Genomic DNA, 115,343 nt, shown 5'->3' on the forward strand with positions numbered 1-115,343 from the left:
TCATGGTGTTTTACGCGTTCTTCTCCACGTTTTCATCAATGGTTGAATAATCATCGTATTTTTGGTCCCCCTATTAAACGATGGGAAGAGAAAAAAGCTATCTCTCCATTTGTTAAAATTTTTGCAGTGATGAGTATGACGGGGGGATTTTTATCCTTTTTTGTGATGATACATCCTCCTTTATGGATTTCTTTACTCGTTACAGTTATATTATTGTTGATTGCTATTTACATTGTAACGCGTCCATCTTCATAGGGATAGAAAAGGCGTTATGGGATACTCTTTTAAACTTTAACTTATTTATAAGAACTATTGAGAGAAGGAATTTTCTTTCAAGTTTTAAATATAACCTCTCCATATCCAAGATGCATATGAAACAAAATGTTCGTGCGCTTTCATTTAACATGCAAAATCATAGTAGCCATGCCATAAACAAAATTATTTATGACAAAGATATAAGGCATATAAACCTCCTTGGCATGTTAAATATTTTAATGCGTAGTGAATATTTTGAAATCCTATCTGTCGAGTCTTACGTCAGTAAATCGCATGTGTGGAAAGTCAAGAGGAATCGGTTCGACAAGCAGTCAAACTTTTTACAAACCAGCAAGGGCTAAAAACCCTCATCCTTAGAGAGATCAACTTTATAGAAAATATGATGAGTCAATATATCCGTTTTAAAAAGCTGGAAACTATATCTTTATAGGTCTAGAAACTCGGTTTTTATTACCGAAAAAATTAAGATAACGTTGTACTTCTTTTGAATCACCGATCGTTTTTTCAGGATTATCTGAAAGTTTCACGGCTGGTCGACCATTGGCATAGGTCACCTTACAAACAAGGGAAAGAGCGTCAAGAGTTTCGATTTCCTGAGGTGCACAGCCTGTAAAGTCATTGGTAAGATCCGTGCCCCATCCAAAACTCATGCGTACTCTACCATGGAAATGATGATAGGTTTTTTCAATTGTATTGACATCAAGAGCATCAGAAAAAATTAAAAGTTTTTTGCATGGATCTTTTCCTTTTTCTTTCCACCATTGAATAATACGTTCGCCACCTTCAATAGGGGGAGCACTATCGGGTCTAAAACCCGTCCAATCAGCGACCCAATCTGGTGCATTGCGTAAAAATGCTTCTGTACCAAAGGTATCAGGTAAAACAATGAGAAGATTTCCACCATAATAACGGTTCCAATCTTGCAAGACTTGATACGGAGCTCTGCGTAATTCATCATCGTTGTTGCTGAGAGCCGCAATAACCATGGGCAATTCGTGTGCATTGGTTCCAAGAGCTTCTAAATCCGTATCCATGGCAAGAAGAACATTAGAAGTTCCAGTAAAAGAATTACCAATCCCTTCTTTTAATGCTTCCACACACCAGCGCTGCCATAAAAAAGAATGGCGGCGCCTTGTCCCAAAGTCAGATATTTTAATATCAGGCAATTTTTTGAGACGTTCAACTTTACTCCACATTTTTGCTTTAGCACGCGCATAAAGTACATCAAGAGCAAAACGATCTAGTTTTCTGAGAGCAGCACGTGAACGTAATTCACTTATAATAGCAAGGGCTGGAATTTCCCACATAGAACTATGAGCCCACGAACCATAAAAATGAAGAATATACTGGCCATCTTTACGGGTTAGTTCATATTCTGGGAGTTGAAAATTCTCAAGCCACTGAAGAAAATCCGGTTCAAAAATTTGTTTGCGTCCATAAAATGTATTACCAGCAAGCCAAATCATTTCTTTTTTTGTAAAGCGCAAACTAAGAGCATGATCAAGTTGAGAACGTAATTCACTCTCATCAATATCATCGGCAAGACGTATTGTTTTAGAGCGATTTATGAGGGAAAAAGTAACATTAACATTAGGATATAACCCCCAAATCATCTGCACCATTAGAAGTTTATAAAAATCCGTATCGAGAAGTGAACGAATAATGGGATCAAGTTTCCAAGTGTGATTGTAAACACGTCTAGCAATATCCGGATGATTCATAACCTTTTTCTTTCAGTTTCATAAAATCTAAAATATTATGCACCAACACGGCTAATATAGGCGGTGCAATATAACAACTCCACAGTTTTTGGAAAGAATAAAAAAGTTTGCTCTCTTTTTTCGTCTTTCATCTTTAAGATTTGACAATACGTATAATTTCATGCTGACCTGTTTTTTGTAACTTTATCCCTGTATGAACTTCGGTATATTCTTTGCTATTAACATAGAGCATATTTTTAGGTCCCCATTTTACTTTAATGCTATAAACGGCATCATAAAACTTCATTGTTGCTTCATATTTTGGCCAAATAGAGGGTAAATGTGGCTGCAAAAATAATAGGTCTCCCTGACGCTGTATTCCAAGAATAGCTTGTGTTGCGGCGCGATAAAACCAACCGGCTGAACCTGTATACCAAGTCCAACCGCCTTGACCACATCGTGGTTCAACAGCATAAATATCTGCGGCCATCACATAAGGTTCAACACGATAAATTTCAGGATCTTGTCCATGGGTAATTGGGTTTATCATAGAAAATAAAGCATAAGCTTTATCGTTTTGTTCCATTTCAGCCAACGCAAAAATACTCCAAATGGCACCATGCGTGTATTGACCACCATTTTCTCGAATGCCTGGAGGATAACCTTTTATATAACCAGGCTCGAGCGTACTTTTATCAAAAGGCGGCCAAAAAAGGCGAATGAGTCCGCTTTTTTTATCATAGAGCTGTTCCAGCATTGATGTCATTGCTTGTTTTTGACGTTCAGGCGATGACATTTGAGAAATGACAGCCCAAGATTGAGCAATGGTATCAATTTGGCATTCATCATTGATTTTAGAGCCAAGAGGTGTTCCATCATCAAAATAACCACGTCGATACCAAGCACCATCCCAACCGTTTTCCTCTAGGGATTTTGTTAAATGTTCAAGGTGTGTACTCCATATTTGCATATGGCTGTTATCACCACGTTTTTTGGCTAAAGGGATAAATGCTTGTAATGTGTACCCAAGAAACCATCCTAACCAAATGCTTTCACCTTTTCCTTCCACACCTACCAAATTCATGCCATCATTCCAATCCCCACCTAAAATAAGAGGGAGACCATGTGGTCCGCAGCGTTTAATGGCAAGGTCTAAAGCTAAAGCACAATGTTCATAAACTGTTGCAACCTTTGAGGATTGGATAGGTTGAAAATAAGCATCCTGTTGCCCACTTTTGAGAACATCACCTTCAATAAAAGGAATGAGCGTATCAAGAAAGGCATTATCGCCAGTGGTATTGACATAAAGAGCTGTTGCATATGCAAGCCAAACGATATCATCAGAAATGTATGTGCGAACACCAGCATTTGTGTCAGGCAACCACCAATGTTGCACATCCCCTTCAAGAAACTGGTGCGCTGCAGCATTTAACAATTGCTCATGTGCTAACTGTGGTTTCAACAATAACAAAGACAAGCTATCTTGTAACTGGTCACGAAAGCCAAATGCACCACTCGCTTGATAAAAGCCCGCACGTGCCATGATGCGGCATGCATAGATTTGATAGGGAAGCCAATGATTGACCATAAGATTAAAAGAAGAGTCAGGTGTTTTGACTTGAAAAGGAGAAACAAAATCACTCCATTGTTGTTTTTGTTTTGTGAGCAGAATTTCAAAATCACTTGCACGTGCTTGATTGAGTAATTTTTCAGCTTCTTGCCTATTTGCAGCACTGCCAAGATAGAAGATGATTTCTTTTGTTTGCCCTGGTTGAAGATCAATATCATAGGCAAATGCTGAACAAGGATCACATCCTGCTTCAATGGTATTTGAAAGAGCACCGGCTTTACGGATTGCATTTGGACGTGTTACGGTTCCCGTTGCACCAATAAATTCAGCGCGATTGGTCGTCGTGCTGGTTGGCATTTCGGATGCTGATAAAAATGTAACTTGTTGAGATTTCTCGATGTGATAGGGATTTTGAATAAAATATGCACCCCATCTGGCCTCATAAGAGGAAACAATAAAGGGGGCATATTTTGTACGGACATTTCCTAAAACCCATTCAACATAATTATAAAGGCGTAAACTGCGTGGTTTTTTCCCTTCATTCGTAAGAATAAGACGTGAAAAGCGAATAGGCTTTTCGGGATCAAGTGTATGGGTCAGCTCCAATGCGATTTCTGAATGTGTCGATTTAAAAGTTGAGAATCCAAACCCATGACAAGCCTCATAGACAATATTTTCATCACATTCAACAGTAGAAACAGGTGAAAAACGTTTTAAAGACTGGCGATCAACCAGATAAAGAGCTTCTCCTGGTCGATTAGACGTTGGATCATTCGCCCAAGGAGTTAGTTGATAATCGCGGCTATTGTTAGCCCAAGTAAAAATTGCACCTTCAGCAGAGACATGAAAACCAAATCTGTGATTAGCAATAACATTAATCCACGGATGCGGTGTGGTGGTACGTCCACGAAGACGTATTACATAATGATTATGCTGATTAAAACCACCATAACTATTCCAATATCTGAGATCTTCTCCATTTGGGAGAAAAGAGGAGGGTTTTTGTTGGCTAATAAGACCAATAGAAGAAAAAAGATTCTGTTCAGTTTGTGTTGTAAATTGCTTTCCTTCGTTATATCTCGGCAAGTCTAATTGATTATAAGATTCTTGATAATTTTTACGAATTGTGAGATTAAAATCATTCTTATCAAGTCGTTTAAGTTGTTCAGATAAAGAACCATTTTGGGCATCAAGAACGATACGCGCTGATGCAAGAAGCGTTTTAAAACTCTGTTCACTCATTTGATCGCGTCGAAGCATGAAAATATGTTGGCGTTCATCTGCTTTTTGCGTGTGGTGATAATAAGATTCACAGACCCACTCAAGAGCGCGTTGTGTACTTTGTATATAGGAAAATGTTTGTTCATTAAGAATGACTAAATCAACAATGAGTCCACGCATATACCAATATTCGTGTGCTTTAAGGAGTTCGCGCAGTACAGCTATATTTCCCTCGTTATTTAACCTAAGAAGACAGAGTGGATTGTCTCCTGAGATAGACATGGGCCAAAGATCAGACTGTTTTCCTAGCGTTTTTGCTAATATTTCAGAAGGAAGACGCCACGTTCGTTCTGGATAGATAAGCGGTGTTGCATATTTTTGATAGATAATAGCTTCTTTAAGCTGGGTTCCACTCTGATACAGTGCGACTTGTGAGCGCGTCCATGCCATTGAAAGTTCTTTTTGAAACATATCAGGTTGTCGATAATGTTTAATATGATTATTTAACGCTTCTTTTGTATGTGCAGCAAAAGTCCAAAAAATAAGTTCTGCTTTGCCATAGGCTGGAATTTTTATACGGCATCGCAATGACATAACAGGGTCAAGAACACAACCTTGACTGTTATTGAAACGAGCATTTTGGTCAAATGCAGCAGGACGATGAATAGATCGCCCCCGCCCAATAAACAGAGAGCGATCTGTTTCAGCTTCTGTCTCTTGGAGAATATCTGTTGTACTAGAAACAAAATGGGTAACATAGATTTCAGGATCACTAGGCGAGCGTTTGCGCCTTTTGACAAAAATTGTTTTACCTTCTTCAGTAATTTCTGTCTCTATAAACATACGGGAAAAAACAGGATGAACTTGGTCTGTATCCATTGTGGCAAGTGCTAATTCACCATAAGAAGTCACTTCAATGAGTCGGTCTTTATTTGTCGTATTCATCAGTTGAATACGTCTACCTTCGCCACATCCTTCAGATGTAATAAGACATTCAAGTGTTGATTTAATACCATCAACCATTTTTGTATATTCAGCCTTTTCATCTGTAAAAATGCTGACAGCGTCTTCTTCAATAACACGTGTTGGCTCACCAGTAACAGACCACCACCGTCCACTATGCGTATCACGTAAGAAGAATAAAGTACCTTGTTGATCTTCTGTTGCATCAGGAATAAAGCGCGTAATCGCATAATCGTGCCAACGGCTGTAACCAGAACCATTCGCTGTTAACATGGTAGAATAAAAGCCATTAGACAAAAGTAAAGTTGCTCGTGGTTTGAGTAACGGGTTTGTAATAATGCGCAAAGGGGCTGCGTCAAATTCTTGAGACTTATTGCGCATACGATTAACAGCTTTGGTATGAATAATAGGAATGAGATGAGGCGCTCTTTCCTGTAAGAGCAATTGTGTTGCTTCAATAACGGGATCACGGTGAAAACGATCACGCATTCGCCCTTGAAAAATAACATTGTTAAGAGCAAGGATAGACATGCCATGATGGTGCGCATAATAATTGCGTACAATGGCGTATTTTTCCCCTGTTTTCACACGTGTTGGAGTAAAATCAACAGAGTCATAATAACCATATGTTCCTAAAGCTCCAAGATCACGGAGTCGTTTTAAATTAGCGACAGCGCAAGCAGGAGCATATTGTGCCGCTAGAAGGCTGGCATAGGGAGCAATGACAGCATTGCGTGAAAGACCACGTTGGAGTCCGAGGTTTGGAACACCAAAATGAGCGTATTGGTAATTCATTAAATGATCGCGAGCATTAAATGCGGCTTCTGAAATACCCCATGGCAATTCCCGTTTATGGGCATATTGTATTTGACAACGAATAATCAATCGATTTGTTTGATCTAGGAGAGACCCTAAAGGTTCATGCATTACGAGAGATGGCATAAGATATTCGAACATTGATCCAGACCATGATAGGAGCGCACCTTTTCCACCTATGGGGATGAGAAGTCGACCAAGACGAAACCAATGTTTAAGTTTTATATCTCCTTTTGCGATGGCAAAAAAGCTTGCAAGACGTGCTTCTGAAGCAAGTAGGTCATAACAATTTTCATCGAGTTTGTTTTCTTGCACACGATATCCAATGGATAAAAGGTGCCGTTTAGGCTGTTCTAAAAAGTCAAATTTCATACCAAAGGCTATTTGCCGTGCCGCTATAGCCAACCTGTTTAGTTTTTTACATAATTTTTCAGTATCACAATGAGCAGTCGCATCATGATGATGAGCGTTACAGGTGTCGATAAGGCATTTAGCCCAAGAAAGCGCACGAGCAGATTCTATCGTTTGAATTTTGTGGTCAAGTTCACCGACTAAGTGCACAATATCATGGGCTGCAAGTGAAAGATCCATGATGTGAGAAGGAATCGTATTTTCTTGTTCTATAAAAGTGAAGATAGAATCATGAAAACGAGTGATGTTTTCTTCGATTTTTTGGCGTAAAGAGCGTAAACTGGGTTGATGATCTGGAATTTCTCTGACCGTTTCTTCAAGAATAGCAAGAACATCCGATAAGCCTTCTCGATCACTTTGAAAAAAAACATGAGGTTTTTCAGCCCATTCACTTAAGGCAGAAGAGAGTGTTACCAAATGACCGGCAAGATTTCCTGAATCAACGGTTGATACATAAGTAGGCAAAAGAGGCCTGAGTGTATCCGTTTCATACCAATTATAGAGATGACCGCGGAACTTTTCCATTTTTGCAAGAGAGCGTAATGTACATTCAATACGGGTAATGGTCTCTTCAAAACCAATCCAACCAAAATCACGTGCAGCAATTATAGAAAGGAGATAAACCCCAATATTCGTAGGCGATGTACGTTGAGCAACAAGAGGTTCAGGATCTTCTTGAAAATTATCGGGAGGCAAATAGTTGTTTTGTTCGTTGACAAAGGTTGCATAATAAAGCCATGTCCGCCGTGCAATAGAACGGAGTTTTTTTTCATCTTTTGAAGAAAGATAAAGGCTATCTTGAAAAGTTGAAGGTTGACTCACAATCCAAGCAATGAAGGGTGAAAAAAACCATGCTATCCCAAAAGGTAAAGCAACCAAGCTTGCAAAACTATCAGAAAAAAGAGGGAGTGCTATAGTAAGAATACCAATAAGTGATGCTGGTGCCATTGTAAAAACATAGAAACGCAAACTATTGGGCATTGATTTTGTTGCAGCAGAAGTTTTCCATTCAAGAAGATGCTGTTTTGAAATCGTCATACGATAGAGTGTACGAATAATCGCATCGGTCATAAAATACGCCGAATGAGCAAGAAACGTCGTTTTAAGAAATATATCAGCGCTTGTAAGAGCAATTTTGTTCCAAATTAATTGAAAATGTCCACGCAAAGCATGATCTATATTGGATGAGACAAGCGTTTTTAATACACATAGAATGGGTGAAATGAAAGCGCTAAACAACAAGAATAATTGCCAGACGATTGCACTCTTTAATGGCAAAAGAGTCCATCCTACAAATGCTGCGATTAACCACATAAGTGGCGTAAGAGAACGACGTAAATTATCCTGCATTTTCCAACGCGTCACGGAACTTATTTGACGGTGGGAAAAAAGATAAGGCAAGAGCTGCCAATCACCGCGGATCCAACGATGATAACGCATAACATCAATATTATAAGTGGTTGGATAGTCTTCAATGACTTCTATGCTACTTACTAGAGCAGTACGAGCATATCCCCCTTCTAAGAGATCATGACTAAGAATAGTATTTTCTTTAATTTTGCCATCAAGTGCTTGTTCAAATGCATCAATATTATAAAGACCTTTACCAATAAAGGTACCTTCTCCTAAAAGATCTTGATAAGTATCAGAAACAGCAAAAACATAAGGATCAATACCACGGTTGGTAGAAAAAACCCGTTGGAGAATTGATGTTTTTTTTCCTGTTGTAAGCGAAGGAATAATGCGCGGTTGCAAAATGCTATAGCCTTTTACAATCTTTCCACTTTGCGGATCAAAAACGGGATGATTGAGTGGATAGTTAAGCTTTCCAACAAGTTTTGTGACGCTCTCTGGAGTAAGACGTGTATCACAATCCAGCGTCATAACAAAACGGCAATCCATAGGAAGATGTGGATTGGGAGGATAAAAGCTTGTATTTTTATCGCCTCTTAAAAGCCGATTGAGTTCATGAAGTTTTCCCCGCTTTCGTTCCCATCCCATCCAACATTTTTCGCTTGTATTATAAAGGCGTCGGCGATGTAAAAGGAAAAAAAGAGGAAGTTCATCACGATGATAACGATTATTGAGTTTATCAATATTCTTTTGCGCATAGTGTAATAAATCAAGATCATCTTGTGTTTCTTTTAATGGAGCATCCACCCAATCTGTAATGAGTGCAAAATGAATGGCTCCTTTAGGATTAGAAAGATAGTGCACTTCAAGATTGTGCACTTGCTCATCAATATCATCGCGTGATGTCATTAAAGTAGGCACAACAACCATTGTTCGTGCATGTTCGGGAATACCTTCTTTATATTCATAACCAATGAGCTGTCTTGATGGGACAAACCACGAAACAACAGTATTAAATAAAGCAAAAGCAGCATCGATAGCAGGAAAAAGCGCCAATCCAGTAAAGCAAAAAGACATCCATTGTGTCATGCCAGATAGCTGTAAAAGGGCGTAAATTACCAGCAAAAGAGTGAGCGTCAGAAAAGAGACAGGCACAGCAATAACTCTCAATTTTGAGCAACAAGAAGTGCGTGTCCATTTTATGAAAAAAGGCGGGCTATATCCACAAGCCTTTTCAAATATGCCACGACCATCATCAACAAGGTACCACCCCACATAAGAATGATGAGGCATATCTTTAGAAGTGGAATTTGCCATTTCTACAACTTTATGTGCAACTTCCAGTTCACTAAGAGGCGAAAAGCGAGAAACTTTTTCAATGACTTGTCGATAAATATTGCGTGAGTGAGCATCAATTTCAGAAAAATCACTATTTTTACGCAAAATAGAATCGACACAACTCACTGTTTCAAACCATGCTGTCCAATCAACATCATCTATAGCTTTAAGAGCACGGATAATATTACCCATGGTCACACCATCTGCTGCTTGTCGGGTATGTTCATCGGCTGTTGCAATCTCTAAGCTACTGCCTTGGCTTTTCAATTGCTTTTCAAGCCAAGTTAATGCTACGGTTGAATCGACAGATGCACTGCGCAGGCGATAGAATAAATGTGCTGAAAAAGTTGAATCAACAGTAAATGGTTTATACTGCGTAAAAAGAGAGTGTAGATTTGTTTTATTTTCTACAAGAGAAATTTTATCAGCTACTTGACTAGCAAGATGGCGCATATGTCGCGCTTTTTCGATACGTACTGAAAGACGACGGACATTTTCAATGAGCAGCATTTGCATAACAGAAGGAAGAGCCCACAATTCACCAATTGTGAGCGCACAAACTTCTTGAAATCCGTTGGTCATAGCAGTGAGTGTCTCTTGTGAAAAGCTGCTATCGGTATGCGCAATATAAAGCCAAGTTAAAGCAAAAATTCGTGGTATTCCGGCTTTATGTGTAGAAAGAGGCAGTTGCTTTATGAAGGACTTGGGTAGATTACGACGCAGCTTTTGTATGGTTTTATCAATGGTGTAATGATTATCAATGAGCCATTGAGCAGACGGTGCGATGGTTTCATCATTTCGGGCAGCAAAATCACTGGTATGAAAAGCATGAAGAATAACTTTAGCATTTTCATTCAATCTCTTGCGAAAATCTCCTACTCCTTCATATTCAGGGAGTAAAATTTCTTTACCAGAAGCTATATCATGCCCTAAGTTATAAAGATCTTCCTGTACCTTATAAATTGCACGAAGAGGAAAATCCGTATTAATAAAATGATCTTTTTTCTCTTTTTGAGAAAAAAAGCACTTTATGAAAGGTATTATGCACGTCATAGTGTTCCATTGTTATTCAATTACATTGTTTTTTATTTAAATTTTAAGCATTTTATCTGAATAGTGAACCGTTGTTAGACAAAAAACAAACTTTTTGTTTTTATTTGCAAGCATTTATAATTTTTGTTTCAATAATTTAAAAATAAGCAGACAATTTTTTTAGAAAATAAAAAGGTCACTCCTAATGAGTGACCTTAATAATAACACCAACTTTAATGATTGATGATTAATCTTGTTCTTGTTTTTTCAAAGCTGCACCCAGAATATCACCAAGAGAAGCACCTGAATCTGTAGAACCATATTGTGCAACAGCTTCTTTTTCCTCTGCAATTTCTAAAGCTTTAATCGATACTGAAATTTTACGTGTTTTTTTATCAAATGCTGTGATGCGAGCATCAACCTTTTGCCCAATTGCGAAACGCTCAGGACGTTGCTCATCACGATCACGCGCAAGATCAGCACGCCGAATGGTTGTCTCAAGGTTGTGGTCAATCAATTTCACACCAATGTCATTGTCGTTAACAGCAATCACTTCGCATGTTACAACTGCACCTTTTCGCAATTCGCCGGAAGCAGCGGCTTCTCCAACTTTATCGCTGGAAAGCTGCTTAATTCCAAGAGAAATGCGCTCTTTTTCAATGTCAACATCAAGGACCACAGCTTTAACGATATCGCCTTTATTATAAGTATCAATAACTTGTTCACCAGGACGGTTCCAATCAAGATCAGACAAATGAACCATACCGTCAACATCGCCTTCAAGCCCAATAAACAGACCAAATTCTGTTTTATTTTTAACCTCTCCTTCAATTTGCGAATTGACAGGAAATTTATTGGCAAAAGCTTCCCATGGATTTTCAAATGTTTGTTTTAAGCCAAGAGAAATACGCCGTTTAGAAGGATCAATCTCAAGAACAACCACTTCTACTTCTTGTGATGTAGACAGAATTTTTCCAGGATGAACATTTTTCTTTGTCCAGCTCATTTCAGAAACATGGATCAGCCCTTCGATTCCTGGTTCAATTTCAACAAAACCACCGTAATCAGTAATGTTGGTAACAGCACCCGTAATTTTTTTACCAATCGGATACCGGACACTGATGCTTTCCCAAGGATCACTTTCAAGCTGCTTCATTCCAAGAGAAATACGGTGCGTATCTTGATTAATGCGAATAATCTGAACTTTAATCGTTTGGCCAATTGTGAGCACTTCAGATGGGTGATTAACACGCCGCCATGCCATATCTGTAACGTGCAAGAGACCATCAATCCCACCAAGATCAACAAAGGCACCATAATCTGTAATATTTTTCACCACACCTTCAACGATTTGGTTTTCTTCAAGATTTTGTACGATTTCTGAACGTTGCTCAGCGCGACTTTCTTCTAAAACAGTGCGGCGTGAGACCACAATATTGCCACGACGACGATCCATCTTCAAAATTTCAAAGGACTGTGAATTATGCATGAGGGGTGAAACATCACGAATGGGACGAATATCAACTTGGCTGCGAGGCAAGAAAGCAACGGCACCATCAAGATCGACTGTAAAACCACCTTTTACTTGGCTAAAGATTACCCCATCAACGCGCGCACCAGCATTGAATTTTTCCTCCAAACGGACCCAACTTTCTTCGCGCCGTGCTTTTTCACGCGATAAAACAGCTTCACCCATCGCATTTTCAATGCGTTCAATGTAAACCTCAACTTCATCGCCAACTTGCAAAGAACCATCTTTTGCTTTAGCTCCAAATTCTTTGAGAGGAATACGTCCTTCGACTTTAAGACCAGCATCAATAATGGCCATGTCTTTTTCGATTGCAATAACACGACCTTTAACAACAGATCCTTCATTAAGATCATTAGTTTGAAAAGATTCTGTTAAAAGGGCTTCAAAATCCGCTGTTGTGGGATTGTATTGTGACATAAGAACTCCTAATATATACCTTGTATTATAAGGTATGAGCGCTAGGTTAGTGTTAACATAAGTAACTCCCTAGCCTTTTCCTTGAATAAGGAAAGAAGTTAGCGCTAGGCTAGAAGTTACCTTAACGAATTTATCCAATTATATGCATTTTTATGATTGGATCAACAAAACTGCATGCAATTTCAAATGTTGCTTCTATACTCAATTCTGACGTATCAAGCAAGTGGGCGTTTTTTGCTGGTTTTAGTGGACTTTGTTTGCGCGTTATATCGCGACTGTCGCGCTGTTCAAGTTGAGTTAGGATTTCATGATAATTTGCTTGAACACCTTTTTTTAAAATCTCTTGGTAGCGGCGTTTGGCGCGTGTTTGAACATTGGCTAGAATATAAAACTTGATATCGGCATCAGGACAAACAACAGTTCCGATATCACGCCCATCAAGCACACAGCCAGGCAAAACTTTAGCAAAGTCGCGTTGTTTTTCGACAAGAACTTTGCGTACAGCAGGGTTAATTGCTATTTTTGAAGCCGCTTCACCAAGTTCATGAGAAGAAAGAAGAGAAGGATTTAAAGTATTAAAATCAAGTTCTTTAGCGTAAATAAGAGCATTATTTTCATCATCAAGAGCTAAATTTTGTTGTAAAAGCGCATGAGCAACTCCACGATAAGTAAGACCAGTATCGAGATGGCGAAGGCGATAATGCGCAGCAATTTTGCGTGCTAAGGTTCCTTTGCCTGAAGCTGCAGGTCCATCAATGGCGATAACAAAAGGCTTCAAACGATTTTTCCCCCAAGTTGTTTTATAAAAGGAATAAATTCTGGAAAGCTCGTAGCGATCATTCGTTTATCATCAATGGTAACAGGTTTTTCTGACACAAGCCCAAAAATGAGAAAACACATAGCAATTCGATGATCAAGATGTGTGCAGACATGTCCACCGCCCAAACCTTTGGTAGAACCGTTCCCATAAACAACAAGAAAATCTTGACCTTCTTCACAGTCTACGCAATTAATTTTTAGTCCTTGAGCAACAGCAGACAATCGATCTGATTCTTTTACACGCAATTCTTCAATTCCTAGCATAACTGTTTTACCTTCTGCAAAGGCTGCTGCTACTGCCAAAGCAGGATATTCATCAATCATCGATGGAGCACGTTCTTTGGGCACCGTAACACCTTTAAGAACCGATGATTTTATCCGTAGATCGGCAACATCTTCTCCACCTGTTTGGCGTTGGTTCAAAAATTCAATTTGAGCACCCATTTCCCACAATGTTTCGATAAGTCCTATTCGAGAGTTATTTATCAAAACATTTTCAATGGTGATATCAGAGTCTTCTACAAGAAGGGCTGCGATAATTGGAAAAGCAGAAGAAGAAGGATCCCCCGGAATATGAATCGTTTGCCCAGTAAGATGGGGTTGACCATTAAGATGAATCAAACGCGCACCTTCGTTATCTTTTTCTATTTCAAGTTGCGCACCGAATGCTTTTAACATTTTTTCCGTATGATCTCGTGTGAGAACCGGTTCAATAACAGTTGTAATGCCGGCGGTATTGAGTCCAGCAAGCAGAACTGCTGATTTAATTTGGGAGGAAGCTATTGGAACACGGTAGCGAATCGGATTAGCCATTTTCGGTCCATAAAGTGTTAAAGGAAGGTGATCGTCGTGCGTTGTCTCAATTTCAACCCCCATGAGACGCAGAGGATCAAGAATACGTCCCATTGGACGTTTAGAGAGAGATGCATCACCAATAAAGGTTGTTTTCATATGATAGGGGCCAACCATTCCCATAACCAAACGAGCACCTGTTCCAGCGTTTCCAAAGTCTAAAGGTTTTTGTGCAGATAAGAGGCAACCATTCCCTGTTCCTCGTATGATCCAAACGTCATCTTTTTTAATAATACAGGCGCCCATAGCTTGCATAGCAGCAGCTGTATTGAGTACATCAGCGCTTTCAAGTAATCCGTGGATATATGTCTCACCACTTGCTAATCCTCCCAATATAAGAGAACGATGGGAGATTGATTTATCTCCTGGTATTTGAATTTTTCCAGAGAGATTACTCGACTTATAGGCCGTTATAGGGATTGCTTTTTGCATGGAAATTCTATTTAATTCTATCTAACTTTTATGAAATTATGCATCCTTTAGCACATGCTTTAAAGGACGTCATGAGAAAATCTATGCGGAGCAATGTATTTATCTTTGACAAAGGCATTATTTTTCGATTAAGCACCATAAAATTCATCTTTTAATGGAATAATAGTTAATCAAAGAGGCACGGCTTATGGCAAAACAAGAACTCGGAACTAAACGTGTTGATCCAGAAACAGGAAAAAAATTTTACGATCTAAATCGCGATCCTATTGTGTCACCTTATACAGGAATTTCTTATCCACGTTCTTATTTTGAGGTTGCGGCAGCTGAAGCAAACAACGAAGAAGAAGTTGATACTGAAGAGCTTGATACAGCACTTGAAAAATCTGCTTTTATGCTTCTTGAAGAAGTTGATGATGATTCTAAAGATGACGATCTTCCTGATTTGGAAGATGGTGATGTAGACCTCGGTGATGACGATGATACATTTTTATCTCATGATGATGACGATGAGGATGATGACGTTACTGATATTCTCGGAGGCGGTGTTTCTAATGATGATGATGCTTAAGAAAAATAACAGAAAGTATCTTTTCCATTAAATACAAATTCTTCTTGATCTTCAATTTTTCTCGCTTTAAAAAGTTGGAATTGTATATTGTTCTTTTGGGAAAATTTGTTTTTATAGGGGCTATAGCTCAGCTGGGAGAGCGCTTGCATGGCATGCAAGAGGTCAGCGGTTCGATCCCGCTTAGCTCCACCAAAAGGATCAGTGATCAGCTCTTTTATCAAGAGAATCAGTTATAACGAGAATGTGAAATCAATTTAAAAGGTTTATATGCTCTGTAACCATTGTTCCAGTAGCACGTTCCTTGCTTTAATGCTACCATTATGCGTTTTTAATCATTTGTTGGATTGTAAAGTTTTACTTTACATAACAATGAAAAGAGATCATTTTTTATGCTTTACACAGAAATAAAAAAGGAGCTGTTTAACTGACACTTTATATTTTAAAAGGCAAAATTTAAATCCTTCTTCACCACAAAATCATAATCTGTTGATTATCGATATCCTTTTAAAGGTAAGAAGTACCTAAACAGAGATTTGGGAATAGAAGATTAAGATATATTTTCCAATTATTGCGAATCAGGACTCTTGTTGAATATTTTTAGTCTTATCAAATGTCTTACCAATTTTAAAAAATACTCCATTGAATAGCGTTCATCTGCTCAATACTGAAGTATGTTAATGATTAAATAACATATTGATTTATCATGATAAATTATTAATATATTAAATAATAACTCCGAACAGAGTAAACTTCTCTCATCATAAGCCTTCACATACATATTGAATTAATAAACTTTGTTTCCTTACACGTCTCAAACGAGGTTGAAGGTGTAGGAGAAAAGCGGTGCCATCATTATATTTTCAATCTCTCATGTTGCAAAAATTTTTATAAGAGGCATTTTTAGTCCTTTCTTGATGTTTTTATCCACATGCCAATTGCACTTTATGTACAAGCCAATGGTTTTTCTTGATTAAACATCAAGAGATTTAAAATGACAGAATTCTAAGCTATTTAAAACTCTTAATTCAATATGAATAAAGGAATATTATTGTTATAAAATAATGATTTGTAGTAAAAAACCGTTTAAGAAAAGCATAAAAATGCTTTTCATAAATATCCTCAAATGCAAGCGCTATCACAACACTGAAGGCTTGTTTGTTACTTCACAGATGCTATAGACAATTCCTGTCTTGAATATTTTTATGTGTAAAGTTGTATATACCTTATCATCCTATAAATGACAGTGTTTTACAACATGGAAAGATAACTTTTTTCAATTAAGCTGGACAGGCAAAATGAATGGATATACTTCATTTCATACAATACTTCATAATATTAATCTTTTGGAAGGCTGTACCCCCTTTTATACAAAGCAAAGTTTTTATGAAACGATGCTCTTTCGTTTAATGCATTTTTCGTTTTTTATATTGAATTTTTTACCTCTTTATAATGCTGAAATCGCATTTTTTGATTGCTATTTTAAACGCTTAATAAAAATAAAAAAGAGATTATCTTTAAAAAATTTCTGTCAACAATCTGTGGTATTTAGCCCAGCGCTAAATGGAAGATTGTTTCCATTGTAAATTCTTTGAACAAAGAGGATAACAATATCGAGAGTGTGCACAAATGTATTGTGTATTGTAAAAATTTTCTGTCGCTTGAGTTTACTCTATTCAATAACAATTTATTTTATTCGAAAATCGGAAAAACAAGACAGCCTTATCGCACCATAAAAAATTTTGCGCTCAAATGATTTTACCACATCAATTCCCTAATTGATATTTTCAAAAATCTTCCCTAACGCCACCCACATCTCTTTAATTGCCGTTCATAGAGCTTCGATATTCTCGCCATGCGCTGTGCTGCCTGTGACAGTGCAACAGTGACACGCCCCCCACTACGCGCATAAGCACTATGCCCCATATGATAATTTAAATAAAGGCTATATGCATCATCAAATCTCACACCATTGCGTTGAACACTTTGGCGATGGTACCAAGCAATAAAATCAGCAGAATCTGCAAAATTCGTACGCCATGCAAAAGATTTGCCTGTAGAGCGAAGATACATTGCCCATGTACTGTCAAGCGCTTGAGAATAACCATAGGCTGTTGATCGACGCTTCCATGGAATAAAACCAAGTAGTTTTTTGCGTGGAGGACGTGCATTGTGACGAAAGCTCGATTCCATCTTAATGGTTGCAAGAATAATAGGCATAGGAATCCCATAACGCATTTCTGCTCTTTGAGACGCCCTTCCCCAATTATCAAAAAAACCATTTTTTTGTGCTAAAATAGCACAAGCATTATTTGTGTGGGTGGGAGTGGTTGTTGCACAGCCCTCTAGCAGAAACACCAATGCCCCTAAAAACAAAAGGTGTCGCATATTCTCTATTCCTCTCGTTTAAGAAATAAAACAAGATAGAGATACTAAAAAATGATTACCAATCAATAAAGAGCGTGATCTAACTTGTGATATTTAAGAAGATTGTTTTGCGTTATTCCTCATCAACCAAACGCAATGTTTGTGACTGAGCGGATGTTGTCATTTTTGTTGGCTCAGAGTAATTTTCTTTTAATTCGAAAGTTTCAATGCGATTTGCCCGTTTCATAATTTTGGAAGACGATATCAAAATACCCTCTATATCTTCACCTGCTTTGTAAAAGTGCTTCTGTAATGCACGAACACGCATATCCATTCGTCCAAAATCTTCCATCAATTTTGCTACTTCTGATTGAATTAAATGCGCTTGTTCACGCATCCGCGCATCTTTCATAATGGTTTGTACCACTTGGACAGAGAGCATCAACAAAGACGGTGAAACAATAATTATATGGGCTCTATTGGCTTTTTGTACCAATGGCTCAAAATCTTCATAAATTGTTGCAAAAATCGATTCCGATGGCACAAAAAGAAAAGCCGTGTCATGGGTTTCTCCAGGAATCAAATATTTTTGTGCAATATCACGGATATGAACTTCCAGATCGGTACGAAATTGGCGTTCTGCCTCTTGACGCTCTTGCGTTGATGCGGCTTTACGCATAGCATTCCAAGCCTCTAGAGGGAATTTAGCATCAACAACAAGAGAAGGTGCTTTATTGGGCATATGAATCAGACAATCTGGGCGCTTTCCGTTGGAAAGAACAGCCTGAAAAGCATAGGCATTTGCTGGTAAGGCATCAGCAATAATTGCTTCCATCCGCCCTTGACCGAAAGTACCACGCGTCTGCTTATTGCTTAAAATGGACTGCAACTGAACAACTTGTCCCGTAAGCGATTGAATATTATTTTGTGCCGCATCAATCACTGCTAAACGCTCTTGCAAACGATTCAAATTTTCATAAGTGGATTTAGTTTGTACCTGAAGTGTTTGACCTAAGCTTGTTGTCATTCCATTGAGTTGCTCACTGAGTGATTTATTCAGTTCAGCTTGCCGTTGACCAAAAATTTCCGCCATCGTTTGCATTCGCCCTTGCATTTCAGCTTGTGTCTTCAGCAAAGTAGCCATCTGCATTTGTGCCTCACGCGCACGTTCAGCAATTTCTTTTTCTAAAAATGCTTTTTTTCTATGAAAATGTATCAGCATAAAAAATGCCAAACAGACAAGTGTAAATAAAAGTAAAACGATTAATTTAGAAAAAAACTCACCAGCGAATATAGAAAAAAACGAATCAAACATAAAAGGTAATATAACGCTCTTATGATAAAAAAATGCAAGAATCTGTTATTCAATATTGACCAATAAAAAACCATTGATTAATCTCTACTTATGCCAATGAGATCTTTAGTTACTTTACCTGATCCGATTTTACGGGAAGTGTCCAAACCCGTTGAGCGGGTTGATTCAGCTCTCCAAAAACTTGCGGATGATATGTTGGAAACCATGTATAATGCTAAGGGCGTTGGTCTTGCTGCTATTCAAATTGGTATACCAATACGTATGTTGGTTATAGATGTCTCTGGAAATTCTGAAGATGAGCAGAAAAAACCACTTGTTATTATCAACCCTGAAATTTTATGGCTTTCAGATGAGCGTAATATTTATAAAGAGGGTTGTCTTTCTATTCCTGACTATTTTGCAGAAGTGGAACGTCCTAAACGCCTTTGTGTTCGCTATCAAGATCGTGAAGGAAAGCAGATAGAAATTGAAGCAGATGATCTCTTGGCGACTTGCTTGCAGCATGAAATTGATCATTTAGATGGGCGCCTTTTTATTGATTACATTTCAAAGATCAAACGCGATATGGTGATACGAAAATTTAAAAAACGCGCAAAAGAAAAAAACATGCAGGAAGCAGTTTTGTAATGGCATTACGGTTAAGTTTTATGGGAACACCAGATTTTTCTGTTCCCATTTTGCATGCTTTATTGGATGCTGGTCATGATGTTGTTGCTGTTTATAGTCAACCTCCTCGTCCAGCAGGACGTCGGGGGCTGAAATTAATCCCCTCAGCTGTTCACACCGCAGCAGAAGAAAAATCTATTCCTATCTTTACGCCTCAAACACTTAAAACAGCCGAACAACAAGAGAAATTTGCAGCACTTTCTGTTGATGCTGCTATTGTGGTGGCTTATGGACTCCTTTTACCTAAAGCTATTCTCGAAGCACCGCGTTTTGGTTGTTTTAATGCCCACGCTTCACTCTTACCACGTTGGCGTGGTGCTGCGCCTATTCAACGAGCAATTATGGCTGGTGATAAAGAAACAGGTATCATGATCATGAAAATGGATGAAGGACTTGATACGGGGCCTATCGCTCTTTCTCGCTCCATCCCCATTACTGATAACACCACCACTGCTGAGCTTTCAAACAGACTTTCACATATTGGCGCAGAACTTATGGTAGAGACTTTATCAACTCTTGAAAAAGGACAACTTAAACTGACCCCACAATCAGAGGAAGGCATTACCTATGCGGCCAAAATTAGAAAAGAAGAGACCCGCATTGATTGGACAAAACCTGCAGAGTTTATTCATAGGCATATTCGCGCGCTCTCTCCCTCTCCTAGTTGCTGGTGCAATATGAATATCGGTGGACGAGAAGAACGTGTAAAAATTCTTGAAAGTCGCTTAACAACAGGTCCTTCTCTTGAAATTGGACGGATAGAACCAGATTCTTTGATTATCCATTGTGGGCAAGGACGGATAGAAATAACCTCTCTACAAAGATCTGGCGGTAAAATTCTTGAGTGCGCAACATTTTTGCGAGGCGCTCATATTTCTGCTGTTTTTTAAGATGCCACGTTTTAAACTCACTCTTGAATATGATGGTTCAAATTATGCTGGTTGGCAGCGTCAAGCAGAACTTCACACGATACAAGGAGCTCTTGAACAAGCGATTTTTTGCTTCAGTGGACAACAATTAACCATAACAACAGCAGGACGAACGGATGCAGGAGTACATGCTACGGGACAAGTTGCCCATGTTGATTTCATAAAAAACTGGCCCCCCCATACTGTGCGTGACGCGCTCAATGCTCTTTTACGTAAACAGGGAGAAGCGATTTCAATCTTAAACGTACAAAATGTCCCTGATGACTTTGATGCACGATTTTCCGCTGTAAAGCGCCATTATCTTTTTAAAATTCTCAATCGCCGCTCTCCACCAGCTCTAAATGCCAAACGCGTATGGTGGATACCAAAGCTTCTTAATGCTGAAGCCATGCATGAAGCTGCGCAAAAACTTGTAGGAAAACATGATTTTACCACTTTCCGTTCAGCACATTGCCAAGCCCAAAGCCCTATTCGCACCCTTGAACGTCTCGATATTCAAAGAGAAGGTGAAGAAATTTTTCTTTATGCGCAAGCTCGTTCTTTTCTTCATCATCAAATCCGTTCATTTGCAGGAAGCCTCATGGAAGTGGGTATTGGACGTTGGACAGCTCAAGATCTTGAAGCAGCTCTTCACGCTAAAGATCGTAAACGTTGTGGTGTTGTTGCCCCCCCTTCAGGACTTTATTTAACCAAAGTGGAATATTAATTATCCTTCAAGAGTTAACGCCTCAAAACTGTTAAGGCAGCTTATAAAAAGAACGAATTTCTTCAAACGCTTCTGCTGCTGTATTGACAAATTTCATAAAATTAACATCACTGGGAGAGATCGTACCTTGTGCAGACAAATACTCAAAGTTGATAGCATTGCTCCAAAATTCTTTGCCAAACAATAAAATTGGTACCTGTTTCATACGCTCCGTCTGTATTAAAGTTAACGTTTCAAACAGTTCATCCAGAGTCCCAAATCCTCCAGGAAAAATGGCTAATGCTTTCGCCCGTAATAAAAAATGCATTTTTCGTATCCCCAAATAGTGAAAATTAAAACACAAATGCGGCGAAACATACGAATTAGGCTCTTGCTCATGTGGTAAAATAATATTCAAGCCAATTGTTGGAGCACCAACATCACAAGCACCACGATTTCCCGCCTCCATGATCCCTGGTCCGCCCCCTGTAATAACTACAAATTCACGATATTGTGTCGTAGCAGAATAGAGTGAGCACAAACGTGCAAACTCTCTTGCTTCATCGTAATAATATGACATAGCACGCAAATTTTTCTTTTGTGTTTCATTCTTTGCAGCCCACGCTGCTTGCCCAGGTTCAGGAATACGCGCACCACCAAACAAAACAACTGTTGATTGAATATTATATTCTTTAAGGGTTATTTCCGGCTTTAAAAATTCAAGACTAATACGTTGTGAGCGCAACTCTGGACGCATCATAAACTCTTGATCGATATAGGCTAAACGATAAGTAGACGAACGCACCTGTACTGAATTAGAGACTTTATGGATTTGTTGTAGCGTATCCTTCGCATGGAGAAGTGGTGTCCAGTTTTCTTGCTCCCTTTTTCTTTTTTCTTTACAGCCTTTTTTCATGCACCTGTCCTACTTCCTCATCGTTTTATTGACTGAAAACATTTCTTCGCGTAAGTCATAGAGAATAAATCTTGAAGCTTTCAACTTGTTTAACGGAACTATGTTCATGATCAATCTCACACAACTTGAAATCATTATCGAAAAAGCATTTGATGATCGTGATTCTATTGATACTACCACAAAAGGTGAAATTCGTGAGAGTGTCGAACACGCATTGAATCTTCTCGATAAAGGTGCAATTCGCGTCGCAGAACGACAAAAAAACGGACAATGGCATGTTCATCAATGGTTGAAAAAAGCTGTTTTGCTCTCTTTTCGGCTTAACCCTATGCAAATTATTGCCGGTGGTGTAAATGGAACACATTGGTGGGATAAAGTTCCTTCAAAATTCTCTGGTTGGCAAGAAGCAGATTTTAAAAGTGCTAATTTCCGTTCCGTTCCTGGAGCCATTGTGCGCCATTCTGCTTACATTGCACCAAACGTTATATTGATGCCATCCTTTGTCAATCTTGGTGCTTTTATTGATGAGGGCACAATGGTTGATACATGGACCACCGTTGGTTCTTGTGCACAAATTGGTAAACATGTCCATCTTTCTGGCGGTGTTGGTATTGGAGGTGTTTTAGAACCACTGCAAGCAAATCCAACCATCATTGAAGATCATTGCTTTATCGGTGCGCGCTCTGAAATTGTTGAAGGCTGTATTATCCGTGAAGGTGCTGTTTTGGGAATGGGAGTCTTTATTGGAAAATCAACAAAGATTATTGATCGTACAACAGGTGAAATTTTTATTGGTGAAGTACCAGCCTATTCAGTGGTTGTACCAGGTTCTCTCCCCGGAAAACCTTTACCAAATGGTGAAGCAGGCCCAAACCTTTATTGTGCTGTTATTGTAAAACGCGTTGATCAAAAAACACGAGAAAAAACATCCATTAATGATCTTTTACGTTCTTAGACACAAGATTAATGCATAATAATATTTACTCGTTTTTTAACTTGAATAATAACCTCGAATACAAGGATTCTCTCATTTTAAATCCTTTCATAGTGAATCAATCACTATCATTTCCTTGCTCGTTACAAACACAGTTGGTGTGTAGGCAAAAAATACTTTAAGAAATAGAGTAAATACCTTTAATGAATTCTCTCAAGTGATAAGGACTGTCATAATATTTTGAGCTGAAAAAGAGTATAATGGGTGCGCTTTGCGCCTTTCTGACGCGTAAAGGCGGTAATGCCAAATGGATTTTATATCATTCACAGTGTATTTTACATTATATTTTGTTACAGTCCCCGTTGTGAAATGGAGTTTGATGTATTGAGAAATGTTTCTTTGAAACAAGTGCACAAATATGCAACACAAACGTATTTTGTTTAAAGCATTCTGTTTTACGTGAGCAACATGACACAATGAAAAACACTATACCCAAAAGTGTGAATATTGCGCAATTTCCATTAAAAAGCACTCTTGAACAACGGAACCAACCGACAAAAGCAAAACACAATTAATGAAGGAAAATACTCCTTTTTTCATTATTTGTTCATTTTGAGCGCTTGAATAAATGCCGATTGTGGAATTTCTACTTTTCCAAATTGGCGCATCCGCTTTTTGCCTTCTTTTTGCTTTTCCAAAAGTTTGCGCTTACGCGTAACATCACCCCCGTAACATTTCGCTGTTACATCTTTACGCAAAGCACGAATCGTTTCGCGCGCTATAACTTTACCACCAATAGCCGCTTGAACTGGAATCTGAAACATATGCTGAGGAATAAGATCTTTCAGTTTTTCGCACATTGAACGCCCGCGCTTTTCTGCAATCGTGCGGTGAACAAGCATCGATAATGCATCAATAGGCTCTCCATTCACCAAAATAGACATTTTAACTAAATCACCTTCTGCATAATCTGTCATTTGATAATCAAAAGAAGCATAACCCTTGGAGATTGATTTTAGCCGATCATAAAAATCAAAAACAACTTCATTCAGTGGTAAATCATACGTTACCATAGCACGGGTTCCAACATAGGATAACCCAACCTGTACCCCGCGCCGCTCTTGGCATAGCTCTAAAATTGACCCAAGATAATTATCAGGAGTCATGATTGTCGCTCGAATCCATGGTTCTTCTATGGAAGAAATTTTAACCACATCAGGCATATCCGCTGGATTATGTAACTCTTTAACAGAACCATCATTCATATTCATGCGATAAACAACTGAAGGTGCTGTCGCAATTAAATCCAAATTAAACTCACGCTCTAATCGCTCTTGAATAATTTCAAGATGCAGAAGTCCTAAAAAGCCACAGCGAAAACCAAACCCCAAAGCCGCAGATGTTTCCATTTCAAAAGAAAAACTCGCATCATTTAAGCGTAATTTGCCCATGGCTGCACGCAAATCATCAAAATCAGCAGCATCAATTGGAAAAAGCCCACAAAAAACAACCGGTTGCGCAGGCTTAAAACCAGGTAAAGCATTTTCACAAGGACGGCGCTCTTCAGTAATCGTATCCCCAACCCGTGTATCTGCTACCTCTTTGATAGAAGCAGTGATAAAACCAATCTCGCCTGGTCCTAACTCATCAACCTGTACCATTTTAGGTGTAAAAACCCCAACGCGCTCAACTGGATATTTTGCACCTGTACCCATCATACGAATGGTTTGGCCTTTTTTTAAAATACCATCTATCACCCGTACCAAAACAATGACACCAAGATATGCATCATACCAGCTATCAACCAGCATTGCTTTCAAGGGATTTGCAACATCGCCTGTACGTGGAGGTGGTAATTGTGCAACAATTGCCTCCAAAACATCAGGAACACCCAAACCTGTTTTTGCTGATATTTCTACTGCTTGAGATGTATCAATGCCTATCACATCTTCAATTTGTTCTTTAACTCGCTCAGGTTCTGCTGCTGGAAGATCAACCTTATTGAGAACAACAACCAACTCATGGGAATTATCAATGGCTTGATAAACATTTGCTAACGTCTGCGCCTCTACACCCTGGCTTGCATCCACCACCAAAAGAGAGCCTTCACAAGCTGCCAGTGAACGCGAAACCTCATAAGCAAAATCCACATGACCAGGTGTATCCATAAGATTTAAAATATAGGTCTCACCATTCTTGGCTTTATAGCGTAAACGTACCGTTTGTGCTTTAATAGTAATTCCACGTTCACGCTCAATATCCATGGAATCGAGTACTTGTTCTTTCATCTCACGTGTATCAAGCCCACCTGTTATTTGAATCAAACGATCAGCTAAAGTGGATTTGCCGTGATCAATATGCGCCACGATGGAAAAATTACGAATATAATTACGATCTACTGTCATATAAGGCGATTTAGCAAAGAATAATACAAAACGCAAAGACCAATTATGCTCTAGCTCCTTACAAAAGAATATAAACCAAAAAAGCTTCTCAAAACACAACTTCTCATAGCCTAAACAATAAGGCTTTTGTTTGCGAAATTAAATACAAAAGGTCCTAAAATGATCTTTTCACATCTTGTTTGATGACTCATATGCTGTAATAAGCCAGTACCATCACATACTTTGCTAATCTCCAATATTGCGACGATCCTTTACACTTGAAAAAGTTTATCAGAGATATACTTTTCTTGCACAGTCTTTACCCACATGCCCCCCACTCATTCACTTGTGACGTGTAAGCAAGTGATTTGGATTGATTTAACATGAAAATGATTTGACGTGAGAAAGTTTTACAGTATTCAAGGTTCTAATTCAATGTAAATAATGCTATATTATCATTATAAATCAATGTATTATCATATTTATATGATAGGCGTATATATCACTTAGGATTGCAATAAAATTCGTAAGAAATGCTTTTTTATTTGTACGCAATAATCTGCTTTTTTAGCAATCTTATATAAAATAACATGAATATCGAGAGAGTTTCTTCTCAATTTTTAAAACTTTAGAAATATGCTCTATTGAGTGATGTTTTATATACTTTTTATACAACTCCTTCCTTCCTCCATTCAATATAAAACACACCAATCCTCTTCGATTCATTGGATAACGCATTGATTTATAATGATCGTTTATTGTTTTGCAATTTAAATTAAAGCTCTGAATATCGCGAGCTTCTCTCATTTTAAATCTTCTCATAATGAATCAATAAATTTTTTGCTCCCCCATTATAAAACAGAGCTAGTGTATGGATAAAAACGTTTAAGAAATGAGTAAAAATACCTCTCTCTTTCAAAATGCCAAAAGCTATCGTAATATTGAGAACAGATAAAGAAAATGCTCGTGCCTTTTATTTTAAGTAAAATGATGATGCTCTGTGGTTTTTCTATACTTCATGCAAACCGTCAATGAATATAATGTATATTGAGAAAATTATCTTTAAAAAAACGCTTTAATGTACAACGTTATGGGGATACTTTGGGCGTTCTATTTTGCGTGAGAAGCGTAACTCTATTAAAGGACAAAAGAAATAACGTGCGACAGTGCGTAATTTTCATTATTCAAAAACATTACCGTAGATGTTTTTGAAAGTTGTTAAAGCCGAATTTAAAGATGAGCGTTAATTTTTACCTTTATATCACCTCATGCTTTGGCTCAATGAAGGTTGTCTGCTCGGTTCAGAAATCAGACAAACAGATAGAAGCATACTATTTCTCCAATTTGGTATGCAAAAGCTGGAATAACTTATAGAACTTCTTAATCATCTGAATATTAAAAAAGCTCCAAAAATGAAAACTCTATAAGCAAAAAGCTCATGCAATAAAATCATAATAAAAAAATGTATAGCTAATCAATTTTTTTAATTGCTTTATTTTTTTTACGCCATTGTGAAGGTTGTAATTCAGCCACAATGATTCCAATCAGAATAAGCAAACCGCCCAATAAAGCTAAGGGAGATAAATGTTCTCCAGCCAAACGCCCAACAATACCAGCCCATACCGGTTCACCTGCGTAAATGAGTGTCGCACGCGTAGGGGAAATAGACTTTTGTGCCCAATTCATAGCTAATTGAATGATGGCACTCATTAATGCCAATCCTATACCAATATTAAACCAAACCCACGAAAATTCAGGAATGCTTTCTCCCATCAAAGGCATACAAGCAAATGAAAAAAAACCACTAAAAAATAACTGAATAATGGTCACACGCCGACTATCAACCTTATTGGCAAAAATTCCGATGAGTATAACTTCTGCTGCAATCGCTAAAGCGCCTAACAAAGTTAAAATTTCGCCTTTTGAAAAATCAAAATTTCCCGGCTTTTGTCCTGAAATAAATACAAGCCCAATAAAAGCGAAAATAATGCCAATCCAACAAGCTAAACGGGGAGGTTTTTTAAAAGCAATCCATTGCAAAATTGGAACCATAGGTACATAAAGCGCTGTGATAAAAGCCGACTGACTACTAATAATCGTTTGAAGTCCAGCTGCTTGAAAAGCATAACCCAAAAACATGGCTAAACCAATCGCCATCCCAGCGAAAACTTCATAAACAGTTATCCCTTTTATAGAGCGCCAAAAAACTACCCCACATATAAGAGATGCAACAATAAAACGAAATCCAACAAAAAACAGAGGACCGCTATAGCGTACCGCAATGTGAATGACTAAAAATGTAATGCCCCACAATATTGTCGCAGTAAATATTGCCAATTCTGGCTTACTTAATAAAGGATATTTAAACTGTTTTAGACTCACCATGAAAAACTTTCTCTTCCAATTTTCCTCACAATTTATGAAACAATAAGCGTTCCAACTCCCTGTTCGGTAAACAGCTCTAGTAAAACAGAATGAGGAGTTTTACCATTTAAAATGACAACACCTTCCACGCCATTTTGAAGGGCTTTTATACAAGTCTCTACTTTTGGAATCATCCCTCCTGAAATTGTCCCATTTTTAATAAATTTCTCAGCTTCAGAAACTGTCAATTCTTTTAAAAGTTTACCCTGTTTATCCAAAACACCAGGAACATCAGTGAGAAATAAAAGGCGTTTAGCCTCTAATGCACCAGCAATAGCTCCAGCAAAAATATCAGCATTAATATTATAAGTTTTACCATCGCGTCCTGGAGCTACAGGAGCAAGAACCGGTATCATTTCAGAACATGCTAAAAGATCTAGCAATGTGCGGTCAACTTCAACAGGCTCACCAACAAACCCCAAATCTAAAACACGTTCAATATGCGAATCAGGATCAATAACAGTTTTATAAGCCTTTTCGGCAAAAACCATATTGCCATCCTTGCCGCATAATCCTATTGCCCATTCACCCTCAGCATTGATGAGAGCAACAATTTCTTTATTTATGGAACCCGCTAAAACCATTTCAACCACTTCAACGATCCGCTCATCGGTTACCCGTAATCCGTTTTCAAATCGTGATTCAATCCCCATTTTCATTAAAATTTTAGCAATTTGAGGCCCACCACCATGAACAACAACAGGATTAATCCCCGATTGCTTTAATAGAGCAATATCACGCGCAAATGCTCGTCCCAAAGCAGGATCACCCATAGCATGGCCGCCATATTTTACCACGACCGTTTCATTTTCATATTTTTGCATATAAGGTAAAGCAGACGATAAAAATGCTGCTTGTTTTTCCAAAACATCTACATCATCGTTTTTAGCATCATCCATCAATAGAGCCCTCCTCATCACTTTTTACCATCTCTTAATGAAATTTAGGAAAAGTGAAAACAATAAAACCAAGCTTTACTCTATCCATCCCCCTGAAAATCGTCAATTTTCTTTTAATTTACGAAGATGAAACACAAAAAACGTCCTTTAAAAATTGACAGCAAAAAATTAAACAAAATAGGCGTAAAAAAACGTCATTATTTTATGATCTTATATATAAAATTGAAAAGCAAATTTTTTAAGCTACGCTGTATATTTAACTCATTAGTTTATCCCTATGGATACTTAACAATGAATAAGAATATATACAACCATTGATTTTGTAAGATAAAAATAAAGTTTCTTATAATAATAAAATTAACATATTACCAAGCTAAGAAATCGATCAACCACTTTATAGTTTATCTCAATAAACTATAACTTTGGTTTTAAAAATTTGACTTTTTTCAATCATTAAACATGAAAAAATATCAACTGAACGCTCCTTATGAAGAATCATAATAATTTATCTTTTTATATCGTAAAATCGAAAAAAGGCTTTGCAAAATTATCATATATTGTGATTTTATTGCGATAGCTCTTCAGAAGCATCTTTGTAAAAGCATTTAATTGTTTAGATTACTCTCTTCGTAAGATTTGATAAAATTTCTCATTTTCATGATCTGTCAATAATTTTTTCTTTCTGCATAGCGATACATACTTGAATTATTCAATGTTTTTTAGAATTTTTTAATTCTATTAATGTATTGTTTTAATTGTATTATTTTATGAAATATCACTCATCAATTTCAATAATATATCGTGCTATTTTCTAAGCATATTGTGCTATTTTTATTGTATTTATTTTTTCTTTTCTAAAGTACCTCCCCCTTTCTCACCACCAAATTTTTATCATGCCAATAAATTCAACTAGGTGAATCCCATGAAATCTGTTTCTCCAAAAGAGAGATGCATCAAGCATCTCAAGACATATTTTGTTATGTCTTCTTTAGTATTCAACATGCATTATCCTATTTCATAATTTCTTTGGAACAAAATAAATCTGATTATAGCGTTTTTTTATTATCTGAAAGAAGTATTTTTGACATCAGAAATACAAAACTAAATCCGCATTTAAAAAGACATGATTACTGCTAAAAGCTGAGATGAGGCATGTAAAAGCTATTCCGAATAAAATAACCCTTATTTTAAAGGAAGCAGTGATTAAAACTATGAAAAATGCCAAAAATAAAATCGGTTATAAGAAGTTGATACTTTATTTGAAATAAGATGGTTTGCCTAACAGCTTATTTAGCGTTTCTTGGCAAGCTTCTACCTATTTTACAGTTTTGTTATAGGGCCTTTAAAAAGAAATTTTGAGTAAAAAAATAAATACAAAAAATACTGAATGCATAAAGGCGTTTATCATGACACTAGCAATATTTATTATCAATCACTCAATTGCGTTCTTATATGGATAAGCCCTTTTTAAAATGTCATAGACATTCAAAAATAAGACTTATCCATAAAACACATGAAATATAAAAACTATCAGCAACAGGAGTTTATCCTAAATTAGCTGTCTCTCTCTTTTCTTTTTAAAGATTATGAGACAATAGAAAGCTTAATGAAAATAACTTTCCCACAGTTCTCTCTAATTATTTTGAGAATATTCACATATTTTAACCAGAAAGATTTTCAAAAAATTCTTTCATACGTGAAAAAAAACCATGTGATTGCGGTGAATTCTCATGATTTGAGAGCTTTTCAAATTTTTGCAACAATTCACGTTGTTCTTGCGTTAATTTCTGCGGTGTCTCAATCGTGATATGGATGTAAAGATCACCCCTTGCTTGCTGACGGCGCAACATGGGCATACCTTTGCCTTTAAGGCGGAATTGACATCCATTTTGTGTCCCTTCTGGAATCTTAACGCGTGCTTTAACACCATCAAGGTCAGAAACTTCAAACTCTCCTCCTAAAGCAGCTGTTACCATTGAAATAGGAACGCGACAGTGAAGATCTGCTCCTTCTCGCTGAAAAAACTCATGCGGTTTAATGGAAAGGAAAATATAAAGATCACCATTGGGACCACCACGAAGACCAGCATCACCCTCACCAGAAAGGCGAATACGCGTTCCATCTTCAATACCAGCTGGAACATTTACGCTCAATGAACGTTTCTTCTCTATACGCCGTGTTCCCTGACACTTGGGGCATGGATCCGTAATAGTTTCACCACGTCCATGACATGAAGGACATGTTCGCTCAATAGAAAAGAAACCTTGTGCTGCACGCACACGACCAGAGCCATGACATGTTCCACAAACTTGCGGCTTAGAGCCTTTTCTCGCCCCTGATCCTTCACAAACATCACACGTGACGGAACTGGGAATATTAATTTCTGCAGTTTTTCCTGAAAATGCCTCTTCTAAAGTCACTTCCATATTATAACTCAAATCTGCACCACGTTCGCGACTATCACCACGCTTACGGTGTGTCCCTCCCATAATCTCACCAAAAAAGTCTTCGAAAATATCCGCAAATCCACCACCAGCAGCAAAACCGCTAAAGGGATTTGCTCCCCCTTGACCACCACTATTTTCAAAGGCCGCATGGCCAAACCGGTCATAAGCAGCACGCTTCTGGGGGTCTTTAAGAACTTCATAGGCTTCGCCAATTTCTTTGAATTTTCGCTCTGCCTCTTTATCCCCCGCGTTTCGATCAGGATGATATTGCATTGCCAACTTACGAAAAGCAGATTTCAACTTTTTATCATCGCATTCACGAGTCACGCCAAGAATTTCATAATAGTCAACCTTCATCATGTATTCCTGATAGTTTTTCTGTCATCCATCTTTATGGATAATATTGCTTTTAATTTATATTTTTAGCAACAAAGTTGCAACTTATCTCAAATAATAAAGCCCAGCCTTATATTTCAAAGGCCGGGTTTATAAATTAATCAACACATATGCTGACACTATTTCTTCTTATCATTAACTTCTTCAAAATCAGCATCGACAACATCATCATTCTTTGTCTCTGTTTCAGTATCAGCGCTCGCTGCTTGTGAGGCTTCGTACATAGCCTGTCCAAGCTTCATACTGACTTCTGCTAATTTTTGCATCTTTGTTGTTACTTCTTCCGTATCACTTCCTTCAAGCGCAGATTTCAAATCAGATATTGCTGTTTCAATCTGTCCCTTTTCTTCAGCTGATACTTTATCGCCATATTCATTGAGCGATTTTTCAGTTGAATGAATAAGAGCCTCCGCTTGATTTCTAGCTTCAACACCTTCACGGCGTTTTTTATCCTCAGCCGCATGCTCTTCTGCATCCTTTACCATTTTTTCAATATCAGCATCACTTAAACCACCTGATGCCTGAATACGAATTTGATGCTCTTTCCCTGTTCCCTTATCTTTGGCCGAAACATTAACAATACCATTCGCATCGATATCAAAAGTAACTTCAATTTGAGGTATACCACGTGGTGCTGGAGGAATACCAACAAGATCAAATTGAGCCAATAACTTATTATCACTTGCCATTTCCCGTTCACCTTGGAAAACGCGAATCGTTACAGCATTCTGGTTATCATCAGCGGTTGAAAAAACTTGCGATTTTTTTGTTGGGATAGTGGTATTGCGCTCAATAAGGCGTGTGAAAACCCCACCCAAGGTTTCAATGCCCAAAGATAAAGGCGTTACATCTAACAACAAAACGTCTTTGACATCGCCTTGCAATACACCGCCTTGGATGGCAGCACCCATTGCGACCACTTCATCAGGATTAACGCCTTTGTGGGGATCCTTGCCAAAAAAGCTCTGCACAACTTGCTGAATCTTGGGCATACGTGTCATACCACCTACTAAAACAACTTCGTCAATTTCACCAGCCTTTAATCCAGCATCTTTCAACGCAGCTTTACAAGGCTCGATGGTACGCTGCACTAAATCATCAACGAGAGATTCAAATTTTGCCCGAGTCAATTTCATTGTTAAGTGCTTGGGACCTGATTGATCTGCCGTGATAAATGGTAAATTGATTTCTGTTTGCTGTGACGAAGAAAGCTCAATCTTTGCTTTTTCTGCCGCTTCTTTTAAGCGCTGTAAAGCTAATTTATCATTTTTCAGATCAATTCCTTGCTCTTTTTTGAATTCATCTGCAAAATAACCAACTAGGCGCATATCAAAGTCTTCACCCCCTAAAAACGTATCCCCATTGGTTGATTTAACTTCAAAAACGCCATCTCCAATTTCAAGGACTGAAATATCAAATGTACCACCACCAAGGTCGTAAACAGCTATTGTCTTTCCGTCTTTTTTGTCCAAACCATAAGCTAAAGCAGCAGCAGTTGGCTCATTAATAATCCTTAAAACTTCAAGTCCAGCAATTTTACCCGCGTCTTTCGTAGCTTGACGTTGTGCATCATTAAAATAAGCAGGAACCGTAATAACCGCTTGTTCAACTTTTTCACCAAGATAAGATTCTGCTGTTTCCTTCATCTTTTGCAAAATCATAGCTGAAATTTGTGATGGAGAATATTTCTTACCCGCTTCTTCAACCCATGCATCACCATTGTCACCTTTAACAATTTTATAAGGAACAAGTGCTTTATCTTTTTCAACCATAGGGTCATCAAAACGGCGCCCTATCAAACGTTTAACTGCAAAAACTGTCCCTTCAGGATTTGTCACCGCCTGCCGTTTAGCAGGCTGCCCAACAAGCCGCTCCCCCCCATCAGTAAAGGCAACAACCGAAGGTGTTGTTCGCGCTCCTTCTGAGTTTTCAATAACTTTTGCGTTTTTGCCATCCATAACAGCCACACAAGAGTTCGTTGTCCCCAAATCAATACCAATTACTTTTGCCATATTATAATCTCCATTCAGCAAGCTACCTCAACCTTCATAAAGCATCTTTTTAAGATAGCTCCTCATAACACCTAAAGCCCGTATATTGCTTCAAGCAACATAAATAAATAATAAACTGCAAGTCGCAACAAGCCTTGCTGCCTCGTATATAAGAACAGGCTTTTATTGCTACAAGAGAATAATGAGAGAAACATCTCCAAAATAAAAAATTTATTTTAAAATAGGCACTCTAATGACCCATAAATACCATATTTATGAGAGACTTGAGATCATAATATATTTTTCTTGCAATTCTCAACAAATATATTTTTCTATAAAAATTAAAAAAATAAAAAGAGTGATTGCACTCTCGCTCTTGATCTTCTCATCATTGATAAAATCATACTTCCATAAAAGCTTTTTAAAAGGCGAATAATTTATATCACGAATATTATAAATTTTCCTTGGACTAACATAGTCATCATATCTAATGCTCACATCCGTAAAGGCATTATCTATCGATCTCCTTTCAAAAATTCTCTTTCTAACGGTCTCATTGTTTGCGGCTATTTGAAAGCTGTGCTTTAAACTCACCTAAAGCGTTTTTTCTTAACTGTATAATTTTGAACTTTAAAAATATATAAAAACGCCTCTGTATAAACGCTTTAAAACGCCAAAAGCTGTCATAATATTAAAATTGGTAAAGTGGTTGATGATTGTTTTGTATTATATCTTCATTAAGTAAAATAGTGATGCATCATAGATTTTATACCATTTACAAATACTATTTATGAGATGAACACGGAAGCATTGAGAGGTGTGTTGTCATTGTAAACCTTACTGTCTTCTTTTAAAATCCAAGAATTCTATGATTTTTATTCTCATATTCAAATCAATTTCATTTTAGCATTTCTTTCTTTTATTTTAAACAAAAGCTCTGCTAAAATAAAAAATATTCAAAGTGTGAATCTTATGAAGGAGGGTAAATCAATGATGATATCTATTATTAAGAAAATAACAAATCTCATCTTTAAGAATATAATACATACACAATATCCATACAATAAGGTTATCATAAATATCGTGTGTGCTCTTCTCTTTGCTGGTATAACCCTGCCTGCAAGTGCTCAGCAATATAAACTTGGCGACATAGAAATTCTCAATCCTTGGACACGCGAAACACCTAGAGGTATAAGAGTTGGTAGCGGTTATCTCTACATTATTAATCACAGTAATACCCCAGACCGTTTGGTTGCTATTTCCACAAACGGAGTAAAAACAACAGAGATACACTCTATGGCTGTCGTTAATGATATTATGAAAATGGAAAAAATGCACAATGGCATTGAAATTCCTGGAAATGGAGAAATCACGCTTAAGCCTGGCGGTGATCATATTATGTTTATGGGGATTTCAAAACCATTCAAGTTAGGTGATAAAATTAGCGCAAAATTGACATTTGAGAAAGCAGGAACCATTGATGTTGATTTCTCTGTAAACGCTATGAAAGCACCATCACCTTCTAAATCCTCTCTTGTTCACTAAGCTCCTTTTATTATAAATACACACTTTATAAGAAGCGTGAATTTTTTTTACGCTTCTTTATTTTTTGTTTAATGCCATCAGTAAAAAATTATCCCCTTTGATGAATTAACTATGGTCAATTTCAGGAATACGTAAAACTTGTCCAGGATAAATTTTATCGGGAGATTTTAGCATTGGCTTATTGGCTTCAAAAATAAATGTGTTTTTATTACCTTGCCCTTTTCCATAAACCTCTTCAGCAATCTTCCAAAGATTATCACCCGATTTAACCTCATAAAAGCGAGAAGTTTTTCTAGGCGTTGTATCTATGACCTTTAATTGATCAACATCTACAGAAGAGATACCTTGTGTATTGCCAACAACCAGCAGTGCTTTTTCAAGTGTTTCCCTGTCTGGAACTTCACCGCTTAAAATAGCTTTACCGTCTTCAACTTGAATATTTACTTTTTCTGTACCGAGTTGAAAATGATCAAATGCTCTTTTAAAATCCTTTTCTTTTGGTTCATGGTCCCCAATACCTAACTTTTCCCCTACAGTTTTAATAAAATTAAAAAATCCCATTACGACCTCCTTTCGTGTAGCAGAAACAAATTTTTGTGCATATATTGCCACATTCTTTTCTTTGCTCTTAAAACACATAGGCAGATTTTCTAAACTTCAACAATCAAAACTATACCTGTTCAATTATGGAACAAGGACAATAATAAACTTTGTAATAAACCTTGATAAAAAAAGCCTTTATGAAAATTTTCTCTCAAATGAAGGGATCTTAATCGACGTAGAAACATTATAAATTATGAAAGCAAAACAAGATTTTACAGTAATGACAAAAGGTTTTTTACTTTGCTACAATTTGTATCATATTTGTTTTGCAAAAAAAATATGAACTCCCATATAAATAAGTGTGGGTAATTTGCTACCACAGCAATAGAAAGGTCTAAGAAACCATGAAAGATACACCAACAATCACGCAAACGATTGTACTTGTTGATGATGATCGCAATATTTTGACATCTTTGTCTTTTGCGCTTGAGACAGAAGGATATCGGGTTGAAAGCTATACAGATGGAGCATCTGCACTCAAGGGTCTCACACTTCACCCTCCACACTTAGCTATTTTTGATATTAAAATGCCCAGAATGGATGGGATGGAACTCTTGCGTCGTTTGCGTCAAAAATCTGATCTTCCAGTTATTTTTCTTACCTCTAAAGATGATGAAATTGATGAATTATTTGGTCTCAAAATGGGAGCTGATGATTTTATTACGAAACCTTTCTCCCAACGTCTTCTTATTGAACGCGTGAAAGCTATTTTACGCCGTTCTAATGCACGTAACCAACCGCTTGCTACAGGAACTTCTTCCACCTCTTCTCTCAAACGTGGAGATCTTGTGATGGATCAAGAACGCCACACCTGTACATGGAAAGATAAACCTGTTATTTTAACCGTTACGGAATTTTTGATTCTGCAAACCTTAGCACAAAGACCAGGAGTTGTAAAAAGTCGTGATGCTTTAATGGATGCTGCTTATAGTGATCAAGTCTACGTAGATGATCGCACCATTGATAGTCACATTAAACGTCTGCGTAAAAAGTTTAAACAAGTGGATGATGATTTTGCAATGATTGAAACACTTTATGGTGTAGGTTATCGTTTCCACGAGGTATAAAACTATTTTGTCGCAAAAATTTGAACGGCAATCAAATCGATGACAGACAATTCTCAACTGGAAACTTTACAAAAAACAACCGTTAATGGTACATCCTCAACGCCATTTCTTATGTTTGCTCGTTTGCATCTTCGAACACAACGTCTCTTTAGACAATTGCTTTTTTCCAGCCTTACACGTCGCATTGTTATATTAAACATTGCTGCTCTTGCCGTTTTAGTTACAGGAATTTTATACCTTAACCAATTTCGCGATGGTTTAATTGAAGCAAAAATTAAAAGTTTATGTACCCAAGGAAAAATTATTGCTGGGGCTATTGCTGCTTCTGCAACAGTAGATACAAATTCTATCCTCATTGACCCCCAAAAACTCTTAGAGTTACAGACTGGTGAAAGCGTTACACCCGCCCCTCAATCAACCGATTCTTGGGATTTTCCTATTAACCCTGAGCAAGTTGCCCCTCTTTTACGGCGTCTTATTACACCTAAAACAACAAGAGCACGTATCTATGATCGTGATGCTACTCTCCTTCTTGATTCGCGCGTTCTTTATTCTAGTGGAGAAGTTTTTAGTTATGATTTACCCCCACTTAAAACAGAACAAAACATGTGGGATCGCCTTACTTCATGGTATTCAAGCGCATTTTATGGCAAAGGTATTGCTCTTGACAGAGAACAAACAAAAACCAGTGGTATTGCTTATCCAGAAGTGTACCGCGCATTAAACGGATCTCTTGCTACGGCTAAAAGACGCAACAGACAAGGGCAATTAATTGTTTCTGTTGCCGTTCCTGTTCAACGCTATCGCGCAGTGGTTGGAGCTCTTCTTCTTTCAACCACGGGTTCCGATATTGATAACATTGTAAAGGGAGAAAGACTGGTTATCTTTAAAGTTTTTGCCGTTGTAGGTAGCGTACTTTTGGTTCTTTCTCTCTTTTTGGCCCATACGATTGCCCATCCATTAAGTAAATTATCTGCCTCGGCTAATCGAGTGCGTAATGGCAATAATCAGCGTGTAGAAATTCCTGATTTTTCAATGCGTGAAGATGAAATTGGTCACCTTTCAACTTCTATTCGTGATATGACCAACGCCCTTTATATGCGTATTGAAGCCATTGAACGCTTTGCTGCGGATGTAAGCCACGAATTAAAAAATCCTCTCACCTCTCTACGCAGTGCTGTTGAAACGCTCCCTCTGGCTAAAAATGAAGAAGCACAAGAGAAATTGCTGGAAATCATTCAACATGATGTGCGCCGCCTTGATCGGTTGATTACAGATATTTCTGATGCATCGCGGCTCGATGCAGAGCTTGCACGAGAAACCGCAGAGATTGTTGATATGACACCGCTTTTGGAAAGTCTTGTTCATGCTGTTCAGGAAGTGTATCGTAATACGCAAACCATTGATATAAGCCTTAATATTGTCCCACGTCCTCATGGAAAAGCCTATCTTGTATTGGGACATGAACTCCGTTTAGGGCAAGTGATTTCAAATCTTCTTGAAAATGCGCGCTCTTTTATTCCTTGGAATCGTGGCAAAATTTGCATTACTATGAAAAGTCATGCTTCAACCCTTATTTTAACCATTGAAGATAATGGCCCAGGTATTCGTTCAGAAAATATTGAACGCATTTTTGAACGTTTTTACACAGATCGACCAAATGAAGATGCTTTTGGGCAAAACTCTGGACTTGGCCTTTCTATTAGTCGGCAAATCATCGAAGCTCATAATGGGACAATTACAGCCGAAAATATTATTGATCCTACACTTGGGAAGTGTAAAACTGGTGCACGTTTTACTATTATGCTTCCGCTTGCTAAATAAATCTTTTATCCAAAGTAAAAGACATGAAAACAAAATGTGAAATACTCCACGCAAATTGCCTTCAACTAGGCGGCAAGGGGCTGTTAATTATAGGTCCATCGGGTTCAGGAAAATCAACCCTCACCCTTTCTTTGCTTGACCGCGCTGAGTGGTCAAAACGTGAAGCGAAGCTTATCAGTGATGATTATACAATGTTGCGTGCGGAAAATGGAAAGCTTCACGGATACACTCCTGATAATTTAGAGGGCGGCATCGAGATTCGTGGCGTTGGTCTTTATATGATAGAATTTGAAAAGCACACAACTATCGATTGTGTTATTTTTCTCGGTCCGGAATATGAACGTTTTTCCACAAATAAAACTTTTCAATTTGAAAATTTGCACATTCCTCTTTTAAAACTTCCCTCTCTTCGTGAAGCCGATTGTACAGCCATTTGTCAAGCTATTGAAGCATTTTTGTTTAGAAAAATATGGCAAAAATCTGTCTAATTTTTTTCTAAAGATAAAAAAATCACAATTTTTGCCTTTTTTTTGCAAATTTTTCTTGGCAGCAAGATAAAGCCTTGTACAATGTCTTTCCCACCAACTATGGTTGGGTCTTATTAGTTAACAGGAGTTTGCGTAAATGATTGGACTCGTGCTTGTAACGCACGGTGAGCTGGCTGTCGAATTTTTACATGCCGTGGAACATGTTGTTGGAGTACAAGAAAAGTTCGCAACAATATGCGTTTATCCCGATGACGATATAGATCAGCGCCGAGGTGATATTATAGCCGCAGTAACCGATACAGATACGGATCATGGCGTCATCATATTAACAGATGTGTTCGGTGGAACACCATCAAATATAGCTATTCCTGCTATTGAAAAAGGACGCGTTGAAATGATTGCCGGTGTTAATTTGCCCATGCTTATTAAACTGATTTCTATTCGCAAATGTCCTGATATTTCATTATCAGACGCGTTAAGAATAGCACAAGAAGCAGGGCGTAAATATATTAATGTACCAAGTATGACTTTATAGCGGATAATAAAATACCAATGTTTTCCAAAGATACCCTCCCATGTATAAGTCGTCATTTCAATATCTGTAATAAACGTGGGTTGCATGCACGTGCTTCTGCAAAATTTGTACAAACTGTTGACAATTTTAATGTTACTGTTGAAGTTGAAAAGGATGGAAAAATTGTTGGCGGATCATCAATTATGGGACTTATGATGCTAGCGGCTTCATCCGGTTGCAACCTCACCATTCGTGTTTCAGGACCAGAAGCAACAGATGCTCTTAATGCTCTTGAAAAGCTCATCAATAACAACTTTGGAGAGGACAACTAGTGCTTTTTCATCATAAACAAGGATGATGATTCTTAGAAAATAGGAACTTTCTATCATTATTTTGAATTTTAATTTCTCTTCCCGCTTTTATACCAATATTCATATCCATTATAGATTGACATAATTATCATAGATGTAAAAGCTTATAGTAATTTTGTTATGCAAGAATTTTTTTCTTTTCCTAACATTATTTGGCCCATTTGAATAGTTTTGCGTATTATGGCTATTCCCCAACTTAATCATATCATTAAACATTTACAAAAAAGAGAACTCTTCACCTTTGTATGAGAATATGCTTTATTTTAGGCTAAAGATAAATGTCAAAATAATTTCGCACATCAAAAATCTATCAATTTTTCTTATTTTCTGCTCACTTTGTAGCCTTTATAATACACAAGTAATCTTCCATTGCACATCATTGTGATATAGATCATGAAAACGCAATTCTTATCAATGTCATAACCATTTTCTTAAAACGTATAAGCTTTGTACGCTCATAATTATAGTAAGCATTTTTTAGACATTCTTTTTCTATACTATTGCCTTGTTTTCTGTGGTACGTGCCCCGCCCTTATTATCTATATTGCGCTTGGGATAGCATCTTTCATTATAAGGAGATAATATCATGGGTCGTCTATTTAGTGCTCTTCAGATTCCTCAACAAACAACAAAAGCCCTCGTATCATTGCAAAATGGCTTACCAAAAGCACAATGGATCAACCCGCAAAATTTTCATGTAACCTTATCTTTTTTTGGCGAAGTTGAAAGCTCCCTAGAAGATGAAATTATGCATACCTTTAACACTATAGAACTTCCTTCTTTTAAGCTACAGATAAAGGGCTTTGAAGTTTTTAGTTCAGAAAATGCTCCCCATTCTCTTGTGGTTCGCATTGAACCTTGTGAAAAGCTTACTCTTTTACATGAAAAGATGCAATATATCCGGAATAAATTAGAGTTAAAGCCTGATGAAAGACTCTTTATTCCGCATATCACTCTTGCACGAATATTTGATATTAATCTTAAAGATCTTTCTTCTTATCTATCTTCTCGAGATGATTTTTCGCTCCCTCCTTTTGAAGTTGATCATTTTGTTTTATTGTTATCGGCCTCTCCCTTAAATAAGACTCCCTATATTGTAAAAGGAAGTTGGGCGCTTCAAAGATAAAAGGGTGTTTATAACACCCTTTAAAAACCCTTTAAGAAAAGACTTCATATATGTGTAATTGCAGGGAATGCTGCATTTTATGTTGGAGATTTATTATTGAAGTATTTTAAGCCGAATCAGCTTCAACAGAAGCTTCTTTTGCTCCTCCTTTAGCTACACCCACTATAGCTGGACGTAACACCCTTTCCCCGATAATATAACCTGCCTGAACCACTTGTTGAACAGTATTATCTGGAACATCAGCATTGGGAATTTCAAACATCGCTTGATGAAAGTGAGGATCAAATTTTTGCCCCTCTGGATGAATTTTTTGCACCCCATGACGTTCCAATGCTGCCATCATGGCACGTTCAGTCATTTCAACGCCTTCTGCCAATGATTTCAAACCAGCATCACTCTCCCGTGCACCTTCTGGAATCGCTTCCAAAGCACGATTGAGATTGTCAGAAACCGATAACATATCCCGTGCAAAATTAGCAATGGAATAAGCTCTTGCATCCGCCACATCTCGCGCAGTACGACGTCGAAGATTTTCCATATCTGCAGCAAGACGTAAAAGCTGATCTTTCAGTTCTTTATTTTCATCCTGCAAAGATGCTAAAGGATCACTGATCTCATTGTTTTCTGTTTCAACGGCTTCGTGTTCCTCTGTTTTATGCGTTTTTAAAAATTCATCGGCTGCCTGTTTAAGTGTATTACGATCAGCTGGATTTTTTAAATTACAATTTTCAAATGAAGCGTCAGTAAATTTGTTTTTTTCATCAGACATAAAAATTTTATTCCTTCATAAGATTCGTTATTCTCGATATCGAAATTCTACAGACAAAAATCAAGGGGTAGCGATGTATATAATACAATGAGCTTTTATAGTACAAATACTTACTTGCATCGTTTTAACGCAATAACTGTGACACAAGTTGAGCTGTATAATCAACCATGGGCACAATCCTTGCATAATTAAGCCGTGTAGGACCAATAACACCTAAAGCACCAATGACTCTTTGTTGTGAATCTCGATAAGGTGCTACAACTAAAGAAGAACCAGAAAGAGAAAATAACTTATTTTCTGAACCAATAAAAATTCTAACCCCAGAACCTTCATCCGTTAAATCGAGAAGCTGTGCCATACTCTCACGCGTTTCAAGATCATCAAACAAATGGCGTAATCGTTCTAAATCTTCTTCTGCTTTCACATCTTCAAGTAAATTGCTACGCCCACGAACAATGAGGTGTATTTTATGATCAGCACCTTCTCCTCCCCAGAGAGCTAATCCCGTTTCAACAAGATGATGCGATAAATCATCAAGCGCAGCCCGTGTTTCTGCGCACAAGCGGGTAATTTCCTCTTTAGCTTCATTCAATGTACGCCCTTGGATATGGGCATTGAGAAAATTCATTGCTTCCGTCAATTGTGCATGGGTAACCCCTTCTGGCAAATGAACAATACGATTTTCAACTTCACCTTGTTGAGTCACCAAAACGGCAAGAGCGTGCTCCCTATCAAGGCGCACAAATTCAATATGTTTCAATGTTCCTTCTTGTTTTGTTGCTAAAACAAGCCCTGCCCCACGTGAAAGATCTGAAAGAACTCGACTTGCTTGAACAAGAAAATGTTCAACCGATTGTGCATGACCAGACTCTTTGACTTGCATTTCAATATTTTCTCGCTCTTCGTTTGGCAAATCACCCGCTTCCATAAATGCATCAACAAAAAAGCGTAAACCTGATTGTGTCGGCATTCGACCCGCAGAAACATGTGGTGCATAAATCAAACCGAGATGTTCAAGATCACTCATCACATTGCGAATCGTCGCAGGCGATAATGTCTGTTGTAAAAGCCGCGAAAGATTACGTGACCCTACAGGTTCACCATCATTAAGATAAGCTTCAACAATATGGCGAAAAATATCACGCGAACGTTCATCAAGATATTTTAGTTCATTATCAATAGTTTTGTGCTTCATCACAATTGTTTCACTACTTTTAAAATCCTCATCTCTTATATAAGTTTTGCCAAGGTTTGGTCAAATAGTCTAAAGTAGTATAAAAACATATTATCCTATTGAGCTGTAAAATGCTACCTTTCAAAGTGATGCTTGATAAATTACGCAGGGATATTTTTTGTTAGAGTGTGTGAGAAATATAAGATAAGAGTTGATCTGTAAAGTGGTCTGCTGTAGGGATTTGTCAAGAGAATCTCGATTGATTAAAAACCGCTGTAAATAGAAAATTCACCCTTTAGAGCAAGCAGAAAATTGGAAATTTATCATAAAATGCTATTATAAATAAAGAGGTGTCTTTCATATCTTTGCAAGGTTATCTTCATACAAGATAAAAATTTTATTGGAATAAAATATCATAAAACGTGTAAAATAATCATATCATGTAAAATCAAGCAGAATGTGTATATGAGCATTTAAGTCGGTTTTTAGCACAAAAATAATTCCCCTTTCATTTTTGGAGAAATCTATATGAGAAGCATAGCAGATACAAAACTTGTCATTGCTACACATAACACCGGAAAATTGCATGAAATCACTACTTTAATTACACCTTTCGGTTTAATAATACAATCGGCAAAAGAACTGGGCTTGCCAGAACCAAAAGAAACGGGAAAAACATTTGAAGAAAATGCTTATATTAAAGCTTTTTCAGCAGCAAAAAAAACAGGACTTCCTGCCCTCTCTGATGATTCAGGCTTAGAAGTAGATGCATTGGAGGGTGCGCCAGGCGTTTATACCGCTGATTGGGCAATTCAAGCCGATGGTACACGTAATTTTCCAAAAGCTATGAAAAAAATAGAAAATGAACTCCAAAAAGTCGGAGCACGAGAAAAAAGCCAACGAAAATGCCGTTTTATATCCGTCATTTGCATTGCATGGCCTGATGCTCATGCAGATTACTTCCGCGGATGCGTTGAAGGAACGTTCATTTGGCCTCCACGGGGAGATAAAGGCTTTGGTTTTGATCCTATTTTTTTACCCGATGGATGTGAAAATACCTTTGGAGAAATGTCAACAGAGCAAAAACACAACTGGAAACGTAATGATATTCCCCCTCTTTCACATCGCGCACGTGCTTTCAAACTTTTGGCAGAAAACCTTTTAGCATTCTCATGAATGAACCTTTTGGCATTTACATTCATTGGCCCTTTTGTGCAGCTAAATGTCCTTATTGTGACTTTAATTCGCATGTTCGCATCCATGGTGTTGATCAACCACGTTTTGTCACCGCCTTTAAGCGCGAAATAGAAACGCAATACCACAAAATAGGCCCACGCCATATTACAAGTATTTTTATTGGTGGAGGAACCCCTTCCCTTATGGAGCCGCAAACTGTCGATGCCCTATTGCAAGCACTTGCAAAAAAATGGGTAGTCGATGATAAAGTTGAAATTACATTAGAAGCTAATCCATCCAGTGTGGAAGCAGAGCGCTTTCGTGGATACCGTGCGGCAGGCGTTAATCGCTTATCTCTAGGGATACAAGCGCTCAATGATAAAGCATTGCGCAAACTTGGCCGACTCCATAATGTGGAACAAGCTCTTTGTGCCATTGCTTTAGCACGGCAAATTTTTCCACGTTTATCCTTTGATCTCATTTATGCCCGCCCCGAACAAACCCTTGAACAATGGAAATCTGAACTTGTACAAGCAATTGATTTAGCAGCGGACCATCTTTCTCTTTATCAATTGACGATCGAAGAAGGAACCGCCTTTAAACGGCTTCATGATGCAGGAAGACTTATCCTCCCCCCATCAGAGCTAGCCGCAGATCTATATCATCTTACCCAGGAAATAACAGCACTGCGTGGACTTCCTGCCTATGAAATTTCAAATCATGCCATGCCCGGTGCTGAATCAGCACATAATCTTCTTTATTGGCGTTATCACCAATATGCAGGCTTTGGTCCAGGAGCACATGGACGTTTCATTGAGAACGCACCAAATCATTCCTCTGCCTGTTCAAAAACATCATTATCACACCTTAAAAACCGTGAACGTTATGTCACAATAAATGAAAAGCATCCCGAACAGTGGCTTAATTTGGTAGAAACAACAGGACATGGCTGTATTGAAACAGAACAATTAACCCCTGAGCAACAGGCAAATGAAATGCTCCTTATGGGGTTACGCCTATGCGAAGGCTTAGAACTTATACGCTATGAAACCTTAAGTCCCAAACGCATCCCTATGGAAAAACTGATCGAGTTACAACACCAAGAATTGATAGAAATGGTCGATAACCAACGCTTAAAAGCAACAGCCAAAGGACGTATTGTTCTTGATCACATCATTAGCCAACTCGCAAACTAAATTTTCCATAACAACATATTGATTTTATGCCATAATTATCATTTTTTATAGCAAAAGCGAGACTGAAATATCGTAAGATTCCCTTATTTTAAATCTGTTTATAGGCAATTAATTACAATCATTTGCTTACACCTTAAAAATAGAGAAGCATGTGGATAAAAACTATAAAAAAGGAGTAAAAAGGCCTCTTATGAACACCCTTAAGTGCTAAAAGCTATTGCAATATTTTGAGCTAGAAAGTGTATGGTGCTCTAACTTTATTTTTCATAAACATAAAGATGGGGAGGCATTATAGATTTTATATTACAACATTCATAAGCACCGTAGTAGCACAAATGTGACAAACCTTGAGAAAATTTCTCTAAAACAAGTACGTGAATGCATAATACGATAATGTATTGTTCTTTATGAAATCGTGGCACCATTTAAAGAACCAGAGAAATAAGCATGAAACCATGCATCAATTTCTGATTATTTAAAAAGATATTACTCTAGATAATTTTGAAAACCGTAAAGCTGAATAAAAAAGAAAGTAAAAAAGCACGCTGATTTTCACCTTTATACCTTTATATTTTCCCTCAATCAGGTTGTGGTTGTATGTCTGTTTCAGAGATTACAAAAATAGATATACACAATGCTTTTATCCTATTCTGTTATATAAAAGCTGTTATCGCAAAAAATACTGAACCAATATTTATTTGAGATACGCGGCTGTATGATCGGTATTGGTTTATAGGCCACAGTAAAATCATGAGTTTTATTAAACAAATAATGCACTCAAATGGCAAATATACCCGATATGAATCGAAATTGCTTTGTTAGCGAGCGAAACGTCATTAATCCCATATGATCTTACTTGTATGCATAATGCTTATGAGTGTCTGTACGCGTCCTTTAAGGTTATTTTATTAAAAAATTGAGAATAATACTAGGACAATCCTTGGCTCAAGAAGTCAACGTGCTGCTACAAAAAATTCTGTGTATCTTTATCATAACCAAGATTAAAGCTGATTAAATAAGCTCACCTTCTATCTCGTAATGATTTTGCAACGGAAGTTCTTGGGGACAAAAAAAGCAGGGCAAAATATATGAAATAAAACAAACTTAAAGCGCTTTTCCTATAGGCTTTATTCTAAGAGAGTCTAATTGAAATAAGAGGTACCTTTTATGAGAGTGCAGAAAACATATTAAAACATGAGCTGTGAATGAGTGCATTTATGTTGTACGAACTTTTTACAATAGCAGCATGTTTTTGTGTGTCTTTATGGCTTCAACCTGTCATCACATAATGATGATATAATATTCATTGTTTTCCATATATGATTGCGTGTGACTTCCTTTCTACACTTTAAAGAACGAATATTTTCAATCCAATATGGTCTAAACAATTCTACTGCTTCAAGCAGGTCTCTTTTGGCTTTTCAATTATGTAATTCACTTAACTAAAAACTCTACAAGCAAGAATCCCAACTTAAGAATATTCATCACTTACTCTAAAACTACTTAATATATTAAGTTTTACGAGTCTCGTATCACCACACCTTAAATGGCAATATCTTATGGCACAACAAGATAAAGGTATTTTTGAACCAGCAACCTTTTCTTTATGCAAAAAATTCAATAATAAAACGCTCATAAATAGTAGTAAGAGTTTCCACTGCATCAAGGGCAACACACTCATCTACCATATGCATCGTTTGCCCTGGTAAGCCAAATTCGACCACTGGGCAATAATCCTTAATAAATCGCGCATCTGAAGTACCACCAGAAGTGGAACATTCTGGTACACTCCCTGTTACACTTTTAATAGCATTAGATAAAATTTGAATGAGTTTATCATTTTTAGTCAAAAAAACATCTCCTAAACTTGGAATCCATTCAAGCTGATAAGAGGGATATTGATCGCTCTTGTTTTTTGATTGCACCAAAGCAAGACGCTTTTCAATTTCCTTCATCAGTGTTTCTTTTGTCCAAAGATCATTGTAACGTATATTAAAACGAACTGTTGTCTGCGCTGGAATAATATTGACTGCCAAATTACCAGTATCGATGGTTGTGAGCTCTAAATTACTGGGTTGAAAATTCTCTGTCCCTTTATCTAAAGCAGTTTGTGTCAATGCTTGAATAAGCTTACTTGCCAAAGGTAAGGGATTGGCAGCCCGCTCTGGAAAAGCAACATGACCTTGGCGACCCTTCACGGTAATGACACCAGAAATCGATCCGCGGCGACCAATTTTGATAATATCACCAACAGTCTTTACGCTTGTTGGTTCTCCCACAAGAGCCGCAGTCCATTTTTCGCCTTTTTTTTCTGCCCATTTGAGAAGTTTTACCGTACCATTAACAGCAGGCCCCTCTTCATCACCAGTAATTAAAAGGCTTACCCTTCCTTTAATGGGTCGTTTCTCAAGAACTCGCGCTAGAGCCGCAATAAAACAAGCGATTCCACCCTTCATATCAACAGCACCCCGCCCATATAATTTTCCCTGATCTATGACAGCTTCAAAAGGTGGATAAGTCCAATCTTCCAATGCGCCTGGCGGTACAACATCCGTATGACCCGCAAACATAAGATGGGGTCCTTCATTTCCCATTTTTGCATAAAGATTTTCAACATTATCTGTATTTTTATCCGTAAAAATAGGGCGCTCGACGTGAAATCCCATTTTTTTCAAAAATTGTTCCAAAGTTGATAAAGCCCCTGCTTCATGAGGTGTAACAGAAGGACAACGAATAAGTGCCTGTAATAGCTGAAGTGGATCTGTAAGAACAGACATAAAAAAACCTTCCCATTTTTTATAAGTCATCGGAACTTAGGGTTATTACGCTGAATTACAAAAAAGATAAAGCAAAACATTGAAGACACTCAGCAAACCAAGCAGGGGAAAACAATCGTGCTGAGAGCTTCAATGGCTTCCTCATTATGCATTGAGCAAGCACACACTCAACAAAACACTCAACAAAAAGTTCCGTTAAATATTGCCTTCATTTGAAAGTTTTTTACGCCTCTAAATTATATGAATCAAAATTAATGGCATGCAGTCTAGGAGCATTTTCTTTCAACCAAGCACGATATGTTTTACTATCAGGACATAGCTCTTCACAAAGAGCCCAAAATCTTGGTCCGTGATTCATTTCAACAAGATGAGCAACTTCATGGGCAACAACATACTCAACAACTTCTTTTGGTGCCATAATAAGGCGCCAAGAAAAAGAAAGACGCTTATCGATTGAACAAGAGCCCCAACGACTTCTCGTATCTTTATAACAAATGGATTTGACTTTACGCTCTACCTGATGAGCATAATGTGCCACCAAAGGCGTTATAATAAGTGCTGCTTGTTTTTTCAAAACGTCAGCAATGCGTCTTGGGAGGTATTCTAATTGACCATAAACAATAATTTCAGGCCCTTGCTCCGCATCTGCTGTAACAATTTCTGTTACCCCACGTCCCTCTCTATGCTTGATGGTATGAGAAACACCCAATAAGGGAATTGTCGCCCCCACTTTGAGATAAGCATTTTTATGAGAGATTTGTACATGAGCAAGACGTGCCTCAATCCAAGACCGATGTTTTTCAATAAAATTTTCAACCGCATAGAGATTTATTGCTGGTGGTGTTGTTACACAAATCTCCTGACTTCTGGCATCAATACGTAAGGTAAGACGGCGCGCATACTTATTTTCCCGCACCCGTACAGGTACAGAGCGATCAGAAAAAATAAAATGCTGTTTAGAAATGCTCATATATTTTTATCTTCATCAATAAATGTACCCCTTATTTTGCATTAATCTGATTAATCAAAGATCTCAATACTGTTTCAAGGCAATCTAAATCTTGTGGACGAGAAAAGCGATGATCTGCATCACGAACAAGTGTCAATGTTACATCATGGAGAGGTAAATGATCAAGTAAAGTCAATGTATGCTGATAGGGAATATCTTCATCTTCCATCCCTTGTAGAATATGGACTGGACACCCAACATCAATGCATCCTTTCATAACACAATTTTCGCGCCCATCTTCAATTAATGTTTTTGTAAAGGGCATTGGCTCTGTATCATCAACTGCAGGTCGTTCAATATAGCCTTTTTCCTCCAAAATCTTCCATTCTTCTGGTCCTAATTTTGGTTCCACCAATGTTTGTGTAAAATCAGGCGCTGGAGCAATCAATATCATGCCAGCAAGCTTCTTATTTTTCTGTGCTAGCATCATAGCAAGCCTTAGCGCAATCCACCCCCCCATAGAGGAACCAATCAAAATTTGTGGACCCTCACAATAGGTTTCAAAAGTCGCTAAACTTTCCTTAACCCAACGCGAAATTGTTCCTTGAAAAAAATCACCTTCAGATTCTCCATGTCCAGAATAATCAAAACGTAAACAAGACAAATCATTCTTCTGAGCAAACTGATCAACCAACGTTGCCTTACTTCCTAACATATCGGATTGATAGCCAGTAAGCCAAACCAAACCTGGAGATTGGCGCCCCTTGCGATAGCGTACTGCAAGTGCGGTGTTCTCAAACGAAAAAAACTGACAAGGAATATTTTGATCCATGATTCTTTATCCTCCATAAAACAATTTCTGTAAATTAAGAGAAAAACTTTTATAATCTAAATCATTCCAAAAAGTAATAAATCAAATAATGAAAATAACACGAATTATAGTTGTTTTTAGGTGCATAATTGTATATTAAATTAACTGTAGTTGAATCAAAATTTAAGGAGCATAAACCATTCGTAAACCGTTTAAAATGACACCTACCCAAAAAGACGGACCACGTTCAAATCAGGATATTCGGGTACCTCATGTTCAGCTTATCAATGATGAGGGACAACATCAGGGGGTTGTTGCGATACAAGAAGCTCTTGCTATGGCTGCAGATGCGGGACTTGATTTGGTTGAAATTGTACCAAATGCGGAGCCACCTGTATGTAAAATCATCGATTTGGGAAAATTAAAATATCAAACCCAAAAAAAAGCTGCTGAAACACGTAAGAAGCAAAAAGTCATCGAAATCAAAGAGATTAAGATGCGCCCAAATGTTGATGTCCATGATTATGGAGTCAAACTCAAGGCTGTTCATCGCTTTATTGATCATGGTGATAAAGTAAAGATTACTTTGCGTTTTCGTGGTCGTGAGATGGCTCACCAAGATCTTGGATTAAAGCTTCTTCAACGTGTGAAAGAAGATACAAGTGAAATTGCCAAAATCGAATTGGAGCCAAAGCTTGAAGGCCGGCAAATGATGATGGTGATAGCACCTAAATAGTTTTGCATTGGAATAATATTCGCATGCAATTCATCAAATGAGCGTATAGCTATAATTTAGAAGCACCACATGGAATTTGTTGTGGTGCTTTTAGGGGTTTTATAAGCGTGTATAAATCCTTTTAATAGTGCTTTCTCGATTTATAAGGAGAATTCGTTATTTTATATATTAAATGAGAGAACCCAAACATCTTAAGATCTTCTCGTTTCAAGCTCTTTCTATATGAATCCAACAAAATAATTCTGTTTGCACATCACAAACAGAGATAATGCATACATAAAATTATTAAAAAAAGCAGAAATGCCTTTTGTGAATCATTTCAAGTGCCAAAGGCTATTACAATATGGAAATTAGTAAATAATAATGATGGGACTCGCCCGTACTTTTTATTTAACTAAAGATAGTGATAAACAACACCTTTTCGTTCTACCTTTCACAGAGATTTTGCACTGTATTTCTTTACGCTCGCCGTCGTGAAATTGATGGATGAACCTTGAAAGAAAAGGCTATTTTTGTACAAAAGATTAATGGATTTTTTTAATTAAGAGTGCATCAATCTTGCATAAAACAACAAGAAAATATAGAAGCACTTTATGGACAAAAAACAAATTTCCTCTTTTGATAAACATCTTATTATCCGTCTTTTGCGAGAAAATTTTCATAAACATGCGCGTTGGTACAGTGCGGCTATTTTCTCAATGATCATCATTTCTGGTACAACTGCAACGAGTGCATGGATGATGCGTGATGTTGTTAATCAGATTATTGATGCGCAAAATTTTCCTATGATCGTTTTAATTTCTAGCATCATTGCTTTTATCTTTATTCTCAAAGGAGTTGCAACTTTTTCCCAAACTTATTTTCTAAACAAAGCCGGAAATAGTATCATTGCTGAACAACAACGCAAAATTTTTGCCCGACTTATGGAACAAGGAGTCTCTTTTTATCATAATAACACTTCATCTGATCTTCTTGTTCGCGTAACCCACAATGCTACAGCTGTACGTAATATCATTGATACTATTATCACAACTTTTGTACGTGATTTGCTTTCCGTTAGTGGTTTGTTGCTTGTCATGTTTATTCAAAACTTTATATTAGTTTCCATTACTTTAATCATAGGACCACTAGCTTTTTTAGGCGTTCGAATGGCTTTAAAACGCGTTCGCCGCCTTATGGAAAAAGAGCTCCTTTCACTTGGTGAAATTATAAAAATCGTACAGGAAACTGCTGTTGGCATTCGAGTCATTAAGGCTTTTTCACTAGAAGAAGTCATGAAGAAAAGAATGGATAAAGCTATTTGTGATGTTGAAAAACAAACAAATAATATTGCAACACTCGAAGCTATTACAAATCCGATTATGGAAACACTCACAGGTGTTGCCATTGCTGGTATTATCTGTTTTTCCGGTTACCTTGCAACCCAACGCGCAGGTGTTCAAGGTGAATTTATGTCTTTTATTGTTGCTTTACTTTTAGCTTATGAGCCCGCAAAAAGACTAGCAAATGTACGTGTAAAAATTGAATCTGGATTGGTCAATATCCGCACGATGTTTGAAATACTCGACCATCCTCTTACAGTTATAGAACATAAAGAAGCTAAAGATCTGAATAAAACGCAAGGAGCTATTCGCTTCGAACACGTTTCTTTTGCATACACTGAGAACAAAATGGTATTGAAAGACATCAACCTAGAAATAGAAGCTGGAAAAATGACAGCATTGGTGGGACCATCAGGTTCGGGAAAGTCTACCTTTATTAACCTTATTATGCGACTCTATGATCCCACAAAAGGACGCATATTAATTAATGATCAAGACATCCGCTACACAACATTTCGCTCTCTGAGAAACCTGATGGCCTATGTAGGACAGGATACTTTTCTCTTTCAAGGAACTGTTAAATATAATATCGGGCTTGGAAAAGAAGGGGCTAGTGATGACGAAATTATCGAAGCAGCAAAAGCAGCAAATGCTCATGACTTTATTATGCGTTTGCCAAATGGTTATGATACACAGATAGGTGATAATGGCTGTAATCTTTCAGGGGGGCAAAAACAACGACTCGCTATCGCTAGAGCAATGATTCACGATAGTGAAATTCTGATTCTTGATGAAGCAACAAGTGCGCTCGATTCACACACCGAAGCACAAATTAATGAAGCCATTCACCACCTTACTAAAGGACGCACAACGATCATTATTGCTCATCGCCTTTCAACGATTGCTCGTGCTCATAAAATTGTGGTCATACAAAATGGACAACTGATTGAACAAGGTACTCAAAAAGAATTGCTCGCAAAAGAACATGGGTTTTATAAAAAACTTCATAATATCCAGTTCAAAAAACATACCCCCTAATTTCTAGATCCTTAAATAAGATTTGAAATAAAAAATGGATAGAAGGTAACACCCCATTTGTGGAACAGAAATGTTACCAAGGAAAAGTGTTACTTCAATCAAGGATTGGCAAAAAATTTACGGCTTATTAAGATATAAACTTTTTGAATTTAGATGAAAACTTCACCCGCTTATTTTATGAATGCCATTGATTTTAATAATGAAACTTGAGAACAAAAACCTTTATCCTTTACTTACACAAATGATAAAATATTCGTAAATATTGTGAATCCTAAAAGAAGGATAGCATCAAGTTTAAAAAAAATTGCTGTGGATTATGATAATGAATCTGGATCGATATCACTTTTTTCTGTATTGATAATTTTTTCTCCACACATCTTAAAGGACAAAGTTTCTTATCCCATCTGATCTGTAAACAGCCCAAATTCTTATCGAATTTGTTCTACCTGATAACGACTTATGTGATTTACTTATACAAGGCTCAACGAACAAACCCTATTCTAAATATTCACCTCGCGCTTTCAATAGCAATGTATTGATTTATAAAAATAATTCATTTTTGCATGTTGAATGAGAGTCTAGAATAACGTAAGATCCTCTTATTCCCAACCTGTTTATATTGAATCAATCAAAACCACTTGCTTGCACATAACAAGCAGGATGAATGTATGGATAAAAACTGTACAAGAAAGGACTAAAAATGCCTCTAATGTATCATCTTAATGCAGAGGCTATAGCAACTACCAACGAGTTGGAAAATATAACGATGTGCCACCATAAGCGTAAAGATGGAGGGAGCAAATGGAGTTACCGTTATACCATTCACGAGCGACAGCGTGAAATGAGCTTGGAAGCAATGAGAAATATTTCTTTAAAATAAGCGCGTGAATTTGCAACACAATGGTGTTCTGCTTTGAGGGCTTTCGTCATAAGAAAAGTGATCTCATTCAAGAATACAATAAACAAAAATGTGAAATAATAGGTCATTTTCATTATTATAAAAATATTGCTTCAACTGCTTTTGAAAATAAAATCTATACCCTATGAATTCTACATTATACTCTTCAGACAACAGCATGAAATGGAATTGAGAATGAGGTATTTCTCTAAAATAAATATATAGCAGCAAAATAACATACTATCTTTCGTGAAGATTTTGTCCCTTTAGAGAATCGCATAAACAAAAAATCGAATATTTCAGATAGTTCTCTTCACGCCTCAACAAAAAGCTTCTTCTTTTACAGGATTTCTAGTCTATGCCTCCTTCCTCAGATTTAGAAATGAGAGACAAAAAACGAAGAAATTGTTTTTTTAAAATTCAATCTTTAATAATCTCTTTCATAAAAGAGACCTATACTAGAATTTTGTTCATTTCCTATGGCACCTTTAGCTTTGAGATGACGCGAAATATCTAAATTAATTGTCCCTTTCGTCGTTCCATCAGCCCCTGCTTCAAAGCCCAAATAAATATTATTGTGTATGTAGCGTCCAATACGTAAGCCTGTATTCCCCTTCTCATTAACGATAACATCAAGATCATCAAGTCCAATTTTAGTTCGTAAAGTATTCAACAAAGATGTACTAGAACTACCTGCAAGATCAGCCGCTGCTGCTGCAAGTTGAGCAATCTGAAATGGTGATAATTCATTAAGAGAGCGTTTAAAAATCAAACGCGCCAAAATCTCATCCTGAGGCAAATTTGGTTGTGATGAAAAATTAATATCAAGATTATCAACCGTCCCACTTACAGTTACAGTGACGCGAATATCACCACTGTTATTGTTGGTTACAAAATAAACCGTAGGATTAAGATTACCACTAAAACTCGCTTGTCCTTGATCAAAATTAAGACGTTGCGACAGGATATCAAAACGTCCACGAATCATTCTAAATTCACCAACTGGATGCACATCATTCAATGGACCTGCTAGATTAATGCGTCCTCCCAGTTCTGCATCTAAGCCTTTTCCGCGTACAAAAAATTGATTGCGTGCTGTAATACGCATATTTGATAGCACGACAGATGAAGATTCTTGTGTAACTATACGGCTTTTGCTTTTGTTCGTGTTCTTAACATCAGCACGTTCAAGTGTTGTTTGAATCGATTTAGTTAAATTCTTATTTCTAACATCAAGAAATTTTGCACTTTTAAAATGATCAGGAACAAAAACTTCAGCTTTTTCAACGATGATATCACCACCAAGAACAAGACTATTTAAAAAATGGCCTGTCATTGTCATCTCACCTGATAATGTTGCCAGAATCATAGAACCATCATTATAATTGGCATTATCAAGATGAAATAGCAAATCTGTCTCTAGACCATTAGAGATACGACCTGAAGCAGAAATTCCTCCCCCCTCAAACGAAGAAGCTGAAGCTTTTTCTATAAGGATATGATCACCTTTCAATTTGCCTTCAATTGTTATATTATTTAATCCTACATTTGTTTGTGAATCAAAAAAGCTACCGTCGCCTATAGAAATATTTCCTATCAATTGTGGCTTTGATAATGACCCATTAAGAGCTGTATCAATTCTTGCTGTACCCGTTATATGTGCACCACGCTTAGCTAATAAGAGATTAACAAAATCAAGAGGCATTATCCCTTTAACGTTTAATTTTGCCTCTGAACCATTAAGAGATACAGGCCCATGGATGGAAAGATCTAATCCTTTATCTCCAGTAGCTATCATATTTTCAATATGAAATGTCGATTTTTTATAAGAACCACGAGCATTTATATTGATTGACATCGGTCCTTTATGCGTCATAGCGGTTAAATTTTGACTAGAAAGCTCAAAATGAGCAGATGGATCCTTCATTGTTCCGCCAATATCAACTTTACCTATCACTGTCCCATCAAGCGCTTGTCCTGCAATAAAACCATTCGCCAAACGTGCAGATAAATTTTGCAAATTAATATGAAGATCAAGCGCATTTTTCTCTAGAGATACACGCCCCTGAGCTTGTGCTTGTACTCCTTCTCCTGTTAAATTTGCATTCAAAGTAAGATTTTGATCTACAGTGTTTCCCGTAGCAGAAAGAGAAAAAGGCATAATTTTTTTATCTTGAAAAGCAATGGTTGTCAGTCCCTCACCTTTTATATCGTAAGTTATATCAGGTTTTTTTAAATGACCACGAATCATAACCTGCCCTGTTACACTCCCTGCTGCACCAAGATCGGATTTCCACAAATTGACTAAAGTAGCAGGAAGGGCATTCATTGTAAGTTGTAAATTCAGGGTATCTTGAATATTTCCTGCTAAGATGATGTTGCCCCCATTTATTGCAATTCCTAATTCATTGATTGTCATTCCATCTTTATCAAAAGAGATTATAGATGGCTTCGGCAATGTTGCATGAAAAGTATGTTGTTTTAAGTCCACAGCTTCAATTTGCACTTCTCGTTTTATACTTTCTGGAAGTTCCTCAACCATTAAACGACCAGAAAGCCGTGCATTGAGAGTATCATGCAACATCGCCTGGACAGTAAAAACCGTTTGTCCATTATTCCTATCAGCGTGAGCATTTAAACGATTGACCATTACTAAAGGTGTTTGAATATGTTCTGCATTGATAACTCCTTCAAACTGAGTCATGCCAAAAGGATCGAATATGTCAGCATCTATTGCCAATTTTTTTATTTTATTCTTGGAAAAATTCAAATGGTTAACATGCGCCTTCACATTGGTTTTTTGTCTGCCATTTTGTTCATCAAAAATAAAATCTCCTTTTACTTTTCCACTACCATCCTGCAAAAATAACGCTGAAAGTACGGAAATATCATCGGCATCAATATGCAGCGCTCCTTTCAAAAAACCGCCAAGTTGTTGAGAAAGATCACCCGTTATTTTTGCACTTCCCCCTCTAATATCGATATTTTCAAGTTTTCGAATTTTATGAGAATCTTCAAAAGAGGCCGATAAATGCAAAGGTTTCTTAGCAAAAATCCCTTCACCCTTTACCACCCCCGTTAAAGAAGTGACTGGTGCCGTATTATCTACAAATGCATCTATGTTAAATGTTGTGTTTTGAAGTTTCTTCCCCATGAAAAACGCTTCAGCCACATTAGCACGTGTATTGAGTCTTATATGGCGATTGCGCCCTCTCGCCGTACTTTGAATTGTAAGTGCACCACTTATCTTCGGATCTAATTTGGACAAATCAGATATTTGAGCAGATAATTCCATTTTAGCGCTTTCATCTGAAAAATAACCATTAGCCTTTATGTTTGTATATTGATTTTTCAAATTCCAATGACGTAAAGTGAAGCCCTTTGTATTTCGAGCAGCTCCACCTGAAAGAGTAGTATTTCCTTTGAATAAACGATCAAAAAACTGCATGCCTATTTTCATATCGTCAGCCATTCCTGATAATTGGAGATCAAAAATGCCACTCAATAAACTGATCGTTCCTTTGGCTTTAATATCTGCACTACCAGAAAGTGATTGTTTACTGAACACTTCCAAAGGAGTTAATGTTTGAGCTTTTAAACCGAGATCGCCTTTAAAAACAAAATTCTCCATTGTCCCTTTTAACCAAGAAGAAAAACCCTGAGCCGTAACACTCAGATCATGAATCAAAATTGGTTTGTTCGAAACAATATCCGTATCTAAATGCACATGAACCGCTTGGCTTAAATTTTCTACTAACGCTCCCTTAATCTTTTTAACCCCTTGAAGCGTCCCTTTAACCTGAACACCAACATGACGAGAAGCTGCATTATCAAGATTTTCGCTTACTCCTCCCATATCAAAAATTGCATCACGAATATAAATATTTTTATTGCTTAAATGACCTACAACCAACCGCCCATTCCAAGATTGTTGCCCTTCGCGACCATAGTCAATGTTCAAAGCAAGAGTATTCGCAGGTTTTGGCACTTCTGATATAGGTAAATGAATAGACTCCTTTTCGTTATCAAGAGCCATTTTGCCATCAACAAAAAGCCGTCGCAAGAATCCATCGGCGGCTATTTCAGCATTGGCTATAACATTCATTGCTTTGTTCTGAATAACCATCTGATCAAGGTGTGTCACACCTTCTTTTGTTCTTCTTGCCTTTGCTTTTAATGTTATATCAGATTCGAAGAGACTACGATATTGAACAGGTATTAAAGGGCTCAGTGTTCCCTCTAATTTCGTAGAAAAACTCTGTCCTTCTGGAACGCTTGCAAGAATAACATTACCATCTAAAATAGAATGATGATCGGATTCTAAAGAAAGTTTGATAACCAAATCATCAAAAGTACCATCACCTTTCACGACGAGACTTAATGCTGGACGTTGTTCAATGTTAAAAATATTCGCCAAAATACCATTTTGTGGTTCGTTAGCAGAAATATCAATTTTAGCTGTACGATTACTATCAGATATCTTGGTGAGAACAGAAAAAGAACCCAGTGTATCTAAACGATGCGCCGCTATATCGATATCAAAATTACCACTAGCCAAAGTGAATTTGCCTTTTAAGGACATATCAGCAGAAAAACCAAAAAGATTCTGTTCAAATGTCACATGTTGAGCTGTAAGTGTATTGATAGAAAGAGCAAGTGGCAATTTTGGTAAAGAGAACTTACCCGTCTCAAGGGAAGAAACAAAAGAAGAATTGCCTTGCGGTTTGCGTAAAAATGTAACCTGTTCTGCCGAAAGCTGGTTAATATCCATCCGCCCTCTCAGCAACGCTAGACGATTCCAATCCATTTTAGCATTGGTAATTTTAAGCCAAACCCCTTTTTTATCACTGACAGTAATAGTATCAATTGATGTTTGAGAAGACAGTATCCCTTGCATATTGTGTAAACGAACTTGACGATTAGGCGCTGAAAGCTTTCGTTCAATTAAAGAAACAAACCATGAGCGATCATCTGTTTTCATTTCGCTAGAGGGAAGAATGTCTCCTCTTTGCGCAAAAACAAAACCACCCACCCCAAAAAACAAAAATACAAAGAAGAAAGCTGATAAACGTACACCTTTTTTCATTAAAATGCTTGCCCTATACCCACATAAAAACCAATGCGAGGGTCACCCTTCTCTCTCTTTAAAGGAAAGGCTAAATCAACGCGTAAAGGACCAAGACCCGTCATATAACGACCTCCTATACCGGCTCCCCATTTAATTTTTTGAGAAAAATCAAAATTCGCCTTTTTCCCTACTAAACCTCCATCAAGAAAACCGACAAACCCTATTTTATCATTTAAAGAAACACGCAATTCTGCTGCCCCCTCAATAAGCGACCGTCCACCAACAACCGCATCATCTTCTGTTTTGATACCAATATTACGGTAAGCATAACCACGAACAGAGCCCCCACCACCAGCAAAAAAAAGCGTACTTGCGGGAACTTGTGCTGTATCATTCCCAAGAATTGTACCAAGCTTCGCCCGTGCAGCAACAACAAAACGACCCCCTTCATCCAACGCCCAATAAGAACGACCTTCTGCTGTTACTTTTGCAACAAAGTTGCTAAAACGCATCTCATAAAAAGGCTCAATGAAAACTTCACCATATAAACCTTTTGTTGCATTAAACTTACTATTACGACTATCGTAAATCAAACCGCTAGGGAAACCTATTGTTGTAAAATTACGGCTCCCAAAATAGATATCACGTGAATAACCATTTGAAACTTCTACAGCAGCCTGTCCCGATAGATTACCATTGAAAATATGCGTAATACCTAATTTTCCTTTGATGGCTTTTGTCGTATAATTTTCTAAAACATCTTGTTGTATTTTTAATTCTGACCTGAGATCTGTATCTGGCGTGAGTACACCGGGCTTTACAAATGTGCCACCGAAAAGATAATCAAAATTTTTAAAATTATATGATTGCTTTTTATTGCTACCAACACCACTTATTTTTGTTTCAATTTTAAGAGTCTCTGCATGACCAAAAAGATTGTTATGCATCCAATAAGTCTCAAAACCAGCACCGTCTAAAGTTGAATAGCTACCGCCTACACCAAAACGACGCGGTTTACGTTCTTGTACAACAAGCGTAAGCGGTAAACGTCCATCTAGATTAATAGTATCAGCCTCACGTATATTGATAGCACGAAAAACACCAAGGCGCGCAAGACGTTCATTTGCCTTAGCTAATGCATCGGAATCGTATATCTGTCCTGGTTTTAATCCAGTCATCCACGCGATATAAGCTGAATCTACACGTGGTTTCTTACTTATATTACGCACGCTTAAAGGACCATAATAAGCCTTTTGTCCAGGAGCAACAACAATCCGTCCTTCAACACGCAACGCAGCATGGTCAGCCACGACTTCACTCTTCATAATTTCAGCTTTAGCATAACCTTGTTGACGCCATCCTTCTATCGCCCATTTTTCTGCTTTCAAAATGGTTTCAGATTTAGCAATAGCCCCAACTTTATAGCCCAATTCTTCAATTGTGGGCATTTTATGCGCTTTACGTTTTTCAAACGGAGCTACTTTATCAATATTGGCAATACTAAAAACATATTGTGGACCAGCATTAATTGTAATAACAATATTGGATCGTGCTGGAAGTTGAGTTACCGGACTTAAATCAGCGACTTCTAAGCCATTAATTTTAATACTAATAACACCACCATAGCGTCCATCAGCATAAAGAGCTGAAAGAATTGCTCGATAATCTGAACGCGCCTTCGCTAGCAAACCAGAAGAACTGGCAGATGCTTTCTCTTTATCAGCAACAAGAGAAGAAACAGATTTAACTATTTTTATACCTTCTAATGGTGCACCTGGCGGTGCAACAACATCAACTTTATAAAATTTCTCTGTACTTTTGGCATAATGTGAAGAAGAATTTGTTTTCTTTTGACCAAAAAGAGGGATGCCGAAAAAATCAAATGCAGCAAGTGGCTGTGGAAAAGAAAAAGTAAAACACAAGCCTATAAATACACAGCGCACAGTCCCTGATTTTAACAAAATTCTTGTCTGGTATACCATAAAATCAGATACCTTATAATACACTTTGCATCTACTACGCTTTAAATAATATAAAAATAAGAAAGGTAAATATAATTACTTTGCACATTTTACACGTTTTGTCACATCAAATAACACTCTGCGATACATAACGTTATCCTCCCCTTATATTTTCATAAAATTCTGTACTGTTGTATAACACGAACAGCCTCATTCTTTTTTTCTTAACATATTTATTTAGCTTATTATAAATGTTTTATTGCGTTCCATATCATCATGGTTAAATTTGTACAAATGACTTTCTATGGGAATGCTAAAAAACTGCCCACGTATATAGTTCTCTCTATAAAAAAAGCTATAGAGATGCTTCTTGATTTTTATAAATAGATATGATTGTCTCTACCAAGTCTAAAGGGGGAAAATAAATAAATGATCGCACGTATTACAACTGTTGCTTTTCGCGGTCTAGAAGCCATTCCTGTCGATGTACAGGTTATGATTTCGTCTGGTAAAATAGGAATGGCTATTGTTGGATTAGCCGATAAGGCAGTCGCAGAAAGCCGTGAACGTGTACAAGCAGCCCTCCACGCTTGTGGACTTTCTATGCCTACTAAACGAATTACGATTAATCTTGCACCAGCTGATTTGCCTAAAGAGGGATCGCATTACGATTTGCCGATCGCCGTAGGCTTAATGCTTGCTATGGGAATTCTCCCTCCCGAAGTAGCACAAGACTATATCATTTTAGGGGAATTATCGCTGGATGGTTCACTTGCCGCTGTTAATGGTGTTTTACCAGCTGCCATGACAGCTTTATCACTCGATAAAGGACTGATTTGTCCCTTCCAATGTGGACCTGAAGCTGCTTGGGCAAATGCAGAAATAAATATTCTTGCCCCAGAGACTCTGCTCACTATAGTCAACCATTTCAAAGGAACCCAAATTCAAAAACGTCCACAACCGCGCCAATATACTATCGAAACTGAACTTCCAGATCTTTGCGAAATCAAAGGACAAAAAACAGCTAAACGTGCCTTAGAAGTTTGTGCTGCTGGACGCCATAACCTTTTGTTTGTAGGTCCCCCTGGTGCTGGAAAATCTATGCTAGCGCAACGCTTACCTTCCATTTTGCCACCTCTTGATAGCCGTGAGCTTTTAGATGTCTCTCTGATTGCTTCTATTACAGGAGAAACGGTTCATAATACCATTTCACTTCATTGCCCCTTTCGTTCCCCACATCATTCTGCTTCCATGGCCGCAATGATTGGTGGAGGACTTAAAGGACGACCAGGAGAGGTCTCCCTTGCTCATAATGGTGTGTTATTCCTTGATGAATTGCCTGAATTTTCTCCACAGGTTCTTGATTCTCTTCGTCAACCTTTAGAAAGTGGGGAGTCAGTTATCGCCCGCGCTAATCACCATATTAGCTATCCTGCCCGCTTCCAACTCATTGCCGCAATGAATCCTTGCCGTTGTGGTATGGCAGGCGAAAAAGACCATGTTTGCGCTAAAGGAATACGCTGTCAAATCGATTATCAGTCCCGTATTTCTGGTCCTCTGCTTGACCGAATTGATTTACGGATTGATGTCCCTGCTTTGACGGCTATGGACCTTATGCAACCAGAAAAATCAGAAAAAAGCTGCGATGTTGCCAAACGCGTCGCACGGTGCCGTACCATTCAAGCTAAACGTTTTTCAACAATGGGGTTTGATCATATTCGTACCAATGGCGATTGCCCTGCCAAAATTATAGAACAGATTGCCATTCCTGATAAAAGTGCGACCATACTCTTACGAGATGTGAGTGAAAAAATGCACCTCTCTGCACGCGCTTATCATCGCATTCTCAAAGTTGCACGCACAATTGCTGACCTTGACGGATCAGATACTCTTTCACGCTATCATCTCGCAGAAGCTATTTCCTATCGACTAGGCGCAGAAAGATTAACAGCCCTTAATTAAAAAACTATTCATCAATAAAAACTTATTGGAAAATAACGCAAATAAAGTTCTGTAAGTTTACCATCTTCTTCTAGTGATTTCAGCGCATAATTGAGTATATCAACCAATTTTTCATTTTTTTTTGCAACAGCAAGCTGCATTCCTTGTCCCAATAACTGTGGTGCCATATATGCCCCCCCAACAAAATGGCAACAATCAACAGATTTTTGTTTTTTGAACCATAACGATAAAGCAAATCCATCATCAAAAATAAGGTCAATTTTACGCTCTTGTAATGCTTTATAAAGCTCTTCTCTCTTTTTAAATCCTTGCCATTTGGCTTCAGGAAAATAATAATGAAAGAGCTGTTCGTGAACACTTTTTGACAAAACACCACTGGTTAAATGTATTAATTGATCGCTTATTGGCTCATCAAGATTTAAAAGTCGAGAAGCAACAAATCGCGCTGGAAAGCGCAAATATGACTTTGTAAAAACAAGATCTTGCTGAGTTTCACTTGTTTCTTTTAAACCCGCAATAATAACTTCTGCACCACCATTTTTCACATGCTCCACGAGCTCTTTCCAAGGAACAACTTCTACCTCACAAAGTTTCTCTAATTTTAATTTTGAGCAAATAGCACGCAATAAATCGATATTATAACCTGCAAGATGCCCCGTTTGATCAAGAAAATTAAAAGGAGGAAAATCAAAAGTTGTTACAAAACGCAAACGAACAATATCCGTTGTATCAGGTTGTACCAAATGTTCATGCGAATCAAAAAAAGAAGGTAAGTTTCCAACTATTTTAGCTTCTGCATAAGAGAAAAATAGAAAACCCCCTGCTACAAATAAAATACGAATAAAAATATTGTATAAATTATTGAGTAAAAAGTACCGTAAACGCAATTGAAGAAGTTGTTTTACATATATAGGTTTTCTTATTTTCAAAATCTCTCCCCCATTTTCAAAGCTAAGATGTAACTCTTCTCAGTTATTATCTAATGCACTTCACCAAAATATCTGGCGCTTAATCAATAAAATTCTTGCACTTTTCTAAAACTGTTAAAAATTTTCATATATTTTTTTAAAATACATTGAAAATGCTTCTTAAAAAAGTGCGTGAATAAGCCGCACAATGGTGTTTTATTTTGAATAAGAAATGTAACCTCCATGGACAGGAATAATGCAAACAAATATACACAATATTCTCACCTCAATTTAACATACAAAAAGTTAAAAAACTTAGAGAACGCGTAATATTAACTTCATTAAGATTGAAGATTGATTTATAAGTAAGAAAGTAAAAGCTTCGTTAGTGTAACATAAAGATGCACAACTAATTTTGAAATATTATGCATATGCAAAAATAAACAATAATATCACTCTTCACATAATTTTAAAATTTACGTTTAAAGTTTACGTAAAGCGTAATTGACCTCATCCTGAAATTTTAAAGGAAAAGGATTCGTACCAACGTTGTTCTGTAAACAGTCAGCTTCTCTCGATAAATTACGCTTTTAATTTCTTTAGTCTTCCCATTGTAATTCACTTAACTAAAGGCTTTCAAGCCCTGCCCTGAATATTTACCACGCACTGTAAAAATACTTAAATATATCAAACAGTTGCTTAATTGTCTTATATTATCACCCTAAATGACGATATTTTACTGTATAATGGTGTTATATCATTTCATCATTCTTTCCATTATATATCGACAGATATTGAATCTAGATCTGATATACGGTAAATGTTTAATGTGGTTATTCCATAAATAACTGATCAGAACATTGAGCTTTAAAAAAAGCGGATAAAATATTGTAAATTGAACACAGGAATGGACTAACTTATGAGTGATGAAATAACCTCACCAGCACAAAGCAATGACTATGATGCCGCGTCTATCAAAGTTCTCAAAGGTCTTGATGCTGTACGCAAACGTCCTGGTATGTATATCGGTGATACTGATGATGGATCGGGTTTACACCATATGGTCTATGAAGTTGTAGACAATGCTATCGATGAAGCTTTAGCAGGTCATGCTACTCTTGTAAACGTCACACTCCATGCTGATGGTTCTTGTTCTGTTCGTGATAATGGACGTGGAATTCCGACAGATATTCATCCAACAGAAGGTATTTCTGCCGCTGAAGTTATTATGACACAGCTTCATGCCGGCGGAAAATTTGATCAAAACTCTTATAAAGTTTCAGGTGGATTGCACGGTGTTGGTGTTTCTGTTGTGAATGCATTATCCGTTTGGCTTAAATTGCAAATCAAACGCAATGGTAAAGTTCATGCAATATCATTTACCCACGGGGTGGCTGATGCTCCATTAAAAGTTGTTGGCGATTGCGATCAAGAAAGTGGAACAGAAATCAGATTTTTACCAAGCTCTGAAACCTTTACTATGGTTGAATTTGATTTCGAAACTTTGGAGCGCCGTTTACGGGAATTGGCCTTTCTAAATTCTGGGGTTCATATTCTTCTTGTTGACGAGCGTCATGCTGATATTCAATCAGTTGAATTGCATTATGAAGGTGGATTAACGGAGTTTGTCAAATATATTGACCAATCAAAAAAAGCTCTCCTTGATAATCCCATTTATATTGCAAGTGAAAAGGATGGTATGAGCGTTGATGTTGCCCTATGGTGGAACGATTCCTATCATGAAAAGGTTTTGTGTTTTACCAATAATATTCCTCAGCGTGATGGTGGAACTCATTTGATAGGTTTTAGAAGTGCTCTTACACGCCAAATTAATGGCTATGCTGAATCTTCAGGTATTGCCAAAAAAGAAAAAGTGAACTTAACCGGTGATGACTGCCGTGAAGGATTAACAGCTATTCTTTCTGTCAAAGTTCCTGATCCGAAATTTTCTTCACAAACAAAGGACAAATTGGTTTCTTCTGAAGTGCGCCCTATTGTTGAAAATTTGGTCAATGAAGGGCTTTCGATATGGCTGGAAGAACATCCTAATGAAGCAAAGCTTCTCATTAGTAAAGTGGTGGAAGCTGCAACAGCACGTGAAGCAGCACGCAAAGCACGTGAACTCACAAGGCGAAAAGGAGCGCTTGATATCACTTCTCTACCAGGAAAGCTTGCCGATTGCCAAGAACGTGATCCTGCAAAATCAGAAATCTTTATTGTTGAGGGGGATTCAGCTGGGGGGTCAGCAAAAAGTGGGCGTTCTCGTCAAAATCAAGCAATTTTACCCCTCCGTGGTAAAATCCTCAATGTAGAACGAGCACGTTTCGACCGCATGCTCTCATCTGATATGATCGGAACACTTATTACAGCTCTTGGAACGTCTATCGGTAAAGATGAATTTTCACCGGATAAATTACGTTATCATAAGATTATTATCATGACAGATGCGGACGTTGATGGAGCCCATATTCGTACTCTTCTACTCACTTTCTTTTTTAGACAAATGCCTGAATTGATTGAACGTGGACATCTTTATATTGCTCAGCCTCCTCTTTATAAAGTATCGCGTGGAAAATCTTCCCAATATATTAAAAATGAAGCAGCGTTTGAAGAATTCTTGATCGATACTGGATTAGAAGAAACAGCGCTTGAGCTTTCAACGGGAGAAGTTCGTGCAGGGGCTGATTTGTATCAACTCGCGAAAGATGCTCGTATATTACGTCAGCTTTTAAATGGTCTTCATACCCGTTATGACCGCAATATTGTTGAGCAAGCAGCAATTGTTGGTGCTTTTAATCTTGAAGTCTTTGCAACACAAGAAAAAGCGCAAAAAATAGCAGATACTGTAGCACACCGCCTTAATCTGATTGCTGATGATATGGAACAAGGTTGGAGTGGACGATATACAGAAGATGGAAGTTTATGTTTTGAGCGTATTTTGCGTGGTGTTAAAGATGTTGTTACGCTTGATGTGGGACTTATAAATTCAACTGACGCACGTCAAATTGATCGCATTTCCCAAAATTTTCTCGACATATATCATCCTCCTGTTCTTTTACGTCGCAAAGATAAAACAGAGCATATTTTTGGTCCTATGAGCCTTTTAGAGAGCATTTTTACAAACGGTAAAAAAGGTGTTACTCTTCAACGTTATAAAGGTCTTGGGGAAATGAATGCTGAACAACTTTGGGAAACAACGCTTGATCCCAATGCACGTTCTCTTTTACAAGTAAAAATTAATGATGCAACCGATGCAGATTCACTCTTTTCTCGTCTCATGGGTGATGAAGTTGAACCTAGACGTATTTTTATTCAAGACAATGCCTTAAGCGTTGCCAATCTTGATATCTAAAGGTACTCTTCTGTTTTTGGCTGTGTAAATGTCGTAGTTTTATACGTTGTTTTTTCGTAGTTGAACATTCCCTCTCTATTTCATTTACGATAAAAGAAAAATAAGGAAGATCATATACATGGCAATTGAAACAGAACGTGTAGGAACTAAGGGTGGTATGGAGCACTCTTTTGGTTTTACAAGAGTAGATGAAACACAAAAACAATCCATGGTGGATGGTGTATTTCATTCTGTCGCTGAAAATTATGACAAGATGAATGATATCTTATCCTTAGGGCTACACCGTGTGTGGAAAAACTCCATGATTGCTTGGCTTTCCCCACCAGCACTTTCTCATTGGAAAGTTCTTGATGTCGCTGGCGGTACAGGTGATATTGCTTTTCGTATTCTTAATGCTTCACGCCAAAAAGCCCATGCTACAGTGCTTGATATTAATGGCTCAATGCTCAGCGTTGGCAAAAAACGCGCACAAAAAAATGGTCTTGCCCCTCTGATTGATTTTGTTGAAGCCAATGCAGAAAATCTCCCCTTTGAAGATCAAAGCTTTGATGCTTACACGATTGCTTTTGGAATTCGCAATGTTCCTCATATTGATCAAGCTCTTAGAGAAGCTTTTCGTGTTTTAAAGCCCGGTGGACGTTTCTTATGTTTAGAATTTTCAAATGTCGAAATGCCTCTGTTGGATAAAATTTATGATCTTTGGTCTTTCCATGCTATCCCTAAGCTTGGTCAATTTATTGCAAATGATGGCGATGCTTATCGTTATTTGGTTGAATCTATCCGCAAATTTCCTAAGCAAGATGATTTTGCCCATATGATCAAGCATGCGGGGTTTTCGCGGATATCATACCGCAATCTCACCGGTGCGATTGCAGCGCTGCATTCAGGTTGGAAAATTTAAAAATGGTGCAAATTTCCCCTTACTTTCAATTGATGCGTGCAGGATGGGTTTTAACGCGTGAAGGTGTTTTAAGTGCTCTTCCTCATGATGATCTTCAAGGATTTCCAGCGCTATGTCATCGTATAGCGAGTGCATTAGCACGACGCAAAACAAAAAAGAAACAGCGATCTGAAAATATTTCGTATGCCATTAATAAGCTTGGACCCTCTTACATAAAACTTGGTCAATTTCTTGCAACAAGGCCTGATATTGTCGGCCGTGATATTGCGGAAGATTTATCACAACTACAAGATCGCGTCCAAACATTTTCTTGCACCGCCGCTATTGCTCAAATTGAAAGTTCTCTTGGTCGCTCTATTGATGATTTATTCATAAACTTTTATCCCCCTATTGCCGCCGCTTCTATTGCTCAAGTTCATCCAGCTGAATACAGTGATGAAACTGGCCATAAGAAAAAATGTGCTGTAAAAGTTATTCGTCCCAATATCAGAGCACGTTTTTCTAAAGATCTTAGAGGATTCTATCTCATTGCTCATTTACAAGAGCGCTATATCCCTGCCTCTCGAAGGCTTCGTCCTGTTTGTGTGGTGGATACTTTAGCACAAACAACACGGCTTGAAATGGATTTACGCCTAGAAGCAGCAGCTATATCTGAAATGGCTGAAAATATTCAACATGATACAGGCTTTCGGGTTCCACGTATTGACTGGGAACGGACAGGACGTAATGTCCTTACAATGGAATGGATTGATGGTATAAGAATATCCGAAATTTCCAAACTTAAAGAAGCTGGATTTGATTTGAAAGCGCTCGCTATTACGCTTATTCAATCTTTTCTTCGCCATACACTGCGCGATGGTTTTTTTCACGCCGATATGCATCCTGGTAATTTATTTGTAGATGAAAAAGGATGTATTGTTGCTGTTGATCTAGGCATTACAGGAAGGCTTGGCAAAAAAGAAAAGCATTTCCTTGCTGAAATTCTTTACGGCTTTATTACCCGCGATTACCATCGGGTTGCACGTGCCCATTTTGAAGCAGGTTATGTTCCTTCACACCATAATATTGAAAGCTTTGCACAAGCCAACCGCGCTATTGGCGAACCAATTCACGGACAATCAGCGCAAAGCATTTCCATGGCTAAATTGCTCACTTTATTGTTTGAAGTCACTGAATTGTTTGACATGCAAACGCGACCTGAACTTTTATTGCTGCAAAAAACGATGGTTGTCGTGGAAGGTGTTGCCCGCACATTAGACCCCACTTTTAATATGTGGAAAGCTTCTGAACCCGTTGTCAAAGAATGGATTAGTAAAAATTTAGGACCCGTAGGCGTTGCAAAAGACTTTAGTGAAGGAGCACAAGCTCTCCTTTCTCTGGCACGCAAAACACCACAATTGGTTCAAAATTTCCAACGGATAGAAGAAGATTTCAATCAAATGAGAAAAACAGGTTTTAATCTTTCTCCTGCTACCCTAAAACAACTTGCTGTGGAACAAAGTCGTAGAAACCGTTATGGTCGTTATAGTCTTTTCATCATTGCACTTTGTTGCGCTTTTCTTACTTTTTACTTTTTTCATCTTTTCTAATCTCCTTGATATGTTAAAAATATCAACAATGAAATCATTGCAATCATTTTTATTTCTTGGAGGTATTTTATGGCCAGTATTACCATTCGTAACCTGTCTCCTGAGACCAAAGAAGCTTTACGCGTACGCGCCGCGCAAAATGGTATTTCTATGGAAGAAGAAGTCCGACGCCTTTTAAGCAACCCCACTCCTCTCACCATACAACCCCTTTATGCTAGCGCTGTTGAATCGCAATCATTGAAATCAAAATCACTTCTTCTTATTATTGGTGGAAGTATTGCATCCTATAAAGCACTTGATCTGATTCGCCGCTTACAAGAACGTGGAGCACACTTAAAAGTCGTGATGACAAAAGCAGCGCAAAAATTTATTACGCCTTTAGCCGCTGAAGCTTTAAGCGGTGGTACTGTATATACTGATTTATTTTCACGCGAAGAAGAACACGATATCGGACATATCCGATTAGCACGTGATGCTGACCTGATTATTTTAGCTCCTGCTACAGCCAACCGTATTGCAAAAATAGCCAATGGCATAGGAGATGATCTGGCTGATTGCATTCTTTTAGCGGCACGCTGCCCACTCTTGATTGCACCCGCCATGAATCCGTCCATGTGGGTGCATCCAGCAACTATTCGTAATGTTGCACAATTGCATGCAGATGGCGTTCATATCATTGGACCAGAAATCGGAAATATGGCTGAACGTGACGAGATAGGATATGGACGTATGAGCGAACCTTTAACCATTGTCGCTGCCATAGAGAATCTTTTGAATGGGCATGAAAAACCTCTCTCTGACCGCCATTTCATCGTTACCTCTGGCCCTACCCATGAACCTATTGATCCAGTGCGTTATATTGCTAATCGGTCTTCAGGTAAACAAGGTCATGCCATCGCAACCGCTCTTGCACATTTGGGTGCAAAAGTAACACTTATTTGTGGACCTGTTAATCTTGCAGACCCACAAGAAGTAAAAATCATTCATGTTGAAACAGCACAACAGATGTTACAAGCCGTTCAAACCGCATTGCCTGCTGATGGTGCCATTTTTGTTGCCGCTGTTTGTGACTGGCGCAGTCAAACGCAGTCTTTACACAAAATTAAAAAGGATGCTCATAAAACACCACCATCCCTTCATATGGTTGAAAATCCTGACATTTTAGCAACGATTGGACACGCTCCAAACCGTCCTTCATTGGTCATTGGTTTTGCTGCTGAAACATGTGATATCATTGCTAATGCGCAAAAGAAATGTGTTGAAAAAGGAGCTGATTTCATTCTTGCTAATGATATTTCTCTTCAACTAGATGGTACAAGTGTCATGGGTTCTGATACAAATCAAGTTTATCTCGTGAGTAGAGAAAAAGTTGAACAATGGCAACATATGAGTAAACAACACGTAGCGCAAAAATTAGCAAACGTGATTGTATCATTTTTTGCCCCCCAAACACCTACTCCTCATGAGGGAAATATACCACTTTGCAAATAATAACTCTTCAAACGCGTTGATATTAAAACACCTTATAAAATAGAACTGACAATAGGTATCTATCTCTATTAGTATATAATATTTTGATTTATAATGATAATCTAGCATTGTTCATATTAAATTAGAATCCCAAATATCGTAAGATTCTCTCATTTCAACTCTCTCTCATGTTGAAACAATAAAAATCATTTTCTTGCACATTGCAAACAAGGACAACCGTATAAATACAAAACGTTTGAGAAAGGACTATCGCCCTATAATGAACCGTTTCAAAAGCTAAGACTTGTCGCAACATTGAGGGTAAGTATATGATGTGCCAGCATGCTCTTTTGTTAAGCATAAAGATAGTGGCTACCCCCTTAAGTTTTATAATCTTCATGGGAGCCTTATCCTTATACAATTCACGGGCACTGTTGCGAAATGGGGGTGACGAGCGTTGAGAGATGTTTCTTAAAAAAATCTCATCTTACCCTAACCTTCATAAAAAATAGAATCTTTGCACCCCTGTCTCTCCAGCTTATAAAAAACAAGCTGGAATCATCGTTTGCTATCCTTCAGTTTTAAGAAAGCTCTTGCATTGAGGAAAATTTATAAAAAGCATTTTTTTCTTAAATGTTTTTTATCTCTATATTTGTCCTATTTATGATGTGCAAATAAATGATTGTTTTGATTTTGACAGTGAAGATTTAATTTCCATATTGGTGATTCTTATTCAAATTAAAGATGATAAATTCTCTTCATAAATTAATGGTGTTATTATCTAAAAATTATTTGATACAGTGCACCACTTGTATGAAAAGTGCTTCAATGAATTCTTACTTTATTGCACTTATAGCTCTTAAAGTTCAAAATCTCATCATTTTTAAGCATCAGTGACATCTCTCTTTCTTTACTTCTTCTCAAAAAACTGCCTGTTATGAAATACTTATAGTTAATCGTTTGAAATTTTTTATTTTCCTATTGTGATATTACATGAATCATTCTGTTGCCTAAAATCAGAATATTTCCGTAACTAATACGTAAACTTTACCCTTATTCCATTAACCTCAATAGTATTTTAAATAGACGCGAAAACCAAGATGCGCCATGCCAAGCGATAAAAAAGTACAGATTAGGATATCGTGCAAAACAAATTAAGGATATAGATAAACGAAATTAGGCAGCGATACTGGATAAATGGAAGTAAAAAACTTCCCCCTCAATATCTCCTACCACCTTAATTTTTTTTATATACATTATGTAAACGCAATAAGCTAAACTCTGTACAAAGATATTTAAAAGTTCTTCTACAACAGCTGCTTCTTACATTTTTCTCGTTTTTTTAAACCTAAAATTTCTATTAATTGAAATTTTATTTTAAACGAAGAAGCCTTAGTTATTTTTTATTTTATCCATTCTATAAAAAGAATTTAGCCTGATTTTAATAATAATATAAAAGTGAAAAATTCTCTTTTTTTACAAAATAATATCGATGTATTTCTTTAGTGTTAGTGAAAATAGCTCTTATAATTCAAGAAAGAAAAAATTACACTGTACATTCTTTAAATATATTTCTTGTTTTTTTTTGCTTCTTTCCTTAGTTTATTAATCTATGATTTTTACTGCTGCTTATCGTGCTTTACAACGTCTTCTGACCTCGCAATATCGTACTATGATACTGAAAGCATTAGGGGTTACTTTTTTCATTCTCACCATTTTATGGTTATGTGTGCACCAACTTTTTGTGTCTTACTTTTGGCCCTGGATTGCTCAATTTCTTCCTGGACTTCCTAGTTGGGCGGGATGGATTGGTTTTAGCATGCTTATCATCTTTAACCTTGGGTTGGCTCTTTTGTTGGCTTTTTTGATTGCACCCATCACAGCTATGATTGGTGGTTTTTTCATTGATTCTGCTGCTGAAATCATTGAAAAGGAGGATTATCCAAACGAGCCTATTGGACAAGCTTTGTCATTTAAGCGTTCTCTTATTATTTCCTTTAAATTTGTTATTTTAAGCCTTCTTGGGAATGGAATTGCTTTTATTTTATTCTTCATACCAGGTGTTAATTTGATTGCTTTTTATGTTATTAATGGTTATTTGCTTGGTCACGAATATTTCTTGTTTGCTGCTTACCGTTTTCGAACAGAGCAAAATGCGCGTGCTTTTTTACATACTCATTACACAACGGTTTTTGGTGCAGGATTATTGATAGCGCTTTTTGTTTCGATTCCAATTCTTAATTTAGCAACACCGCTTTTTGCAGCCGCCTTTATGACATATTTACATAAAATGCTTTCCCAAAAAACCATAGCACGCATTACACAAAAATAATGCTCCTTAACTTTAAGCGAATCAAACCTGCCAGTAAAAAAAGCATATGATAAAATTTTATGCTTTTCCTTTTATTAAGGCAACATATTGATCTATAACGATAATTTATTATTTTACAACATAAGTAAAAAACTAAATATTATGCGGTTTTCTCATTTTAATCCTATTCATATTGGATCAATTGAAATCGTTTATTAATATGTACAAGCAGAGTTGGTGTGTGGACAAAAGCACTTAAAAAAGTGTAAAATACTTTTCATGACCCCTCTTAAATGCAAGAATTATTGTCACATTGGAAACTGGCAAAGAGTAGGGTGATCGGTTTGTACCTTATATTTCAGTAAAAATGGAGAGCATAATGTATTTTATACCATTCATGGAGAGTATATACTCTTTATGAGCACCGTCATAAGAGTGTTTTGGGAATTATTGAAAGATATCTGTGTAAAACAAGCACATAGTAATATAATAGTATTTTGAGCGTATTCAATTTTAATTGTAAAAAGCGCGCGCTTTAAAGAGACCTTTTGAAAAAAATCTTGCTCTGATGTTAGCGTTTCGCTAATATAGCGTTATCATATCCATTATCTTTATGGATTATTTTAGCCTTGTTAGCGCCTTATATTATAAGGTTTCTTTTTTTTCAAAACTGTTGATACGAATGATTAATTGGATATTCATTTTTATTAAAAAATAAGGCGTTTGTTAACCATCGCAAGGAGTAAATTTTAATACCAAAGTAAAAAATAAAAACATGTAAGTTCTTAAAACTTATGAGAAATTTGTTATAGGGAATACTCTTTATGATACATATGATTGTTATGATATGGGGAAATTAAAAAATTAAAAAACAAGCTATACGCACACTAATAAAAGTATTAAATAGACTTCTTTGTTCAACCGGCAAAGCAAATGTGACTGCTTAAGTTCTATATTTTTTCAAATCATGCAAAAGATGTATAATATTTAAAGGAAGGCTATAAAGATGAACTGGATTACGAATTATGTTCGTCCTAAAATTAACTCTATATTGGGACGCCGTGAAATTCCAGAAAATCTATGGATTAAAGATCCTACCAGTGGTGAAATGATCTTCCATAAAGATCTGGAAGCCAATCAATTTGTGGCTCCCAATTCTGGCTATCATATGCGTATCAGTGCTAAAAATCGTCTCATGCATTTTTTTGATGATGGTGTTTATACAACTCTTGAAAATCCAAAAGTTGTAACAGACCCTTTAAAATTTCGTGACGAAAAACGCTATATTGACCGGTTAAAAGATTATCGTTCTAAACTTGGTGTTGATGACAATATTTTAAGTGCACGCGGCACGATTGAGGGTTTTCCAATTATTGTAACCGTTCAAGATTTCGCCTTTATGGGTGGATCACTCGGTATGGCTTCAGGAGAAGCTATTATCAAAGCTTTCGATACTGCTATTGCTGAAAGACGTCCGCTGGTTCTTTTTGCTGCTTCTGGTGGTGCACGCATGCAAGAAGGAACACTGTCATTGATGCAAATGCCCCGTACAACAGTAGCGATTGAAATGTTGAAAGAAGCAAAACTTCCCTATATTGTCGTGCTGACCAATCCAACCACCGGTGGTGTTACTGCTTCTTACGCCATGCTTGGTGATATTCACATTGCCGAACCTGGCGCTATGATTGGTTTTGCTGGTCCACGTGTGATTCAACAAACTATACGCGAAACTCTACCAGAAGGTTTTCAAAGTAGTGAATATCTGCTTGAACATGGTATGATTGATATGGTTGTATCGCGTTTAGAAATGAAAACAACCATTGCACGTCTTTTACGCTTGATGATGAAACGCCCTGCTGTTTTTCATCCTTCCGATCCATCCCCAACAGACTCTCAAACATCGCTTTCTACAACAAAAGCAGCTTAAATTCATGCAACAAAACCAAGTACAAAAGGTGGTAGATGGTTTACTGAAAAATTATCCGAAAAAATTTGATCTTTCTTTAGAGCGTATTGTTCACCTTTTAGAGCGTCTTGGTAATCCACATTTAAAACTTGCACCTGTTATTCACATCGCTGGAACAAATGGCAAAGGATCTGCCTCAGCAATTTGCCGTGCTCTTTTGGAAAGTGCAGGCTACCGCGTTCATGTCTATAGCTCACCTCATCTCGTCAACTGGAATGAACGTTGCCGATTAGGTCAAAAAGGAAGTGGTCAATTTGTTACAGAGAGCCAATTGGCTGAAACAATCCGTGAAATTATAAAAGTAAATCATCAAGAACCAATTACTATTTTTGAAATTTTTACAGCCGCTGCCTTTATGCTGTTTAGTGTACATCCAGCTGATGTAGTCATTCTAGAAGTTGGATTGGGAGGACGTTTTGATGCTACCAATGTCGTTAACAAACCAGCTGTATCGCTTATTATGCCCATTGATTATGATCATGAGATCTTTCTTGGAAATACAATTGCTCAAATCGCTTTTCAAAAAGGAGGGATTATCAAACCAAACGTTCCTGTGGTTATCGGGAAGCAAAACTATCAAGAAACTCTTGCTACTTTAATACCCCTTGCCGATAAAAATAAAGCATCTTATTCTCTATGTGATCAAGATTATCAAAGCTATAAAGAACATGGACGTATGGTTTTTCAAAACAATCAAGGTCTCATGGATCTCCCCCTTCCTAACCTTATTGGAGACCACCAAATTGCCAATGCTGGTGCATCTCTTGAAGCAGTCTATCAAGCGGGTTTTCAACTTTCAGAACAAACCATAAAGGATGCTTTGAAAAATATTTATTGGCCCGCACGAATGCAACATCTTACTCATGGACATTTAGTTGATCAACTGTCTCCTAATATTGATTTATGGTTGGATGGAGGTCATAATCCTGCTGCAGGAAAAGTTATTGCAGCAGAACTTACACAATGGAGAAAAAAAACAGACCGTCCCATTATTATGATTGCTGGCATGCTTAATACCAAAGATGCTGTAGGTTATTTTCGTCCTTTAGCTAACCTTGTCGATAAAGTATATACGATACCGCTGCGTGACAATAATGCCAGTATCTCTCCAACAAACTTAGCTGAATCAGCCCAAAAAGTAGGAATCCTTGCTGCCCCAAAAGCGCACCTACAAGATGCTTTGCATAAGATGAAGAAGGAATATAAAGAAGCGATTGTTCTTATTGGTGGTTCTCTTTATCTTGCGGGCGATATTTTGCGTGACAATAAAACACCACCATGCTAAAAATTAGCCATTTTTAAAACTTTGAAAGATAGACTTTTTGATCATGCGACTTGATTGTGCACTTTATCAACATCCTAAACTCATTACTGTTTTTGGCGGATCTGGTTTTGTAGGACGGCATGTCGTTGAAACTTTGACTAAGCAGGGATATCGCGTTCGCATCGCTGTTCGTTGTCCACAAAAAGCTTATTACATGCTTCAAATAGGAGAAGTAGGACAAACCCAAATGCTTAAAACAGATATCAAGCATCGTGCTTCTGTTGCACGCGCATTGCTTGGAGCTGATGCAGCAGTGTTTTTGCCTGGTAGCTTAAAACAAGCAAATCAATCGAATTTTAAAAACACACAAATTGATGGTGTTTACAATGTTGCTGAATTAACAGCAGAAACTGGTATTCCGCTCATCTATATGTCAACACTTGTGGCTAACGAGAATGCTTCATGTTTTTATGCACGTGTTAAGTTTATGGGTGAGCAAATCATTCATAACAAGCATCCTCAGGCAATTATTATCCGTCCATCCGTTATCTTTGGACCAGAGGATTGTTTCTTTAACACCTTAGCTGATTTGTCGCGTTTTTTACCAATTATGCCTCTTTTTGGAGGTGGACAAAGTAAATTGCAACCCGTGTATGTTGGTGACGTTGCTGAGTTTATCGCACGCGCTTTAAATGGACAGGTTACTTGGGGAAAAAATTATGATCTTGGTGGTCCCCAAATTATCACCTTCCAAAATGCTCTTGAAAATATACTCAAAATCATTCATCGTAAAAAAACACTCCTATCCATGCCTCTTTCTGCCGGTCTATTGATTGGAGGAATTTTAGGAACAATTGGTAAACTGCCTTTTGTACCAACACTTGTAACAGCCAATCAGATACGCTTTTTGCAAATAGATAACATAGTTTCTCAAGAAGCTATTAAAAATGGATGTACTTTAGAAGGGGTGGGAATTACTCCCAGAGCAATGTCTGCATTCTTGCCAAGTTATCTCTGGCGATTTCGTCCACATGGTCAATTTTCCCAAAACCTACTCGTTTAGAACAAATCCTTCCAAAACTGAGTTAATTATTTGATTTATAATTCATAGCGCGTTGTTAGCGGTTTTAAAATCAGAGTGTTCAATAGAGTGATGTTTATACATTTTTAATGCTCTGTTCAGTATCACAAAAAATGTTTAATCGTATATCTATAGGATTTTGATAAAATCGTTGAAAACAGGAGAAAAGTACTTCTTATAAACTGTCTTTATCCAAGAGCAGCTGCAACATTGGAATCCTAAAGAACCGATTCTGAATTGCCTATTCATAAATATGATAATCTATGGCTTTGCATTATATTATTTTGCTAAAAAGCTTAATAATGCAATTCAAAGTAACTCTTCCTTTTTTAACAACCGCATAAGTGAGTAGAATACGAGTATATACTTTCGATATTATCCCATAAAAAATCGATATAAAAACTGTGAAGCACATGCACCATTTTTATTATTTAAAAGGTATTCCCTCTGGAGATTTTTAAAAGCTTTAAAGTTACGTGAAAAGGATAGAATTTTGTTTATATAATAAGACTTATCATGAAGATCTCTTATTCTGTCAGTAACATCATTACTCAGATCCATAAATGCATATTTGTTGCACAAATTTATGGAGATTTTAAAAGAGCTTTTTCACATAAAGAAGTCCTCTTCTTGTCTTGCATTTTTTTTTAATTTCTCCTACCGTCTTGGAAAAACTTATTTTAAAGGAATAAAGAATGGCAGCTCAAGATTTTGTTGTCAAAGATATTGCTCTTGCCGCTTATGGTCGTAAAGAACTTGACATTGCTGAAACTGAAATGCCTGGTTTGATGGCTTGTCGCAAGGAGTTTTCCTCTAGTCAGCCTTTGCGTGGAGCGCGTATTTCTGGCTCATTGCACATGACAATTCAAACAGCCGTTTTAATTGAAACATTAAAAGCGATTGGCGCCGATATACGATGGAGCTCTAGCAATATTTTTTCTACACAAGACCATGCAGCAGCAGCTATCGCCGCAACTGGTATTCCTGTATTCGCAGTTAAGGGTGAAACATTGGAAGAATATTGGACTTATATAGATGCAATCTTCCAATGGCCAGATGGTCATCCTTCCAATCTTATTTTAGATGATGGCGCTGATGCCACAAACTATATTTTAATGGGAAGTCGTGCAGAACAAAATAAAGATATCCTCTCGCATCCAAAAACAGAAGAAGAAGAAATTTTTTTCAAACAAATACAAAAACGTATGGATGCAACACCAGGATTTTTTACACGACAATGCACAGCAATCAAAGGTGTAAGTGAAGAAACTACAACAGGTGTAAACCGTCTTTATCAATTACAAAAAGAAGGGCTTCTCCCTTTTCCTGCTATTAATGTCAATGACAGCGTCACTAAATCAAAGTTTGATAATAAATATGGATGTAAAGAATCATTGGTCGATGGTATTCGACGTGGAACAGACGTGATGATCGCTGGTAAAACTGCCATTGTCTGTGGTTATGGTGATGTAGGAAAAGGTTCAGCAGCATCCCTTTCTGGTGCTGGAGCTCGTGTTAAAGTAACAGAAATTGACCCTATCTGTGCTCTTCAAGCAGCGATGGATGGCTATGAAGTTGTTAATTTGGATGATGATGCTTCCAGTGCTGATATTATCATCACCACAACAGGCAATAAAGATGTTGTTCGTTTAGACCATATGCGACAAGTAAAGGATATGTGTATTCTTGGAAATATTGGTCATTTTGATAACGAAATCCAAGTCGCTGCCCTTAGAAATTTGCCATGGACAAATATTAAACCACAAGTTGATATGATCACTTTTCCCGATGGAAAACGCATCATTTTGCTTTCTGAAGGACGTTTGTTAAACCTCGGGAATGCGACTGGGCATCCTTCTTTTGTCATGTCAGCCTCGTTTACTAATCAAGTTTTAGCGCAAATTGAACTTTTTACCCGTTCAGAACACTATACAAATGAAGTCACTGTTTTGCCTAAACATCTTGATGAAAAGGTTGCACGTCTACATCTTGATCGGTTAGGAATAAAATTAAGTGTTTTATCAGAAGAACAAGCCGCTTATATTGGAGTCTCACCACAAGGACCTTATAAACCAAACCATTACCGTTACTAATACATTTCCTTGGATAAAAAAAGGGAAAGATGCCGTGTTCAGCTTTGGTGACTATAACCCCAAAGAAAAAGCTCAAAAAGAGATCCGAATCTATACGTATATATTTTGCCTTTTTTTCTTTTTTTCTCCAACATGCGCTGTTGCTCAGTCATTGGAAAGTTATTTACCATTTTCTTTCACTCTGCCCAATGGTCCATGGCTGCTTTTAGCGCTATGTGGGGGGATTTCTTGTGCTTCACTTCTCTCGTGTATGGCTGTTACCGTGCGTGCAAAAAAAGCAGCACAGAAACCTCTGAAGATAATTCAAGCAGATTTTTCTGAAAAACTTAAATATTATGAATGGCTTTTGGAAGAAACCGAACAATTCCTTCTCATTTGGGAAAATCCAACGACCTTACCCCGTGTAGTTGGTACCCTTTCCGCATTGCAAAAAATAGGAATTGATCAGCAAGATTTTCAGCGCTTTGAGCTTTGGGTTGAAGAAAATTCTCTGCGAGAACTTGACTATGCATTGACTCAACTCCGTTGTCAATGTCACCCTTTTGAACTTTCTATCACCACCACAAATAATGTGCTGCTACAAGTTACAGGGGTTATTGCAGGAACGGTCGCCATTGCTCGTTTTCAAGATATTTCAAAACAACAAAGTGAAAACGCTCGTTTACAGAAAGATATCGCCCGCCTTCTTACTGAACTGAGAATGCAGCGCAATCTTCTTGATCTTATTCAAGAACCCGTATGGATAAAAGATTGTGAAGGAAAAGTTTGTTTTATCAATCGCGCCTTTAGAGAGATGACAGATTTTCGTGAAGACAATGATGAAGTGGGGGATCTCTTCAATGAAAACACACAATGCAAAACAGGTAAAACAGAAACAATTTTTCAAGAACATGTTCATACAGTTATTAATGGAGAACGGCACCGTTTTCATCTCACACGGATTACAACGGCCGAGGGGATGGCAGCTTTTGCACGTGATGACAGCGCATATGAAAATCTTGCTCATGAATTAAAATATATTCTTAAAAGCCATTGTGAAACACTTGACCAAATCTCAACAGCTGTAGCCATTTTTGATACAAACCAAAAATTAAAATTTTGCAATCATGCTTTTAAAATTTTATGGCCGTTGGAGAGTTCCTTTTTAGAAAGTGAACCAAGCCATACTTTGTTTCTTGAACATTTGCGTGAAAAGGGGCTCATTGCTGAACACCCCGATTGGCGCGCGTGGAAAGAAGAACTCTTTAAAGCCTATCGGCAAACAGAATCAAACCAACAAATTTGGAATCTTCCAGATGGGCGTACGGTGCGTGTTGTCTCTAACCCTCATCCACAAGGAGGCGTCACTTGGCTTTACGAAAACCTTACTGAAAAAATTGATCTTGAACGCCGTTATAACACACTCATAAAAATACAAGGTGAAACACTTGATAAACTTTCCGAAGGCGTGGTTGTTTTTGGTACTGATGGACGCCTTCGTTTATCGAATCCTGCCTTGTCGAAATTGTGGTCGCTTCCTTACAATTTACTGGTAGAAGGAACCCATATTACACAGTTCCAAAGCCATTGTTCAACCTTAACATCGGGGCAAGAATGGGATGAGTTTACAAAATTCATTACCGGTTTTGCTGAAAAACGTGAAACATATTCGGGTCGTATAGATCTCAAAAATGATACGATTATTGACTATACTCTGGTCCCTCTTCCCGATGGGCAAACGATGCTTACTTTTGTGAATGTTACAGACACTGTTCATGTTGCACGTGCTCTTCAAGAAAAAAACGAAGCATTAGAAAGTGCTGATCGTTTGCGTAATGAATTTGTCCAACACGTTTCCTATGAATTGCGTACACCTCTCACCAATATTATTGGATTTTCTGATATTTTACGTGATCAAATTTTCGGTTCTATCAATGAACGTCAACAAGAATATCTCGGGCACATTCATTCAGAATCAGGAACTCTTTTAAATATTGTTAACGATATTCTTGATCTTGCCACCCTTGATGCAGGAATTATGGAGTTGGACATAAAATCGGTTAATATTGCCGATGCTATGATACAAGCAGTAGCACGTGTGGAAGATCGCCTTAATGGACGTCATATTACACTTTTACAACAAATTTCCCCTTCCTTAAACTCTATTTCTGCTGATGAAAAACGCTTGCATCAAATTTTTGTGAATGTCCTGAGTAATGCTATTAATTTCGCAACAGAAGCGAGTACTATTGAATTTTGCGTCGATGAAGAAGATGATAACATTGTCTTTAGCGTTCACAATGAGGGCTCTGACATTCCTGAAGACATTCTTGATCGTATTTTTAAACGTTTTTCTTCTCATTCACACCATGGTGGGCGTGCGGGAGCAGGTCTTGGCCTTTCCCTTGTGAAAAGTTTCGTTGAACTGCACGGTGGACATGTTGAAATTCTGACCGGTTCTGGAAAAGGAACAACCGTTAAATGTTTTTTCCCACTTCCCAAAGGAGATAAGATTTTTTAATTTTAGCCTTTATTATAATAAAAATTTTTCATCCATCTCATGGAACTCTTAATGAATTTTAGTTTTTTTCTTGAAAATGAAGAGGCCACAAAGCTTTTTGCACAAAATTTAGCTCTTTCTTTAAAGCCGGGAGATCTTGTAACGCTGCAAGGAGATCTTGGAACTGGAAAATCAACCATTGCACGCACAATCATCCAAACACTTGCAAACGATAACACTATGGATGTTCCAAGCCCTACTTTTACTCTTATGCAAAGCTATCAACTTCCACAGTTTGAAATTATTCATGCTGATCTTTATCGCCTTTCTATGGAAGAAGAAATTGATGAATTAGGGCTTTATGAAGCACACGAGAAAAACATTTTACTTGTCGAATGGCCAGAAAGAAGTGCAGCTCTTTTAGAGCTTTCCACTTTTGCACTTACCTTACAATATGAAATTCATGGGCGCCATGTAACAGTTAGATCAGCACAGCATTCCATTGAACGTTTGCAACAGTCTTTTGCAATCCATACATTTAAAAAAACATAGATATAATCATGAGCATCATCATTTTTTAGTTGGTAATATCTCAGGATATACCTATGAAATTTGAGATAATGAACAACATAAAGAAGTCCCTTATAAATGCTGCAACCATGAAGATGAAACTCTGACTCTTTCATATAACAATGACATAAATTGCAAAGGACATCCGTTAATTTATAGGAATTCATCAATTTATTTTAGAGAATGTTTTTTGCCTTTCATATTTTTGTTTAAGGCTTCGAAAAAAGTTTTTTGATTCTAGAGAATAGTATAAGAAAATTTTAAATTGAAGTGGTAACCCTTTAGAAGAACATTCTATAACCTGTAGTGAATTGCTTGTTTCTTTCTGCTTAAAAATTGTGAGCTTCAGAAAAGTAATTTGCAAAGTTTGTGCTTAAAATTTTCTTATTGCTAGAGTGGTATTTGCTTTTTTATGTGTTGGCCCCCTATCTTGATAGCCTTATCCAAGAAGAAAGACCTTTATGAAATTATCATTCACCCAATATTTTTGACGCGCATATAAGGAAAGAATTGCCTATATTCTTCATACAAAGCAATTTTTTATAAAAAATGATCAATTGAATCATGCATAACAGTGTGGATTCTTAAAATCATTTAAATTTTTGATTTAATTGAATTGCTATTATAGAATGTTTAAAAAAATCAAAGGAGAGACAAAACTTCTCTCCTTTATCGTTACTGTGTATGGCATCAACTAAGACCATTTTTTATCCACTCAGAAAGACGTCCTTTAGGAGCAGCGCCAATCATATTCGATGAAACATTTCCATTTTTAAACATTAATAATGTAGGGATAGAGCGCACTCCATATTGGGTAGCAAGTTCCGGATTTTCATCAATATTCACTTTGGCAATTTTAACTTGATTTTGCATTTCTATTGAAATTTCATCCAAAATCGGTGCAATCATTTTGCAAGGACCACACCATTCTGCCCAAAAATCAACCACAACAGGGGTGGAAGAAGTTAGAACTTCACTTTCGAAGTTGTCCTTATCAACTTTTATACATGTCATTGAGTTATCCTTTATATTCATTTCTATACATTGGTATGATAACAATTCATATCAAGTTATTGCAAAGATAAATTATTAAGAGACTTTTCTACACCAAAGATTGTATAGGGTGTTTGTTTGAGTAATTTTATGAAAGTAAAAAAGCCTAAAGACGCTTTGAAGAGAAAAAGCAACTTATAAAGCAATTTCACCAAGAAATGCCTCAAGTTTTTCTGGAAGAAGTTTAAAAATTTTAGCTTCTTTACTGTAGATAAGCAGAGCTTGGACATCTTTATCGGGATGAATGGCTTGCAACAATTTTCGGTAAAGAGCCATTTGCAACCAATGATGGGAAGCAATAGCAGCTTCATTTTCTGGTGGAGTTCCGGTTTTAAAATCGGCAAAGATAATGCTGTTTTGCGTGATGTAGAGACGGTCAATTTGACCAGAGATTGCTTGTTCTTTTCCACGAATTTTTACAATACCCATTAAGGAAACCTCAGCACGTGAATGCTCAGAAAAAAGGGGTTTGAGATAAACATGATCTAATATTTTCCAAATATGGCAAAGAGCATCTTCTCTTTGGCTCTCATGCCAATGAGAGGCTTTGATATTGAGATAGTTTCGAGCATAATCTCGACGTTTTTGTGGGGGACAATCGGGTAAATATTGTAACAATCGATGAACGAGATTACCATATTCAATGGAAAAAGCTCTGTTTGTGTTCATGGCTCCTAAAACAGGTGAAGTGGTAAACTGTTTTGGATTTGAGAATAGCTCTGTATCAGCTTCAATGGAAAGGCTCGCCACTGACGGTTTTAACGGTTTTGGGAGCACCGGTTCTGCTGGGACTTTATGGGAGAAAAAGTCTGGTAGAGGTGGAAGTGTTTGGCATTCAACGGAAGAAATTTTTTGGTTTATAGAAGTAGAAGAAGGCGGTGTAATGCAATAACGCCAAGCTGCAATATCTTCCGCAGGACCTTTTATAGCTACCGCATGCGGTTCGAGAGCTCTCTTTACCAGTTGTAACCATGTATGAGATGGCGTTTTCTGATTTGTATACCCGCAAACAAACAAGCGATCTTCAGCGCGTGTCATTCCTACATAAAGAAGGCGCCTATACTCCTCTTCAGCACGCTCTTTTAAACGCAAAATTGCTTGTTTAGAAGGCATTGTATCGAATTCTGCATTAGGGCGCCAGATAAAAGCTTGTTGGTCACTCAAATATGCATTGTTCAAGGGAACTTCAAGCAAGTGAGGTGAATGCTGGGGATGCCAAATCGCACTACCGGGATCAACTAAAAATACAACAGCAGCCTCCAGTCCTTTTGCGGCGTGAACAGTCATGATGCGAATTTCTTCATGATTTTGGTCAAACTCACGTTTAATTTCTGGTTCACTGACACTTAATGTTTCCAAAAAAGCTTGTAATCCTGGTAACCCCGTTTTTTGAATCGCGAGTGTGTAGTCCATAAAAGCATCAAGCACATCATTGGCTTCCGAGCCTAAGCGCGCTAAAATTTTTTGTCGTCCCTTATCATCATTTAAGATATGACTATAGAATTCGAAGACTGGTATTTTATCCACTAAAGTACGATATTGACTCAAGCTTTCAAAAGTATCTTTAAAAGGAATATGCGACGATGCCTGTTCACAAAGGCTTTTCCAAAGGGAGCCTGTACGGTGAGCGGCAAGTTGATAAAGCTCCTCTTCGCTAAGCGCAAAGAGTGGACTTTTTAAAACACAAGCAAGAGACAAATCGTCTTGTGGTTGCAAAACAAAACGTCCGAGTGCCATTAAATCACGCACACTCATATGTTTTATAAGCTGTAAACGGTCTGCACCAGCGACGGGTATATTGCGTTGTTTAAGGGCACGAGAAAGCGCTAGGGCAAATTGATCACGCTTACGAACCAAAACCATAATATCACTAGCACGCAATAACCGCCCTTTTGCTGGAAGCATTTCTCCTTTGTGTAACCAGCCTGCAATCGTTTCAGCAACTTTTTCTGCCAAACGTACTGCTGGTATATCTAAATGATCAACAGTTACATGCCAATCATCAGGAAATTCGTCTTTTTCTTTAGAAATGGCATCCCATAAAATAACTTCACCTGGACTGTGAGTACGGATAGCTTCGTGTATGGTTTTTGTATTTTCTGCTGAAAGCCCTTTATAATTCTCTGGTGTTTCAAAGACAAGATCCACACTTTTAAGAACATCGGCTGTGGAGCGAAAAGAGTAATTCAATTGTATTTTTTCAAATTTCTGCTTTGCTTGTTGTGCTTTTTTTTGAATAATTTTGCCATTTGCAGCAAAATTTTCTGGTGCAGCGCCCTGAAAGGAATAAATAGACTGTTTTTCATCTCCAACAGCGAAAAGAGTACGTATATTGTCACGTTGACTATGACCTGTAAAAAATTCTTGCGCTAAAAGTTGAATAATTTTCCATTGATCAGGGTTCGTATCTTGTGCTTCATCAAGCAAAATATGATCAAGACCCTTATCAAGTTTATAGTGCACCCATTGGCTTGCGCCTTCACGTTGCAACAAATGGAGTGTGCGCTCAATGAGATCATCAAAGTTTAAAAAACCATTGGCTTTTTTTAAATTTGCATAAATTTTGAGATAAAGGGCACAAAGCTGAAAAGCAGCCATATTGAGGGTGGCAACTTTTGCACAGTGATATTTTTCTAAAAGAACAGAAAGCTTGCTTTGTTTATCTTTAATCAATTGTTGAATAAAAGGCCAAATTTCATCTGATTTTTTAGACGATATAAGTGCAAAATTACGAGGTTTACCTTCTGTTGTAAAATAAATATTTGAAACAATATCAATGATAGTTTCTTCATCACAAGCGGTTTCTAATTGGGGAAGTTTTTCAATGATACTCTTAGTGTTTTTATTCCCATGGGTTTCACAATGGTTAAGAGCATAAAGAGGAAGACGAGCAGTCTGTTGAATTTTTTCTAGTAATTGCTGATTTGTATCATCAGGTGCTAAATTAAACAGCGCCCGCAATTTTTCTTCTCCATTTTCAGACAGAAGAGAAGACAAAAAATCAGACAGTTTATGTTGCTTTTCAGCTGCTTCATACAGCAATTGGTTAAAAGTATGTTCACTGATAACCTTAAGCAGCTGTTTTAGAGCGGGTTGTATATCATGATGCTTTAAAAGTTGGCAGCGGGCTTCTTGTAGTAATTTCTTGCGGTTGATATCATCTATGAGTTCGAAATGTCCAGCAATATTGGCTTCTAGCATAAATTGATGCAAGAGAGATTCGCAAAATGCGTGAATAGTCTGTATTTTCAAACCACCAGGTGTTTCTAAAGCACGAGCAAAGAGTTGGCGCGCATAGGTTATTTTTGTTGCACTGATAGGTTTGTTTTCAAACTTCGATAAGATTTCTTTAAGCTGTGCATCATCGAGTTCATTCCAGCTGGAGAGTGTGCGAAAAATCCGCGATTGCATAACAGCGGCGGCGGCTCTCGTGTAAGTAAGGCATAAAATACGTGCTGGAGAAGTACCGTTTAAAAGCAAACGAATAACGCGTTCGGTTAGAACATGGGTTTTTCCAGATCCTGCATTTGCAGAAACCCATACATGTGTTTTTGGATGTGTTGCTGTTGCTTGTGCATCAAGGGCTGCTTCAGGAATAAAAAAAAGAGTCATGATTGATCTCCTTTATGAAATCCATTTGACCATTCCCATAAGCGTGCCAGATGATCATAGTCACTTTCATATTGTTTTAACATAGGGACTGCGTGTGAAAGATAGCCTTGTTGTGGATTTTGATAATACTCCATTAACGCGATAAGATGTTCCCACGCCCTTTCACCAAGATTAATAACATTTTGGTGATCTTTTTCCGCTTTTTCTGAAAGAATTAATTGAGGAGTAATCTTACCTTTTCCATTAAGAGGAATATAAAATAGTTTTGAGGGGGACAGATTTTGAAAATCTGTAAAAGCTCCTCTCATTAATAGAGCGGTTTCCAATGCTAATTGTGGAAATAATAATTCGCGAACCTGTTTTGATGAAGGGGGTGTACTCGTTTTAAAATCAAGTATTTCAACCGTTTTGTTTGGCAATATATCAATACGATCAGCACGTCCTGAAAGAGTTACACCTGTTGTACCTATGGGTATTTTTTGCGATTCCACTTCCGAATGTCGTATTCGGGGTTCTAGACTTTGTTCCCATTGCAGAATAAAGGGAGCAAGATTTTCAAATGTATTCCACCAGATTGTTTCAACATCAGCAGGCAAATTAAACTTATCAAATTCTTTACGTCCAATAGCGAGCAACACATCTAATGCATTTGCAGCATTTAGATTTTTTATTTGTGTGCAAAAATCTGCAAGAATAGCGTGATAAAGTGTTCCGCGTTCAGAAGCACCAGGGTCATGAATAAGGGCTTTAAGTGGTTTGAGCCTTAAGATTTTTTTAGCATAAATGGCATAAGGGTCATGGCGTAACGTTGTTATTTCGGTGATGGAAAAATGACGTGGACGCACTGCAATGGGTGGCACAGGGCAAGGGCGTGTTGCACAAGCAGACATGTCCGTATTGTCAAGCATCTTTGCCCAATGGCGTATCTTTTCACCTCGTGCACGGATTTGTTTCCAAACTTGTTGTCCTACGACAGTTTCTAAGCGTTGTAGCCAGCGTGAAGGGAGAGAAGGAACATGATCAACTCGTAGTGCTCGGCTCATCACCACTTTATCCATTCCCATCGCCCATTGAAAATCATGCGCGGAAAGACCAATACGCTGTTCTGGTGGTTCCAGAGTTAACATCATTTTCATCGGTCGCGATAAAAAAGCATCATTTCGGGTTGATATCGGCCATGACCCTTCATTAAGACCGCCGATGACCACTGTATCAACCGTTTGCAAACGCGATTCCAAAGTACCCCAGATGAATAAACGTGGATGTCCTCCAGGCGAAGGTGCGACGGAACGGGTTGCTATTATGGCAGAAAACATAGCGGGCCATTCACAAAGATGAAATGTTAATCCCGATTGATCACTGACCAATTCACGCAAAAAATTTGATAAGGCTTGTCCTGCTTCATGTTGATAAAGATGTGCAAGAGAATTATCCTCATTGCGACCAAAATTTTCAAAAACCTCAACAGTTGCTATTGCAGCCTCATTGATGGTGCATTCTTTCTCTTGTTTCATAAGAGACGTTAAAGGCTCAACAGCTTTTTTTAAAAGATGACAAAAGAGACGTGCTTCTTCACATTTCTGCTGATCAAGGGTGTTATTTTCAGAACTATTATGAAAAGATGTTTCAATCCATTTTTCAAGAAATTGATCACATTCGCAAAGATTAATACGCCCTGTATTCCCTCGAAGAACAAAAAGTTCAAAATTTTCTGCCATTTCTCGTAAACGATGACGGTTTTGTTGAAGTGTTGTAAGGGGATGTTTAAGAAGAGAAAGAAAAGCAATAGGATCATCAGGTTGCAATACATTTTCTAAGATAAGCCGCAAAAGCGTTACAGGCAATGTTTGTGCAAGTGGTATACCACCTGAATCATTTGCTTCAATTCCAAATCGTTGTAATTCCGCAGAAACACGGCGTGCTAAATTACGGTCATTTGTAATAAGGGCTGCAGTTTTTTTGGGTTCTTCAATAGCTTTGCGTAAAGCAACAGCAATAGCAAGAGCTTCTTCACGTTCGTTTATAGCTTCAATAAATGACCAGTCTGCACAAAGAGTCTCATAATCATCACGGACAATTTGTACCCATTTATCTGTTGTAGAAGCTGGTCGGAGTGCTTCTGATAAAAGAGCCATTCGTCTTTTCTTTGTGCTACTCTGTTGGCCAATTTCGCAAACATGATGACGTTGACACTCCATGAGAGAAAGAAGTTTTTTTAAATGATATTGAGGATGGCTAAAAACATTTTCTGCAGGATCAAAAAAATCGCAAGCTGTTTTTTCTTTATTGCTTGTGCTTAATGCATTCCATTGTTCTTCATCCATATGAAGATCAAGACCAGGAAGAACAACAGCCCCTTTGGGCAGAGAAGCTATAACCTTTAAAAGATGAGAAACTGCGGGCATAGAACCTGACACACCAGCAGCAATGATAGGTTTATCAGGCTGCATGCATCGCAAAGTCTCTGCATGCATTGTGAGTACTTGATTACGCCATTCAGCGGGATTGCTTCGTTGCCTTTCGGTCAAGATTTGTGGCCAATTTTGCGTAACAATAGTCAGAAAGTCGAGCGTTATTTGCCACCATTCAGCAACCATGTCAGGTGCAATATCTTTAAGCTTCGACCAATCTGCTCCTTCTGTTTCAATTTCATCCATCAAATGTGCTAAATCTTGAGCAAGCCAAATTGCATCAGCACTATGAGCCGGAATAAGCACATCTTCTGTACCAAACATGGCACGCAGATGCGCAGGTAAATTTTCACGCCATGGGCGAATAAGGCGCGCTAAAAGCAGTAAGCGTTCACTTTTTCCAATGGGTGGATTCAGAGTGCTGGTATGATTTTCAACAAAAAGGAAACTGTCTTCATCGACATCTCCTAGAGCACGAATGGTTGGTAAGAAAGTTGATTGTGTATCGCTTCTTTCAACAAAGGCTAAACGTAAAGCGCGAGCAGCACGACGTGTCGGAACATAAATAAGGCTATCGGCAAGAGCAGTTTGAATATCTCCATTGGTAGCGAAATTATCAATAAGGGTACCGGAGAGCAGTGCCTCAACAAAGTGAGGCAAAAAAGCCATTCCAGAAGATATAGAAAAGACACGTGGTTTATACGTCATATGATCTCATATTGGGAATAACAAATTTTAGCTTATTGATTATTTGTATTATTTTGACTGTATACAATTTTCATACAAGAAAAAACTGAAAAGCTCTATTTATACAGGAGATTTTTAGCTGACATTCAAAATACTGAAATATATGACCTTGTCTTAAGCTATTGTGAAAAAATATATCAAAACTTTAAAAGACGTTACAATTACAAATATATTATAAATAAATTTACCGTATTCTTTATACAGTGCAATCTGAAAGTGTTCTTTACAGACTCCTTTTGTTTTCAGAAAAAATAACAATATTCAGATCCCTAACTCAATATGAAAAATCATTATCAACCAAATTGTTACATAAAAAATTCTTCTTTACATTAAAAGCTTACTTGATAATCTTTAAAAGTAGAAAATTTTATCTTAGGAGCTCTTTCTGCTTCATAATTTAATGAAAAATGGTTCTCCGCTAAAAAAACTGGATCACCTTCTAAATCATACGCAATAGCAGAGCGGTGATTGCTGAGAAACTTTTGCAACTCATCTTTGCTCTGCGCTGAAATCCAACGGCATAAATTAAAGCGTGCAGACTCAAAATTCACTGGCAAAGAATATTCTATTTTTAATCGCTCTTTTAAAACATCAATTTGCAAAGCACCAATAACACCAATGAGAGAAGGCGACCCATCATCAGGAATAAACAATTGCACAACCCCTTCTTCAGCCATTTGTTGCAAAGCTTCTTTGAGCTTTTTTGCTTTCATTGGATCGCCCAAACAAACACGACGCAAAATCTCTGGTGCAAAATTGGGTACCCCCTTAAAGAGGATATCTTCTCCTTCAGTCAAAGTATCGCCAATACGCAATGTTCCATGATTAGGAATCCCTACGATATCACCAGCATAGGCTTGATCAGCAATTTGGCGCGAACGCGCAAAGAAAAATTGTGGAGCCGAAAGTGTCATCGGTTTTCCTGTTCGGACCAACTTTGTTTTCATACCACGTTCAAGTGTTCCCGAACATACCCGAAAAAATGCAATACGATCACGATGATTAGGATCCATATTCGCTTGAATTTTAAAAACAAATCCCGTCATTTTAGGTTCAGTTGCTATGACATTGCGCTGATCTGCACTTTGATCACGAGGACTTTGACCAAAATCTATAAGCGCATTGATCAAATCACGAACACCAAAATTTCGTAAAGCTGAACCAAAATAAACCGGTGTCATATGACCTTCACGGAAAGCTTGAAGATCAAAATTCTTGCAAACACTTTGAGCAAGTTCTACCCCTTCAATAAAAGTGGAACGTTGATATTCAGGGAGTAAATGGACAACCTCTCTGGGATTTGAAACTATTTTCTGTGTTATCTCATCATCTTTTTGACGAAACCGATTATGATGAAGGTCATAGGTCCCGACAAAATCTTTACCCGACCCAATGGGCCATGTTATGGGGGCGGTATCAAGAGCAAGCTTTTCTTCAATTTCATCTAAAAGCTCTATAGGATCACGTGCCTCACGATCCATTTTATTGATAAAAGTAACAATAGGAATATCCCGCATCCGACACACTTCAAACAGTTTTAGTGTTCTAGGCTCAATCCCGCGGGCCCCATCCAATACCATGATAGCACTATCAACAGCTGTAAGCGTGCGATAAGTATCGTCTGCAAAATCTTCATGGCCTGGGGTATCTAGGAGATTAAAAATATGATTTTCATATTCAAACGTCATCACAGAAGTCACAACAGAAATACCACGATCACGCTCAATATTCATCCAGTCAGAACGGGTTTGAATACGATCTTTTTTGGCTTTTACTTCTCCTGCAAGTTGAATAGCACCACCAAACAATAAAAGCTTTTCCGTCAATGTTGTTTTCCCAGCATCTGGGTGAGCAATAATTGCAAATGTACGGCGTCGCTTTACTTCCTGCACTCTTCGTTCCATTATTCCTCCATAGGTCGTGCAAGTGTTTCAGCAATCAGTGCACGCATTTCATTAATCCCATAAAGCGCTATAAATGATCCCCATCGTGGACCTCGCTCTTGTCCAAGAAGGACTTCATACAACATTTGAAAAAAAACATTGGAAACACCAGGCCCACCTTCAGGGCTTTTTTTGCTATGATCTTGATAGCGTTCCGTTAACCGTGCAACATCAAGAAGCATATTTTGTAATATGTTGCCATCAACAGTTTCAGGTAAATGAGCTAATTTTTCATCAATTTGTGCTAATGTTGCTCGTTCGCTGTCATCTGGTATACGAAATTTTTTGTTTGGTTTAACAAAAACATCAAAATACTTAATGGCAAACTTCACCAATTGATCAAGTTCTGGATACGTTTGTGCATTTGCTCCTTTAGCGTAACGAGAAATAAAACCCCAAAGAACTTCTGCATTCTCCGCATTTGAAGCACTTACCAAATTCAAAAGCATCGCAAAGGATACAGGCAAATCAACCTGCGGTGGACAACCATTATGAATATGCCATACAGGATTACTAAGCCGTTCTTGCCAACTTTGACGACCATAAGCAGAAAGATGCGCATAATATTCATCCACAGCTTTAGGAATAACATCAAAATAAAGCCTTTTTGCTGTTTTGGGTTTTGAAAACATATAAAGCCCTAAACTCTCTGTTGGGGCATAAGTAAGCCATTCATCAATGGTTAAGCCATTTCCCTTGGATTTGGAAATTTTCTGCCCTTTCTCATCTAAAAAGAGCTCATAATTAAATCCTTCTGGAGGCTTTCCACCTAGTACTTTACAAATTTTAGAAGAAAGATTTGTGGAATCGATAAGATCTTTTCCTGCCATTTCATAATCAATGCCAAGCGCTGTCCAGCGCATTGCCCAATCAACCTTCCACTGACACTTAACTTTTCCCCCCGTAACCTCTGTTTCTATAGTTTCTCCTGTTTCAGGTTCAATATAAGTGACTGTCCCTTTTTCAACATTCCGCGCAATCATCGGCACCTGTAATACTTTTCCAGAAAAAGGGGAAATCGGTAAAAAGAGAGAATAGGTCGCCTGTCGCTCTTCACCCAATGTTGGTAAAATAATTGCCATCACCTTGTCATAACAAGCAAGGATTTTTAAAAGTGTTTCATCAAAACGACCGGAACTGTAATAATCCGTAGCACTTGCAAATTCATAATCAAAACCAAAACGATCAAGAAAAGCCCGTAAACGTGCATTATTTGCCGCCCCAAAAGAAGGATAATCATCTCCAAAAGGATCAGGTACACGGCTCAAAGGTTGACCAAGATAATGTTCCATCTTTTTGCGATCTGGTACATTTTCAGGAACCTTGCGCAAACCATCCATATCATCAGAAAAACAAAGCAATTTTGTTTTTATTTTATTCTCCGTGAGAATATGAAATGCATGACGCACCATGGTCGTACGTGCAACTTCTCCAAAAGTTCCAATATGCGGTAAACCAGAAGGTCCATAACCGGTCTCAAATATTACACTGTCTGGATAACCCGTCTTTTCATACCGTTTGATAATCTTACGTGCTTCTTCAAATGGCCAAGTTCTCGATTGAGCAGCCGCATCCTTTAATTCAGGCGTAAGGCTAAGGGCATCACACTGATTACGCATCATTATTTATCCTAAAAATTATAATCTTTCAAAGTAGGGTGTATGGTTCTTGAATTTATTCGTCAATAATAGCAAGCAAAAAGATGAAAATTTCTTTATACTCTTAAGTCACAATACAAAAACCGCCTTCGTTATAAACATATTTTGTTCTGATAAAAATCAAAAACATTCAATATTATAAAGCAAAATTGACTTGTTTTGATTATCGAAGCCTTCATTGCTATGATTATCATGGGTTTTGCTTATTATATTTATTAGCGCAAAAGATAAGCTTCTAGTATTGAACGAAAGAACTGTAAAAACCAACAGAAAAAATGCTTAAACTAGGCATTTCATACAAAAGCATTGCCCCACATGATACTTATCAAAGTATTTTTTATTTCTTTTCTTTATCACCTTGATGACGCTTTGCTAATGTACGTAAACGTAGGGCATTTAATTTAATAAAACCAGTTGCATCTCTTTGATCATAAACACCTTGATCATCCTCAAAAGTTACCAATTCACTCGAATAAAGTGATTTTTTACTTTGGCGCCCTTCAACAATCACGTTCCCCTTATAGAGCTTTAACGTGACTTCACCTTCAACATGTTCTTGAGATAAATCAATCGCTGCCTGTAACATCTTACGTTCGGGAGAAAACCAAAAGCCATAATAAATGAGTTCTGCATAACGCGGCATCAATTCATCTTTCAAATGAGCGGCACCCCGATCTAGCGTTAAAGATTCTATAGCTCTGTGAGCCGTCAAAAGAATGGTCCCCCCTGGTGTTTCATAAATACCCCGCGATTTCATACCTACAAAACGATTTTCTACCAAATCCAACCGACCAATACCATTATCCCGCCCATAATGATTCAATTCTGCAAGTAAAGTTGCAGGAGATAAATTTTTTCCATTGATTGAGACAGCATCGCCTTTTTTAAAGCCAAGAGTGATGATGGTCGCTTGATCTGGAGCATATTCCGGCGAAAGAGTACGCATATGGACATATTCAGGAGCAGGAAATGCCGGATCTTCTAAAATCTTTCCTTCTGATGAAGAATGTAATAAATTTGCATCCACTGAAAAAGGTGCTTCGCCTTGCTTATCCTTTTCTATAGGAATTTGATGCATACGCGCAAATTCAAACAGATCTGTCCGACTCTTAAAATCCCAATCACGCCATGGAGCAATAATCTTTATATCAGGATTAAGCGCATAAGCGGAAAGCTCAAAGCGTACCTGATCATTGCCTTTGCCCGTTGCTCCATGAGCAATTGCATCTGCCCCTGTTTCCTTAGCAATTTCAATAAGACGTTTTGAAATAAGTGGACGTGCAATTGATGTTCCTAAAAGATAAGTCCCTTCATAAACGGTATTGGCTCGAAACATCGGAAACACAAAATCACGCACAAATTCTTCGCGCAAATCTTCAATGTAGATTTCTTTAACACCTAGCATTTCAGCTTTACGACGAGCAAGTTCTAGCTCTTCCCCCTGCCCCAAATCTGCTGTAAAAGTTACAACTTCAACACCTAGCGCACTTTGTAACCATTTGAGAATAATTGACGTATCCAATCCACCTGAATAAGCCAAAACAACTTTTCTAATATTTTGCCACTTTTTCATTTTAACGTTCTATATGAGCTACTTTTTGTATTTCTACCCAAAAATCAAAACGATGCAAGAAATATAAAAATAAATTCTTTTTAAGCAACATTAAAAAGACGCAAAAAGCGTAAATAAAGGTGCCTCAAAGTATAAATAGTGAACACTGCTTAAAAATAAGAGGAGATTTACGTGTCATTTCTACCGGAGTGGTCTATTGTTGTACAATTTGCTTTAGCATCGTTGATTTTAGCACTTATTCCAGGACCTGATATGATGCTTTCTGTAGGACGAACCATTACGCAAAGCAAAAAAGCTGGAATTATGTGCGCCTTGGGAAGTGCAACAGGGTTTGCTATTCAGGTTACCGCCGTAGCACTTGGCTTATCAGCACTTATCTTTACTACGCCACATACTTTTGTTCTTCTGAAAATTGTTGGCGCCTTTTACCTTTTATGGTTTTCCTTTCAAACGTTACGGAGAAATCCGACATTTTCCTTTGAACCAACATCTTCTAAATCTCAAAGCTCTAAACGTAACTATCTTGCTGGTATTGGAATTAATCTTCTCAATCCTAAAGTTATACTCTTTAACGCGACATTCTTACCACAATTTATCAATGCGAATGATCCTATGGCAACACAAAAGTTACTCTTCTTAGGACTCTCCTATATCCCTATTTCTTTCCCCATTACAATTTCAATTGTTTTTACAGCGCATAAACTTACCAAAATTCTCAAAAAAAAACCTCTTTATATTCGTATTCTCGACTGGCTTATCGCTGGTATTTTTACCAGCTTTGCCCTCCATCTCCTTATAGTTACAAAACATTGATTTATACGTGTAATGTATCGCTTTTAATTTAAATAAAACATCAAATATTGTAAGATTCTCTCATTCTGGAACTGTTTATGTTGAATTAAACAACACCTTTCCCCTTAGTAATCACAAGCAAAGCTGGAATTTTCGTATGGACAAAAACTATCTAAGAAAAGAATAAAAATACCTCTTATGAACCATCTTAAGTGCCAAAAACTGTTACAATATTGGGAGCTGAAAAATAGAATGGTGCTACTAACTTACGCCTTTGTTAAACGTAAAGATGGGACAGTATATACATTTTCACAGAAGCTTTTATGTTATATTCCTCAGGCATTATCGTGATATGAGGAGTGCACTAAGAGATACTTAAAAAACATATCAATGGACAACTCAATGGTATTTATATTTTAGATCCTCTGTTTTGCATATGAAGCGTGATCTTATTAAAGAGCGTCATAAACAAAAGCATGAGGCAATGTGCAATTTCCACTCTTAAAAAATATTATCGTAGATGTTTTTAAAAATCATAAAACCGAATTAAAGAGTATGATAATTAGTTACGATCCTTAAGACTTTATGTTCCCTCTAAATTAGGCTTTCTCCTCTTTTCAGAGATTACAAAACAGACTGTAAAGAATATCTTTCCCCCTATTTAACATATAAAAGCTGGAACTGTTCGTCTAGTACTTATCCATCTTAATCTCTATCTCACATATCCCATCGCATGAGGTTTGGATATTAAATTACAAATAAAAAAGCACAGGCTTTATATCACTATATCACTGAAAATAGCGTTAACTAATGACCAACGGCATCTTCAAATCGCAAACGTTCAGATTTCCGTAAGCGCTCTGAAGCCGATTTAAGCTGTCCACATGCCGCTAAAATATCGCGTCCACGCGGTATCCGAATAGGAGAAGCATAGCCCGCTTGATTAACGACATCGGCAAAACGCTCGATTTGCTCCCAATCAGAACACTGATAATTACTCCCTGTCCACGGATTAAAAGGGATTAAATTAATCTTAGCAGGAATCCCTTTCAATAACTGAATCAATCGCTTAGCATCATCTAAACTATCATTGATATCTTTTAGCATAACATATTCAAATGTGATTCGTTTTGCATTGGAAAGACCAGGATAATTACGGCAAGCATCCATTAGTAAAGCAAGCGGATATTTTTTATTAATGGGAACAAGCATATCCCTTAGTGTATCGTGTACTGCGTGGAGTGAAATTGCTAACATAACACCAATTTCTTCCCCAGTTCGGATAATTCCAGGAACCACTCCACTGGTCGAAAGCGTAATCCGACGTTTTGATAAAGAAAGCCCATCGCCATCAGAAGCAATTAATAAAGCTTTTTTTACAGCTTCAAAATTATAAAGAGGTTCCCCCATTCCCATCATAACAATATTGGTAATTTTGCGCCCTTCAACAGGAACAATTGCCCCATCAGGGGTATTCTTATCAGGAAAATCACCCAAACAATCACGTGCAACCAGTAGTTGTGCCAAAATCTCTTCTGCGGTCAGATTACGAACAAGCATCTGCGTTCCTGTATGGCAAAAAGAGCAGGTTAAAGTACACCCTACTTGCGATGAAAGACATAAAGTACCACGCCCTTCTTCAGGGATATAAACTGTTTCAATTTCAACAGGTCTTCCAGCTCCACGTGCAGGAAAACGTAAAAGCCATTTACGTGTACCGTCTTTTGATATTTGTTCTCCAACAATTTCTGGGCGCGCAATGGAAAAATGGCACTTAAGTGTTTCTTGCATTGCTTTAGAAATATTCAGCATCTCATCAAAATTTGAAACGCCACGTACATAAAGCCAATGCCAAAGTTGACGGACACGCATACGCGTTTGATGCTCTGGTACACCAACTGTCTTTAAAGCTTGCGCCATTTCATCTTGCGACAAACCAATTAAAGAGAGCTTAGAACTCTCCTTCACGACCACATTATCTGTTTTTCGTGCAAAACATGAACCAACTGGTCTAAGGTCATAAGAAATGGCCATTGCTTTCCAATTCACATCACTATTTTAGAAGTTATCAAAACCTTAATGGCACTTTTGAGCTGCATTTAATGCAGCAGTGACCCCTTTTAAGGAATAAGTATAGGTGGTATGCGTTCCTCTTTTTGATATCGCTTGCACTGTCATATTGTTTCCAGCACGCATAGCAGAAACAAGCTGCTTTTCTAGCTCTGATGACGCCAACCAAGCTGAGGAATCCTTCGTGAAAAAATCAAAGTCCTTATTTCCAATGGTCACTGTCACTCTCGACCCTTCTTGAAGCGTATAACCAGCCATGAACTGCGGTTCAAACAAAACAGGTGAATGAGAACGCTTGGTAATTAAGAAAAAGTTATCACCATGATTAACCGTCGTTGGAAGAGCCTTCAAAGGTACCGATAACACATAGCAAATCGTATTTTTGGGCGATTTATAAGAATAGGCCCCCCATGCTTCAAATTGATTTAAACGATTTGGCGTTTGTGCATATGCGGCCCCAGCTGTAACCAGAACCATTACAGATGCAGCAATAACAGTCTTTTCAAACATCTTTATTTAGCTCTCTTCTTTAGTCTCTAACAAGATTTTCTTCACTGGAAAAGTTCAACAAAAACTTCTCAATACTCATGTATCACTGTTCTAATTCCTCCAATAAGCAAAATACCTTCACACCAATCAAAATAGATCTCTACGTTTCATTGTGACCTTTTAGGTGTTACCAAAATATAAACTTCTTATTCAATAACCCCATTAAAAAATAACATTTTCACTTTATGCTACTCATTTCGTTTTTGTAAAAAACGATTTCTTTAAGCAATAGGACTCCAAAACGAGATGAAAATACACCACCACTCCGTTAAGAAATAAACTATACTCTTTAATATCACAAGAAATCTGCTGCAAAATTTTGCAAACACACCCTGCACTCCCCAAAAATTTCACAGCCTTGCGAATATCACTTCTCGACTTCACATATTTAATGCATTTATGTTCGTAAATACCTCACCTTTTACCCATTATAGTGTATTCATACTTCGTATTCAACATCGTCCCCATATCGCCTTTTCATAATCTTCAAAATATCTTAAAAAAATAATAGACTATTATCACTACATTGGTCATGAAACATAAAGTACTTAGATTCTGTCTCAACAACTACATGTCACTTTGTTTCTTTTGCTCCTATTAATTCTTCCTATATATTTCATCTCCAATTTTTAAGTTCTAAAGTGATTCTAGTCGCTTATAATAGCTTAAACATATTATTTTGAATGTATTAGACAATTCCTTTCTTTCTGTTACCAAAAACGTTTTAAGAATTTTTTGACAAGTCCCCTTATCTTATTTCTAAGTAATTCATAAAAAGAAATATAAACTTTTTTCTATAGCAGTTCTAACATTAGCGTTTTTTTAACAACATTTTAATCAATTAATGACACTTGAATAAATCTTCTTATGCACAAAAACTCTTTCATCCAACCTAAAGGTATAGTTTTCATTCTTACCGTACAAAATTATTTTTTAGTATGAGCTCTATATAACAGCTGACATCTAAATCATACTTAATCACACTTTGCCAGCTTCCAATATTGCTATAGCCCTTGGCACTTGAGACTGTTCATAAGAAGCATTTTTACTCATTTCTCATACAGTCTTATCCACACGGCTTTCCTCGATTGTAATCGTGTAAGTGAATGGTTTTGATTGATTCAACATAAATAGGTTCGGCATGAGGGAATCTTATGATATTCGGGGCTCTCATTCAACATGTAAAATATGTGAATTATCTTTATAAATCAAGATATTGATACACACAGGATACAGTATCCCTTATTTTCTACCTGAATCTTAATAATATTATCCCTAAATACTTAAAATTAATTTACAAAAAAATTCAATGCACGAATAAACTTTTCTATTGATGTCTTTCCCACCCTCAAAGAGCGAAGATTCTTAACCCAATCTGGTGTATAAAAAGTTTGGATTCTTGTTGAGCCGAGTTCCTCTTGCCTTCCCTCTAATGTGATTCACTTAACTAAAGGCTCTACAAATAAGTCCTGCTTAAGAATATTTACCACGCACTCTAAAAGCACTTAATATATTAAGAAGACTTACAGGTTTTATCTCACCACACCTCAAATGCTAATGTTTTTACAGTATAATAGGATAAAAAAATTCATGACCATAATAATTGGATGCTTTAATATACAAGAATAAGAAAGAACAAGCCCTTCGTTTTTGTTGCTCGCTCTTTAAAAAGAAGATTCACTTAGAAATGACTTTTAAAATCTCATGACGTAACCTTTTGTTATTAGTCTTAAGATGCAAATTATATTATTTCCTATGCTCTGTGGTGCATACATCGCAATTTATACGCTCATAATACCTTTTAAGCCGCATTTGATTCTGAAGTCTGAATCAATAAAGCATAAAGCGCATTGGCATTATGCGTATTGCGCAACTTTTGTACAACATCAGCATGACGCAAAACACGTGCAATCTGTGATAAAGCTTTTAAGTGATCTGCACCAGCATTTTCAGGTGCCAAAAGGAGAAAAACGAGATCTATAGGTTCGTCATCGAGAGCTTCAAAATCAACAGGACTTTCAAGACGCGCAAATATACCAACAATCCGATCAATATCAGGTAATTTCCCATGAGGAATCGCAATACCACCACCCAAACCCGTTGAACCAAGCTTCTCGCGTTGCAAAACAACATCAAAAATTACATGCTCACTAAGACCTGTCAGCTGTGACGCTTTTTCGGCTAAAATTTGTAGAACTTGTTTTTTCGAATTAGCCTTAAGAGCCGGAATGATCGCTTCCGGTGCTATTAACTCACTCAAATTCATACTTTAATTTTCCTCTTACACGCTCAAATGCTCATCAATAAACCTATAAACGGTATAGATATTTAATGTTCTTTCACTTTTCGCAACATCGCATATGCTGTTGTTTTTCAATTTAGAACGGATGATAACTCAATACATGTCATATCACTTTTAACACAACGATAAATGGTATTTAGCTTCTCATTAACGGCATGAGAAAATAAAGAAATGAAGTTGCTCATAAAGTTAATTTCCTTACGACTCTAGACAAAGGTCATTATTCATAAATTTATTAAACTTGTCATAAGAATTGATGTATAATTCGCCATCAGAGTTTTTCTTTCTTTAAAAATGATCCCTTAAATTAAGATGAAAAGCATACTGAGCAAAATGGACCTTTATTTTGGAAATTACTGTATAGCTTGAATACCGCCTTATAACAAGAATATAAAGGTTTTTAGAGATTTAATGGTTATTTTAAAAGATTTATAGATTTAGCCTGATATCTGTAGCCAAGCTCCTATTTTTAAATAGGGCTATATAAACCAATAAAATACGACAACTCCTATTGAATAACCGCAATATATAACCAGTGATCCTATTAAAATACCTAAAACAGCATCATCGATATATTATTTGATTCGACAGAGAAAAATATGATAAATACCTCTTACCTTTCAATAACACACGCACTTATTGAGAGTTTCGTTTATCACTCATTATCACGTTAATCTAGTGATATATTTTCTATGATACGATCATGAGTAAGCTAAACTTATAAAACAACAAACTAACTCTTTAATGATGAAGCTTTTTTCACCACTCAATAAAAACATTCTAAGGTTATAGTCATAAAAGAAGTTTTGGCATAAATAAGGAGATTTTCAGTAATAATGTTTGGTTAAACTTAAATGGAAACTCGTGAAAGCTCTAAAATCAAAGAGAAAACTGATTTCCTAAATAAATTCTGCGTACATCAACGTTGTTGATAATATCATTAGGACAACCGTGAACTAACACCCGCCCTGTATGAATAATATAAGCGCGATCGACAAGCCCTAATGTCTCACGCACATTATGATCTGTTATTAAAACACCAATGCCACGCTTCGTTAAATGACGAATAAGTTGTTGAATATCGAAAATAGCGATAGGATCAATTCCTGCAAATGGTTCATCAAGTAACATAAAATGGGGACGAGAAGCTAAAGCACGCGCAATTTCAAGTCGCCGACGTTCACCTCCAGATAACGAAAGTGCAGACATTTTACGTAAATGATCAATTTTAAATTCATGTAAAAGGCTATCTAACTCTTCACGCTGTTTAAGGCGATCTTTTTCAACGACCTCTAAAACAGCTTTAATGTTATTTTCTACTGAAAGACCACGAAAAATAGACGCTTCCTGTGGAAGATATCCAATACCTAAACGCGCACGTCGATACATCGGAAGATGCGTAATATCAAATCCATCAATTGTAATGGATCCTCCATCAGATTTTATGAGCCCCGTAACCATATAAAAACAAGTTGTTTTACCTGCCCCATTGGGCCCTAAAATGCCAACGGCTTCTCCCGTACGAATACCAAAAGAAACACCATTAACAGTTCGTCTTCTTCGATAAACTTTAATCAAATTACTGGCAATCAAGGTCCCTTTTAAGGGATTTTTTGAAGCTTCACTTTCAAGATTATATCTATCGGTCTGTTTTTCTCTTTTGATTCCAAACATGAAATCTTAATGGCCATTCTTTTGATTTTGTTTTAAAATAATAGAAACACGACCTTTTTTCTTAGGCGTCTCACAGCCTTCTAAAAAAGCCTTTCCGCTTTCCATATTTGCCGTTAGTTTGCACCCCGTTGCCACATTGTCACCATCAGTTAACACAACATGATTCCCTGTCAAACTCATCATTTTTGACTTTCCATCAAAAACGCCTTTATCACCCGTAGCAACTTGCGTAGCAATTTTTATATAAACTTTTCCTAAAGCTTCCATTTTTTGTATACTCGACGAACCAAATAAAGAAACAGATGATGCCTTTGTATCTTCCTTGTTTTTATCAATTTCTTTATATGCTTTATCGTAGTAAACAACTAATTCTGCCGTTCTTAAAAGACGTTCACCTTGCACCACTGAAACATCACCCTTAAAAAGCGCTATCCCTTCTTTATCACGTATTTCCAAAGAATCTGCATGAAGTTCTACCGGTTCTTTATCGCTAGATAGACTTATTCCAAAATGGGCCACTTCAGCATATCCTAAAACTGCTCCTCCTCCTAACATTCCCATGCTAAAAGCCAACATCACACCTATCCATCTTTTGTACGATTTCATTATTTCAATTCTTTTGTTTGTATATACGCATACTTTATAAATATCCTTTAAAGATTTGTATTGATATTGCGTTATTGCTTTTGAAGCACTAAATGCACACCACCATGGAAATACATGTTTTTTCCTTTTTCTCGAATTTGTAAGGCGTTTGCGGCAAGATGAAAACCGGCTTGCTGAATATTAACACGTTGATCTGTTTTTAACTGTCCCTCAGATAAGTTAATACTAGCTGACATAAATTGTACCATCATCCCATCATTCGTCGTAATGGTGAATGGCTTGTCCAACTGTAAAAAACCATTAATGTTATCGTAAACCCCCCCTTGTGCTGCGAGAAAAATCTGTCTTTGTTGGCCCATAAATGCTCTAGCTGTAATGTTTTGCAACCCAATCATTCCAGCGTGTGTATGGTCTTGAAATGCCTTTTCTGCTTTAAGCCAATAAGGTTCATGAGCACGCGTATACCCTTCTAATTTTGGATTAAGCATCGTCAAATTCATCACGCCACTTTCTCCATTATTCAAAGGCATAGAATCAGAAGTAACGGGAACTAAGAAAAACGTAAACCAGCAAAAAACCAGCGCTGAAATCAACGCTAAAAGAGGTAAAAAAATTTTTAATATGCTAATGCGACGCGAATGACGGGATGCTTTTTTTAAAACATCTCCAAAAGATGATTGCGTTGAAAAGGCTTTATAATGATTGTGTACGGACATACTCTCCTGATCTCTTAAATCCTCCGCATTTTTAATCTGTATACCCTTTATAGAAGGTATTTTCAAATTTTGTTTCTTGCAATTTGTTTTTTCTTGATTTTATTTTGCTTTTATCCGTTTATATATTGTAATATGCATGGAGTGCACAATTACAAAAATTTTTTTGTGTGAAAGTGAGGCTATTGTGGTAAAATCAGAGCTTGTGCAAATTATTGCTCGTCATAACCCGCATCTTTTTCAACGGGATGTGGAGAATATTGTAAACGCTATTTTTGAGGAAATTGCAACAGCACTTGCAAATGGCAATCGCGTTGAACTTCGTGGATTTGGAGCTTTTTCTGTAAAAAGCCGCTCAGCCCGTAATGGACGTAATCCACGAACAGGTGAAGCCGTTTCTGTTGAAGAAAAGTGGATTCCTTTTTTTAAAACTGGCAAGGATTTACGCGACCGTCTTAATCAGTGAGAAACTTATGATAATTAAACGTATTCTTCTAACAAGTATCAGTGTGATTCTCGCAGCGGTTTTGATTGTTTTTATCGTGGCTAATCGTCAAATGGTCCCGTTAACCCTTGATCCTTTTCGAGCAAATCCTGAAAGTTTTACTTATCATGCTCCCCTCTTTATATGGCTCTTTATTTTCTTTGGTTTTGGTGTTTTATTAGGAAATCTGATCAGTTGGTTTTCCTATCACAAATACAAAAAAGCTCTCAAAAAAAGTGAAGCTGAGATTGAAAAATTGAAAACATCTATCACAAATCTTGTGTAATGGTATTTAAATGAAATCTTTTATCTTTAGTATTTTATATTCAGTACAGAGTTAAAAGTGCTCTTTTTCTTTTTTATACATGTTTTAATTGACTTTAGCTTTTTTGCACTTTTACGAAACATTTAAGAGCTTTATAATATATTTTTATACCTCATATACCATGATACAAAACATGCCCGCACAATGCTTTCAATCCTCCCATAACAATAGATATCCGCAGGAAAAATTGCCCCTTATTTTAGAAACGGGTGTAAGCGAAAACTATGCTCTCATTGACTCTGGTCATGGACAAAAATTAGAACGTTATGGAGCTTACCGTATTATTCGACCAGAAGGTCAAGCACTATGGAAACCCGCTTTACCACAAAAACAATGGGCTGATGTTGATGCTATTTTCACAGGAAATCTTGATGAAGAAGGGGTTGGGCGTTGGCATTTTCCTAAAAAGCCACTTGATGAAACATGGGCTCTTGCTTGGAATGGATTGTCTTTTCTAGGCCGTTTTACTTCCTTTCGTCATGTAGGAGTTTTTCCTGAACAAGATGCCCATTGGCGCTCTATGGAAGAACAAATTGTTCAAGCCGAACGCCCTATAAAATTGTTGAATCTTTTTGGCTATACAGGTATTGCCTCTTTGATTGGAGCACGAGCGGGGGCGAATGTTACCCATGTTGATGCTTCTAAAAAAGCCATTGCGTGGGCAAAAGCTAATCAAGAAAGAGCAGGATTACCAGATCATTCTATTCGCTGGATTTGCGATGATGCTATGAAATTTGTCGAGCGTGAACTGCGTCGTAAGAAAAGCTATGATATGATCCTTCTTGATCCCCCTGCTTATGGGCGTGGACCCCATGGTGAAATTTGGCAACTGTTTGATCATTTACCAGCTATGATCACAAATTGTCGTAAACTTCTCTCTGATAAACCGCTCTCTGTTGTCCTTACAGCTTATTCTATTCGTGCTTCCTTCTTTGCACTTCATGCTTTAATGCGTGATGCATTTGTAAATCTTGGTGGTACAGTCGAATCAGGAGAACTCATTTTGCGTGAAGAAGTTGCAGGACGAGCTCTTTCTACTTCTCTTTTTAGCCGTTGGATTGCTTGAATATGTGTAGACCAAAAACTGGTAGAGTGAAAGAAATTACCTCTCTTAGCAACCCCATCATAAAAGATCTTAGAGCACTTAGCCAAAAGAAAAACCGTAATAGAGAAGGTCTTTTCATGGCAGAAGGATTGAAATTGGTCATTGATGCTCTCAATCTTGGCTGGACAATACAGACGCTTATTTTTTCTAAAAGTGAAATCGGTAATGCTACTATCGAAAATACTGCCGCACGTGCTGTAGCCAACGGTGGTTTTGTGATTAAAGCCTCACAAAAGGTTATGGAATCACTTACCCGACGCGATAATCCACAAACAGTTATTGGTATTTTCAAGCAAAAATGGCACTCTTTTGAAATGATAAAAGGGCAGATTAAAGATGTTTACATCGCGCTTGATCGTGTGCGTGATCCTGGAAACCTTGGTACCATTATTCGAACCGCTGATGCTGTAGGTGCTAAAGGTGTTATTTTAATTGGTGAAACAACAGACCCTTTCTCGCCTGAAACGGTCCGTGCAACCATGGGGTCAATTTTCTCTGTACCACTTTATCGTTTTGATGAAAATGCCTTTTTAAACTGGTCTTCTCACTTTAAAGGTATGATTGTTGGAACACACCTCAAAGGATCTCTGGATTATCGGACTCTTGATTTCAAAAATGGTCCTGTTATCCTTTTAATGGGAAATGAAAAACAGGGATTATCAGATATTCTTACAAGTCGGTGTGATAAACTTGCGCGTATTCCACAAAGTGGACGTGCTGACTCGCTTAATCTAGCAGTAGCAACAGCTGTTATGCTTTATGAAATACGTCGCCCTTATTTAACACTAGAACCATGCGAGGAAAAAATATGATCCGTAAATCACTCCCTTTTCTTCTCCTTGGCTTAGTTTTTACAATAGGACTTGACCAAGCTGTCAAGTACTGGGTTATGCACAATATGCCTTTAGGAACAGAAATCCCCTTCTTTCCTTTCCTTTCACTTTATCATGTACGAAATTCTGGCATTGCATTTTCGTTCTTTTCTTCCTTTTCTCACTGGGGAATCATTACCATCACAATCATTGTGATTATCTTCCTTTTATGGTTATGGAAAAATACTGAATATAATAAATCTTTTATGCGCTTTGGTCTTATCCTTATTATTGGGGGAGCAATAGGCAATCTTATTGATCGTATTCGCTTTCATCATGTCACTGATTATATCCTTTTTCATATTGATGATATCTTTCATTTTGCTATTTTCAACCTTGCAGATAGTTTTATCACTCTTGGTGTTATTACCATCCTTATTGAAGAATTGCGTACTTGGATGAAAACAAAACGTCATTCTAACCGCACATCTTCTCATTGATATTCTCATCACCTTAAAAACAAGGGATTCTTGATCATCACAAGCCTGATTACAAATTGATTCCTCTTAATCAATTCTTATTGCTCGTGATTTTACGTGTTTCTCTTCATGGGACTATACGATCTTACTGTCTTTTCAACTTTACATTTCTACACTTGCTCAATGCAAAAGAAATGGATTCAAATAGAAATTACCTTTTTTCATATTGAATAAAAGCCCTTAACAGCCTAAATCTCTTTTATTTGAAATCTGTTCATGTTGAATCCATAAAAAACATGTCTCTTGCAAGACACAAGCAAGTTAATAATATTGATTAATATAAACAGATTTGAAACCTGAGAATCTTGCAATATTCAGAGTATCATTTAGTACTCAAAAAGACAGTTTATTATTATATATCAATTAAATTATTATAAAAATCCAATTCAATAGCTCTTATAACCGTACAAAACAGATGCAATATTGGAAGTTGAAAAATAGTGCGATGATACTTGCCGCTCTTCTCATAAGCGCGAAAATAGTGGATATCTTATAAGGGATTGTATTACATAGTTTCTGTGAAAATAGAAAAGCCTTTAAGTATAGTCTTTTTATCTTGCAAAAATATGGCAAAAAATGGAAATATTTTTTATTAAAATGAACTATTTCCTTACCAATTTGTAAGGTTCCTTCTTCATATAAATCTCTTGTAATTTTTAAATAAATCTCCATAATAAGAGCATATATGCTGGAATTCTGTCAGTGATTCTTAAGGGTTTTTGTATTTGCCCAATTAAGGCTTATACCAAGCTTATCTGTGTAATGACAGAGACACTTTTAAAGCCCTATACCTGACAGAACATATGCTAAAGGATTTTATATTATGGCTAATTTTAAAGATTTACGTTCGGCACCTGCTTCTCATGCCGATGCATCAATTGATCAGGGATTACGCGACTATATGTTGGGTGTCTACAATGCAATGGCCATTGGTTTGCTTATTACAGCTGCTGCCGCTTATGCAATTGTATCATTAGCAACGACAACAGATATGAGCCAAGCAGCAGCTCAAATCAATAGCAGTGTTTATCTAACACCATTTGGAGTAACATTTTATACATCGCCATTCTCTTATATTGTTATGTTTGCACCACTCATAGCAGTCTTATTTCTCAGTTTTAAAATTAATACATTGAGCACAAATGCTGCTCGTAGTCTCTTTTTTGGTTATGCTGCTCTGGTTGGTCTTTCACTGTCTTCAATCGTTTTGCGCTATACGACAGAAAGTGTTGTGCAAACCTTTGTCATTTCCGCCGCAACTTTTGGAGCTCTTTCACTTTATGGATACACAACAAAGCGTGACCTCACAGCAATCGGTTCATTCTTATTCATCGGATTGATCGGCTTGTTGCTTTCCATGATTGTGAACATTTTTCTTGGATCAAGCGCTTTGCAGTTTGCTATCTCTGTGATTGGTGTTTTTATCTTTGCTGGTTTAACAGCCTACGATACCCAGAGCATTAAGTTGATGTATTATGAAGGAGATGAGAGCGACACCAAAGGACGTAAAGTTATTATGGGCGCATTGAATCTTTATCTTGATTTCATCAATATGTTTGTCTTCTTGCTACAGTTTCTTGGCTCAAACCGTGATTGATTGCAAAAATCATAACTTAATTAAAGAACCTTGTTTCTAAAAGAGACAAGGTTCTTTTGTTTTTAGTGTAAGTCTTTACCCTTGGCCTCTTAGGGACTATTCTTTTCGTAAAATGACAAAAATACCTTATAAGCAAAAATTCCCTTGGTTTACCAGTTTTATCCAACAAAAACTCCACAGCTCCCTTTTTAAGGCAATTCACAGCCGCTCTCATCATCAATCAAACATCATCAATCAAAATAGTAATTATGATCTGACCGTTGCTTCCTATAATGTGCATAAATGTGTAGGTGTTGATAAAATTTTTAATCCTACAAGAATTGTCCGTGTTATTACTGAATTACAAGTTGATATCCTTGCTCTTCAAGAAGCAGATAAACGTTTTGGAGAACGCATTGGTTTGATTAATCTTCAGCTATTAAAAGCTGAAACCGGTTTGATTCCTGTACCTCTTAATACTATGTCACCTCATGGCCATGGTTGGCATGGGAATGCTCTTTTTTTGCGAAAGGGATATGTACGTGATACTTTACAAGTCACTCTTCCTAGTATTGAACCACGTGGGGCTGTAGTTGTAGAATTGGAAATGGAAGCAGGCCCTATTCGTATTATTGCGGCTCATTTTGGCTTATTACGTTACTCTCGTAAACAACAAACAAAAATGCTCCTTGAAATTTTCCAAAAACGCCCCCTTATGCCTACACTCCTCATTGGAGATTTTAATGAATGGCGGATGGGAAAAGGCTCATCTTTAAATCATTTTTCTCCCTATTTTGATAGCACTTTTGAAGTTGTACCAAGCTTTCCCTCTCGCTTTCCTTTTTTAGCCCTTGATCGCGTTTTTGCTTTTCCCCACCAATTGGTAACAAGTATTGAAAATCATCATTCACCGCTTGCACGCATTGCTTCAGATCATTTGCCTATCAAAGCCTATCTTAATCTTTCTAACTCAATCAACATTCTTAAAAATAAATAAAAAAATTAATGTGCCTCATCCCAATTTTGAGCCGTCATGACTTTCACTTCAAGCGGGACAGATAAAGATAGAACCGGTATTGTAGCATTTTCCATAACATTTTTAACAACAGTCATGGTTTTTTTACTTTCTTCTTCTGGTACTTCAAAAATCAGTTCATCATGAACTTGCAGCAACATTTTTGCTGATAGTTTTTCTTCTTTTAAAGCATCTTCCATATGTATCATAGCGCGGCGAATGATATCGGCCGCAGAACCTTGAATTGGAGCATTGATAGCTGCTCGCTCATTAAGAGAACGAATTTTTACATTCTTTGCTTTTATTTCTGGATAATGGATACGACGTCCAAAAATTGTTTCTACATAACCATTTTCACGTGCAAAGATTTTGGTTTTCTCCATATAATCTTTAATTCCTGGAAATCTTTCAAAATACAGTTGAATATAACGACCCGCTTCTTGGCGTGAAATTCCCAATTGATTGGCTAATCCAAAAGCTGAAATACCATAAATAATACCAAAATTAATCGCTTTTGCACGCCGTCGTATATCTGAATGCATTCCCTCTATTGCAACGCCAAACATTTGTGATGCCGTTATAGCGTGAATATCATGCCCTTTAGCAAAAGCTTCTTTTAATGCTTTTATATCCGCAATATGTGCAAGAATGCGCAATTCAATCTGACTATAATCAGCAGAAAGTAACACATGTCCTTTGGGAGCAATAAAAGCTGTTCGAATTTTACGTCCTTCAGCAGTTCGCACTGGAATATTTTGCAAATTTGGCTCTGATGATGATAACCGACCTGTTGATGTTATTGCCAAAGAATAATTCGTATGAACACGCCCTGTTTTTGGAAAAATATAAGAAGGCAAAGCGTCTGTATAGGTAGATTTTAGCTTTGCAAGTTGACGCCACTCAATAATTTTACGCGGTAAAATATGACCTTCAGCAGCCAACTCTTCTAAGGTTTGTGCAGAAGTTGACCATTGACCACCCTTGGTCTTAGCACCTCCGAGCAATCCCATTTTGCCAAAAAGGATATCACCTAATTGCTTTGGCGAAGCAAGATTAAACTTTTCATCAGCTTGTTTGTAAATTTCCTCTTCTAGAATCAAAGCGGCTTGCGCTAACTCTCCTGAAAGACGCAACAAAATCTGCCGATCAACAAGAATCCCTCGCTCTTCCATTCTTGCAAGAACTTCTATAAGTGGTCGATCAAGGCGCTCATAAATTTTTACCATTCCTTGAGCGACAAGTTGCGGTTTCAAAATTTGCCAAAGGCGTAGGGTTATATCGGCATCTTCCGCCGCATAAAGGGTTGCTTGTTTTAAATCTACTTGTGCAAAAGAAGTAATTTTTTTTCCTTTATGCGTTAAATCCTTATAGGCAATTGGTTTATGCTCAAGCCAACGTTCAGACAAATCATCCATATTATGAGTTAACATTCCAGCATCTAGAGCATATGACAAAAGCATGGTGTCGTCAAAAGAGCTTATCATAATGTCGTATTGCTTCATCACTAACCAATCATATTTTATATTATGACCAATTTTTAACAGTGCTGAATCCTCTAATAGCGGTTTTAAAAGTGCTAAAGCTTTTTGGGTCTCAATTTGCGAGGTAATGCGCCCGCCCCTCAAAAGATCTTCTTTTTCCTCAAAATGTTCAAGAGGTATATAGACTGCCTTTCCCGGCTGTAATGCAAGTGAAAAACCAACAAGCTTTGCTTGCATCGGATCAAGAGACGTTGTTTCAGTATCAAAAGCAAAAAAACCCTGCTCTTGTGCTTGTGATAACCACTCTTTTAAAACTTCTTCATCAAGAATTGTTGTGTAAGTATCTCTTGTAATTTTTTGAGTCAGTGCTTGATCTTTACGCTTTTGTGCAAAAACTTGTGGAGAGTTTTCAGAAAAATTATGACGTGATATGTGTTCAATGTTTTTTATATCAGAATCATGCCCATCGCTTGTTTTTTCCCATTCAACATTTATATCAAGTGCATCAATAATAGCGGCATCGCATGTCGTTGCCTCTGCTACGCGACGCGTTAATGTTGAAAACTCCATCGCTTTCAAAAAAGCAATTAAACGTGGACCATCTTGTGGTTCCAAAATAAAATCATCTAAATCACTATCTATAGGAACATCTGTTTTAAGCCTAACAAGTTCACGAGAAATTTTAACTTGTTCTCTATAAGCTTGAATGTTTTCACGCCGTTTTGTTTGTTTAATTTCTGTTACGCGTTGCAATAAAAGATCAAGAGAACCAAATTCATTTAACAACTGAGCTGCAGTTTTGGGACCAATGCCTGGAATACCTGGTATATTATCCGTTGAATCTCCAATCAAAGCTTGTAAATCAATCATTTTTTCAGGTGCAACACCCCATTTTTCTATAACTTCTGAGATACCTATATGCTTGTCTTTCATTCCATCATACAAGGATACATGCGTATTTACGAGTTGCATAAGATCCTTATCAGAAGAGATAATGGTTGTTTTTGCCCCAACCTTTGTTGCCAATTTTGCATAGGTAGCAATTAAATCATCCGCTTCAAAGCCTTCCTTTTCAATACAAGGCAAATTAAAAGCCTTCGTTGCTTGGCGTATGAGCGCAAACTGAGGAATTAGATCTTCAGGAGGTTCAGCGCGATTCGCTTTATATTCAGGATAAATTTGCTTCCGAAAAGTATTAGATGAATAATCAAAAATAACAGCAAAATGTGTTGGAACAACACCCGTAGCTGTATTACGAGCATCACAAAGTAATTTCCATAACATATTACAAAAACCAGCTACCGCTCCTACAGGAAGTCCATCTTTTTTACGTTTTAAAGGCGGCAAAGCATAATAAGCACGAAAAACATAGCCTGATCCGTCAACCAAAAAAAGATGATCTGTTGCTTTCATGACAATTTTTTCTCCATTTCAGCTAAAAAAACAAATTACCCTTATATATTTTTTCATTTTGCCTCTAAAAAGCCATTTTTTCTTTTCATAAGACATGAAGTCGTTGCACTTTATATTAAGTACCTAGAGCTTTTCTTTGCTGTTACAGGATTAATAGCTTTCATTTTGCTCCTCCTATGATAGCTGAGGTACGATGTAGCGACAGGGTCGTTGTGGTGTTCCCCTCCCCACAACGACCGTTTTTTTTGACATCGATATTCTTTAATTTCAATCGTGACTCTTTTAGATAAAAGATGATGTTATTCATGAATTTTGAAGTTATTCCACAGAGCTTTTTCACCCATCTTGTTGATAAAATCAGCGTGCAACTTTTTTTCTTGCATACTCAATCTTGAAGGTAAAGCCTGCGGGCGAATTTTAACGGTATAAGATGTATCTTTATCATTCTGGATATATTCATCAATACCCCTTCTGTTATCAAAACCCAATACACCTTGCTTTCCACCGATGAGCTCAATATAAACATCGGCTAGAATCTCTGCATCAAGCAAAGCACCATGAAGAACACGATGGCTGTTATCAATTCCAAAACGTTTGCATAAAATATCAAGAGAATTAGGACCCATAGGAAATTTACGCCGTGCCATAGCCAGTGTATCAAGAATATTATCAACACTGATAAGCGGTTTGTTGACGCGTTTTAATTCTGCATTAATAAAACCAATATCAAAACTCGCATTATGCGCAATCATTGTCGCGTCTTTGATAAATTCCAAAAATTCATCAACAATATCACTAAAACTTTTCTCGTTTTTCAAGCGTTCATTGGTTAATCCGTGAATTGCTACAACTTCATCAGGAATAATAACGCCTTCAGGGTTTAAATAAACATGAAATTGGCGTCCTGTGAGATAACGATCAACCATTTCTACACAACCAATTTCGATTATGCGATCTTTCTCTTTATCTAAACCTGTTGTTTCTGTATCAAAAATAATTTCCCGCATAACTTCAATTCTTTAGCAAATTTTTTAGCACATTTAAAACCTGTTGACGTGTATTCTCTAAATCTTTTCCTGTATCAATAACAAAATCAGCACGTTCTCGTTTTTTTTCATCTGGCATTTGTTGAGCATTGATAAAGGCAAATTTTTTCTCATTCATACCTTGGCGAATCATAACACGTTCTTTTTGTATTTCTGGTGGAGCTGAAACAACAATAACGCTATCTACACGACTTTCACCATTTTTTTCAAAAAGAAGTGGAATATCAAGAATAACTAATTTTTTCCCTTGTTCACGCGCTATATCAATAAATTCCCTTTCTTTTTCTTGCACCAAAGGATGAACTATTTTTTCTAATGTTTGTAATTTTTCCTTATCATCAATCAAAATTTCAGAAAGTTTCAAACGATTAACTTCACCGTTTTCAACAACACCAGGAAAAATACGCTCTATGAGTGACAAAGCTGGCTCACTTTTATAAAGCTGTTGTACTGCTTCATCAGCACTAAAAACAGAAATACCCGCTTGCTTAAAAAAATCAGCAACTGTTGATTTTCCCATAGCAATTGATCCCGTTAATCCTATGATCTTCATTCTCTTTTTTCACTCATATCCTCTAAAATAGCTGTCCTTAACGCTTTTGTTACCTGTGGTCTTATTCCAAACCACTGTTCAAATCCTATAACAGCCTGATGTAGAAGCATTCCAAGTCCATCAACCGTCTTGAGATCACAAGCTTTTGCCTGTTGTAAAAAAGGAGTTATCAATGGTGTATAAACAATATCTGTTACTAACGCCGTTTTTTTTGCTTTATGAAAATCACAAAAAAAAGAATCACTTTTTTCTTCCGAATTTTTTATGCCAATAGAGGTTGTAT

The 115,343-nt window shown here is 37.3% G+C and carries 75 protein-coding genes, 1 tRNA gene and 1 pseudogene (1 of these 77 running past the window's edge); 39 read left to right on the forward strand and 38 right to left on the reverse strand.

The genetic code is table 11. The features are described from left to right. A partial coding sequence (locus ACFILW_RS01170) for a YbaN family protein (RefSeq protein WP_375684944.1) occupies positions 1-255 on the forward strand: 255 nt, incomplete at its 5' end. 437 nt (positions 256-692) lie between these two features. On the opposite strand, the gene pncB is transcribed toward ACFILW_RS01170, so the two are convergent. From pncB to aroA, 5 genes are all read right to left on the reverse strand, one after another. Beyond that, positions 693-1,997, reverse strand: coding sequence for a nicotinate phosphoribosyltransferase (pncB, locus tag ACFILW_RS01175; RefSeq protein ID WP_375621992.1), 1,305 nt, complete (start codon positions 1,995-1,997; stop codon positions 693-695). 133 nt (positions 1,998-2,130) lie between these two features. Further along, on the reverse strand, positions 2,131-10,701 hold the full coding sequence (locus tag ACFILW_RS01180; protein ID WP_375684945.1) for a GH36-type glycosyl hydrolase domain-containing protein: 8,571 nt from the start codon (positions 10,699-10,701) through the stop codon (positions 2,131-2,133). A 226-nt stretch (positions 10,702-10,927) separates the two neighbouring features. After that, entirely contained in the window at positions 10,928-12,628 is a 1,701-nt protein-coding gene (gene rpsA, locus ACFILW_RS01185) for a 30S ribosomal protein S1 (RefSeq protein WP_026500132.1), read from the reverse strand. Between the two features lie 130 nt (positions 12,629-12,758). Then, complete coding sequence (gene cmk / locus ACFILW_RS01190) at positions 12,759-13,406, reverse strand: (d)CMP kinase (RefSeq protein ID WP_375684946.1); 648 nt, start codon at positions 13,404-13,406, stop codon at positions 12,759-12,761. After that, complete coding sequence (gene aroA, locus ACFILW_RS01195) at positions 13,403-14,731, reverse strand: 3-phosphoshikimate 1-carboxyvinyltransferase (RefSeq protein ID WP_375684947.1); 1,329 nt, start codon at positions 14,729-14,731, stop codon at positions 13,403-13,405. The genes cmk and aroA overlap by 4 nt, the downstream gene beginning before the upstream one ends. Positions 14,732-14,918: 187 nt before the next feature. Between aroA and ACFILW_RS01200 the strand changes: the two genes are divergently transcribed. Together ACFILW_RS01200 and ACFILW_RS01205 are read left to right on the forward strand one after the other, a co-directional pair. Next, positions 14,919-15,299: a TIGR02300 family protein gene (locus tag ACFILW_RS01200; RefSeq protein ID WP_375621996.1), complete on the forward strand. Its 381-nt coding sequence runs from the start codon at positions 14,919-14,921 to the stop codon at positions 15,297-15,299. Between the two features lie 116 nt (positions 15,300-15,415). Further along, positions 15,416-15,491, forward strand: a tRNA-Ala gene (locus ACFILW_RS01205). A 1,605-nt stretch (positions 15,492-17,096) separates the two neighbouring features. Here ACFILW_RS01205 and ACFILW_RS01210 read toward each other — a convergent pair. Further along, positions 17,097-17,684, reverse strand: coding sequence for a hypothetical protein (locus tag ACFILW_RS01210; RefSeq protein WP_375621997.1), 588 nt, complete (start codon positions 17,682-17,684; stop codon positions 17,097-17,099). Between the two features lie 112 nt (positions 17,685-17,796). Further along, the gene (locus ACFILW_RS01215; RefSeq protein ID WP_375665209.1) at positions 17,797-18,978 is read right to left on the reverse strand and encodes a DNA recombination protein RmuC; all 1,182 of its coding nucleotides are present in this window, start codon (positions 18,976-18,978) and stop codon (positions 17,797-17,799) included. 90 nt (positions 18,979-19,068) lie between these two features. On the opposite strand from ACFILW_RS01215, the gene def reads away from it, so the two are divergent. From def to truA, 3 genes are read left to right on the forward strand one after another with little or no spacing between them, the layout of a single operon-like run. After that, positions 19,069-19,605, forward strand: coding sequence for a peptide deformylase (gene def, locus ACFILW_RS01220; RefSeq protein WP_375684948.1), 537 nt, complete (start codon positions 19,069-19,071; stop codon positions 19,603-19,605). After that, entirely contained in the window at positions 19,605-20,534 is a 930-nt protein-coding gene (fmt, locus tag ACFILW_RS01225; protein WP_375622000.1) for a methionyl-tRNA formyltransferase, read from the forward strand. The genes def and fmt overlap by 1 nt, the downstream gene beginning before the upstream one ends. A gap of 1 nt (position 20,535) precedes the next feature. Beyond that, positions 20,536-21,279 carry a tRNA pseudouridine(38-40) synthase TruA gene (truA, locus tag ACFILW_RS01230; RefSeq protein WP_375684949.1) on the forward strand — a complete coding sequence of 248 codons (744 nt, stop codon included), beginning with the start codon at positions 20,536-20,538 and terminating at the stop codon, positions 21,277-21,279. Between the two features lie 31 nt (positions 21,280-21,310). Here the strand turns inward: truA and ACFILW_RS01235 are convergent, their stop codons facing one another. Beyond that, positions 21,311-22,174 carry an LOG family protein gene (locus ACFILW_RS01235; RefSeq protein ID WP_375622002.1) on the reverse strand — a complete coding sequence of 288 codons (864 nt, stop codon included), beginning with the start codon at positions 22,172-22,174 and terminating at the stop codon, positions 21,311-21,313. Positions 22,175-22,280: 106 nt separating this feature from the next. On the opposite strand from ACFILW_RS01235, the gene dapD reads away from it, so the two are divergent. Beyond that, positions 22,281-23,129: a 2,3,4,5-tetrahydropyridine-2,6-dicarboxylate N-succinyltransferase gene (gene dapD, locus ACFILW_RS01240; protein WP_375614320.1), complete on the forward strand. Its 849-nt coding sequence runs from the start codon at positions 22,281-22,283 to the stop codon at positions 23,127-23,129. Positions 23,130-23,707: 578 nt separating this feature from the next. Here dapD and lepA read toward each other — a convergent pair. The 5 genes from lepA to dnaK all read right to left on the reverse strand — a co-directional run bounded on the left by lepA (position 23,708) and on the right by dnaK (position 33,670). Further along, positions 23,708-25,513, reverse strand: a complete 1,806-nt coding sequence (gene lepA, locus ACFILW_RS01245; RefSeq protein ID WP_375665335.1) for a translation elongation factor 4 — start codon at positions 25,511-25,513, stop codon at positions 23,708-23,710. A 1,449-nt stretch (positions 25,514-26,962) separates the two neighbouring features. Next, complete coding sequence (locus tag ACFILW_RS01250) at positions 26,963-27,877, reverse strand: DMT family transporter (RefSeq protein WP_375622004.1); 915 nt, start codon at positions 27,875-27,877, stop codon at positions 26,963-26,965. A 32-nt stretch (positions 27,878-27,909) separates the two neighbouring features. Next, entirely contained in the window at positions 27,910-28,815 is a 906-nt protein-coding gene (gene argB, locus ACFILW_RS01255; protein ID WP_375622005.1) for an acetylglutamate kinase, read from the reverse strand. Between the two features lie 1,661 nt (positions 28,816-30,476). Continuing rightward, positions 30,477-31,619, reverse strand: coding sequence for a molecular chaperone DnaJ (dnaJ, locus tag ACFILW_RS01260; RefSeq protein WP_375622006.1), 1,143 nt, complete (start codon positions 31,617-31,619; stop codon positions 30,477-30,479). Positions 31,620-31,777: 158 nt separating this feature from the next. Further along, positions 31,778-33,670, reverse strand: coding sequence for a molecular chaperone DnaK (gene dnaK, locus ACFILW_RS01265; protein ID WP_375622007.1), 1,893 nt, complete (start codon positions 33,668-33,670; stop codon positions 31,778-31,780). A 969-nt stretch (positions 33,671-34,639) separates the two neighbouring features. On the opposite strand from dnaK, the gene ACFILW_RS01270 reads away from it, so the two are divergent. Next, a complete protein-coding gene (locus tag ACFILW_RS01270) occupies positions 34,640-35,194 on the forward strand; it encodes a copper chaperone PCu(A)C (RefSeq protein WP_375622134.1) in 555 nt (184 codons plus the stop codon). A gap of 105 nt (positions 35,195-35,299) precedes the next feature. Here the strand turns inward: ACFILW_RS01270 and lysM are convergent, their stop codons facing one another. Further along, positions 35,300-35,755, reverse strand: a complete 456-nt coding sequence (gene lysM / locus ACFILW_RS01275; protein WP_375622008.1) for a peptidoglycan-binding protein LysM — start codon at positions 35,753-35,755, stop codon at positions 35,300-35,302. A gap of 386 nt (positions 35,756-36,141) precedes the next feature. Between lysM and ACFILW_RS01280 the strand changes: the two genes are divergently transcribed. The 6 genes from ACFILW_RS01280 to thpR all read left to right on the forward strand — a co-directional run bounded on the left by ACFILW_RS01280 (position 36,142) and on the right by thpR (position 41,187). Then, the gene (locus tag ACFILW_RS01280; RefSeq protein WP_375622009.1) at positions 36,142-36,864 is read left to right on the forward strand and encodes a response regulator transcription factor; all 723 of its coding nucleotides are present in this window, start codon (positions 36,142-36,144) and stop codon (positions 36,862-36,864) included. 39 nt (positions 36,865-36,903) lie between these two features. After that, positions 36,904-38,688 carry a stimulus-sensing domain-containing protein gene (locus ACFILW_RS01285; protein ID WP_375622010.1) on the forward strand — a complete coding sequence of 595 codons (1,785 nt, stop codon included), beginning with the start codon at positions 36,904-36,906 and terminating at the stop codon, positions 38,686-38,688. Positions 38,689-38,711: 23 nt separating this feature from the next. Then, complete coding sequence (locus ACFILW_RS01290) at positions 38,712-39,176, forward strand: HPr kinase/phosphatase C-terminal domain-containing protein (protein WP_273722417.1); 465 nt, start codon at positions 38,712-38,714, stop codon at positions 39,174-39,176. A gap of 136 nt (positions 39,177-39,312) precedes the next feature. Then, the gene (locus ACFILW_RS01295) at positions 39,313-39,711 is read left to right on the forward strand and encodes a PTS sugar transporter subunit IIA (protein ID WP_273722416.1); all 399 of its coding nucleotides are present in this window, start codon (positions 39,313-39,315) and stop codon (positions 39,709-39,711) included. Between the two features lie 17 nt (positions 39,712-39,728). Then, complete coding sequence (locus ACFILW_RS01300; RefSeq protein WP_375622011.1) at positions 39,729-40,022, forward strand: HPr family phosphocarrier protein; 294 nt, start codon at positions 39,729-39,731, stop codon at positions 40,020-40,022. 625 nt (positions 40,023-40,647) lie between these two features. Further along, positions 40,648-41,187 (forward strand): RNA 2',3'-cyclic phosphodiesterase, encoded by a 540-nt coding sequence (gene thpR, locus ACFILW_RS01305; protein WP_375684950.1) that lies wholly within the window; start codon positions 40,648-40,650, stop codon positions 41,185-41,187. 106 nt (positions 41,188-41,293) lie between these two features. On the opposite strand, the gene grpE is transcribed toward thpR, so the two are convergent. Together grpE and hrcA are read right to left on the reverse strand one after the other, a co-directional pair. Continuing rightward, positions 41,294-41,956 (reverse strand): nucleotide exchange factor GrpE, encoded by a 663-nt coding sequence (gene grpE, locus ACFILW_RS01310; protein WP_375622013.1) that lies wholly within the window; start codon positions 41,954-41,956, stop codon positions 41,294-41,296. 124 nt (positions 41,957-42,080) lie between these two features. Continuing rightward, on the reverse strand, positions 42,081-43,151 hold the full coding sequence (hrcA, locus tag ACFILW_RS01315; RefSeq protein ID WP_375684951.1) for a heat-inducible transcriptional repressor HrcA: 1,071 nt from the start codon (positions 43,149-43,151) through the stop codon (positions 42,081-42,083). 507 nt (positions 43,152-43,658) lie between these two features. Between hrcA and rdgB the strand changes: the two genes are divergently transcribed. Both rdgB and hemW read left to right on the forward strand, forming a co-directional pair. Then, complete coding sequence (gene rdgB, locus ACFILW_RS01320) at positions 43,659-44,306, forward strand: RdgB/HAM1 family non-canonical purine NTP pyrophosphatase (RefSeq protein WP_375622015.1); 648 nt, start codon at positions 43,659-43,661, stop codon at positions 44,304-44,306. Next, the gene (gene hemW, locus ACFILW_RS01325; RefSeq protein WP_375622016.1) at positions 44,303-45,502 is read left to right on the forward strand and encodes a radical SAM family heme chaperone HemW; all 1,200 of its coding nucleotides are present in this window, start codon (positions 44,303-44,305) and stop codon (positions 45,500-45,502) included. Before rdgB ends, hemW begins: the two co-directional genes overlap by 4 nt. A 1,604-nt stretch (positions 45,503-47,106) precedes the next feature. Here the strand turns inward: hemW and dapE are convergent. From dapE to ACFILW_RS01340, 3 genes are all read right to left on the reverse strand, one after another. Then, positions 47,107-48,279, reverse strand: coding sequence for a succinyl-diaminopimelate desuccinylase (gene dapE, locus ACFILW_RS01330; protein ID WP_375622017.1), 1,173 nt, complete (start codon positions 48,277-48,279; stop codon positions 47,107-47,109). 223 nt (positions 48,280-48,502) lie between these two features. Beyond that, entirely contained in the window at positions 48,503-49,249 is a 747-nt protein-coding gene (locus ACFILW_RS01335; RefSeq protein ID WP_375645657.1) for a M48 family metallopeptidase, read from the reverse strand. A 31-nt stretch (positions 49,250-49,280) separates the two neighbouring features. Beyond that, complete coding sequence (locus ACFILW_RS01340; protein WP_375622019.1) at positions 49,281-50,060, reverse strand: alpha/beta hydrolase; 780 nt, start codon at positions 50,058-50,060, stop codon at positions 49,281-49,283. Between the two features lie 196 nt (positions 50,061-50,256). Between ACFILW_RS01340 and infC the strand changes: the two genes are divergently transcribed. From infC to ACFILW_RS01355, 3 genes are all read left to right on the forward strand, one after another. Next, positions 50,257-50,775 carry a translation initiation factor IF-3 gene (gene infC, locus ACFILW_RS01345; RefSeq protein WP_026500140.1) on the forward strand — a complete coding sequence of 173 codons (519 nt, stop codon included), beginning with the start codon at positions 50,257-50,259 and terminating at the stop codon, positions 50,773-50,775. A 593-nt stretch (positions 50,776-51,368) separates the two neighbouring features. Then, on the forward strand, positions 51,369-53,135 hold the full coding sequence (locus ACFILW_RS01350) for an ABC transporter ATP-binding protein (protein ID WP_375622020.1): 1,767 nt from the start codon (positions 51,369-51,371) through the stop codon (positions 53,133-53,135). 700 nt (positions 53,136-53,835) lie between these two features. Then, the gene (locus ACFILW_RS01355; RefSeq protein ID WP_375665168.1) at positions 53,836-54,015 is read left to right on the forward strand and encodes a DUF4102 domain-containing protein; all 180 of its coding nucleotides are present in this window, start codon (positions 53,836-53,838) and stop codon (positions 54,013-54,015) included. Positions 54,016-54,460: 445 nt separating this feature from the next. On the opposite strand, the gene ACFILW_RS01360 is transcribed toward ACFILW_RS01355, so the two are convergent. Next, complete coding sequence (locus tag ACFILW_RS01360) at positions 54,461-59,119, reverse strand: translocation/assembly module TamB domain-containing protein (protein WP_375684952.1); 4,659 nt, start codon at positions 59,117-59,119, stop codon at positions 54,461-54,463. Beyond that, a complete protein-coding gene (locus tag ACFILW_RS01365; RefSeq protein ID WP_375684953.1) occupies positions 59,119-61,083 on the reverse strand; it encodes an autotransporter assembly complex family protein in 1,965 nt (654 codons plus the stop codon). Before ACFILW_RS01365 ends, ACFILW_RS01360 begins: the two co-directional genes overlap by 1 nt. A 408-nt stretch (positions 61,084-61,491) precedes the next feature. On the opposite strand from ACFILW_RS01365, the gene ACFILW_RS01370 reads away from it, so the two are divergent. Further along, a complete protein-coding gene (locus tag ACFILW_RS01370; protein WP_375622023.1) occupies positions 61,492-63,024 on the forward strand; it encodes a YifB family Mg chelatase-like AAA ATPase in 1,533 nt (510 codons plus the stop codon). 11 nt (positions 63,025-63,035) lie between these two features. Here the strand turns inward: ACFILW_RS01370 and ACFILW_RS01375 are convergent, their stop codons facing one another. Beyond that, positions 63,036-63,953, reverse strand: coding sequence for a transporter substrate-binding domain-containing protein (locus ACFILW_RS01375; RefSeq protein WP_375684954.1), 918 nt, complete (start codon positions 63,951-63,953; stop codon positions 63,036-63,038). Positions 63,954-64,851: 898 nt separating this feature from the next. On the opposite strand from ACFILW_RS01375, the gene gyrB reads away from it, so the two are divergent. From gyrB to tsaE, 11 genes are all read left to right on the forward strand, one after another. Further along, complete coding sequence (gyrB, locus tag ACFILW_RS01380) at positions 64,852-67,284, forward strand: DNA topoisomerase (ATP-hydrolyzing) subunit B (RefSeq protein ID WP_375622025.1); 2,433 nt, start codon at positions 64,852-64,854, stop codon at positions 67,282-67,284. Between the two features lie 118 nt (positions 67,285-67,402). Beyond that, positions 67,403-68,185, forward strand: a complete 783-nt coding sequence (ubiE, locus tag ACFILW_RS01385) for a bifunctional demethylmenaquinone methyltransferase/2-methoxy-6-polyprenyl-1,4-benzoquinol methylase UbiE (protein ID WP_375622026.1) — start codon at positions 67,403-67,405, stop codon at positions 68,183-68,185. Positions 68,186-68,187: 2 nt separating this feature from the next. After that, positions 68,188-69,774 (forward strand): 2-polyprenylphenol 6-hydroxylase, encoded by a 1,587-nt coding sequence (ubiB, locus tag ACFILW_RS01390; RefSeq protein ID WP_375622027.1) that lies wholly within the window; start codon positions 68,188-68,190, stop codon positions 69,772-69,774. Positions 69,775-69,843: 69 nt separating this feature from the next. Then, positions 69,844-71,265, forward strand: coding sequence for a bifunctional phosphopantothenoylcysteine decarboxylase/phosphopantothenate--cysteine ligase CoaBC (coaBC, locus tag ACFILW_RS01395; RefSeq protein ID WP_375684955.1), 1,422 nt, complete (start codon positions 69,844-69,846; stop codon positions 71,263-71,265). Positions 71,266-72,856: 1,591 nt separating this feature from the next. Then, entirely contained in the window at positions 72,857-73,576 is a 720-nt protein-coding gene (locus ACFILW_RS01400; RefSeq protein ID WP_375622029.1) for a sulfate transporter family protein, read from the forward strand. 985 nt (positions 73,577-74,561) lie between these two features. Next, positions 74,562-75,482: an acetyl-CoA carboxylase, carboxyltransferase subunit beta gene (accD, locus tag ACFILW_RS01405; protein ID WP_375684956.1), complete on the forward strand. Its 921-nt coding sequence runs from the start codon at positions 74,562-74,564 to the stop codon at positions 75,480-75,482. 4 nt (positions 75,483-75,486) lie between these two features. Next, positions 75,487-76,806: a bifunctional folylpolyglutamate synthase/dihydrofolate synthase gene (locus tag ACFILW_RS01410; protein ID WP_375684957.1), complete on the forward strand. Its 1,320-nt coding sequence runs from the start codon at positions 75,487-75,489 to the stop codon at positions 76,804-76,806. A gap of 43 nt (positions 76,807-76,849) precedes the next feature. After that, positions 76,850-77,848, forward strand: a complete 999-nt coding sequence (locus ACFILW_RS01415) for a complex I NDUFA9 subunit family protein (RefSeq protein WP_375685007.1) — start codon at positions 76,850-76,852, stop codon at positions 77,846-77,848. A gap of 713 nt (positions 77,849-78,561) precedes the next feature. Then, positions 78,562-79,959: an adenosylhomocysteinase gene (ahcY, locus tag ACFILW_RS01420; protein ID WP_375645649.1), complete on the forward strand. Its 1,398-nt coding sequence runs from the start codon at positions 78,562-78,564 to the stop codon at positions 79,957-79,959. 34 nt (positions 79,960-79,993) lie between these two features. Then, positions 79,994-82,459 (forward strand): PAS-domain containing protein, encoded by a 2,466-nt coding sequence (locus tag ACFILW_RS01425; RefSeq protein ID WP_375645648.1) that lies wholly within the window; start codon positions 79,994-79,996, stop codon positions 82,457-82,459. A gap of 51 nt (positions 82,460-82,510) precedes the next feature. After that, positions 82,511-82,990 (forward strand): tRNA (adenosine(37)-N6)-threonylcarbamoyltransferase complex ATPase subunit type 1 TsaE, encoded by a 480-nt coding sequence (gene tsaE / locus ACFILW_RS01430; protein WP_375645647.1) that lies wholly within the window; start codon positions 82,511-82,513, stop codon positions 82,988-82,990. Positions 82,991-83,698: 708 nt separating this feature from the next. Here tsaE and trxA read toward each other — a convergent pair. From trxA to ACFILW_RS01460, 6 genes are all read right to left on the reverse strand, one after another. Continuing rightward, positions 83,699-84,022: a thioredoxin gene (gene trxA, locus ACFILW_RS01435; RefSeq protein ID WP_375645645.1), complete on the reverse strand. Its 324-nt coding sequence runs from the start codon at positions 84,020-84,022 to the stop codon at positions 83,699-83,701. Positions 84,023-84,196: 174 nt separating this feature from the next. Continuing rightward, on the reverse strand, positions 84,197-87,673 hold the full coding sequence (gene addA, locus ACFILW_RS01440) for a double-strand break repair helicase AddA (protein WP_375684958.1): 3,477 nt from the start codon (positions 87,671-87,673) through the stop codon (positions 84,197-84,199). Continuing rightward, positions 87,670-90,792, reverse strand: a complete 3,123-nt coding sequence (addB, locus tag ACFILW_RS01445) for a double-strand break repair protein AddB (RefSeq protein WP_375684959.1) — start codon at positions 90,790-90,792, stop codon at positions 87,670-87,672. Before addB ends, addA begins: the two co-directional genes overlap by 4 nt. A gap of 368 nt (positions 90,793-91,160) precedes the next feature. Next, positions 91,161-92,735 (reverse strand): peptide chain release factor 3, encoded by a 1,575-nt coding sequence (locus ACFILW_RS01450; RefSeq protein WP_375622035.1) that lies wholly within the window; start codon positions 92,733-92,735, stop codon positions 91,161-91,163. Beyond that, entirely contained in the window at positions 92,735-94,396 is a 1,662-nt protein-coding gene (locus tag ACFILW_RS01455; protein WP_375645641.1) for a lysine--tRNA ligase, read from the reverse strand. Before ACFILW_RS01455 ends, ACFILW_RS01450 begins: the two co-directional genes overlap by 1 nt. Positions 94,397-94,769: 373 nt before the next feature. Further along, complete coding sequence (locus tag ACFILW_RS01460; protein ID WP_375684960.1) at positions 94,770-96,005, reverse strand: argininosuccinate synthase; 1,236 nt, start codon at positions 96,003-96,005, stop codon at positions 94,770-94,772. Positions 96,006-96,176: 171 nt separating this feature from the next. On the opposite strand from ACFILW_RS01460, the gene ACFILW_RS01465 reads away from it, so the two are divergent. Beyond that, positions 96,177-96,818, forward strand: a complete 642-nt coding sequence (locus ACFILW_RS01465) for a LysE family translocator (protein WP_375622038.1) — start codon at positions 96,177-96,179, stop codon at positions 96,816-96,818. A 786-nt stretch (positions 96,819-97,604) separates the two neighbouring features. Here the strand turns inward: ACFILW_RS01465 and rlmN are convergent. The 6 genes and pseudogenes from rlmN to lptC form a co-directional block, all read right to left on the reverse strand. Beyond that, positions 97,605-98,831 carry a 23S rRNA (adenine(2503)-C(2))-methyltransferase RlmN gene (gene rlmN / locus ACFILW_RS01470; protein WP_375684961.1) on the reverse strand — a complete coding sequence of 409 codons (1,227 nt, stop codon included), beginning with the start codon at positions 98,829-98,831 and terminating at the stop codon, positions 97,605-97,607. Positions 98,832-98,873: 42 nt separating this feature from the next. After that, complete coding sequence (locus ACFILW_RS01475) at positions 98,874-99,377, reverse strand: invasion associated locus B family protein (protein ID WP_375622040.1); 504 nt, start codon at positions 99,375-99,377, stop codon at positions 98,874-98,876. A 1,840-nt stretch (positions 99,378-101,217) separates the two neighbouring features. Continuing rightward, a complete protein-coding gene (gene ptsN, locus ACFILW_RS01480; protein ID WP_375622041.1) occupies positions 101,218-101,682 on the reverse strand; it encodes a PTS IIA-like nitrogen regulatory protein PtsN in 465 nt (154 codons plus the stop codon). A 915-nt stretch (positions 101,683-102,597) separates the two neighbouring features. Next, positions 102,598-103,323 (reverse strand): annotated as a pseudogene (gene lptB / locus ACFILW_RS01485) (LPS export ABC transporter ATP-binding protein); the annotation flags it as partial. A 75-nt stretch (positions 103,324-103,398) separates the two neighbouring features. Then, positions 103,399-103,998 (reverse strand): LptA/OstA family protein, encoded by a 600-nt coding sequence (locus ACFILW_RS01490; RefSeq protein ID WP_375622043.1) that lies wholly within the window; start codon positions 103,996-103,998, stop codon positions 103,399-103,401. A 71-nt stretch (positions 103,999-104,069) separates the two neighbouring features. Then, positions 104,070-104,714, reverse strand: a complete 645-nt coding sequence (lptC, locus tag ACFILW_RS01495; RefSeq protein WP_375622044.1) for an LPS export ABC transporter periplasmic protein LptC — start codon at positions 104,712-104,714, stop codon at positions 104,070-104,072. A 184-nt stretch (positions 104,715-104,898) separates the two neighbouring features. Here lptC and ihfB point away from each other — a divergent pair, with 184 nt between their 5' ends. The 7 genes from ihfB (at position 104,899) to ACFILW_RS01530 (ending at position 110,549) form a co-directional block, all read left to right on the forward strand. Continuing rightward, a complete protein-coding gene (gene ihfB / locus ACFILW_RS01500) occupies positions 104,899-105,177 on the forward strand; it encodes an integration host factor subunit beta (RefSeq protein WP_273790186.1) in 279 nt (92 codons plus the stop codon). 7 nt (positions 105,178-105,184) lie between these two features. Next, complete coding sequence (locus tag ACFILW_RS01505) at positions 105,185-105,481, forward strand: LapA family protein (RefSeq protein ID WP_375622045.1); 297 nt, start codon at positions 105,185-105,187, stop codon at positions 105,479-105,481. A 172-nt stretch (positions 105,482-105,653) separates the two neighbouring features. After that, positions 105,654-106,586 (forward strand): class I SAM-dependent methyltransferase, encoded by a 933-nt coding sequence (locus tag ACFILW_RS01510; RefSeq protein ID WP_375622046.1) that lies wholly within the window; start codon positions 105,654-105,656, stop codon positions 106,584-106,586. 2 nt (positions 106,587-106,588) lie between these two features. Continuing rightward, on the forward strand, positions 106,589-107,437 hold the full coding sequence (locus tag ACFILW_RS01515; RefSeq protein ID WP_375622047.1) for a TrmH family RNA methyltransferase: 849 nt from the start codon (positions 106,589-106,591) through the stop codon (positions 107,435-107,437). Next, positions 107,434-107,937, forward strand: a complete 504-nt coding sequence (gene lspA, locus ACFILW_RS01520) for a signal peptidase II (RefSeq protein WP_375645636.1) — start codon at positions 107,434-107,436, stop codon at positions 107,935-107,937. Before ACFILW_RS01515 ends, lspA begins: the two co-directional genes overlap by 4 nt. A gap of 862 nt (positions 107,938-108,799) precedes the next feature. Further along, positions 108,800-109,573: a Bax inhibitor-1/YccA family protein gene (locus ACFILW_RS01525; protein WP_375684962.1), complete on the forward strand. Its 774-nt coding sequence runs from the start codon at positions 108,800-108,802 to the stop codon at positions 109,571-109,573. Between the two features lie 112 nt (positions 109,574-109,685). Beyond that, positions 109,686-110,549: an endonuclease/exonuclease/phosphatase family protein gene (locus ACFILW_RS01530; protein ID WP_375622050.1), complete on the forward strand. Its 864-nt coding sequence runs from the start codon at positions 109,686-109,688 to the stop codon at positions 110,547-110,549. A 5-nt stretch (positions 110,550-110,554) separates the two neighbouring features. Here ACFILW_RS01530 and polA read toward each other — a convergent pair whose 3' ends face one another. The 4 genes from polA to ACFILW_RS01550 form a co-directional block, all read right to left on the reverse strand. Further along, on the reverse strand, positions 110,555-113,461 hold the full coding sequence (gene polA, locus ACFILW_RS01535; RefSeq protein ID WP_375684963.1) for a DNA polymerase I: 2,907 nt from the start codon (positions 113,459-113,461) through the stop codon (positions 110,555-110,557). Positions 113,462-113,760: 299 nt separating this feature from the next. Further along, positions 113,761-114,468: a DNA polymerase III subunit epsilon gene (gene dnaQ / locus ACFILW_RS01540; RefSeq protein WP_375622052.1), complete on the reverse strand. Its 708-nt coding sequence runs from the start codon at positions 114,466-114,468 to the stop codon at positions 113,761-113,763. A 4-nt stretch (positions 114,469-114,472) separates the two neighbouring features. Further along, positions 114,473-115,060 (reverse strand): dephospho-CoA kinase, encoded by a 588-nt coding sequence (gene coaE / locus ACFILW_RS01545; RefSeq protein WP_375622053.1) that lies wholly within the window; start codon positions 115,058-115,060, stop codon positions 114,473-114,475. Next, a protein-coding gene (locus tag ACFILW_RS01550; RefSeq protein WP_375684964.1) for a shikimate dehydrogenase crosses the window boundary here: on the reverse strand, positions 115,057-115,343 show its 3' portion. 586 nt of this gene lie beyond the right edge of the window; the window shows 287 of its 873 coding nt (coding positions 587-873); the start codon falls outside the window, past its right edge — the gene reads right to left on this strand; its stop codon occupies positions 115,057-115,059. Before ACFILW_RS01550 ends, coaE begins: the two co-directional genes overlap by 4 nt.

Source organism: Bartonella sp. TT110JLCBS (genome assembly GCF_042193405.1).
GTDB lineage: Bacteria > Pseudomonadota > Alphaproteobacteria > Rhizobiales > Rhizobiaceae > Bartonella.

Excerpts from the sequence above, each read along its gene's own strand:
- ACFILW_RS01515 (WP_375622047.1), top strand. The coding sequence starts at position 106,589 with ATGTGTAGACCAAAAACTGGTAGAGTGAAAGAAATTACCTCTCTTAGC.
- hemW (WP_375622016.1), top strand. The coding sequence starts at position 44,303 with ATGAATGAACCTTTTGGCATTTACATTCATTGGCCCTTTTGTGCAGCT.
- ACFILW_RS01450 (WP_375622035.1), bottom strand. The coding sequence starts at position 92,735 with ATGGAACGAAGAGTGCAGGAAGTAAAGCGACGCCGTACATTTGCAATT.
- ACFILW_RS01300 (WP_375622011.1), top strand. The coding sequence starts at position 39,729 with ATGTTTTCCAAAGATACCCTCCCATGTATAAGTCGTCATTTCAATATC.
- coaE (WP_375622053.1), bottom strand. The coding sequence starts at position 115,060 with ATGAAGATCATAGGATTAACGGGATCAATTGCTATGGGAAAATCAACA.
- accD (WP_375684956.1), top strand. The coding sequence starts at position 74,562 with ATGAACTGGATTACGAATTATGTTCGTCCTAAAATTAACTCTATATTG.
- ACFILW_RS01400 (WP_375622029.1), top strand. The coding sequence starts at position 72,857 with ATGATTTTTACTGCTGCTTATCGTGCTTTACAACGTCTTCTGACCTCG.
- ACFILW_RS01370 (WP_375622023.1), top strand. The coding sequence starts at position 61,492 with ATGATCGCACGTATTACAACTGTTGCTTTTCGCGGTCTAGAAGCCATT.
- lysM (WP_375622008.1), bottom strand. The coding sequence starts at position 35,755 with ATGGGATTTTTTAATTTTATTAAAACTGTAGGGGAAAAGTTAGGTATT.
- dapD (WP_375614320.1), top strand. The coding sequence starts at position 22,281 with ATGATCAATCTCACACAACTTGAAATCATTATCGAAAAAGCATTTGAT.
- ACFILW_RS01510 (WP_375622046.1), top strand. The coding sequence starts at position 105,654 with ATGCCCGCACAATGCTTTCAATCCTCCCATAACAATAGATATCCGCAG.
- aroA (WP_375684947.1), bottom strand. The coding sequence starts at position 14,731 with ATGCAAAAAGCAATCCCTATAACGGCCTATAAGTCGAGTAATCTCTCT.
- addA (WP_375684958.1), bottom strand. The coding sequence starts at position 87,673 with ATGACTCTTTTTTTTATTCCTGAAGCAGCCCTTGATGCACAAGCAACA.
- gyrB (WP_375622025.1), top strand. The coding sequence starts at position 64,852 with ATGAGTGATGAAATAACCTCACCAGCACAAAGCAATGACTATGATGCC.
- ACFILW_RS01455 (WP_375645641.1), bottom strand. The coding sequence starts at position 94,396 with ATGATGCGTAATCAGTGTGATGCCCTTAGCCTTACGCCTGAATTAAAG.
- ACFILW_RS01475 (WP_375622040.1), bottom strand. The coding sequence starts at position 99,377 with ATGTTTGAAAAGACTGTTATTGCTGCATCTGTAATGGTTCTGGTTACA.
- hrcA (WP_375684951.1), bottom strand. The coding sequence starts at position 43,151 with ATGAAGCACAAAACTATTGATAATGAACTAAAATATCTTGATGAACGT.
- thpR (WP_375684950.1), top strand. The coding sequence starts at position 40,648 with ATGGGTCGTCTATTTAGTGCTCTTCAGATTCCTCAACAAACAACAAAA.
- lepA (WP_375665335.1), bottom strand. The coding sequence starts at position 25,513 with ATGACAGTAGATCGTAATTATATTCGTAATTTTTCCATCGTGGCGCAT.
- ACFILW_RS01200 (WP_375621996.1), top strand. The coding sequence starts at position 14,919 with ATGGCAAAACAAGAACTCGGAACTAAACGTGTTGATCCAGAAACAGGA.
- ACFILW_RS01410 (WP_375684957.1), top strand. The coding sequence starts at position 75,487 with ATGCAACAAAACCAAGTACAAAAGGTGGTAGATGGTTTACTGAAAAAT.
- ACFILW_RS01335 (WP_375645657.1), bottom strand. The coding sequence starts at position 49,249 with ATGAGCATTTCTAAACAGCATTTTATTTTTTCTGATCGCTCTGTACCT.
- ACFILW_RS01210 (WP_375621997.1), bottom strand. The coding sequence starts at position 17,684 with ATGCGACACCTTTTGTTTTTAGGGGCATTGGTGTTTCTGCTAGAGGGC.
- lptC (WP_375622044.1), bottom strand. The coding sequence starts at position 104,714 with ATGTCCGTACACAATCATTATAAAGCCTTTTCAACGCAATCATCTTTT.
- truA (WP_375684949.1), top strand. The coding sequence starts at position 20,536 with ATGCCACGTTTTAAACTCACTCTTGAATATGATGGTTCAAATTATGCT.
- dapE (WP_375622017.1), bottom strand. The coding sequence starts at position 48,279 with ATGTCTGTTCTTACAGATCCACTTCAGCTATTACAGGCACTTATTCGT.
- ACFILW_RS01460 (WP_375684960.1), bottom strand. The coding sequence starts at position 96,005 with ATGAAAAAGTGGCAAAATATTAGAAAAGTTGTTTTGGCTTATTCAGGT.
- ACFILW_RS01270 (WP_375622134.1), top strand. The coding sequence starts at position 34,640 with ATGATGATATCTATTATTAAGAAAATAACAAATCTCATCTTTAAGAAT.
- ACFILW_RS01505 (WP_375622045.1), top strand. The coding sequence starts at position 105,185 with ATGATAATTAAACGTATTCTTCTAACAAGTATCAGTGTGATTCTCGCA.
- ubiE (WP_375622026.1), top strand. The coding sequence starts at position 67,403 with ATGGCAATTGAAACAGAACGTGTAGGAACTAAGGGTGGTATGGAGCAC.
- ACFILW_RS01415 (WP_375685007.1), top strand. The coding sequence starts at position 76,850 with ATGCGACTTGATTGTGCACTTTATCAACATCCTAAACTCATTACTGTT.
- grpE (WP_375622013.1), bottom strand. The coding sequence starts at position 41,956 with ATGTCTGATGAAAAAAACAAATTTACTGACGCTTCATTTGAAAATTGT.
- rlmN (WP_375684961.1), bottom strand. The coding sequence starts at position 98,831 with ATGGCCATTTCTTATGACCTTAGACCAGTTGGTTCATGTTTTGCACGA.
- rpsA (WP_026500132.1), bottom strand. The coding sequence starts at position 12,628 with ATGTCACAATACAATCCCACAACAGCGGATTTTGAAGCCCTTTTAACA.
- fmt (WP_375622000.1), top strand. The coding sequence starts at position 19,605 with ATGGCATTACGGTTAAGTTTTATGGGAACACCAGATTTTTCTGTTCCC.
- ACFILW_RS01530 (WP_375622050.1), top strand. The coding sequence starts at position 109,686 with ATGACAAAAATACCTTATAAGCAAAAATTCCCTTGGTTTACCAGTTTT.
- polA (WP_375684963.1), bottom strand. The coding sequence starts at position 113,461 with ATGAAAGCAACAGATCATCTTTTTTTGGTTGACGGATCAGGCTATGTT.
- tsaE (WP_375645647.1), top strand. The coding sequence starts at position 82,511 with ATGAATTTTAGTTTTTTTCTTGAAAATGAAGAGGCCACAAAGCTTTTT.
- coaBC (WP_375684955.1), top strand. The coding sequence starts at position 69,844 with ATGGCCAGTATTACCATTCGTAACCTGTCTCCTGAGACCAAAGAAGCT.
- dnaK (WP_375622007.1), bottom strand. The coding sequence starts at position 33,670 with ATGGCAAAAGTAATTGGTATTGATTTGGGGACAACGAACTCTTGTGTG.
- infC (WP_026500140.1), top strand. The coding sequence starts at position 50,257 with ATGACACCTACCCAAAAAGACGGACCACGTTCAAATCAGGATATTCGG.
- rdgB (WP_375622015.1), top strand. The coding sequence starts at position 43,659 with ATGAGAAGCATAGCAGATACAAAACTTGTCATTGCTACACATAACACC.
- ACFILW_RS01295 (WP_273722416.1), top strand. The coding sequence starts at position 39,313 with ATGATTGGACTCGTGCTTGTAACGCACGGTGAGCTGGCTGTCGAATTT.
- ACFILW_RS01365 (WP_375684953.1), bottom strand. The coding sequence starts at position 61,083 with ATGGTATACCAGACAAGAATTTTGTTAAAATCAGGGACTGTGCGCTGT.
- ACFILW_RS01215 (WP_375665209.1), bottom strand. The coding sequence starts at position 18,978 with ATGTTTGATTCGTTTTTTTCTATATTCGCTGGTGAGTTTTTTTCTAAA.
- ACFILW_RS01490 (WP_375622043.1), bottom strand. The coding sequence starts at position 103,998 with ATGAAATCGTACAAAAGATGGATAGGTGTGATGTTGGCTTTTAGCATG.
- ubiB (WP_375622027.1), top strand. The coding sequence starts at position 68,188 with ATGGTGCAAATTTCCCCTTACTTTCAATTGATGCGTGCAGGATGGGTT.
- pncB (WP_375621992.1), bottom strand. The coding sequence starts at position 1,997 with ATGAATCATCCGGATATTGCTAGACGTGTTTACAATCACACTTGGAAA.
- ACFILW_RS01290 (WP_273722417.1), top strand. The coding sequence starts at position 38,712 with ATGAAAACAAAATGTGAAATACTCCACGCAAATTGCCTTCAACTAGGC.
- dnaQ (WP_375622052.1), bottom strand. The coding sequence starts at position 114,468 with ATGCGGGAAATTATTTTTGATACAGAAACAACAGGTTTAGATAAAGAG.
- argB (WP_375622005.1), bottom strand. The coding sequence starts at position 28,815 with ATGGATGATGCTAAAAACGATGATGTAGATGTTTTGGAAAAACAAGCA.
- ACFILW_RS01235 (WP_375622002.1), bottom strand. The coding sequence starts at position 22,174 with ATGAAAAAAGGCTGTAAAGAAAAAAGAAAAAGGGAGCAAGAAAACTGG.
- ACFILW_RS01525 (WP_375684962.1), top strand. The coding sequence starts at position 108,800 with ATGGCTAATTTTAAAGATTTACGTTCGGCACCTGCTTCTCATGCCGAT.
- ACFILW_RS01280 (WP_375622009.1), top strand. The coding sequence starts at position 36,142 with ATGAAAGATACACCAACAATCACGCAAACGATTGTACTTGTTGATGAT.
- ptsN (WP_375622041.1), bottom strand. The coding sequence starts at position 101,682 with ATGAATTTGAGTGAGTTAATAGCACCGGAAGCGATCATTCCGGCTCTT.
- dnaJ (WP_375622006.1), bottom strand. The coding sequence starts at position 31,619 with ATGAAGGTTGACTATTATGAAATTCTTGGCGTGACTCGTGAATGCGAT.
- ACFILW_RS01360 (WP_375684952.1), bottom strand. The coding sequence starts at position 59,119 with ATGAAAAAAGGTGTACGTTTATCAGCTTTCTTCTTTGTATTTTTGTTT.
- ACFILW_RS01350 (WP_375622020.1), top strand. The coding sequence starts at position 51,369 with ATGGACAAAAAACAAATTTCCTCTTTTGATAAACATCTTATTATCCGT.
- ACFILW_RS01285 (WP_375622010.1), top strand. The coding sequence starts at position 36,904 with ATGACAGACAATTCTCAACTGGAAACTTTACAAAAAACAACCGTTAAT.
- lspA (WP_375645636.1), top strand. The coding sequence starts at position 107,434 with ATGATCCGTAAATCACTCCCTTTTCTTCTCCTTGGCTTAGTTTTTACA.
- trxA (WP_375645645.1), bottom strand. The coding sequence starts at position 84,022 with ATGACATGTATAAAAGTTGATAAGGACAACTTCGAAAGTGAAGTTCTA.
- addB (WP_375684959.1), bottom strand. The coding sequence starts at position 90,792 with ATGACGTATAAACCACGTGTCTTTTCTATATCTTCTGGAATGGCTTTT.
- ACFILW_RS01355 (WP_375665168.1), top strand. The coding sequence starts at position 53,836 with ATGCCTCTAATGTATCATCTTAATGCAGAGGCTATAGCAACTACCAAC.
- ACFILW_RS01340 (WP_375622019.1), bottom strand. The coding sequence starts at position 50,060 with ATGGATCAAAATATTCCTTGTCAGTTTTTTTCGTTTGAGAACACCGCA.
- ACFILW_RS01180 (WP_375684945.1), bottom strand. The coding sequence starts at position 10,701 with ATGACGTGCATAATACCTTTCATAAAGTGCTTTTTTTCTCAAAAAGAG.
- def (WP_375684948.1), top strand. The coding sequence starts at position 19,069 with ATGCCAATGAGATCTTTAGTTACTTTACCTGATCCGATTTTACGGGAA.
- ahcY (WP_375645649.1), top strand. The coding sequence starts at position 78,562 with ATGGCAGCTCAAGATTTTGTTGTCAAAGATATTGCTCTTGCCGCTTAT.
- ACFILW_RS01250 (WP_375622004.1), bottom strand. The coding sequence starts at position 27,877 with ATGGTGAGTCTAAAACAGTTTAAATATCCTTTATTAAGTAAGCCAGAA.